This window comes from Parafrankia sp. FMc2 (assembly GCF_041008525.1).
GTDB lineage: Bacteria > Actinomycetota > Actinomycetes > Frankiales > Frankiaceae > Parafrankia.
On record NZ_JBFLUG010000014.1, the window covers coordinates 1 to 95,326 of the forward strand.

The 95,326-nt window shown below is 72.0% G+C and carries 87 protein-coding genes and 1 pseudogene; 41 read left to right on the forward strand and 47 right to left on the reverse strand.

Annotation, left to right across the window (positions count from 1 at the left end; translation table 11 throughout):
* Positions 1-117: 117 nt before the first annotated feature.
* The 4 genes from AB1460_RS07560 to AB1460_RS07575 form a co-directional block, all read right to left on the reverse strand.
* On the reverse strand, positions 118-1,953 hold the full coding sequence (locus tag AB1460_RS07560) for an alkyl/aryl-sulfatase (RefSeq protein ID WP_368959888.1): 1,836 nt from the start codon (positions 1,951-1,953) through the stop codon (positions 118-120).
* Between the two features lie 124 nt (positions 1,954-2,077).
* Positions 2,078-2,758: a TetR/AcrR family transcriptional regulator gene (locus AB1460_RS07565; RefSeq protein WP_368959889.1), complete on the reverse strand. Its 681-nt coding sequence runs from the start codon at positions 2,756-2,758 to the stop codon at positions 2,078-2,080.
* Positions 2,755-3,507 carry a carboxymuconolactone decarboxylase family protein gene (locus AB1460_RS07570; protein ID WP_368959890.1) on the reverse strand — a complete coding sequence of 251 codons (753 nt, stop codon included), beginning with the start codon at positions 3,505-3,507 and terminating at the stop codon, positions 2,755-2,757. Before AB1460_RS07570 ends, AB1460_RS07565 begins: the two co-directional genes overlap by 4 nt.
* The gene (locus tag AB1460_RS07575; RefSeq protein WP_368959891.1) at positions 3,504-4,394 is read right to left on the reverse strand and encodes an SDR family oxidoreductase; all 891 of its coding nucleotides are present in this window, start codon (positions 4,392-4,394) and stop codon (positions 3,504-3,506) included. The genes AB1460_RS07570 and AB1460_RS07575 overlap by 4 nt, the downstream gene beginning before the upstream one ends.
* 921 nt (positions 4,395-5,315) lie before the next feature.
* Between AB1460_RS07575 and AB1460_RS07580 the strand changes: the two genes are divergently transcribed.
* Both AB1460_RS07580 and AB1460_RS07585 read left to right on the forward strand, forming a co-directional pair.
* Positions 5,316-6,374 carry an ABC transporter substrate-binding protein gene (locus AB1460_RS07580; RefSeq protein WP_368959892.1) on the forward strand — a complete coding sequence of 353 codons (1,059 nt, stop codon included), beginning with the start codon at positions 5,316-5,318 and terminating at the stop codon, positions 6,372-6,374.
* A gap of 165 nt (positions 6,375-6,539) precedes the next feature.
* Positions 6,540-7,634: a phospholipase A2 gene (locus AB1460_RS07585; protein ID WP_368959893.1), complete on the forward strand. Its 1,095-nt coding sequence runs from the start codon at positions 6,540-6,542 to the stop codon at positions 7,632-7,634.
* Positions 7,635-7,677: 43 nt separating this feature from the next.
* Here AB1460_RS07585 and AB1460_RS07590 read toward each other — a convergent pair whose 3' ends face one another.
* Positions 7,678-8,133 carry a DUF4190 domain-containing protein gene (locus AB1460_RS07590; RefSeq protein WP_368959894.1) on the reverse strand — a complete coding sequence of 152 codons (456 nt, stop codon included), beginning with the start codon at positions 8,131-8,133 and terminating at the stop codon, positions 7,678-7,680.
* A 196-nt stretch (positions 8,134-8,329) separates the two neighbouring features.
* Positions 8,330-9,481 carry a hypothetical protein gene (locus AB1460_RS07595; RefSeq protein ID WP_368959895.1) on the reverse strand — a complete coding sequence of 384 codons (1,152 nt, stop codon included), beginning with the start codon at positions 9,479-9,481 and terminating at the stop codon, positions 8,330-8,332.
* Positions 9,482-9,830: 349 nt separating this feature from the next.
* On the opposite strand from AB1460_RS07595, the gene AB1460_RS07600 reads away from it, so the two are divergent.
* The 3 genes from AB1460_RS07600 to AB1460_RS07610 all read left to right on the forward strand — a co-directional run bounded on the left by AB1460_RS07600 (position 9,831) and on the right by AB1460_RS07610 (position 14,028).
* Positions 9,831-11,480 (forward strand): GMC oxidoreductase, encoded by a 1,650-nt coding sequence (locus tag AB1460_RS07600; protein WP_368959896.1) that lies wholly within the window; start codon positions 9,831-9,833, stop codon positions 11,478-11,480.
* A 164-nt stretch (positions 11,481-11,644) separates the two neighbouring features.
* Positions 11,645-13,204, forward strand: coding sequence for an MFS transporter (locus AB1460_RS07605; protein WP_368959897.1), 1,560 nt, complete (start codon positions 11,645-11,647; stop codon positions 13,202-13,204).
* A complete protein-coding gene (locus tag AB1460_RS07610; protein ID WP_368959898.1) occupies positions 13,201-14,028 on the forward strand; it encodes a helix-turn-helix domain-containing protein in 828 nt (275 codons plus the stop codon). The genes AB1460_RS07605 and AB1460_RS07610 overlap by 4 nt, the downstream gene beginning before the upstream one ends.
* Positions 14,029-14,070: 42 nt before the next feature.
* On the opposite strand, the pseudogene AB1460_RS07615 reads toward AB1460_RS07610, so the two are convergent.
* Positions 14,071-14,205 (reverse strand): annotated as a pseudogene (locus AB1460_RS07615) (MEKHLA domain-containing protein); the annotation flags it as partial.
* Between the two features lie 157 nt (positions 14,206-14,362).
* Here AB1460_RS07615 and AB1460_RS07620 point away from each other — a divergent pair.
* On the forward strand, positions 14,363-14,791 hold the full coding sequence (locus AB1460_RS07620) for a nuclear transport factor 2 family protein (protein ID WP_368959899.1): 429 nt from the start codon (positions 14,363-14,365) through the stop codon (positions 14,789-14,791).
* Between the two features lie 6 nt (positions 14,792-14,797).
* Here the strand turns inward: AB1460_RS07620 and AB1460_RS07625 are convergent, their stop codons facing one another.
* Both AB1460_RS07625 and AB1460_RS07630 read right to left on the reverse strand, forming a co-directional pair.
* The gene (locus tag AB1460_RS07625; protein ID WP_368959900.1) at positions 14,798-15,463 is read right to left on the reverse strand and encodes a hypothetical protein; all 666 of its coding nucleotides are present in this window, start codon (positions 15,461-15,463) and stop codon (positions 14,798-14,800) included.
* Between the two features lie 237 nt (positions 15,464-15,700).
* Positions 15,701-16,309, reverse strand: a complete 609-nt coding sequence (locus AB1460_RS07630) for a TetR/AcrR family transcriptional regulator (RefSeq protein ID WP_368959901.1) — start codon at positions 16,307-16,309, stop codon at positions 15,701-15,703.
* Positions 16,310-16,474: 165 nt separating this feature from the next.
* Between AB1460_RS07630 and AB1460_RS07635 the strand changes: the two genes are divergently transcribed.
* From AB1460_RS07635 to AB1460_RS07650, 4 genes are all read left to right on the forward strand, one after another.
* Positions 16,475-17,530: a zinc-binding dehydrogenase gene (locus AB1460_RS07635; RefSeq protein ID WP_368959902.1), complete on the forward strand. Its 1,056-nt coding sequence runs from the start codon at positions 16,475-16,477 to the stop codon at positions 17,528-17,530.
* 23 nt (positions 17,531-17,553) lie between these two features.
* Positions 17,554-18,054, forward strand: coding sequence for a nuclear transport factor 2 family protein (locus tag AB1460_RS07640; RefSeq protein WP_368959978.1), 501 nt, complete (start codon positions 17,554-17,556; stop codon positions 18,052-18,054).
* Positions 18,055-18,098: 44 nt separating this feature from the next.
* Positions 18,099-18,941, forward strand: a complete 843-nt coding sequence (locus tag AB1460_RS07645; protein ID WP_368959903.1) for an NAD(P)-dependent oxidoreductase — start codon at positions 18,099-18,101, stop codon at positions 18,939-18,941.
* Between the two features lie 118 nt (positions 18,942-19,059).
* A complete protein-coding gene (locus tag AB1460_RS07650) occupies positions 19,060-19,830 on the forward strand; it encodes an SDR family NAD(P)-dependent oxidoreductase (RefSeq protein WP_368959980.1) in 771 nt (256 codons plus the stop codon).
* A gap of 93 nt (positions 19,831-19,923) precedes the next feature.
* On the opposite strand, the gene AB1460_RS07655 is transcribed toward AB1460_RS07650, so the two are convergent.
* The 3 genes from AB1460_RS07655 to AB1460_RS07665 all read right to left on the reverse strand — a co-directional run bounded on the left by AB1460_RS07655 (position 19,924) and on the right by AB1460_RS07665 (position 23,183).
* Positions 19,924-20,805: a neutral zinc metallopeptidase gene (locus AB1460_RS07655; RefSeq protein WP_368959904.1), complete on the reverse strand. Its 882-nt coding sequence runs from the start codon at positions 20,803-20,805 to the stop codon at positions 19,924-19,926.
* Positions 20,806-21,240: 435 nt separating this feature from the next.
* Entirely contained in the window at positions 21,241-22,524 is a 1,284-nt protein-coding gene (locus tag AB1460_RS07660) for a zf-HC2 domain-containing protein (RefSeq protein ID WP_368959905.1), read from the reverse strand.
* On the reverse strand, positions 22,521-23,183 hold the full coding sequence (locus AB1460_RS07665; RefSeq protein ID WP_368959906.1) for an RNA polymerase sigma factor: 663 nt from the start codon (positions 23,181-23,183) through the stop codon (positions 22,521-22,523). Before AB1460_RS07665 ends, AB1460_RS07660 begins: the two co-directional genes overlap by 4 nt.
* A gap of 366 nt (positions 23,184-23,549) precedes the next feature.
* On the opposite strand from AB1460_RS07665, the gene AB1460_RS07670 reads away from it, so the two are divergent.
* Positions 23,550-24,506, forward strand: a complete 957-nt coding sequence (locus AB1460_RS07670) for an SDR family NAD(P)-dependent oxidoreductase (RefSeq protein ID WP_368959907.1) — start codon at positions 23,550-23,552, stop codon at positions 24,504-24,506.
* Between the two features lie 287 nt (positions 24,507-24,793).
* Positions 24,794-25,537: an SDR family oxidoreductase gene (locus AB1460_RS07675; protein ID WP_368959908.1), complete on the forward strand. Its 744-nt coding sequence runs from the start codon at positions 24,794-24,796 to the stop codon at positions 25,535-25,537.
* 62 nt (positions 25,538-25,599) lie between these two features.
* Here the strand turns inward: AB1460_RS07675 and AB1460_RS07680 are convergent, their stop codons facing one another.
* On the reverse strand, positions 25,600-27,555 hold the full coding sequence (locus AB1460_RS07680; RefSeq protein ID WP_368959909.1) for a M13 family metallopeptidase: 1,956 nt from the start codon (positions 27,553-27,555) through the stop codon (positions 25,600-25,602).
* Positions 27,556-27,609: 54 nt separating this feature from the next.
* On the opposite strand from AB1460_RS07680, the gene AB1460_RS07685 reads away from it, so the two are divergent.
* Positions 27,610-27,741, forward strand: coding sequence for a hypothetical protein (locus tag AB1460_RS07685; protein WP_368959910.1), 132 nt, complete (start codon positions 27,610-27,612; stop codon positions 27,739-27,741).
* 117 nt (positions 27,742-27,858) lie between these two features.
* Complete coding sequence (locus AB1460_RS07690) at positions 27,859-28,791, forward strand: TIGR03564 family F420-dependent LLM class oxidoreductase (RefSeq protein WP_368959911.1); 933 nt, start codon at positions 27,859-27,861, stop codon at positions 28,789-28,791.
* 133 nt (positions 28,792-28,924) lie between these two features.
* Here AB1460_RS07690 and AB1460_RS07695 read toward each other — a convergent pair whose 3' ends face one another.
* On the reverse strand, positions 28,925-29,128 hold the full coding sequence (locus tag AB1460_RS07695; protein ID WP_018636128.1) for a cold-shock protein: 204 nt from the start codon (positions 29,126-29,128) through the stop codon (positions 28,925-28,927).
* Between the two features lie 1,038 nt (positions 29,129-30,166).
* Between AB1460_RS07695 and AB1460_RS07700 the strand changes: the two genes are divergently transcribed.
* Both AB1460_RS07700 and AB1460_RS07705 read left to right on the forward strand, forming a co-directional pair.
* Positions 30,167-30,679, forward strand: a complete 513-nt coding sequence (locus AB1460_RS07700; protein WP_368959912.1) for a PH domain-containing protein — start codon at positions 30,167-30,169, stop codon at positions 30,677-30,679.
* Between the two features lie 228 nt (positions 30,680-30,907).
* Positions 30,908-31,822, forward strand: a complete 915-nt coding sequence (locus tag AB1460_RS07705) for an acyl-CoA thioesterase (protein WP_368959913.1) — start codon at positions 30,908-30,910, stop codon at positions 31,820-31,822.
* A 31-nt stretch (positions 31,823-31,853) separates the two neighbouring features.
* Here the strand turns inward: AB1460_RS07705 and AB1460_RS07710 are convergent, their stop codons facing one another.
* Positions 31,854-32,696 carry a class I SAM-dependent methyltransferase gene (locus tag AB1460_RS07710; RefSeq protein WP_368959981.1) on the reverse strand — a complete coding sequence of 281 codons (843 nt, stop codon included), beginning with the start codon at positions 32,694-32,696 and terminating at the stop codon, positions 31,854-31,856.
* 20 nt (positions 32,697-32,716) lie between these two features.
* On the reverse strand, positions 32,717-33,391 hold the full coding sequence (locus tag AB1460_RS07715) for a TetR/AcrR family transcriptional regulator (RefSeq protein WP_368959914.1): 675 nt from the start codon (positions 33,389-33,391) through the stop codon (positions 32,717-32,719).
* Positions 33,392-33,551: 160 nt separating this feature from the next.
* On the opposite strand from AB1460_RS07715, the gene AB1460_RS07720 reads away from it, so the two are divergent.
* The 3 genes from AB1460_RS07720 to AB1460_RS07730 all read left to right on the forward strand — a co-directional run bounded on the left by AB1460_RS07720 (position 33,552) and on the right by AB1460_RS07730 (position 35,890).
* Positions 33,552-34,415 carry an alpha/beta fold hydrolase gene (locus tag AB1460_RS07720; protein ID WP_368959915.1) on the forward strand — a complete coding sequence of 288 codons (864 nt, stop codon included), beginning with the start codon at positions 33,552-33,554 and terminating at the stop codon, positions 34,413-34,415.
* A gap of 74 nt (positions 34,416-34,489) precedes the next feature.
* The gene (locus AB1460_RS07725) at positions 34,490-35,230 is read left to right on the forward strand and encodes a hypothetical protein (protein WP_368959916.1); all 741 of its coding nucleotides are present in this window, start codon (positions 34,490-34,492) and stop codon (positions 35,228-35,230) included.
* 90 nt (positions 35,231-35,320) lie between these two features.
* Positions 35,321-35,890, forward strand: coding sequence for a nuclear transport factor 2 family protein (locus AB1460_RS07730; protein WP_368959917.1), 570 nt, complete (start codon positions 35,321-35,323; stop codon positions 35,888-35,890).
* Here the strand turns inward: AB1460_RS07730 and AB1460_RS07735 are convergent.
* The 3 genes from AB1460_RS07735 to AB1460_RS07745 form a co-directional block, all read right to left on the reverse strand.
* On the reverse strand, positions 35,871-36,539 hold the full coding sequence (locus tag AB1460_RS07735) for a TetR/AcrR family transcriptional regulator (protein WP_368959918.1): 669 nt from the start codon (positions 36,537-36,539) through the stop codon (positions 35,871-35,873). The two genes, AB1460_RS07730 and AB1460_RS07735, sit on opposite strands and share 20 nt — an antisense overlap.
* Positions 36,526-37,089: a dihydrofolate reductase family protein gene (locus AB1460_RS07740; protein WP_368959919.1), complete on the reverse strand. Its 564-nt coding sequence runs from the start codon at positions 37,087-37,089 to the stop codon at positions 36,526-36,528. The genes AB1460_RS07735 and AB1460_RS07740 overlap by 14 nt, the downstream gene beginning before the upstream one ends.
* A 188-nt stretch (positions 37,090-37,277) precedes the next feature.
* Positions 37,278-38,219, reverse strand: a complete 942-nt coding sequence (locus AB1460_RS07745) for an AraC family transcriptional regulator (RefSeq protein WP_368959920.1) — start codon at positions 38,217-38,219, stop codon at positions 37,278-37,280.
* Positions 38,220-38,351: 132 nt separating this feature from the next.
* On the opposite strand from AB1460_RS07745, the gene AB1460_RS07750 reads away from it, so the two are divergent.
* Complete coding sequence (locus AB1460_RS07750) at positions 38,352-38,852, forward strand: DUF1772 domain-containing protein (RefSeq protein WP_368959921.1); 501 nt, start codon at positions 38,352-38,354, stop codon at positions 38,850-38,852.
* Positions 38,853-38,893: 41 nt separating this feature from the next.
* Here AB1460_RS07750 and AB1460_RS07755 read toward each other — a convergent pair whose 3' ends face one another.
* Positions 38,894-39,451: a type 1 glutamine amidotransferase domain-containing protein gene (locus tag AB1460_RS07755; protein WP_368959922.1), complete on the reverse strand. Its 558-nt coding sequence runs from the start codon at positions 39,449-39,451 to the stop codon at positions 38,894-38,896.
* 113 nt (positions 39,452-39,564) lie between these two features.
* Here AB1460_RS07755 and galK point away from each other — a divergent pair, with 113 nt between their 5' ends.
* Positions 39,565-40,695: a galactokinase gene (gene galK / locus AB1460_RS07760; RefSeq protein ID WP_368959923.1), complete on the forward strand. Its 1,131-nt coding sequence runs from the start codon at positions 39,565-39,567 to the stop codon at positions 40,693-40,695.
* A 45-nt stretch (positions 40,696-40,740) separates the two neighbouring features.
* Here galK and AB1460_RS07765 read toward each other — a convergent pair whose 3' ends face one another.
* The gene (locus AB1460_RS07765) at positions 40,741-42,906 is read right to left on the reverse strand and encodes an MMPL family transporter (RefSeq protein ID WP_368959924.1); all 2,166 of its coding nucleotides are present in this window, start codon (positions 42,904-42,906) and stop codon (positions 40,741-40,743) included.
* 446 nt (positions 42,907-43,352) lie between these two features.
* Between AB1460_RS07765 and AB1460_RS07770 the strand changes: the two genes are divergently transcribed.
* Positions 43,353-44,513: a sensor histidine kinase gene (locus AB1460_RS07770; RefSeq protein ID WP_368959925.1), complete on the forward strand. Its 1,161-nt coding sequence runs from the start codon at positions 43,353-43,355 to the stop codon at positions 44,511-44,513.
* Positions 44,510-45,187 (forward strand): response regulator, encoded by a 678-nt coding sequence (locus AB1460_RS07775; protein WP_368959926.1) that lies wholly within the window; start codon positions 44,510-44,512, stop codon positions 45,185-45,187. The genes AB1460_RS07770 and AB1460_RS07775 overlap by 4 nt, the downstream gene beginning before the upstream one ends.
* Positions 45,188-45,249: 62 nt before the next feature.
* On the opposite strand, the gene AB1460_RS07780 is transcribed toward AB1460_RS07775, so the two are convergent.
* Complete coding sequence (locus tag AB1460_RS07780; RefSeq protein WP_368959927.1) at positions 45,250-46,881, reverse strand: serine/threonine-protein kinase; 1,632 nt, start codon at positions 46,879-46,881, stop codon at positions 45,250-45,252.
* Between the two features lie 173 nt (positions 46,882-47,054).
* Positions 47,055-48,215 (reverse strand): cytochrome P450, encoded by a 1,161-nt coding sequence (locus AB1460_RS07785; protein ID WP_071085605.1) that lies wholly within the window; start codon positions 48,213-48,215, stop codon positions 47,055-47,057.
* A gap of 614 nt (positions 48,216-48,829) precedes the next feature.
* Here AB1460_RS07785 and AB1460_RS07790 point away from each other — a divergent pair.
* Entirely contained in the window at positions 48,830-49,408 is a 579-nt protein-coding gene (locus AB1460_RS07790) for a hypothetical protein (RefSeq protein WP_368959928.1), read from the forward strand.
* 284 nt (positions 49,409-49,692) lie between these two features.
* Positions 49,693-50,166 (forward strand): BlaI/MecI/CopY family transcriptional regulator, encoded by a 474-nt coding sequence (locus AB1460_RS07795; protein ID WP_368959929.1) that lies wholly within the window; start codon positions 49,693-49,695, stop codon positions 50,164-50,166.
* A 231-nt stretch (positions 50,167-50,397) separates the two neighbouring features.
* Here the strand turns inward: AB1460_RS07795 and AB1460_RS07800 are convergent, their stop codons facing one another.
* Positions 50,398-50,652, reverse strand: coding sequence for a hypothetical protein (locus AB1460_RS07800; RefSeq protein ID WP_368959930.1), 255 nt, complete (start codon positions 50,650-50,652; stop codon positions 50,398-50,400).
* A gap of 595 nt (positions 50,653-51,247) precedes the next feature.
* Between AB1460_RS07800 and AB1460_RS07805 the strand changes: the two genes are divergently transcribed.
* Entirely contained in the window at positions 51,248-52,876 is a 1,629-nt protein-coding gene (locus AB1460_RS07805; RefSeq protein ID WP_368959931.1) for a helix-turn-helix domain-containing protein, read from the forward strand.
* Between the two features lie 33 nt (positions 52,877-52,909).
* On the opposite strand, the gene AB1460_RS07810 is transcribed toward AB1460_RS07805, so the two are convergent.
* The 6 genes from AB1460_RS07810 to AB1460_RS07835 form a co-directional block, all read right to left on the reverse strand.
* Positions 52,910-53,419: an SCO family protein gene (locus AB1460_RS07810; protein ID WP_368959932.1), complete on the reverse strand. Its 510-nt coding sequence runs from the start codon at positions 53,417-53,419 to the stop codon at positions 52,910-52,912.
* A gap of 163 nt (positions 53,420-53,582) precedes the next feature.
* Positions 53,583-54,797 (reverse strand): glycoside hydrolase family 6 protein, encoded by a 1,215-nt coding sequence (locus tag AB1460_RS07815; RefSeq protein WP_368959933.1) that lies wholly within the window; start codon positions 54,795-54,797, stop codon positions 53,583-53,585.
* A 97-nt stretch (positions 54,798-54,894) separates the two neighbouring features.
* Positions 54,895-56,034, reverse strand: a complete 1,140-nt coding sequence (locus AB1460_RS07820) for a glycoside hydrolase family 6 protein (protein WP_368959934.1) — start codon at positions 56,032-56,034, stop codon at positions 54,895-54,897.
* A 41-nt stretch (positions 56,035-56,075) separates the two neighbouring features.
* Positions 56,076-57,668 (reverse strand): galactose oxidase-like domain-containing protein, encoded by a 1,593-nt coding sequence (locus AB1460_RS07825; protein WP_368959935.1) that lies wholly within the window; start codon positions 57,666-57,668, stop codon positions 56,076-56,078.
* Positions 57,668-59,953: a glycosyltransferase family 2 protein gene (locus AB1460_RS07830; protein ID WP_368959936.1), complete on the reverse strand. Its 2,286-nt coding sequence runs from the start codon at positions 59,951-59,953 to the stop codon at positions 57,668-57,670. Before AB1460_RS07830 ends, AB1460_RS07825 begins: the two co-directional genes overlap by 1 nt.
* 1 nt (position 59,954) lies before the next feature.
* On the reverse strand, positions 59,955-60,296 hold the full coding sequence (locus AB1460_RS07835; protein ID WP_368959937.1) for a hypothetical protein: 342 nt from the start codon (positions 60,294-60,296) through the stop codon (positions 59,955-59,957).
* A 586-nt stretch (positions 60,297-60,882) separates the two neighbouring features.
* Between AB1460_RS07835 and AB1460_RS07840 the strand changes: the two genes are divergently transcribed.
* The 6 genes from AB1460_RS07840 (at position 60,883) to AB1460_RS07865 (ending at position 67,978) form a co-directional block, all read left to right on the forward strand.
* Entirely contained in the window at positions 60,883-62,034 is a 1,152-nt protein-coding gene (locus AB1460_RS07840; protein WP_368959938.1) for a glycoside hydrolase family 6 protein, read from the forward strand.
* A 513-nt stretch (positions 62,035-62,547) separates the two neighbouring features.
* Positions 62,548-63,702, forward strand: coding sequence for a DegT/DnrJ/EryC1/StrS family aminotransferase (locus tag AB1460_RS07845; RefSeq protein WP_368959939.1), 1,155 nt, complete (start codon positions 62,548-62,550; stop codon positions 63,700-63,702).
* Entirely contained in the window at positions 63,702-64,607 is a 906-nt protein-coding gene (locus AB1460_RS07850; RefSeq protein ID WP_368959940.1) for a glycosyltransferase, read from the forward strand. The genes AB1460_RS07845 and AB1460_RS07850 overlap by 1 nt, the downstream gene beginning before the upstream one ends.
* Positions 64,608-64,755: 148 nt before the next feature.
* Positions 64,756-66,375, forward strand: a complete 1,620-nt coding sequence (locus AB1460_RS07855) for a choice-of-anchor I family protein (protein ID WP_368959941.1) — start codon at positions 64,756-64,758, stop codon at positions 66,373-66,375.
* A 102-nt stretch (positions 66,376-66,477) separates the two neighbouring features.
* Complete coding sequence (locus AB1460_RS07860; RefSeq protein ID WP_368959942.1) at positions 66,478-67,035, forward strand: hypothetical protein; 558 nt, start codon at positions 66,478-66,480, stop codon at positions 67,033-67,035.
* 55 nt (positions 67,036-67,090) lie between these two features.
* Positions 67,091-67,978 (forward strand): class I SAM-dependent methyltransferase, encoded by an 888-nt coding sequence (locus AB1460_RS07865; protein WP_368959943.1) that lies wholly within the window; start codon positions 67,091-67,093, stop codon positions 67,976-67,978.
* Between the two features lie 8 nt (positions 67,979-67,986).
* Here the strand turns inward: AB1460_RS07865 and AB1460_RS07870 are convergent, their stop codons facing one another.
* The gene (locus AB1460_RS07870; protein WP_368959944.1) at positions 67,987-68,415 is read right to left on the reverse strand and encodes a nitroreductase family deazaflavin-dependent oxidoreductase; all 429 of its coding nucleotides are present in this window, start codon (positions 68,413-68,415) and stop codon (positions 67,987-67,989) included.
* A 254-nt stretch (positions 68,416-68,669) separates the two neighbouring features.
* Here AB1460_RS07870 and AB1460_RS07875 point away from each other — a divergent pair, with 254 nt between their 5' ends.
* Entirely contained in the window at positions 68,670-69,380 is a 711-nt protein-coding gene (locus AB1460_RS07875; RefSeq protein WP_368959945.1) for a TetR/AcrR family transcriptional regulator, read from the forward strand.
* A gap of 46 nt (positions 69,381-69,426) precedes the next feature.
* On the opposite strand, the gene AB1460_RS07880 is transcribed toward AB1460_RS07875, so the two are convergent.
* The 4 genes from AB1460_RS07880 to AB1460_RS07895 form a co-directional block, all read right to left on the reverse strand.
* The gene (locus tag AB1460_RS07880; protein WP_420497217.1) at positions 69,427-70,452 is read right to left on the reverse strand and encodes an LLM class flavin-dependent oxidoreductase; all 1,026 of its coding nucleotides are present in this window, start codon (positions 70,450-70,452) and stop codon (positions 69,427-69,429) included.
* A gap of 90 nt (positions 70,453-70,542) precedes the next feature.
* A complete protein-coding gene (locus AB1460_RS07885) occupies positions 70,543-71,331 on the reverse strand; it encodes an RsiV family protein (protein ID WP_368959947.1) in 789 nt (262 codons plus the stop codon).
* 82 nt (positions 71,332-71,413) lie between these two features.
* Positions 71,414-74,011: a WD40 repeat domain-containing serine/threonine protein kinase gene (locus tag AB1460_RS07890; protein WP_368959948.1), complete on the reverse strand. Its 2,598-nt coding sequence runs from the start codon at positions 74,009-74,011 to the stop codon at positions 71,414-71,416.
* A gap of 30 nt (positions 74,012-74,041) precedes the next feature.
* Complete coding sequence (locus tag AB1460_RS07895) at positions 74,042-74,482, reverse strand: hypothetical protein (RefSeq protein ID WP_368959949.1); 441 nt, start codon at positions 74,480-74,482, stop codon at positions 74,042-74,044.
* Between the two features lies 1 nt (position 74,483).
* On the opposite strand from AB1460_RS07895, the gene AB1460_RS07900 reads away from it, so the two are divergent.
* The 3 genes from AB1460_RS07900 to AB1460_RS07910 all read left to right on the forward strand — a co-directional run bounded on the left by AB1460_RS07900 (position 74,484) and on the right by AB1460_RS07910 (position 76,449).
* Entirely contained in the window at positions 74,484-74,771 is a 288-nt protein-coding gene (locus tag AB1460_RS07900; protein ID WP_368959950.1) for a hypothetical protein, read from the forward strand.
* Positions 74,772-74,807: 36 nt separating this feature from the next.
* The gene (locus AB1460_RS07905; protein WP_368959952.1) at positions 74,808-75,401 is read left to right on the forward strand and encodes a hypothetical protein; all 594 of its coding nucleotides are present in this window, start codon (positions 74,808-74,810) and stop codon (positions 75,399-75,401) included.
* Positions 75,402-75,825: 424 nt separating this feature from the next.
* Positions 75,826-76,449 (forward strand): hypothetical protein, encoded by a 624-nt coding sequence (locus AB1460_RS07910; RefSeq protein ID WP_368959953.1) that lies wholly within the window; start codon positions 75,826-75,828, stop codon positions 76,447-76,449.
* A 2-nt stretch (positions 76,450-76,451) separates the two neighbouring features.
* Here AB1460_RS07910 and AB1460_RS07915 read toward each other — a convergent pair whose 3' ends face one another.
* Positions 76,452-77,273, reverse strand: coding sequence for a mycofactocin-coupled SDR family oxidoreductase (locus tag AB1460_RS07915; RefSeq protein WP_368959954.1), 822 nt, complete (start codon positions 77,271-77,273; stop codon positions 76,452-76,454).
* Between the two features lie 145 nt (positions 77,274-77,418).
* Between AB1460_RS07915 and AB1460_RS07920 the strand changes: the two genes are divergently transcribed.
* Entirely contained in the window at positions 77,419-77,802 is a 384-nt protein-coding gene (locus AB1460_RS07920) for a DUF1330 domain-containing protein (protein ID WP_368959955.1), read from the forward strand.
* Positions 77,803-77,859: 57 nt separating this feature from the next.
* Here AB1460_RS07920 and AB1460_RS07925 read toward each other — a convergent pair whose 3' ends face one another.
* The 5 genes from AB1460_RS07925 to AB1460_RS07945 form a co-directional block, all read right to left on the reverse strand.
* Positions 77,860-78,243: a hypothetical protein gene (locus AB1460_RS07925; protein ID WP_368959957.1), complete on the reverse strand. Its 384-nt coding sequence runs from the start codon at positions 78,241-78,243 to the stop codon at positions 77,860-77,862.
* A gap of 110 nt (positions 78,244-78,353) precedes the next feature.
* Complete coding sequence (locus AB1460_RS07930; RefSeq protein WP_368959959.1) at positions 78,354-79,022, reverse strand: hypothetical protein; 669 nt, start codon at positions 79,020-79,022, stop codon at positions 78,354-78,356.
* Positions 79,023-79,133: 111 nt separating this feature from the next.
* Positions 79,134-80,486: an RNA polymerase sigma factor gene (locus AB1460_RS07935; RefSeq protein WP_368959960.1), complete on the reverse strand. Its 1,353-nt coding sequence runs from the start codon at positions 80,484-80,486 to the stop codon at positions 79,134-79,136.
* Positions 80,486-80,905 carry a YciI family protein gene (locus AB1460_RS07940; protein ID WP_368959961.1) on the reverse strand — a complete coding sequence of 140 codons (420 nt, stop codon included), beginning with the start codon at positions 80,903-80,905 and terminating at the stop codon, positions 80,486-80,488. Before AB1460_RS07940 ends, AB1460_RS07935 begins: the two co-directional genes overlap by 1 nt.
* Positions 80,906-81,114: 209 nt before the next feature.
* On the reverse strand, positions 81,115-81,438 hold the full coding sequence (locus AB1460_RS07945) for a DUF6458 family protein (protein WP_368959963.1): 324 nt from the start codon (positions 81,436-81,438) through the stop codon (positions 81,115-81,117).
* A 357-nt stretch (positions 81,439-81,795) separates the two neighbouring features.
* On the opposite strand from AB1460_RS07945, the gene AB1460_RS07950 reads away from it, so the two are divergent.
* Entirely contained in the window at positions 81,796-83,274 is a 1,479-nt protein-coding gene (locus AB1460_RS07950) for a cytochrome P450 (protein ID WP_368959964.1), read from the forward strand.
* On the opposite strand, the gene AB1460_RS07955 is transcribed toward AB1460_RS07950, so the two are convergent.
* Genes AB1460_RS07955 through AB1460_RS07965 form a run of 3 tightly spaced genes read right to left on the reverse strand, consistent with a single transcriptional unit; the run spans position 83,258 to position 86,608 of the window.
* A complete protein-coding gene (locus AB1460_RS07955; RefSeq protein WP_368959965.1) occupies positions 83,258-84,289 on the reverse strand; it encodes a TIGR03842 family LLM class F420-dependent oxidoreductase in 1,032 nt (343 codons plus the stop codon). The two genes, AB1460_RS07950 and AB1460_RS07955, sit on opposite strands and share 17 nt — an antisense overlap.
* Before the next feature lie 25 nt (positions 84,290-84,314).
* On the reverse strand, positions 84,315-85,763 hold the full coding sequence (gene hydA / locus AB1460_RS07960) for a dihydropyrimidinase (protein WP_368959966.1): 1,449 nt from the start codon (positions 85,761-85,763) through the stop codon (positions 84,315-84,317).
* On the reverse strand, positions 85,760-86,608 hold the full coding sequence (locus tag AB1460_RS07965) for a nitrilase-related carbon-nitrogen hydrolase (RefSeq protein ID WP_368959968.1): 849 nt from the start codon (positions 86,606-86,608) through the stop codon (positions 85,760-85,762). Before AB1460_RS07965 ends, hydA begins: the two co-directional genes overlap by 4 nt.
* Before the next feature lie 263 nt (positions 86,609-86,871).
* On the opposite strand from AB1460_RS07965, the gene AB1460_RS07970 reads away from it, so the two are divergent.
* Positions 86,872-88,563 carry an LCP family protein gene (locus AB1460_RS07970; protein ID WP_368959970.1) on the forward strand — a complete coding sequence of 564 codons (1,692 nt, stop codon included), beginning with the start codon at positions 86,872-86,874 and terminating at the stop codon, positions 88,561-88,563.
* Between the two features lie 534 nt (positions 88,564-89,097).
* Positions 89,098-90,459 (forward strand): HNH endonuclease signature motif containing protein, encoded by a 1,362-nt coding sequence (locus AB1460_RS07975; RefSeq protein ID WP_368959971.1) that lies wholly within the window; start codon positions 89,098-89,100, stop codon positions 90,457-90,459.
* Positions 90,460-90,623: 164 nt separating this feature from the next.
* Here the strand turns inward: AB1460_RS07975 and AB1460_RS07980 are convergent, their stop codons facing one another.
* From AB1460_RS07980 to AB1460_RS07990, 3 genes are read right to left on the reverse strand one after another with little or no spacing between them, the layout of a single operon-like run.
* A complete protein-coding gene (locus AB1460_RS07980) occupies positions 90,624-91,691 on the reverse strand; it encodes a phosphotransferase (protein WP_368959972.1) in 1,068 nt (355 codons plus the stop codon).
* 49 nt (positions 91,692-91,740) lie between these two features.
* Positions 91,741-92,148 carry a hypothetical protein gene (locus AB1460_RS07985; protein ID WP_368959974.1) on the reverse strand — a complete coding sequence of 136 codons (408 nt, stop codon included), beginning with the start codon at positions 92,146-92,148 and terminating at the stop codon, positions 91,741-91,743.
* Between the two features lie 29 nt (positions 92,149-92,177).
* The gene (locus AB1460_RS07990; protein ID WP_368959975.1) at positions 92,178-93,659 is read right to left on the reverse strand and encodes a class I adenylate-forming enzyme family protein; all 1,482 of its coding nucleotides are present in this window, start codon (positions 93,657-93,659) and stop codon (positions 92,178-92,180) included.
* 329 nt (positions 93,660-93,988) lie between these two features.
* Here AB1460_RS07990 and AB1460_RS07995 point away from each other — a divergent pair, with 329 nt between their 5' ends.
* Positions 93,989-95,203, forward strand: a complete 1,215-nt coding sequence (locus tag AB1460_RS07995; RefSeq protein WP_368959976.1) for a CaiB/BaiF CoA transferase family protein — start codon at positions 93,989-93,991, stop codon at positions 95,201-95,203.
* Positions 95,204-95,326 lie beyond the last annotated feature (123 nt).

Sequence of the window (95,326 nt, forward strand, 5' to 3'; positions counted from 1 at the left end):
CCCCGGCGCCGGCGCCGGCCCCCGCCCCCGCCCCGCCGGCGCCCGCCCCGTCGGCGCCCGGTGCGCCCGCCATCGTCTACCGCTCCGTCATCCAGGGCTCTGTCATCAACAGGTCGTCTACGGCTCGATGATGTTGAAGCTCGGATCGCCGGGGTCGAGGACACCGAGCAGCTGCCGCAGCGTGCCTTCGTCGCCGTCGAGGGAGAGCCCGGCCGCGCGGGCGGCGGCGACGTCGCCCGAGGCCAGGGGGGCCAGGGCTGGTCGCGGCACCGTCAGGGTCAGCGAGACGTCGCCCGACCCCGCCCGCACGTAGGTGAACACGCCGTTGACCAGGGTGGTGCGAAAATCCGACCCGTGGTCGGGGAACACCCAGCGGAGCGCCAGTTCGAGATCCCAGGCCTGCGGTCCGTTCACCTGGACGGCGAGCGCGTCGAAGAACATCTCCGGTGGCAGCTGTGCGAGCACGTCGGGGGAGTTGGACTCGGTCGGTGTGCCGAAGCCGCCCTCGCGCAGCTCCCGCGCACCGGACAGGTAGGAGTTTCGCCAGGTGCCGTTCTCGCAGCCGAAACCGAGCTTCTCCAGGACGTCGGCGAGCAGGGCGCGGGCTTCCTTGTACTCGGGCTCGGCGAACACGACGTGGTCGAGGACCTGTGCCGCCCACCGCAGGTCACCCTCGTCCGCCGACCGCTGCGCCTTCTCGACGACGGCGTCGGCGCCGCCCATGAAGTCCACGTAGCGGCGCGCGGCCTCTTCCGGCGGGTGCTGCCACAGCCGGGCGGGATTGCCGTCGTACCAGCCCATGTAGCGCTGGTAGATCGCCTTGACGTTGTGGCTGATCGATCCGTAGTAGCCGTGCGTGTGCCAGGCGCGCTGCAGCGCGGGCGGCAGTGTGAGCACCTCGCCGATCTCGGCGCCGGTGTGCCCCTTGTTGATCAGTCGGACGGTCTGGTCGTGCTGGTAGGCATACAGGTCGCGCTGGAGCCGCAGGAACTCGACGACGTTGTCCGCGCCCCAGGTGGGCCAGTGATGGGAGGCGAAGACGACGTCGGCGCCGGCCGCGAACGTCTCGATCGCCTCGGTCAGATAGCGCGCCCAGGCGTGCGGGTCCCGCACCAGCGCCCCGCGCAGCGTCAGCACGTTGTGCAGCGTGTGGGTGGCGTTCTCGGCGACGCACAGCGCCCGATGCTCCGGAAACAGGAAGTGCATCTCGGCCGGCGCCTCGGAGTTCGGTGCCAGCTGGAACACCATCCGGACCCCGTCGACGGTCATCTCCTGGCCCGACCGCGTGATGTCGACCGTGGGCGCGATCAGGCTGATCGTCCCGGTCGAGGTCGTCTGCCCCAACCCGGCCCCGACCCCGCCGCGGGGACCGCGCGCGAGCGCGGCGCCGTAGATGTACCCGGCCCGGCGGGCCATCGCCGTTCCCGCGTAGACGTTCTCCGAGATCGCATGCTCCAGAAACCCCGCCGGCGCGATCACCGGCACCCGGCCGGCGTCGACCTCCTCCTGGGCTACGACGCCCTTCACCCCGCCGAAGTGGTCCGCGTGACTGTGCGTGTAGATCACGGCCGTGACCGGTCGTTTCCCGCGCTGGGACCGGTACAGCTCCAGTGCGGCCCGCGCCGTCTCCACCGACAGCAGCGGGTCGATCACGATGACGCCGTCGGCACCCTCGACGAAGGTGATGTTCGACAGGTCCAGACCGCGCACCTGGTAGATGCCGGGAACCACTTCGAAAAGGCCCTGCTTCGCGACCAGTGACAACTGCCGCCAAAGGCTGCGACTCACCGAATCCGGGCCATCGCCGGTCAGAAAGGAGGCATACGAATCGTTGTCCCACACGACCGTGCCGTCGTCGTCCCTGACGGTCGCCGGTTCCAGGGTCGCCAGCAGCCCCCGCTCCGCGTCGGCGAAGTCCCGTCGGTCCTCGAAAGGAAAGAACGCATCGCCCATGCCGCGCCTCCAGGAATCGCGCCTCACCGCTGGGCGGATCCTGCGCCGCCGAACCGACGCCGGCAACCGGACACCAGACACCGGACACCGGGCACCGGGCACCGCCGCGGCTGCTCCCGGGCGGTCAGAAATGGACGAGTGCGGATGGGGGAGGCTGCGGTGGAGCGAGAAAGCGGCGGGCCCCGTCCGACACCGGTGCGCGGACATAGCCGGCGAACCCGTCGAGCAGAGTCGTGACGAAGAGGCCGAAGGGCATGACCTCGTCACCGGCTGCCCTGGCGCGCTCCCGCTCGGCCGCGGCGTTCAGGGTGAATGCCTGGATCTGACCGATGCGCACGGTCCGGACGGGTTCCTCCACCTCGGGCAGCAACCGGCGCATGTCGGCGAGGAACTCCTCCTGCGCCTGCGTGACCTCCCGCTGGCGGGGGAGGACGTCCCGCCATCTGCCCCCGCGGTTCAGCTGGTCCAGAAAGGAGACGTAGTGGTTGTCGGGCGACTCGGCGAGCTCGATGACCGGCAGCAGGTGCGCCTCGAGTCGCTGGCGCAGGTCGTCGGGGTCCAGCCGCGCACGGAGCAGGGCCCGGCGCTGCGCGAGGTCCGCCACCCGGTGGGCGACGATCGCCTCGACCAGCCCCTCCTTCGCACCGAAGTGGTAGTGGACGGCGGAACTGTTCGCCGACCCGGCCTCGCTGGCGATCTGGCGCAGCGACACTCCGGCGAGCCCGTGTTCGGCGAACAACCGCTCGGCAGTGATCATCAACTGCCGGGCGGTCGCTGTCGCGGTGGACGGCTGGGGTCGTGTCACGTCTGCATCGTCTGCCATCGCAGCGCGGCGTCGTGCAGCGCCTCGCCCTTGGCGAAGCCGTAGTAGGCGCTGAACTGCAGGATGACCTCCTGCATCTCGTCCCAGGTCACATCACCAGTCTCCAGCGCCGAGCCGACATGTGCGGCGATCGGTCCCACGGCGTCGGACAACCCGACGCACGGCACGGTCACGAGGCGGCGGTCTCGGCGGCTGAGTGCCGGCCGCTGCCAGACATGACCGAAGACGAACCCGAGGATGCCGGCGAAGAAGTACGGCGAGTCGGGCGGCGGTGCCGGTACGGCGTTGACGGCGGCGAACTCCGCCTGGCCACGGCGGATCCGCTCCGCGTGGTCGGTCGTCCCGAGATCCTCGTAGGGCAGCGCCGGAAAGGCGGGTGCCTCCTCGCCGCGCTCGGTGTGCAGGCGCGCCCACTGCCGGCGGACGATGCCCTCCAGCTGCGACGCCTTCGGCCAGCCGCAGTAGACCGCGAAGTGCAGGGTGATCTCGTTCAGCTGCTCGATCGTGAGATCGCCGCTGCCCAGTGCGGCGTAGATGTGGTCCTCGATCGGTTTCACGGCATCCGCGGCGGCCACGCAGGCGAGGGAGACGATCCGCCGGTCGCGGATGCCGAGCCCCGGCCGGCTCCACACCTGGTCGAACAGGAAGTCCCGGCTGGCCCGCTCGAAGGGCGTTTCGGCGGCGGGCGGCACCACGGCCATCACGGTGCGGTAGATGTCGTCGGCGGTCATGCTGCGTCCTCCGGGTGGTGGGCGCCGCGGTGGAACGCGGGCGGCGCCTGCTCTGCGGCGTGGGCGTCCTGCTCGGCGATGCGGGCGTTCAGATAGGCGTCCAGGTCCGCCGCCCGCTCCACGAGCTCGGCCTGGATGGCGGGAACCGTCAGAACGAGGAACCTGCGCTGTGCCACCGCCTCGGCGGTGAGCTCCCCGACCTTCTCGGCCGAGACAATCGCGTGCGCCGGCGCACGGGGGGAGGACGAGGCCTGCCCGTACACGGTGATCTGCTCGGAGATGTTGGTCATGACCCCGGACGGGCACACACACGTCACGCCGATTCCCCGCGGGCCGAGATAGAGCGCGAGCGCCTCCGACATTCCGACGACGGCATGTTTGCTCGCCACGTAGGGAAGCCGGTCGAATCCGTACGCCAGCAGACCGGACGCGGACGCCGTGTTCACGACGTGCCCGCTGCCCTGCTTCAGCAGCAGCGGCAGGAAGACCCGGTTGCTGCGCGCGATGCTGAGCAGGTTGACGTCGAGCACCTTCTCCCAGGCCTCGTCCGGAAGCGATTCCGGCGCCCCCAGGGCGAGGACGCCCGCGTTGTTCATCACGACATCCACCCGCCCGAACTCGCGCAGCGCGGTGTCGCGCAGCGCCACGAAATCCTCGGCGCGGGTCACGTCAACGGTGATGCCGGCCGCCTGCCCACCCGCTGACCGGATCTCGGCCGCGACGGTCTTGGCCCGCCTGCCGACGAGGTCGCTCACCACGACCCGGGCGCCGCGGCCGGCGAAGGAGAGCGCGGCGGCGCGGCCGATCCCGCTGCCGCCGCCGGTGATGACCGCGACAGTGCCGGCGAAGTCGAAGGAATCCACCGGAACGGTGCGATCAGTACTCATGGCCGACTCCTCAGTATCAATGCGATAGTCTTAGCATCTAATGTATTTGATTGCAAGTTACGGCACGTGAATTACCAGAGGCCTGCGGGGCCTCCGAGTCGGCCCTGCGGAACATCGCCTGCCGCGGCCGAAGGGTGAGTGGTCGGCGGGCAGGCGATGGGCGGGCGAGCGGCCGGCGGCCGCTGCCGGGGAGCCGGATGATCAGCTCGACGCGGCGGCCGAAGCGCTGGCCCTCGGGGTCGGGCGTGCCGCCGCCGGTGGCGTCGCCCGGACTCCGCTGGGCGTCCGGGGGCAGGGGCGACTCGGACGGGTCCCGGTGCGGCATCCCGCGCGCGGACGTCCCTGATCGACGGCCGACAAACGGCGGATCACGCTGGGGTGCAACGCATTCCTGTCGAGGGGCCTCCGATGGTTCTTCGCGTCGCCGGTCAGACATGCCAGCTCCCCGCCTGCGGCCTGATGTGCCTGGTCACCCGGCGCGGAAGAGGGGGAGTCGTTAGTTATACTCGGTTGAAAATTGAAACGGGGACATTGCACCGGTGCGCCGCCGGCCCTGCAGGGGTCGGCAGGGCTGTATCCCGGTTGGGTGCGATGCCGAACCGGTCGTGGCCGCTGCGGCTGCCGCGGTGCCGCCGGCTGCCCTGACCTGCATCGGAGACCTGCGGGCCAACGGGTTCGGCGGCCGTGGAAATGCCTCTGGCGGGGTGGTCCGTCTCGTGCGCCGTAATCCCTGATCCCGTCGGTCTTTGTTTGGCTTCCATGGAGGAACACGTGCGTTCAGGTAGATCGGCGGGGCTGTTAGGGCTGGTGGTCGCAGTTCTTGTGGCTGTCGTCGCCAGCTGCACCGCGACATCGGCAGACAAAGGCGCGACGGCGGTATGCGACGCACCCGGAGTGACACCCGACAAGGTGAATCTCGGCATGGTGCTCTCTGATACCGGCGTGGGCAGCGCGACGTTCTCCTCGGCCCGCTCCGGCGCCGCCGCCAGGATCGGGCTGGCCAACGCGGAGGGGGGTGTGCACGGCCGGACGATCTCCTATGAGTGGCATGACGACGCGAGCTCGCCCTCGCAGAACGCGCGTGTCACCGAGGATCTCGTCAGGGGCGGAGACGTCCTCGGCCTCATGCTGGTGAGCACCGGTGTCGGTGATTCGCTGCAGGCACTGGCCGCGGAGAAGGTGCCCGTGGTCGGTCTCGGGCTGCCGTCCTGGAGCCGGTTCCCCAACATGTTCTCCAACATGTACGAGGCGTCTCCGGTGACCGTGGGCCAGTACGTCCGGGCCAGCGGTGGCAGGAAGGTCGGCATCGTCGCCACCGGGACGTCGGCCGCCGTGACGGAGAACCTCGGGCGCTACCGGGCGGCCTTCGAGTCGGTCGGCCTCGCGCTGACCGACACCATTCCCTTCGCGAGCACCGACAACCCGAGCGGGGTCGTCCAGCAGCTGGCGGTCGCCGGTGCCGACTCGCTGGTCAGCTTCACGACACCCGACGATCTTGCGCGGATCGTGCAGGCGGCTCAGGCCGCGAACCTGGGACTCGCACCCACCGTCTCGTTCGCCGGGTACGACCAGAGCCTGCTGCCCGTTCTGGGTACGGCGCTCGCCGGGGTCTCGTTCCCCGTGTACACCCGCCCGTTCGAAGCCGGCGGCACCGCTCTCGACCGCTACCGCACCGCCATGGCCCGCTTTGCCCCGGAGGTCGTCCATCCGGACCAGCAGTTCGCCCTGCAGGCCTACATCTACACCGACATGTTCCTGCGTGGGCTCGAACTGGCCGGTGCGTGCCCGACCAGAGACGGTTTCATCCAGGCACTGCGCAAGGTGTCCGACTACGACGCGGGTGGGCTGATCGAACCTGTCAACCTGAGCACCAACCCCACCCAGCCACTCAGCTGCTACGCCTTCGTCCGGATCAACGCCGGCGGCACCGATTTCGAGGTCAACCGCCAGCATGTCTGCGCCGACGGGACAAGCAGCTGACGCCGCGCCCGCGCCCGTCTGAGCGGCGGGCCCGCGCCCGTCTGAGAGCCGGACCATCAGACCGCAGGCTGTGCGACAGCCGACAGGTCGGGTATCGCACAGCAGGGCAGGCTTCGGGCGGGTCTCGTCCTGGCCTAGGTTCGACTGGTCGAGAGGAACCAGATCATGTCGGACCGTCGGGGCCCCACCGCCTGGGTTCTGCTGGTGCATCGTCCTGCCGCTGTCACCGCGCTGGCGCTCGCGGCGGCGCTCGCGCTGCTGACCGCCGGCTGCCAGCCCGGCGCCGGCGCCGGCTCGGTCGCGGGCGCGGAGCCGAACCCTGCGCTGACACTCGCCGGGTCGGACGCGACCGCCCAGGTCGGCGGCCCGACCGACCCGGGCGGATCCTCGGGGCAGGCCGGGTCGTCGAGTGGTGGCGGGCCGCCGGCCGCCGGCGGTGGACCGCCGGCCGGTCCGTCGCCGCGGCCCTCGGGCGCCGCGTCGCCCGAGGCGGCCCCCGTGGGGACCGCGGCGCGGGCTGACTGCCACCGGGTCGGCGGCTTCGACGTGTGCGGGCCGATCTACGAGCGGTACGCCCAGGCCGGCGGCCCGACCGGAGCGCTGGGCCGTCCCGTCGACGAGGCGACGGCGGCCAACGGCGGTACCTCCCAGCGCTTCGAGCACGGCGCGGTGGCCGCCAGCCCGTCGACCGGCACCCGCCTCGTGGCGGCGTCCGCCGCCGATGCCTGGGAGGACACCGGTGGGGGAGATGGTCCCCTCGGCTACCCGCTGCTCGACCCGCGCCCCGCCGTCGGTGCGGACAGCGTCAGCTACTTCCAGGGTGGTGCCGTGTTCGTCACCGGCGGCGACGCCGACGTGCACGAGGCACCCGGCGGGGAGGAGCCCGAGGTCGACGTTCCCAGCGTGTACGGGCTCCCGCTGGCGGACTTCACCGTCGTCTGGCGGGACCGGGCCGCCGACTCGCCGGCCGGTGACCTGGTGTGGACGACCGACGGGTGCAGCGGACCGACACCGCCCGCGGTGGACACCCTGTTCGCCGACGCCTGCCTGCGCCACGACTTCGGCTACCGCAACTACCTGAACGGCCCGCGGGTCGACCCCACCCAGCAGCGCCGGCTCGCCGTCGACAACCAGTTCCTCGCCGACCTGCGCGCGACCTGCGGGACGGCGGGCGAGCCACAGGTGGACTGGTTCGGGGTGATGATGCCGTGCCAGCGTGCCGCCCAGGTGATGTACGACGCGGTGCGGGCCTTCGGCTAGCCAGCCGCTGCCACGGCGACCGGGGTGGTGGGGCAGCCGTACCTCACATGTAGAACGCTATCCCGATCGCAAAACCGATCACCGTGCCGGCGATCGCCACGAACGTCGCCATCTTCCCGCGGCTGCTGTGCTTGCTCCAGGCCACCGCACCGCACACGATGCCGGCGATTCCGGCGAGCGGGAAAAGTAGACCGAGCGCGCCCAGGACGAATCCCAGAATCCACAGCGTGCGCACACCGGACGTCTCACCGACCGGGGCCGGGCTGTACGGATACGGCGCGCGGCCGTACTGGGCCTGGTCCTGCCCGCCTTCCGGGTACGGCATATAACCGGCCTGGTCAGCCGGGGCCTGCGGGTACGTCTCATACGGGGCCGGGCCACCGGTGCCGGGCCCGGCGCGACCCGCGGGGTTCTGGCCGGCCTCGTTCGGCGGCAGATAGGGATTGTCGCCCGTGACCTGAGGATCTTCGGTGCGGTGCACCGGCGTCGGCTTCGTCATTGCGACTCCGTTTCTCGACTCGTCCGTTCTCTGCCGGTTCCTGCCGGCTCGGGCTGACGTGATCGATCGTCGCAACGCTTCTACCCGCTTTACCGCCGTACTCACCCACGAACATGCATCCGTGGAAGATGTCCGCCGCGCCGTGCCGCGCCGCGCCGTGCCGCGCCGCGCCGTGCCGCTGTGCGTCTGTGCTGCCTCAGGGCCCGGCCGTCCAGAGGGCGGCGTGGGTGCCTCCCGACGGGAGACCGGCGCTGCCGCCGATCGTGCCCGACGCACTGACGGCGGCCGGAGTGGCGTCCGGGCCGCCGAGGGCGGCCAGCGGGGTGAGCTTCCCGGCGCGCCACAGGAAGCCGCGGGTCAGGTACGGGTTGCCCGGGCCGGTCGAACCTGTGGCCGTGGCGATGACCTGCCCCCGGTTGTTCACGTCGACCGCCTCGGCAGCGAGGCCGGTGAGGCCGAGCGGGGTGGTCGGCCGACCGGCCGACCAGACGAAGGCGTCCTGCCGGCCTCCCGTGTCGGTCGACGTCCCGGTAACCAGGCCCAGGTCGTTCAGGGCCGTCGCCCGGGAGTAGTCCCCGCCCAGTGTTCCCAGATCGGTCATCGTGCCGGCGCTCCAGAAGAAGGCGTGGGTCCGCCCGTCGGCGCGGACGCTCTGCCCGGCGACCTGGCCGCGCGCGTTGAGGGCGGTGACCTGCGTCGAGTCGCCGCCGAGCGACCCGAGGCCGGTGATCCGGCCGTCGGCCCACAGGAACCCGCTGGGGAGGCCGTAGACGGGGCCTCCCTCGCCGGCCCTGGTGCCGGCGACCTGCCCAAACTCGTTCACGTGCAGGCTCGCGTTGGCGAGGCTGGGGACCACGCCGAGATCGCGGGCCGCACGCCCGTCGGCGCCGGACAGGTAGGCCCGGACGACCGGCTCCGGCCCGTCCAGCTCGGCGGAGATGGCCACCACCTGCCCACGGTCGTTGATGTCGGCCGGGATGACCGTGTCCCCGGGAACGGGCAGCACGGCCGCTGTTCCGCGTTCCCAGCGGACGGCGACCGGTGCTCCGGAGGCGGACTGCCCATGCCCGATGACCTGGCCGCGGTTGTTCAGGCCGATCGGCTCGATCGGTCGTCCGTCATAGGTCAGCGGTGTGAGACGGCCGCGGGCCCACAGATACGAGGGGGAATCCGGGCCAGTCGCGACGAGTGCCTGGCCGACGTCGTTGACAGCGACCACACGGCTGTCGCCGGCCCACTGCGGGGTGAGATCCCGCGCAGTCAGCGGGACGGCCGGTGGGTCGCCGGCGGCCTCGGCCGGTGCGGCGAGCGGAACCACCGTGGCGGCGGCGAGAAAGGAAACGGCCACGCGGATCCGCTGGCGGATCGACACGGGCGACGGTGCTGCAGGCATCGGCCTGGTGACCCCTCGTCGGCGTGGATATGGCGGGTGCCCCCGGCCCGGCCGGTCATTACCGCCCGGCTGTGGTGCCGTCGATATTTTTTGTTGAATTCTCCTGTTCCGGTCACTGCTTTGCCACGCCCTACGCGGGTGAGGATATTGCCGTGGGTCAACGGCGTCAACGGCCGGCCCGTAAAACAAAGCTACTGGTTGAGTTGTCGGTGTGCGTGCTAAAAAGCACGCGGGATGACATTGGGCGACCGCCAGACATGTCCTGGTGTCGCCGGAGCAGGATCACCGAAAATGGGAGAGTGGCATGTCCGAGGTGTCGTCAGACTTATCCGGGACCGCCGGCCAGAAATCCTCCTCCGGGTTGAGTCGGCGGACGTTCATCGGCGCCGCGGGCGCCGGCGCGGCCGCGTTCGGCGGCCTCGTGGCCGGTGCCTCACCGGCGCGTGCGGTGACGAACACCGAGGTGAACGCCCGGGCCGTGGTCGTCGGCACCGGCTTCGGCGGTGGCGTGACCGCACTGCGCCTCGCCAGGGCCGGGGTGCCGACCCTCGTTCTCGAACGAGGGCTGCGCTGGCCCACCGGGCCGAACGCGAACACCTTCGCCACCGTCGCGAACCTCGACAACCGGTCGGCCTGGCTCTCCCCGAAACCACCGTTGCCGAGCCTGGCAAGCCTCGTTCCGGGCGCCGACCAGACCTGGCCCCTCCACACCGGGGTCATCGAGGTCATCAAGGGCAACAACATGACCGTCAACTGTGGTGCCTGCGTCGGCGGCGGTTCGGTCATGTACCACGGCATGACCCTGCAGCCCACCAGGTCCGACTTCAACCGGTCGATGCCGCTGGCCGCCGGCATGTACGACGAGCTCAACGCCACGTGGTACCCCACCGTGGCGTCGATGCTCGGAATCTCCACCGTCCCCGACGACATCCTCAACGTGGCCCCGTACACGTCGTCCAGAATCTTCCTGGACGTCGCGCCCCGGACCGGCCTGCGGACGTTCAAGGTGCCGCTTCCCGTCGACTGGAGCTTCGTCCGCGGAGAGCTCAACGGCACCTACAAGAAGGCCTACACGAACAGCGACATCGCCTTCGGCGTGAACAACGGAGGAAAGCACTCGATCGACGTCACCTATCTCGCCGCCGCGGAGGCCACCGGCAGGGTGACCGTGCAGACGCTGCACATCGTGCGGGACGTCTCCCTCGGCGCCAACGGCACATGGGTCCTTTCCGTCGACCGTATCGACACTGCCGGCAACGTCCAGGAACACAAGACCATCACCACCGACGCGGTCTTCCTCAACGCCGGCTCGCCCGGAACGACCCGGCTGCTCGTCAAGGCGAAGGCCAAGAACCTCATCCCGAACCTGCCGGACTCCATCGGTACCCAGTGGGGCAACAACGGCGACCGCATCTACGAGTGGATCGGGATGCTGCGCAACCCGGGCGCCACCCAGGGCGGCCCCGCCTGCGTCGGTGCCACCGACCCGATCAGCCCGATTCCGCTCCGGATCATTCACGCCGGTGCGCCACCCCTGATCGCCGGCATCCAGCGACTGATGACCGTCGTCGGCTTCGGCATCGTTCCCCCGGTCGGCACGTGGACCTACGACGCGGCGAAGGACGACGCCGTCCTGAACTGGCCGATCGGCGCCGACGCCGCCCTCCAGGTGCTGATCGCGGCGCGGATGGCCGGGCTGGCGCTGGCCGGCGGCGGAATCATGATCGACACGAACCTGACCGAGAACTCGACCTGGCACGCCCTCGGTGGCGTCCCCATGGGATCGGCCACCGACCTCTACGGCCGTGTCCGGGGCCACCGCGGTCTGTACGTTCTCGACGGCGCCCGCATCCCCGGCTCGACCGGTGCCTGCAACCCGTCCATGACGATCGCCGCGCTGGCCGAGCACAGCATGGCCAGGATCGTTCCCCAGGACGTGGGCACGGTCTTCTGACAGGCCCCTGACCGACCGCTCGGGCGGACGCCGGCCTTGGCCGGCCAGCCGAATCGCCGGCTGGCCGGTTGGCCGGCTCGGCCGGGCACCCACGGGCCCCGCTTTGTCTTCAAGTGATGTCATCGTATGCTGACATTGCTTGACGACAAAGATCGGGAGGCGCGGTGCGTGGGAGACGGGGCATCAACCAGGCGGCGCCGGCCAGGTCAGGCCTACCGGGCCAGGCGAGCCCGGGCCTCCTGCTCGGCGTCCTCGTCTACTGCGGACTCGTGATCGCGGTCATCGGGACGCTCGGCACGCCCCTGATCCCGACGATCGCGACCGACCTGCACGTCTCGCTCGCGGACGCCCAGTGGCTGCTCACCCTGACGCTGCTGATCGGGGCCGCCACCACCCCGCTGATCGGGCGGCTCGGCGACGGGCCACACCGGCGCACCGTCCTGCTGGCCGGCCTGGGAGCTGTGGGAGCGGGCTCCGTCCTCGCGGCCACCGCGGCCAGCTTCGTGCAGCTGCTCGTCGGGCGGGGCCTCATGGGCATCGGCATGGGCCTGATGCCGCTGGCGCTGGCGATCGCCCGCGACCTGCTGCCGCCGAGCCGGGTCGGCCCGGGGATCGCGGCCCTGTCCATCACGGTCGCGACCGGGGCCGGGCTCGGCTACCCCCTCAGCGGTCTGATCGCGGACACGTTCGACTACCACGCGGGGTTCTGGATGGCGGCCGGACTGGCGGGCGCGGCGATGGCGGCGGTGGTCGCCGTCGTGCCGGGGCGGGCGAGCGCCCGGCCCGCATCCGGGCGGCTCGACCTGCGCGGCGCGTTGCTGTTCGCCGCCGCGCTCAGCCCGCTGCTCCTCGCGCTGAGCGAGGGACGGGCCTGGGGCTGGACGTCGCCGGGAGTGGTGGCGCTCCTCGTGGTCGGCGTCGCCTGCGGGGTCGGCTGGGCCCTGGTCGAGCTGCGGACGGCGAACCCGCTGGTCGAGCTGAGGTACCTCAGGGCCCGGCCGGTGCTCGTGGCCGACGTGTGCGCGGCGCTCGCCGGCTTCGGCATGTTCAACGCGATGACCCTGATCAACCGGCTCGCGCAGGCCCCGACATCGACCGGCTACGGCTTCGGGGCGTCGCCCGCGGTGCTCGGCCTGGTGATCCTGCCCCTGTCCGCGGGAACAGTGCTGGCCAGCCGCTGGTCGCGCTGGCTGGGGCCACGCACCGGCGGTGGCCGGGGACTGCTGGTGACCGGTCTGCTCGCGGTGGCCCTCGCCCAGTTCGGCCTCGCCGTCCGCCACGACCACCTCGTCGAGCTGGGCGCGGCCACGTTCCTGTTCGGGGTCGGCATCGGGCTCGCCTTCGCGGCGATGCCCGCACTCATCATCGGATCCGTCCCACTGCAGGAGACGGGCAGCGCCACGAGCTTCAACCAGGTCCTGCGGACGGCTGGCGGCTCGGTGGGCAGCGCGCTCGGAGCGGCCATGCTCGCCGCGCACACCCCGGCCGGCTCGTCCCAGCCCGGCGAGAGCGGCTACACGCTGGCGTTCGGCCTGGCCGGCGGGGTCTGCGCGCTGGCCGTGCTCGCGGCACTGGCCCTGCCGGCCTCGCCACGTGACGGTGAGCAGGCCGCGGGCCCCGCGACCATCCCCGCTGCCCGGCTGGCGGAGCTGGCGACACCGCGGGAGGAGCCGGTGGGCACCGCCGCCTCGCGACCCACGATGGCGGATGATGTCGAGCCATGAACACCACCCGCCGGCGCGACGCGGCGCGGAGCCGCCAGGCGCTGCTCGCCGCAGCGGCCGACCTGTTCGCCGAGCGTGGCTACGCCGGCACCGCCATCCGGTCGGTCGGCGACCGTGCCGGCGTCGACCCGGCCCTCATCGCCCGGTACTTCGGCGGTAAGGAAGGGCTGTACCAGGCGGTTCTCGCCGCCGATCCGCTCATCGGACAGACCGGTCCGGTTTCCGGCGGCCCGAACAGCGGCGATGGGAACGACGGCGACACGAACCACGATGCTGGCCCGAACCACGATGACCCGAACCACGATGACCCGAACCGCGGCGCGAACCGCGGCGCGAACCGCGGCGGCCCGGCCACTGACGCCGCGGGCAGCGGCGGCTCCGCCGGCGAGGGGCAGGCGGAACCCCCGGCGCGGTCCGCGGCCGGCGCCGCGTCGGCTGGCCGCGGGTCGGCCGCGGCGAGCGAGACACCGGCCGACCCGGCGGCAGCGGTGCGCGCCCTGGTGGGCCGGGCGCTGGACAGGTGGACAGCGAGCGGTGTGAGCGCCGCGGCCCAGAACGTCTTCCGCCGCGAGGTGGACGCTGCCGCACGGGCAGCGACCCGCGAACGGCTCGACACCGTTCGCCTACCGCTGGGCGAGATGGCGGCAACGCCCGACCCGGAGCTGGCAGCCGAGCTCGCCGTCGCCCTGCTCTTCGGGGTGGGAGTCGCCCGGGACGCCGGAACCCTCACCCGACTCGCCAGGGCTTCCGCCGACGACCTTCGCGAGCCACTGACCGCCGCGCTTCTCGCCGCGCTGGGGATAGCCGAACCGTCCCAGCCCTGACGCAGGCCCTCCGTCAGACATCGCACCAGGCGCGGATCAGGGCGGCCTGCCGACGAACTCGCCCCAGCCGTACTCGAAGATCCGCTGTGCCGTGGCGTTCGCGTACACGAAGAGCGGGTCGGCCGCGCCGTCGTGCGCCAGCAGGCCGAACGGCGCCTCGTCGTGGAGCCAGCGAGCGCATGCCGCTCCAGCGGCATCACCGACCTGCGAGTCTCGGGGCGGTCGGGGGGTCGGATGTCGGGTGGACGGGTCGTCGGCGCAGAAGTAACGTTCCCGACGTTCCGGGCCCTGACCTTCGGGGCCTGGGCCGCGACCATGCGGGAGGGGAACTGCCGTGGCGGACCTTCGGGAGGACAAGGCACAGATCGCCGAGGTGCTGATCCGGTACGCGACAGGTATCGACCAGCGGGACTGGGCCCTGTTCCGCACGTGCTGGACCGCGGACGTCGAGGCAGACTACGGCACTGTGCAGCACGCCGGCGTCGAGGCGATCACCGAGTACATGACCAGGGCACACGAGAACATGGGCCCGACCCACCACCGCCTGTCGAACGTCGTCGTCGACGTCGAGGGGGACCGGGCGTCGGCACGTTCCTACGTCCACGCGGTCCTGATGCTCTCGCCGGACGACCCCGGCCGCTGGATCGACGTGATCGGCAACTACACCGACGAGCTCGTCCGGACTCCGGCGGGCTGGCGGATCAGCCGCCGCACCACGCGGATCGCGCGCCTGCTGACATCCGGCGAGACACCTGTCAGCTGATCGTCGTCACACGCACGCCACCCGGTCGCTGCGTCGACCCGCGATCTCTTCCCCCGCCACCTCGGTGGTGCACTGCACAAAGATGAGCAGCACCATTTCCGGCGTTCTGGATCCTCCTACCACGAGCTGGACGCTCTGGCTGTTGCCCGTGTAGGTGATTTTCGTCCTGCCGTCGGAGCCGGCTTCCTGGAAGAACTTGTAACCGGCGCTGGGCAAGGTCTGGCGATAATAGTCGACGGCCGCGACCGGACTGATGCCGTCAAGGGTGAGCGTCGCGTCCGTGGGCTTGTTCTTGGAGACGGTGAACGTCACTCCGGGCGGAAACGGAAAATGTTCCGGGACGATGGAATTCGCCAGTGGGCCCGCGCCGGCGACCGGAGTCGGTGCGGGTGCGGGTGCGGGTGCGAGGGCGGGTGCCGGGACGGCGAGGTCGGCTGTTGCCGCCGGGGTCGGGAGCAGAGTCGCCGAGCCGCCCGCCAGAGCTGTGGTCAGGTCGGTTACCCAGCCGGCCAACGGAGTGGGGGGCTGGCCGGCTGACCCGGCCGCAGCCTGCGCGCTCGGCGCCTGGGAGGTGACGGTCGAACCGCTACCGCCACACGCGGTGGCCAGCAGCATCAGGCCCACCCCGAAGCCCACGGTGAGTGACCGTGACCTTGTTTTCTCGACTCTCACGGATTACCCCCCGAAACCCGGCTGTCTGATCGATGTGCGGGCTGTCTCCTGCCGGCAGAGAAGTCAGTCCTTCGTTTCGAGGTAACTGCACGGGAAAATGCTCCGGACGACGTCCGGAATTCTAAAGGATGATCCCATGATCGCGAATTTCCGTCATCGCGGCGCCGGGGTGGCGAGCCCGTTCGGCCGGCCACCGCGGTCCTTGAGGAGGTGATGCCCGCCCGATGCCCGCCGGGGTCAGGCGAACAAGGAGTCGGGCCCAGTGGTCGCTGGCTGTAGAAGTCGCATGATCATCTCGACGGTGCGGTCCAGCGGGCGGCGCCGGGCGGTGACCGTGGACAGCAGCGTGCGGGTCAGGATGGCGCCGAGGAGCATGTCGAAGACGTCGTCCGGGTCCACGGCGGGGTCGATGCTCCCGGGCGGCGCGGCGTGCAGGATGTCCTGGAACTGCGGTCGCGCCGACACACGCAGGTAGAACTCCGGTGGGCGCTGCCGGCTCGCGGTCTGGTGGTGCGCGAGCAGCCCCGCCGCGGCCGCGCGCGCCGCGGGCGCGTCGAAGGCGGCGACGTAGGCGCGGACGAAGCGGCGGAGGTCGCCGCGGAGGTCCCCCGTCGGCTGGACGCTGAGCGGACTGAGGCCGGGGAACGTGGCCTCCTCGATCAGCTCGATCCGCGACCCCCAGCGGCGGTAGATGGCGGAGGCGTGGACACCGGAGTGCCCGGCGACGGCGTGGATCGTCGTCGCTTCGAAGCCACGCTCCACGAGCAGCTCGCGCGTCGCGGCAAGGGCCCGTTCGTCGATGCTCGTGTCGCGGGGGCGCCCCGGGCGGCGGGGAGGCTCGGCCATGCCGGCGATCGTACGTACGGGCGGCGACTCCGGCCCAGACCGACCCCGTCGGATTTCAGGACAAGATCTTCTATAATATTTCAGGACAGAGTCTTCTGTAACTCGCCCGCCGTCGCTACAGTCCGGTGCCGGGAGATGCGCTGGTGGCGACGGAGAGAGAAGCTGATGCGAGCTGCTGTGCTGCGGGGTGGGACGGTCGGGACACGCGTCATCGATGAGCCGGTGCCGGGGCCGGGGCAGCTTCTCGTCCGGTCACTGGCGTGCGGGATCTGCGCGTCGGACATCCACTTCATGGATCACCTGGAAGCCGGTGTGGAGGACGACAGCGGGATGTCGACCTACGACCGGGACGCCGACATCGTCATGGGCCACGAGTACTGCGCCGAGGTCGTCGACTACGGCCCGGGTACCGAGCGTCGCATCCCCGTCGGTACCCGGGTGAGCTCCCTGCCGGTGCTGTCCACCGCCGCCGGGCGCAGGATCATCGGGCAGAACCCGGAGTCACCCGGCGGGTTCGGCGAGTACTTCCTGCTGGACGAGTCCCTCACCCGCGTCGCGGTCTCGGAGCTCCCGAGCGAGATCGTGTGCATCGCCGACGCGATCTCGGTCGGCTGGTCGGCTGCCTCGCGTGCCCAGGTGACGGCGCAGGAGGTGCCGCTGGTCATCGGCTGCGGTGCGATCGCGCTGTCGGCCATCGCGCAGCTGCGGCGCCTCGGGGTCGGCCCGATCGTGGCGGTCGACTTCGTCGCCTCGCGGCGGGAGACCGCGCTGGCGATGGGAGCCGACGTGGTCATCGACCCCGCCGAGCTCTCGCCCTACCAGGCCTGGCGCGACGTGGCCTACGGCCCTCCCGAGTCGATGAGGGAGATGCTGGCGGCTGCCGGCCTGCCAGGCTGCGTCGTCTTCGAATGCGTCGGTGTCCCAGGCGTCCTCGACTCGATCATCAGGGGATGTGAGCGTGGTACCCGGATCTTCTCCATGGGCGGCCCGCCGGAGGGTGAGCACCTGCACACCCTGACCGCCAAACGGAAGGGCCTGAACATCCAGTTCGGCGGCGGCCCGTTGATGCACCACTGGGACGAGGCCTTCGAAGCGGTCTGTTCTGGCAGCCTCGACGTCGCGCCGATGCTCGGCCGGACCGTCGGGCTCGACGGCGTGGCCGACGCTCTCAGGGCGTCGCGTGACGCCAACGGTCCGGTCCGCATCGTCGTCATCCCCTGAGACGAGGTCCGTGGATGAGCGAGATGAGCGAGATGGACGAGCTTCGCGCCGTGGTCGAAGGACTGGCGGCAAGGATCCACGCCCTCGAGGACCAGATCGAGATCATGCAGCTCGTCGCCCAGTACGGGCCCGCTGTCGACAGCGGGTCGGCGCAGGCAACGGCGGCGCTCTGGACCGAGGACGGCACCTTCGACGCCGTCCCCACCCTGCGGATGCGGGGGCGGAGCGACATCGCCGACATGGTCAACGGCGGCCACCAGAGCCTGATCCGCAACGGCTGCGGCCATGTCCTGACGGTGCCGCACATCGTTGTCGACGGTGACGAGGCGACCGGCCGCAGCTATGCGCTCAACATCCGCTGGGACGCCGACGCCGACCGGTTCTGGGTGGCCCGGGTCTCCGCGAACACGTGGCGCTGGGTGCGTACCGCGCGGGGCTGGCGCATCCGCGAGCGGATCAACGCCAACCTCGACGGCACCCCCGAACACCGCGAGATGCTCGCCCCACCCCCACCCCCGGCCTGAGCTGTGACCGGTCCGGTGGACGTGGTGCGCCCTCAGGAGGACCAGTGAAGATCGGATTTGTCGGGGCGGGTCGGATGGGCCGTCCGATGGTCGACCGCCTGCGGGCGGCGGGCCATGACGTGACCGTCCTCGCGCGTCGTCCCCAGTCGCGGACGGCAGCGGAAGGCGATGGGCTGACCTGGGCCGGGACGGTGTCGGCGACGGTCCGTGACGCCGACGCGGTCTTCGTCGCCGTGCTGCGTGACGATCAGGTCCGCTCGGTGTGCCTGGGCCCGGACGGCGCTGTCGCGGCCATGAGGCCGGGAGCGACGCTCGTCCAGCACACGACGTCCGACCCGCGGACCGGACAGCTGCTCGCCGAGGCGGGAGCCGGCCGCGGCGTCGGTGTGCTCGACGCCGCGCTCTCCGGCGGCCCGCACGATGTCGCCGCGGGCCGGCTGACGCTGTGGGTGGGCGGGGACGAGGCCCTGCTGGACCGGATGCGCCCGGTGCTCGGCACGTACGCGTCGCCTGTGATGCTCGTCGGGGGGCCGGGAGACGGCCAACGGGTGAAGCTCGTGAACAACGCGCTGTTCGTGGCGCAGGTGGGGCTCGCGATCGACGCGGTACGTCTCGCGGGCTCGCTCGGGATCGAGGAGACGGCGATCCTGGCGGCACTGCAGCACGGCAGCGGCGCCAGCCGGGGCCTCGGCGTCGTCGCGGGCGGTGGCTCGGTCGATGCCGTCGCCGGCCGGATCGGCGACCTGATGCACAAGGACATCACCGTGGTGCGTGAGGTGGCCCGCAGCGCCGGCGCGGACCTCGGGATCATCGGCACCGTCCTGTCGTCGGACGCCGTGGAGAACAGGGTGCTCCGCCGGGCGAGCGCGCCGGACCTGACGCACTGACCACCCCCAGAACGACCCCCACTGGTTCGCTGCCCCGCCGGCACGCGATGCGACGCGGTGATCAGGCGGACGCCGGCGGGACGCCGAGGGCTACCACGAGGAGAACAGAGTGACAGCCATGACAGGCACGTACGGTCCCTGGGGGATTGTGGCCGGCGGGTCCGACGGAGTCGGGGCCGCGTTCGCCCACGAGATGGCCGCCAGGGGGCTGAACGTCGTGCTCGTGGCACGGCGGGTTCCCGTGCTGGAGGCGTTCGCCGAGGAGATCCGTGCGAAACACGGCGTCGAGGTCCGCGCGGTCGCACTCGATCTCAGCGCTCCGGGCGCGCTGGCGGACCTGGCGAGCGTGACCTCCGACCTCGAGGTCGGGCTTTTTGTCTACAACGCCGGCGGTGACGACCTCAGCACGCCGTTCCTCGACAAGGACCTCGCCACGCATCTGAATCTGGTGCATCGCAACTGCGACAGCGTGCTCGAGGCGGCCTACCGGTTCGGCGGGCCGATGGTGGCCCGCGGGCGGGGCGGCGTGGTGCTCGTGACCTCGGGCGCGGCCTGGGCCGGCGGCGCCACCCTCGCCACCTACGGAGCGACCAAGGCGTTTGATCTCATCCTGGCCGAGGCGCTGTGGGCGGAGTGGCACACGAGCGGGGTCGACGTCCTGAGCCTCGTGCTGGGCAAGACCGACACGCCGTCGATGCGGCGGGTGTTCGATGCCAGGAACGAGCCGTACGGCGAGGTCGCCGACCCGGCCGATGTCGCCCGCGAGGCACTGGACCATCTCGCCGACGGCCCGACCTGGATCTTCGGCAGCCCCGACCCGACCGGCGCCTCGCCGCTCGGTGCGCTGTCCCGCCGCGACGCCGTGCTTGTGATGAGCCGAGCTCGCTGAGCCGCTCCGGGCCTGCCGCCGGGGCCGCCGGCCGCCGGCGAGCGGCCGGCTGCCCCGCCCGGCTGCCCCGCCCGGCTGCCGGCTGCTGCTGCGTCAGGCTGGGACGGTGCCGCAGGCCTCCATCGTGGCGCCCCGGAAGCCGGTGAGGAACGACGCGCGTCGTTGCTCCGCGGAGCCGTGGGTCCACGACTCCGGGTCGACCCCGGCTCCGGCGCTGGCCTGGATGCGGTCGTCGCCCACCGCCTCGGCCGCACCGAGCGCCTCGTCGAGATCGGCCGCCATGATCGTCACGTTCCCGCCGCGGTTCGCCAGCGTGCTCCACACCCCGGCATAGCAGTCCGCCTGCAGCTCCAGCTGCACCGAGAGCTCGTTCTCCCGCGACGGATCCGCCTGCTGAGCCTGGCGCAGCCGCTCCTCGGTGCCGGTGATCGTCTGCAGATGGTGCCCGACCTCGTGCGCGACGATGTACGCCTGCGCGTAGCGGCCCTGCGCGCCGTACCGCTCCTGGAGCTCGCTCAGGAAACCGAGGTCGATGAAGACGCGCTGATCCGGGGGGCAGTAGAACGGCCCGACCTCGGCGGACGCGGTTCCGCAGCCGGTGGAGACGGCATCGTCGAAGTAGACGAGGGTGGGTGGGGCATACGTCTGCCCGGTTCGCTGGAACTCGGCCGTCCAGACCTCGTTGACCTCGTTGAAGACCTTGAGGACGAGGCAGTCGTTGTACTGGTCGACCGCGCCGGGCGCGGCGCAGCGGCTGGCGATCTCACCGGCCGGCAGGGCTCCCCGCCCCGTGCCGTCGCCGGTTCCGTTGTCGCCTCCGCCTCCGCCGCCACCGATGAGCGTGACGAGCAGGTAGACGACCACGCCGATGATCCCCGCCCCGCCGCCGCCGATCGCGAGCCCCCGGCCGGCGCCCGATCCGCCGCGCCGGTCCTCCAGCTGGGACGTGTCGACCGGCGAGTCGTCGAACCGCATCGTCTGGGCCTGCCTCTCCGAGGAGCACGCTGCACCGGACAGAACGCTGCGCCGGACAGAACGCTGTACTGGACAGAACGACCGCTGCCCGCCCCCCGCGCTTCATACGCGGAGGGCGGGCAGCACTATCTGGGCCGGTGCCTGGTCTGTCAGTAGCGGGTGCTCGCCGTCGAGCGGTTCCGCGGACGGCGACGGAGCCGGCGCAGACCCCGCGCCGCCGACCGATCGGCCGCGTTCACGTCACGTCGGGCCTCGTTACGGAGCCTCCGTAGCAACTTCATTGTTTCCTCCTCGAGCTTCGCCGTGCCTGCGTGGGTGTCCGGGTCTCGTCGTCCGGTCACCGGCCTGAACACGACATGCCCGACCTGCCGCCAGTAACACCCCTTGTCCATCCCTTGTCGCCTGTGCTGCTGGCATCGCCCCGCAGGCCGACCGTCAGGGGCGGGCCAGGCTGGGTGCGAGGGCGAGGAGCTCGGCGGCCAGCTGTTCGTCGCCCGCCACCTGAGCGGCCACGGTCGGCACCGTCGTGCGACCACCGACCAGCAGACAGAACGGAACGATGCCGAGGGTCACGGCGCCTGCCACGGTCGGAACTGCCGTCGGGCCCGGCGCCGTGGCCGGGTCGGCGGCGGGCAGCACTCCCGCGGCCCAGGAGGGTTCCACCGGGGCGTCGCCAGGCGGCCGCTCCGCCACGCCTGACGGGTCGAGTGACCAGGTGCCTCCGCCCGGCCCGGTCAACGTCACCGTCAGTGCCGCCGGCCCGGTCGGCGCGACGGCGGCCGCCCACGGCTCGGCCAGCAGGCGCAGCGCGAGATCCGCCATGGTGTGCAGCTCGTCCCGGCCCGGATCCGGCACGGTGAACCCCGTGGCCGCGGCGATGTCGCGGGTGTGGATCCACGTCTCGAAACCGCGGGCGGTCAGATGATCGGCCGGGATGCTCGGCCAGTCACCTGCTGTCACGGCCAGTGGCTCAGGGTCGCCGGCAGCATCAGCATCAGCGCCGACGCCGACGCCGACGCCGACGCCGACGCCGACGCCGACGCCGACGCCGGAGGCTGGCGACGTATCGGCCACAGCCGTGCACAGGAGCGTGGCGCGTTCGTACCAGCGGCGCCGGGTCTGCTCCGCCGGCCACTCCCGGGCGGCGGCCAGAACGACCTCGGTACGCGTGACGGGGTCCTCGTCCGGCCGTTCCAGATCATGCCCCGCGTCGCCGGCGCCGGCGACCCCGCCGAGCGCGGCCAGTAGCAGACCGTCGACGGCGTACAGGTGCAGGACAAGGTCGCGCACCGACCAGCCGGCGACGGCCGGGCGGGTCCAGTCCGCCGGGGTCAGCTCGACCAGCAACCGGTCCAGCGCGGCGACACGGCGCCCGTAGGCCGGGGTCTGCCACCCGTGCGCCCGGACGGGGCCGGCCTCCGACCGAACAGGCGTGCCTGGTGCGGCGGGCCGGGCGGCGAGCGCCGCGGCGAGGACAGCGTCCAACGACGCGGCCTCGACGGGCGGTGGTGCGTCGCGCGCCTCCCCGGTGGCGGACCGGGCGAGGGGTGGAACGGCCAGCGCGAGCTCTGCGGCGTCAGCGGAACATGCCACGCACCGGCCGAGGTGTGTCTCGACGGCATCCGCCTCGGCGGCTGTGCAGGCACCCAGGACGTACGCGCCGAGCAGCCCGGACATGCAGGCGCCCGGGCTGGGCACGATCGTCGGGTCGACCGTCACGGGGCGGCTCCCAGGCGGGTGAGGGTGAGCGCAAGAGCTGACAGAGCGGCTCGCATGCGCGATTTCGCCGTCCCCTCAGGGATGGCGAGCCGAGTGGCCACCTCACGGTAGGTCAACTCCGTGAAGTACGCCAATTCCACCACCTCCCGCAGCTTCGCGGGCAGCGCGGCGACGGCGGCGCGCACGGCGTCGGCGTCCTCGCGGGCGAGGAAGTCACGATCGGCCGCAGGCTCGTCCAGGTGCTCGGTGAGCTGCCGGGCGACCAGGTCGTTCGGGCGCCGGGCTGTCTCCCGGCGGACCCAGTCGACGGCGCGGCGGTGGGCGAGCACCGCGAGCCAGGTACGCAGCTCCCCGCGCTCCGGATCGAACCTGAGCGGATGCTGCCAGAAGGCGACCAGCACCTCCTGAAGGACGTCGCGGGCCGCGTCGGCGTCGCGGGTCACCCGGGTGGCGACGGCAAGCAGGTAGCGGGAGTACCGCTCGTGCACGACGGCAAGCGCGGTGGGATCACCGGCGACCAGGCGGCCGTGCAGCTCCGCGACCTCGTGCCGTGAGGGCGGCTGGCGGGCGGCGCCCGCGCCCGGCGCGGCGTCGGCGGCACCGGCACCGGCTGGTGGCAGCCGGCGTGCCACGGGTGCCGCACCGTCCTGTCCGTGCACGCTCGGTATTGTGCCATGGACGTTCCGCCCCGCCGGTCGGCGATCCTGCTCCGTTCCGCCCCCGCATGTTCCCCAGCCGCGGGGGCTCGGGCGGCGAGAAACGCCTGACCTGGCGCTGAGGCGGGAATCGGACTGTCAGCGGCGGCGCGGTAGCACGTCATACAGCCGACATCCGTCCTGATGCCGTAATACTCCGATCCGCGGTGCATCTGCGGTCAGCGGCCGGCCGGCCGGCCGGACCACGGTCCAGTGCCCTGGTGCGCCGAACGGTCAGGTGGAGATCGACCGTCGCCCGATGTGGGGGAGCGGTTGCGCATGAGCTACTCCATGTCGTTCGCTCCCGCCCCCGTCGGAAAGGACCACCTCATGACTGGCGACGCGCACGGTTCCCGCGCAGTCGGACGCCGCTCTCTGCTCACCAGCACCGCCGCGGGAATCGCTGCCGCGGCTGCCGCGACGTCGCTGGTGCCTCCGGCGGCGGCAGCCAGCGCGGCCCCCGGAACCTCCGCGGTCCCAGCGGCCGCTGCGCGGCCGGCGCCGGGCCGCCGTTTCGCGGGGAAGGTCGTCGTCGTCACCGGAGCGACGACCGGCATCGGCCGGGCGGCAGCGATGGCCTTCGCCAGAGAAGGTGCGAAGGTCGGTTTCTGCGGACGTCGGGAGAATCTCGGGCGGCAGGTCGAGCGCGAGATCCGGAACGCCGGCGGGGAGGCGACCTACGTCAGGGCGGACGTCCGGGTTCCGGCCGAGGTCGAGGCCTTCGTCGCCGGTGTGGTCAGAAAGTACGGAGCGCTGCATGTCGCGCTCAACAACGCGGGGATCCAGATCGTGAAGCCACTGCACGAGATGACGGTCGAGGAATGGGACGACACCGCCCACACCAATGCCCGCGGCGTGTTCCTCGCCATCAAGTACGAGGTGCCGCCGATGCGCGCGGCGGGTGGCGGCGTCATTCTGGTGACCGGGTCCGCGAACGAGTTCGCCAGCCGTCCCGGCCTCGGCGCGTATTCGGCCAGCAAGGGCAGCGTCACCGGTCTGGTCCGTACCGCCGCGCTCGACTACGGCGCCGACAACATCCGGGTCGCCGCGATCTCTCCGGGAACGACGGACACGCCGTTGCTCGACAGCCGACGTCCCCCGAACATCACCGACGAACAGTGGGTCGCGGGGAAGGCCCAGTACGGAGCGGACAACGTCGACGCCCTGCGGCGTATGGCGCGGCCCGAGGAGATCGCCGCCGCGGCGCTCGCCGTGGCCTCCCCGGAAATGAGCTTCGTGACCGGAACGTCGGTCGTGGTCGACGGCGGTATGCTCGCGGGCCTCTGACCATGAGGAGAAAGCGCCCTGACGGCCACGCCTGACGTGCGGGCGCTGCGAGCGGCGCTGCGCCCGACCTCGTCGCCGCGGTCGGGCGCAGGTCTGGCCCCCCGGCCAGCGGCTCGTGGGATCGTGCCGGCCGGCAGGACGACGGCGCCCGGGGCAGGCAGAATCAGCGCGCGACCGGCGCCTGGGATCCAGGCCGGCGTCTGTTCCCGCGTCCGCCGTGGCGCCGGTGAACGGGCGTCACAGTCCGGGAGGAGCGTCACCGTCCGGGAAGAGGAGAGGCCACGAACATGGAGATCGCTGTCATCGGCGGCACCGGGCTCATCGGCTCCCAGGTGGTCAGGATCCTGAAGGCGAGTGGGCACGAAGCCGTGCCGCTCTCGCCGTCAACCGGCGTCGACCTGCTTACCGGGCACGGCCTTCCCCAAGCCCTGAAAGGAGTCGACGTCGTCGTGAACCTGACGAACTCGCCGACGTTCGACGAGGCTTCGTCCGCGTTCTTCCGGACGACCATGGACACGATGCTGACGGCCGCCGAGGCCGGTGGTGCCGGCCACGCGGTCATCCTCTCGATCGTGGGAGTGGAAAAGGTGCCCGGCCTGGACTACTACCGCGCGAAGGCGCTGCAGGAGGACATTCTCCGGGCCGGCCCGATCCCGTACTCGATCGTCCGCGCGACACAGTTCTTCGAGTTTGTCGACGCGGTGCTCTCCTGGACCGCCGACGAGAACAGCGTTCGCCTGCCCGCCACGCCCGTCCAGCCCATCGCCGCCGCCGACGTCGCCCGGGCGGTGGCCGACGTCAGCGCGGGTGACCCGCTGCGGGGCACCCGTGACGTCGCCGGCCCCGAGGTCTTCACGCTCGACGAGCTCGGCCGGATCACCCTGGCGGCGCGCGGCGACCACCGCACGGTCGTCACCGACGACAGTGCCGGCATGTTCGCCGCCGTCCCCGGCGACGCCCTCATCGCCGGGGACGGCGCCGTCCTCGCCAGGACGTCGTACCGCGAGTGGCTCGCGGCCCCACGCAGCTGAACAGGGAGCGCGGCTGGACGGGCCATGCGGCTGGACGGGCCATGCGGCTGGACGGGCAGCGCCTACCAGATGCGGACGCGGTCGGACGGGTCCAGCCACAGACCGTCGCCAGGGGCGGTGCCGAAGACGTCGTGGAACTCGTCGAGGTTGCGCACGATGTTGGCGCGCAGCTCCGGCGGGCTGTGCGGGTCGGTGGTGAGGAACTGGCGCTCGAGTTCGAGCCGGCGCTTGGTACGCCACACGTAGGCCCAGTTCATGAACAGCCGCCGCCGGTCATCCCGGGACGCCTCGCCGCCCTGGGAGATGACGTACGCCGTGTGCGCGATCGTCAGGCCGCCGAGATCACCGATGTTCTCGCCGACGGTGAGTGCACCGTTGACCTTCTCGCCCGGGAGGTTGCGCGGTTCGAGCGCGTTGTACTGCTCGACAAGGGTCTTCGACTTGACCTCGAACGCGGCCTTGTCGGCGGGGGTCCACCAGTCGTTGAGATTGCCCGCGCCGTCGTACTGCGCGCCCTGGTCGTCGAAGCCGTGGCCGACCTCGTGGCCGATCACCGCGCCGATACCGCCGTAGTTCTCGGCCGGATGGGCGTCGGGGCTGAAGAACGGCTTCTGCAGGATGCCGGCTGGGAAGCAGATCTCGTTGGTGCCGGGGTTGTAGTAGGCGTTCACGGTCTGCGGCAGCATGAACCACTCGTCGCGGTCGACCGGAGCGCCGATCTTGGCGAGCTGCCGGTCGGTCTCGAACGCGGCAGCCGCCTGGGTGTTGCCGATCAGGTCGCCGGCGCGGACCTTCAGGCCCGAGTAGTCCCGGAACCGGTCGGGGTAGCCGATCTTCGGTCGGAACGTCTCGAGCTTCTCGTAGGCCCGCTGCTTGGTCTCCTCCGTCATCCAGTCGAGACGGGAGATCGACGCGCGATAGGCCGCGAGCAGGTTCGCGACGAGGTCGTCCATCTGTGCCTTGGCGCGGGGCGGGAAGTGGCGGGCGACGTACTCCCGGCCGACGGCCTCACCGATCGCGCCCTCGACGAAGCCGACCGCGCGCTTCCACCGGGCCCGCAGCTCCGGGGTGCCGCTGAGCGTACGACCGTAGAAGTCGAAGTTCGTCTCGACGAACTCCTCGGGAAGGTAGGGCGCGGCGGCGCGCAGCACGTGGCTCAGCAGCCAGTCGCGCCACACCTCGATCGGCGTCTCGGTCAGCACGGCTGACAGGTGCTCGAAGTACGACGGCTGGCGTACGCACACCTCGGCCAGGGTCGCCTGCGTGCCGGTGAGCTGACCACCGAGACCGGTGATGTAGGCGTCCCAGGCGAAGGCCGGGCAGAGTGCCGCCAGCTCCTGGGCTGTCAGCAGGTTGTAGGTCTTCTGCACGTCACGGGTGTCGGCCCGCTCCCAGTGGCCCTTCGCGAGCAGGGTGTCCAGCGCGAGGATCCGCTGCGCGGCGCCCTCCGGAGCGGGGTGCCCGGCCAGCCCGAGGATGCGGGTCAGGTAGGCGACGTACTTCTCGCGGATCTCGGCGAACCGGTCGTCGCGGTAGTACGACTCGTCCGGCAGACCGAGTCCGCCCTGGAGCAGGTGGAACAGGTAGCGGTCGGAGTTGCGGTCATCGGTGTCGACGTAGGAACCGAAGAGCCCACGGCCACCGACCCGCTCGAACTCGCCCAGGAACACGGCGAGATCACGGATGTCGCCCACGCCCTCCACGGCGTCCAGCAGCGGCTGCACCGGGCCCAGCCCGAGCGCCTGGATCGTCTCGACGTCCAGGAAGGAGTTGTACAGGTCGGCGATCTTGCGCGCCTCGTCGTCCTGGGCGGCCGGGTCCTGCGCGGCGAGGTCGGTGATGATGTCGCGGACCTGCTGTTCGGCGGTGTCGGCGAGCTGCACGAACGGGCCCCAGCTCGAGCGGTCGGACGGAATCTCCGCCTCGGCGAGCCACCGGCCGTTCACGTGGCCGAAGAGGTCGTCCTGCGGTCGTACGTCGAGGTCCATGCCGTCGCGTGCGTCGTCGAGAATGCTCACAGAACGGAAGTCTCCAATCGATCCGGCGTCGAGGGAAGGATCCGTCAGGAACCTGTGGACCGACAGTACGTCCCGACCGGCATCCCGGTGCGGGGTCCGCGGCACACCGCGCGCGGCGGCTCGACCGGAGCCTGGCCAGAGCTCCACCACACCGCCGTCGGCGACGAGGCCGAACCCGGTGTGTAGCTGCCCCCTGTCCGGACGAGCCGCCCGCCGCTGGGCCGATCCGCCGCGGGGCGATCGCGGTACGGTCGGTGATCCGCGACGGTCGGCGACGGACAGTCGGCAACGGATGGAGCGATCATGCGCATCGGCATCACCCTGTCGGACGGCGGCGGACCGGACGCGCTCACGCGCCTGCGCGACGACATCGCCCGGGCTGCCGACGACGGGCTCCACTCGGCATGGCTGTCGAACATCTTCGGCCTGGACGCGCTCACCGCCCTCGCCGTCGCCGGCAGCCCGCTTCCCGGCGGGCGGGACACCGGCATCGAGGTGGGGTCGGCGGTCGTGCCGACCTACCCCCGCCATCCGGTCGCGCTCGCCCAGCAGGCGCTGACGACGGCCCTCGCCGTCGGCGGGCGGTTCACACTGGGCATCGGCCTGTCCCACCGGGTGGTCATCGAGGACATGCTCGGCTACAGCTTCGACCGGCCGCTACGGCATCTCTCCGACTATCTGGACGTCCTGCTGCCGTTGCTCGACGGTGATCCGGTCGACGTCCGGCGGGAGACGGTGCGGGCCGCGGCCGCCCTGGGCACCCCGCGGTTGGGAAGGCTCCCGGTGCTGGTCGCGGCCCTTGGCCCGAAGATGCTCGAGCTGGCCGGCGCGCGGGTCGACGGCACCGTGCTGTGGATGACCGGTCCGCGCACGATCGGTGAGTACATCGTCCCCACGATCCAGGCCGCGGCGTCGGCCGCCGCCCGCCCGCCCGCGCGGGTGGTCGCGATGTTGCCCGTGGCGGTCACCGACGAACCGGACGCCGCCCGCGAACGGGCCGCCCGCGAGTTCAGGATGTACGGCGGGCTCCCGTCCTATCGGGCGATGCTGGACCGGGAAGGGGCGGCGGGGCCGGCGGACGTCGCGCTGATCGGCAGCGAGGAGTCGGTGCGGGACCGGATCGCCGAGCTCGCCGGTGCCGGTGTCACCGACTTCGTCGCCGCCGAGTTCTCCGCGCCGGACGCGGCCCGCACCCGAGCCCTGCTACGGGAGCTGGCCCCGGCCCGGCTGGTCTGACCGGGCGGGCGCCGCCGGCGGACGGGCGCTGCCGGCACAGGCGCTGCCGGCAAAGCACGAGTGCTGCTGGCAAAAGAGAACAGCGCGCGGCCGCCTCGGTCGCGCGCTGTTCGGGGTAGGGCGGGGTGCCGTGTCAGACCGGCTGGACGTTGTCCGCCTGCGGGCCCTTCTGGCCCTGCACGATCTCGAACTGGACGCTCTGCCCCTCGTCAAGCGACTTGTAGCCGTCCGCGATGATCGCCGAGAAGTGCACGAACACATCCGGACCGCCGCCGTCTACGGAGATGAACCCGAAGCCCTTCTCCGCGTTGAACCACTTGACCGTACCCTGAGCCACCAGTGTTCTCCCTGCTGCTTTCCCGGTAGACGTCTCTCGTCTCCCGGCCTCGCACCGGTCGCGGATGGCCCCGCGCCCAGCCGTTCCGGTTCGACGATGCATGACGCTCACACAACGGAGAACAGGTAACGCCTCGACTCTACCGGCTGAGGGCCCGCTCCGGGGGGTCAGTCCAGGATGGCCGGGCGGTTGACAAGTGACGTCACCGTCCTCGGTGCCCGACGGCCCCGGAGCGCCCCGGTACCCGCGGCAGCCGAGAGGAGTCACCGTACGGCTGCGATACGCACCGACGTGGATCGGCTCACGTTACCGCTGAGGATGCCGGTGGCCGGCCGGGGACACGGGCAGCTCGCCGACACGGACATACCGCGTGAGCGGACCTGACCATCGAATCCCGGCCTTGTCGCCATATGTTCTCAGTCCCTTCCCTGACCGCTGGTCGGCCCCTTTCCGGACAGCCGCGGCGGCGCACCGGGCGGGATGGCTTCCGGGAGGATGGTGGTTCGCGCCGGGGTCAGGGCAAAGAACCACGGGAGACCGGTGCGACTGATTCTGGTACCGGTGCGACTGATTCTGGTAACGGACGTCGCCGCGGCAGTTCGAATGCGATGCGGTGCGGCCGCCACACAACGACCGGGCCGGGGTGATTCAACCTGCCGGGCCATCTGCCGAACGTGCGTCCGGTGCGCTCCGCCGGGGCCCGGCCGCCGGCTCGCCTCGTCTGGCCGAAGGGAATCGCGCCGGACCAGGCTCGGGCCGGCCAGAGTGCGGCGGCCGCGCGGCCCCCCGGGCACCGCTCGAGCGCTGAGGCGCAGGGACGATGTGCCGCCGATCCCTGCGGCCGGGTGGCCGGCCGGGCGGGCGGGCCCGTGGTTGGCCGTTGTGGCCCGAGCTGTGCCTCCCTACGCCAGGCGGCGGCTCGTTCCCGCGAATTGTCGGCGTCCTGCTTTGGGCTGAAAAATACTGTGCTTCCAGGGTGGTCGGCGTACCACCAAACATGCGACTATATAGTGACCTAAGCCGGGGGGCAGGTCCACTATGTACAATTCCGGATATCTGGCCGCGAACGAGCAGACCGTCGTCCAGATTCGACTGCACTGGGTGGTACTTGCCCGGGTGGTTCTCGAGACCGCGGCGGCCCTCGTCGGCGTCGTGGCGATCGCCGTCTATTCCGCGGGTCGTGACGTGAACGTGCGAGTCGTGGTCACACTTCTCTGGTGGGTGGCGCTGGCCGCTGTCGTGCGGCTGCTGTGGCGTCTGCTCGACTGGCACCGCACCTGCCTGCTGATCACCACGTCGCGGCTGATCAAGGTGTCCGGCATCATCTCCACGAGAGTCCAGAGCATCCCGCTGAGCAAGATCACGGATCTCTCGTACAACCTGGACCCCAACGGTCGGGTCCTCGGTTACGGCGCATTCGAGCTGGAGACCGAAGGAGACCACACGAGTGACCTTGAGAAGCTCCAGCACGTGCCGCACCCGGACCGGTTCTACCTGCTGCTCTGCGACAGCATCTTCGGTGGTTCCCCTGAACCGGCCGTGGACGATTAGCCGCGGCGACACTCAAGGGCCTGGGCCTGGGCCTGGATCGCGTCTGCGTCTGGTGTCGGGGGCGGTGCGTACGGCGTAGCCTCGCACCGTGATCCCCATGTGCCCGTTTTGGCTGTTGGCAGCCCTGCCCACGGATCCGGCCGTCCAACCGGGCGCTGCGGCGAAGCCTGCGGGTCCCGCGCCGCGGGGGAGCGCCACGCCCGCCTGCCTGCCCGGTGGCGGGCGGTCATGACCGGGCACAAGCCCGACTTCGCGGACCTGCTGACGCTGGATTCCGTGGACCGGGACATCTTCCGCGGCCTGTGCCATGCCGGTGCGCCGATGCGTGCCTTCGGCGGGCAGGTCGCGGCACAGGCCCAGGTGGCCGCGGGCCGCACCGTGGATCCGGACCGGCGGGTGCACTCGCTGCACGGCTACTTTCTCCGCCCCGGCCGCACCGACAGCCCGATCGTGTACCTCGTCGAACGTATCCGTGACGGCCGGTCGTTCACCACGCGCCGCGTCAGCGCCGTGCAGAACGGAGAGACCATCTTCTCGATGTCGGCCTCGTTCCAGCTGCCGCGCGACGCCGAGGAGACACACCAGCTCCGCGCCCCGGACGTGACCGGACCGGAGAATCTGCCCCGCTGGTGGGAACCGATCGACGAAGCCCCCGAGTTCCGGCCGTTCCTGCTGATCGACATCCGTTCACCGAGAAGCCTCGGCGGGCGGACCGGGCGCGCCGAGGGCTCGCGGGCCACCGATGGGACCGGGCGGGCAACGGGCTCGCCGGAAGTGGAGCCCGCGGCACCGGAGCCGACGTCGGGTGACGGGATGCCGCGGCAGAGCGTCTGGGTACGGGTCGACCAGACGCTGCCGGACGATCCGCTGCTGCACGTGTGCGCGCTGACCTACCTGTCGGATCTGACCCTGTCGAGCACCGCGTATCTGCCCTACGCGGGGCTGCCGGGGCGGCTCGACATCGTCTCCCTCGACCACGCGATGTGGTTCCACCGGCCGTTCCGCGCGGACGACTGGTTGCTGTTCGCCCAGGACAGCCCGAGTGCGGGCGGCGGGCGGGGGCTGTCCCGCGGCGTGTTCTTCAACCAGGACGGTCAGGCCGTCGCCTCCGCCATCCAGGAAGCCGGCCTGTTCCGCCGCTGAGCCCGCCCGGGGTGGCGGCTGGTGGTGATCCTTACCGGCCGGGGTTGGCCGCCGTGGCCAGCCAGGTCGCGCCGGGGAACCGGACCGCGCCGTTCACCAGATGGCGACGCAGCTCCGCCCGGACGTCGTCGAGCAGCGCCGACCAGCCTTCGGGCCCCAGCCGTGGTTCGAGCTGCTGCTGCGCCGAGCGACCGGTGGAGGTGCTGAGCACAGTGGCGAGGCGCTCCTCCACGCCGTCGCCGCCAGCGGTGCCGTAGTCACAGCTGAAATCGAAGGGCCTGATGGTGATGTCGGCCCAGCCGGCGTCGCCGAGCAGGGCGGCGAGCCGGCCGGAGTCGGCGAAGGCGGTGGGGCCGGGTGTGCCCGGTGCCGGATCCGCGGGCTTCGGATCCAGGCGGTCGGCGAGGACGTCCGAACCGAGCGTGAACATCGGGTTCTCGCTCCGGCCGCGCCAGCAGGCGAACACCAGCCGGCCCCCCGGTGTCGCGGCCCGGCGGATGTTGGCGAACGCGGCGGTCGGGTCGTCGAAGAACATCACGCCGAAGCGGGAGACCACCCGGTCGAACGACGGGCCGGGGGCTGCCGCGGCGAGGTCGACGACCTGGGCGTCGCCCACCACCACCGTGGCCTCGGGCACCCGGCGGCGCGCCGCGTCGGCCATCCCCGGCGAGATGTCGACGCCGACCGCGCTGGCACCCGCGGCGGCACCGGCGGCCAGCAGGGCACCGGAGCCGCAGCCCACGTCGAGGAGCCGCTGCCCGGGCCCGACCGCTGCGGCCGTGAGGATCGCCGCGGTCACCGGGGCGAACACCGCGTCGAAGACGGCCTCGTTGGCCACCCAGCCGGCTGCCTTGTCGGCCCAGTCCTGCCGCATTCCCTCGTTCCCGGCGGGCCTCACGGCGCGCTCAGTGGCTGGGTCGCCGGTCGTCCGGGCGTCTGCCCGGCGGGTGGGTACTCGCGGTCGAGCTGGCTGGCGGGTGACGCCGGCAGCGCCTCGCTGACCAGAGAGTGCGCGATCGGCCGCGCGTAGTCGTAGGACGCGAGCTCGCCGATCGAGGTGCTCAGCGCGGCTGCGCCCTCGAACAGGACGAACAGCTGGTGGCCCAGGGTCTCGGGGTCGACAGCGCCGGCCTGCGCCGCGGTGTCGACGAGCTGGCGCAGAAATCCCTCCTTGTGCGCGTGTATCACCGCACTCCCCGGATGCCGCGGATCCGTGATCTCGACGGCGGCGTTGTGGATCGGGCAGCCCCGCACGGCCACTGCCGAGGAGGGGCGGCCGAAGAGAGCCAGCAGGCGTTCGCCGGGGGCCAGATCGGTGCGGCGCAGGTACTGCTCGTTGGTCGGGGCGTGCTCGCTCATCCAGGTCAGGTAGGCCGCGACGAGATCGTCCTTGCTGCCGAACAGCTGGTACAGCGTGCGCTTGGAAACCCCGGCAACCTCGGCGAGCTGCTCCACACCGGTCGTGTGGATGCCCTGCCGGTAGAACAGGGTGCACGCCGTGGCCAGGATGCGCTCCCGGGGACCGCGGCTGTCGGCGGGCGCTCCGGCTGCCGCTCTATGGATCGTCACCCCGTCAGGGTAACGATCGGTATCTGTGCTGGCAAAGTGGACGCATACCTTCCCCTTCGGGTGTGGCGGGCGTCACGTCGCCGTTGGGTACCGATCGGTTTTCTAGTCCACTAGTGTCTGTGCGGTACCGATCGGTACCCGATCTGACCAAGGAGAAGTCGTGGCCGACGTTCTGACCCATGTGACCGCTCCCACCCGCTATCTCGAGGTAAATGGAATCCGTTACGCCTACCGCCGGTTCGGTGCGGGTGGGGGTACGCCCCTGCTTTTCCTGCAGCACTTCCGCGGCGGGCTGGACCACTGGGACCCGGCGGTGACCGACGGGCTGGCCGCGAACCGCGAGGTGATCCTCTTCAACAACGCGGGCGTCGCCAGTTCGTCCGGAGAGACCCCCGAGACGTTCGCCGCGATGGCGGACCGCGCCGCCGGGTTCGTCGGCGCGCTGGGTCTGGAACAGGTCGACGTGCTGGGGCTCTCGATGGGTGGGGCGGTCGCGCAGGAGCTCGCGCTGCGGAACCCGCAGCTCGTCCGGCGGCTGATCATCGCCGGGTTCCGGCCCCGGGCGGGCGAGGTCGAGGGAACCGCCCCCGACATGATCGACGTCGCGACCCGCCACGAGGTGCCGACCCTCGAGGACTTCCTCTACCTCTTCTTCGAGCCGTCCGAAACAAGCCAGGCCGCTGGCCGGGCGTTCTGGGAGAGGCGCCACGCGCGCACCGTCGACGTCGACCCGCCGACATCCCGGCAGACCATGCTGGCGCAGCTCGCCGCGGCGGGTGAGTGGGCGGAGCCGCACGGTGAAAGGTACTCGGAGCTCGCCCGGATCACGGCGCCGACCCTGGTCGTCAACGGCCGGCGCGACATCATGATTCCGACCGTGAACTCCTACGTTCTGGCTCAGCACATTCCCGGCGCGCAGCTGGTCATCTACCCGGACTCCGGCCACGGATCAATCTTCCAGTACCCCGAGCTCTTCGTCAGCCAGGCAGCGCGCTTCCTCGACGCGGAGCGCCCCTTCGGCTGAGGGCTCTCCCGCCGGTGAGAACCACGGTCATGCCACCCGGAACGATGACACGACGACGGAGAAAGGCAACTGAAATGGATCCCCTGCTGGAGATGGCGCTCGAGGCGCATGGTGGTCGGGAGCGCTGGTCGAAGGTTTCCGAGCTCACCGCCCACCTGTCGGTCGGCGGCCCGTTCTGGGCGATGCGCGGTTTCCCCGAAGCGTTCCTCGAGGAGACACTGCACATCGACGTCGCCGACCGGAGGGCTGTTCTCTCCCCCTGGGTCGCCGCGGACCACAGCCTGGTCGCGGATCTCGCCCGTGACGGGGTTGCCCTGCACGCTGCCGACGGCTCTGTCATCGAGAGCCGCGACCGGCCCCGTCCCTCCTACGCCGGATACGACCTCTACTCGGCGTGGGACCGGCTTCAGGTCGGCTACTTCCTCGGCTACGCCATGTGGAACTACCTCACGACGCCGTACCTGCTGGCCGATCCCGAAGTGACCGCCCACGAGATCGATCCCTGGGACGAGGACGGACAGACCTGGCGCAGACTTCAGATCCGCATTCCGGCGACAATTCCCACCCACACGGCCGAACAGGTCTTCTACGTCGACGCCGACGGGCTGCTGCGCCGCCTCGACTACACGGTCGACGTGAACGCGAACGCGACCGTCGCCCGCTACACCGACGGTCACCGGACCTTTGACGGGTTGGTCTTCCCGACCCGCCGTCGCGTCTACCCCCGCCGGCCGAACGGAACCGCCGACCGCTCCCTCCCCGGGCCGGACGGCTCGGCCATCGCCATCGACATCCACGACGTCACCGTCGCCTGAACGTGTTGACACTGTCAACATGGTGATGCCAGGGTGCATGTTGACAGTGTCAACATGCTTCCCCTCGGGGCATCGTGAGGAGTCGGGTTCGTGGCGAGATGGCGCATGTGGCTGACAGCCGGGCTGGCTGGACCGGCACTTCTGTTCACCGGTTGCTCCGACGGCGGTGCCACGGCTCCGGCGGCGCTCGCCGACGCCACCGCCGCATCGGCGGGGAGCGCTGATGACAGCGGCACCGGCGCCCGCGAGCGGCGGACGGCGGCGGCGACCCGCGGGTTTCTCGACGCGTTCGAGCGGCGCGACCTGGACACCATCACGAACCTGCTGACCGACCAGGTCACCCTGGTACAGCCGATGAGCTTCACGGGAGCCCCGGAACCGGCGATCCGGTTCTCTGGCCGGGACGAGGTGATCGGCTACTTCCGCCAGGTGTTCGCGGCGATGGGGCGCATCAGTTTCGTCGACGAGAGAATCACCGTCGGAGCGGGTGGCGACACCGTCTTCGTCCAGGCGAACGGCGACTTCACCGGTGCGGACGGCGGCCCGTATCGGAACGTGTACCTGTTCCGCTTCGACTGGCGGGACGGGCGGCTCGTCTCCGGCGAGGAGTACGCCAACCCGATCATCTTCGCCCGCCGCTTCAACTTCCCGATCGGCTGACGCGGCTGGCGCCGCTGACCATCTCCAGCAGCAGGCGGGTGAGCTCTCCCGCCTCGATGCCCCACTTGTCAGGCTGGAGGTGACCGGCGGAGGTGAGGTCGGCGGCGCCGTGGGCCGCCGCGAGGAGCACCGCGGCGAACGGGCGCGGATCGCCGGGCGGGAGGATCCCGGCTTCCGTCGCCCGCGCCGTCGCATCGACGAAGAGGCCGTAGGCCGCGGCTGCCGCCGGGCCCATCTCCGGCCAGTCGACCTCGGCGACCTCACGGCTGTAGATCAGCGCGTACTGCTGGGGGTTCGTGCCCGCGAAGTCGAGATAGGCCCGGCCCATCTCGACGAGCTGGCCGTGGGGATCCGACATCGGCACGCGGGCGAGGGCCGCGGCGAGGCTCTCGGTCATGCTGGCCAGCGCCTGGGTGGCGACGGCCGCGAGCAGGGCGTCCTTGCTGTCGAAGTAACGGTAGGCCGCCGAGCGGGAAACGCCCGCGCCCGCGCCCACAGCCCGCAGCGTCACCGCCGCGCGGCCCTCCTTCTCCAGCAGGGCCGCCGCGGTGCGCACGAGCCTGCCGCGGGTGCCCTCGCCGGTGCCCTCACCGGCGGCCTCACCCGCGACGCCCGGCCTGCCTGGTACGTCGCCGTCAGCGAACGACATCGAACACCTGCTTCTGGACGCCGTTGGGGTAGGCGTCGCACTCTGTCAGCTTCAGCAGCGTCTTGTCCTTGTCCGCCTCGCTGAACAGCCGCTTCCCGGCGCCGAGCAGGACGGGGAAGACCAGCAGGTGGTAGCGATCCACCAGGCCGGCGTCGGCGAGGCTCTTCCCCAGGATCGCGCTGCCGTGCACCGCGATCGGGCCGCCCTCGGTCTCCTTCAGCGCCGCGACGTCGTCGACGGAGCGCAGGATCGTCGCCGGCCACCGCGGGTCGGCCTCGGCCAGCGTGCTGGACACGACGTACCGCGGCATCGCGTTGTAGCCCGCGAAGTCGTCCATCGTCGGCCAGACCGGCGCGAACGCCTGGTAGCTGGCCCGCCCCAGCAGCAGCGCCGTCGTCTCCTCCTGCTCGCGCCCCTTGATCTCATAGGCGGCGGGGTCGAAGTCGATGTCCTTGAACGTCCAGCCGGTGTTCCGGTATCCCGACTCCCCGCCCGGCGCCTCCATGACACCGTCGACGGACACGAACGCGGTGACGATGAGTGTGCGCATGCTGCTTTCTCCTCTGCTGGGTCGCGGATGTCCCGCCTCGCCATCCTCGCGGTCGCGAGCAGCCCACCGGGCCTGCGGGTCCGTGGGTGGCCGGCGCGTCACCGGTGTGGACTGCCCGGCGGCGGAGAACTCATCGGTCGCCGGCGCCGCCAGGCCCGGATGTCGTTCCTCCGGCCGCCCAGTGGGAGTCAGCCTGCCCGCAGCGCCGTCCGGTGCTCACGGGGGGTGACGCCGCGGACCCGTTTGAAGGCGGTGCTCAGCGCGAACGCGCTGCCGTAGCCGACCTGCCTGGCGACCGCGCCGACGGTCGCGTCGGGTGCGCGGAGCAGGTCGGCGGCGAGATCGAGGCGCCAGCCGGTCAGGAAGGCCATCGGCGGCTCGCCGACCAGGTCGGTGAACCGGCGGGCCAACGCGGCCCGGGAGACACCGGCCTCGGCCGCCAGGGCGGCGACCGTCCACGGCTGCGCCGGATGGCTCTGCATCAGCCGCAGCGCCCGGCCGACCACCGGGTCGGCGTACGCGCGGTACCAGCCCGGAGCAGCCGCCACCTGCCGGGCGAACCAGGTGCGCAGCGCGGCGATGAGCAGCAGGTCGAGCAGCCGGTCGAGCACCGCCTCCTGGCCTGGCTCGTCCCGCACGATCTCGTCGGCGAGGAGGGGGATCAGCGGGGAGTTCCAGCTGCGGTGCGTCACCGTCAGCAGCGGTGGCAGCGCCCGCAGCAGCCGCTGGCTGACCTCCCCGTCCAGCAGGTAGGCGCCGGTGAGGATCACCGTGGGGCCGTCCGGGCTGTCACCCCAGGTGCGCACGCCGAGGTCCATCGCGGCGGCCAGGCTGTTCCCGGCCAGATCGGTGCAGCGCTGACCCGGGTGGATCACGATCCGGGGCGCGGTGGAGGGGGCGTCCGCCACGGTGTACGGGGCCGGCCCACGGATGATCGCGACGTCGCCGGGACCGAGCCGCACCGGCGCACGGCCGTCGGGCAGCACCCAGGCGTCGCCGCGCACCATCGCCGCGACCGCGAGTGGAGCCTCGTCCTGGATGCGCAGTGACCAGGGCGGCGTGAGGATCGAGCGTTGCAGGAAGGCACCGTGCGCCCGCGGCCCGTCCAGCAGGCCGACGACAGCGTCCATGATCGGAGTCTAGTCGCCCGGTCTGGACGTACGAACATGCTTCCAAGCTCCTGGACGATGGTTCCGTCGCACCCACCGTCCTTCACTGGAGGGAGAAGCCGCCAGCGCCGCACGACAGGACGAGGAATGCGCATGGACCTGCTCCGGAACAGCTCGCTGATCGCCGCCACCGTGACCGCGGGCCTGATGGCCGGCCTGTACTACGCCTATGCGTGCTCGGTCATGCCGGGCCTGCGGGCCGCCGACGACCGCACCTTCGTCGCCTCGATGCAGTCGATCAACCGGGCGATCCTCAACGGCTGGTTCTTTCTGATCTTCATCGGCACGCTGCTGCTGACCGGACTGGCCCTCGCCGCGCAGTTCGGCGCGGGCGCGCGCCCGGCCCTGCCCTGGATCATCGCCGCGTTCCTCCTGTACGGCCTCACGATCGTCGTCACCGGCGCGGTCAACGTGCCCCTCAACGACGAGCTCGTGGCCGCCGGCGACCCGGACCGGACTGTCGATCTGGCGGCGGCGCGGGCCCGTTTCGAGGCGACCTGGGTCCGGTGGAACCTGGTCCGGACAGCGGCCTCCCTGGCCGCGTTCGGCTGCCTGACCTGGGCACTGGTCCTCGAGGGCCGCGGTGGGAGCTGACCGCCCGGGTCGGACCCGGGCCAGCCAGCCCCACCAGCGCGTCAGCCCGTCACCCGGGACAGTGCGAAGCGCTCCACGATCGTCCGGCAGAACGCCGGCAGGTCAGCCGGCGACCGGCTGGTGATGAGGTTGTCGTCCACGACGACCTCCTCGTCGACGACCTCCGCCCCGGCGTTGCGCAGGTCGGTGCGGATGCTCGGGTACGAGGTGAGCCGACGCCCGCGTACGACGTCGGCCTCGACGAGCAGCCAGGGCCCGTGGCAGATCGCGGCGACGGGCTTGCCTGCCTCGGCGAACGACCGGACGAAGCTGACCGCGTACCGGTTCATCCGCAGATGATCGGGATTGGTCGTCCCACCCGGCAGGAGCAGGGCGTCGTAGTCGTCCGGCGAGGCATCGGACACCAGCCGGTCGACGGGGACGGTCCCGGCGGGGTCGGTGTCGAACTGCCGGGTCTGGATCTCACCCGGGTGGATCGAGATGACCTCCGCGGTCGCGCCGGCGCCCAGCAGCGCCCCGCGGGGCTGGTCAAGCTCGACCCGCTCGACACCATCGGCGGCGAGGATCGCGATCTTCCGGTTCTCGAGGCTGTGCGTCATGGTGGTCACCTCCGCTGGCGGCAGACAAAAGGTCCTGCCCTGGACGTGACCTCGCACCCGCGCCCCAAACATCCGCCGGGATGGACTTCTCGGGTACCGTTCGAGAAGTGATCATGGGGGCGGCGGACCTGTTCCTGACAACCGTCGGGCGACGACCCGACGGGCTCTGGGCGGCTCCGGGCCGCGTCACCGTCATCGGGGAGCACACCGATCACAGCGATGGCTTCGTGCTGCCGATCGCGCTCGCGCAGCGGGTCGTCGCCGCCGTCGGCCGCCGGGGCGACGGGCAGCTCGTCGCCCGCTCGGCGCAGCAGCCGCACAAGCCGTATGCCCAGGCGCTGAACCAGGTGACACCCGGCCCGGCCGCAGGTTGGAGCGGCTACGTCGCGGGGGTCGCCTGGGCACTGCGGGAGGCGGGCCACGACATCGGCGGCGTCGACATCGTGGTCGACGGCGATGTGCCGGTCGGGGCCGGGCTCTCCTCCTCAGCCGCCCTGGAGTGCGTGACGGCGCTGGCCCTGAACGACCTGTTCGGCCTGGGCCTCGGTCGGGTGGAACTGGCCCGCCTCGGCCGGCAGGCCGAGAACGAGTTCGTCGGGGTGCCCTGCGGGATCCTCGACCAGTCGGCATCTCTGCTGGCCACGGAGCGACACGCGCTTCTTCTCGACACCCGCTCGCTGGCGTATGAGCAGATCCCGTTCGACCCGTCCGCCGCCGGGCTGGCCCTGCTCCTGATCGACACCCGTTCCCGCCACGCGCTGGTCGACGGGCGCTACGCCGCCCGCCAGGACGCCTGCCGACGGGCCGCGCAGGTGCTCGGCGTGCCGGCGCTGCGGGACGCGACGCTGGACGGGGTGCTGCGGCTGGGCGATCCGCTCCTGCGCAGGAGGGCCCGCCACGTCGTCACCGAGAACGCTCGTGTCACCGAGGCCGCCGGTCTGCTCCGAGGCGGCGCCGTCCACCGCCTCGGCCCCCTGCTGACCGCCTCGCACGCCTCACTGCGGGACGACTTCGAGGTGACGGTTCCCGAGCTCGACATCGCGGTGGAGGTGGCGCTGGCCTCCGGCGCGCACGGGGCCCGGATGGTCGGAGGTGGCTTCGGCGGCTGCGTCCTCGTTCTCGTCGACGCGGCGGCTGTTCCGTCTGTCGCCGCGGCTGTGGCGGCCGCGTTCGCGCAGCATGGTTTCGGCCTTCCTCTGCATTTCCTTGCTGTCCCCTCGGAAGGCGCCGGTCGGATCGGATGATCGTGGGCGCGACCCGCCACGGTGGTTCGCACCGGCGGACTGCCTTCAGGTACCCAGGGTGCTGGCCGGCGGTGCGGCGGACTGGGACGGCGCAGCCGCAGCGTGACGGTCGGCTACCAGGTGGGGGAGCAGGCGGTCGAGCCAGCCCGGCAACCACCAGTTCGCGCGGCCCAGGAGAGCCATGGTCGCTGGAACCAGCAGCATGCGGACGATTGTCGCGTCGAGCACGATCGCGGCCGCCAGCCCGAGGCCCATCATCCTGACCAGCGGTGACGGGTTGGCGACGAAGCTGAGGAAGACAACTGTCATGATCAGTGCGGCGGCGGTGATCACACGGCTGCTGCCCGCCAGGCCGCGGGCGACCGATTCGATGTTGTCGCCGGTGGCGTCGAACTCCTCGCGAATACGGGAGAGGAGGAACACCTCGTAGTCGATCGACAGCCCGAACAGTACCGCGAAGAAGATCGTGGGTAGCGGGGAGGCGATCAGATACGTCTCGTCCAGGCCGAACAGCCCGCCGAACCACCCCCACTGGAACACGGCGACGACAACGCCGTACGCGCCGCCGATGGACAGCAGGTTCAGCATGACGGCCTTCAAAGGCACCGCGAGAGAGCGGAACACGACCATCAGCAGCAGGAACGAGGCGGCCAGAATCGCAGCGATGAAGAGCGGCAGGGTGTCGGCGAGCTGTCTGGTGAGATCGTCGGTCATGGCGGTCAGCCCCGACACCGCCACGTTGTCGGGGACGCGGTCGCGGATACGGGCGAGGGTCTCGGAGGTCGCCTCGTCCGCGGGAGCGGTCGTGGGGAACACCCGTAGGACGGCGACGTCACCGGCGGGGGACAGCCGGGGCTCGTCGACCGTCGCGATGCCGGAGTCGGCGGCGAGACGTCGGGACAGCGCCGGAAGATCGCCGCTTTCGACACCCTGGCCGCGCAGATCGGCTACGACCAGCAACGGCCCGTTGATCCCGGGGCCGAATCCTTCGGCAAGCAGGTCGTAGGCGCGGCGGTGGGTGGCGTCGCGGGAGTCGTCGCCGGCGTCCGGAAATCCTGTCTGCATACGCAGGGCGGGCGCGGCCAGCGCGAGCAGCACCGTTCCGGCGACGAGCAGGTATGGCCAGGGGCGGTCGGCCACGCGGTGCGCGAAGCGCCACGAGATCGACCCCCGAGGGCTGCTGCCAGGGCGCCGCAGACCCCTGATCCGACCTGTGTCGATGCGGTCGCCGAGCAGCGTGAGCAGGGCTGGGAGCAGGGTGAGGGCGCTTGCCACCGCGAACAGCACGACCAGCGAGGTGCTGAGGCCGATCGAGGTGAGGAAGCCCAGGCCGGTCAGAGACAGGGCAGCCATCGCGACGACGACGGTGCCTCCGGCGAGCAGCACCGCGGTTCCCGACGATCCCATCGCCTCCGCGAGCGCGACGCTGTTGTGTTTGCCGGCGGCGCGGGCTTCGCGGTAACGGGCGACGATGAACAGGGCGTAGTCGACGCCGACACCCAGCCCGATCATCGCGCCGATCGTTGGTGCGGCCGAGGAGACGTCCAGGGCGTTGGCGAGCAGCACCACGCTCCCCACACCCGTCGCGACAGTCACCAGCGCCAGCGCGATCGGGATCAGTGCGGCCACGACCGTGCCGAACGCGACGACCAGGACGACCAGCGCGGCCAACAGGCCGGCCGCCTCGGCACCGGACGTCTTCGCCTCGGCGTTGATGAAGGCGGCGTCGCCGCCGAGCTCTGCGATCACCCCGGCGTCGCGTACCGGGCGGGTCGCGTCCGTGATCGCGGCGAGTGTATCCGTACCGATCTCCGTCGCGGGAAGGTCCAGGGCGATCTCGGCGAAGCCGATCCGCCCGTCGGGGGAGACCGCGCCCGCGGTGAACGGGTCGGCGACGTCGACGACGTGATCCACACCGGCGATCCGCCTGACCGCGTCCGTGACCGCGGCACGGTGACCGTCGAGCCGTTCGCCCGCCGGGACGGCGAACACCACCAGGGCGCCGCCGCCCGCAGCCTCGGGAAACTGCCTGTCGAGCAGCTTCATCGCCTTCTCACTCTGGCTGCCCGGAGCGACGAAGTCGTCGGTGAACGAACCGCCGGCCGTGCCGGCGAGGGCCAGCACGAGTAGGACGACGAACACCCAGGCGATGACCGTGGCCCCGGGCCTGCGTGCACTCGCGTTTCCGATGCGGCGGGTGAGCCGTTTCATGGCGGGGTTCTCCTGCGGGCGGGGTGTTCCGGACGGTGGGATCCGGTGGCGCGACCAGCGGCGGTCGCCACACGAGGGCGGTGTGGGTGGTGCGGTGCGGACCTGGCTGGGCGGTGCCGTGGTGAACGCAGGACCGCCATGCGTCAGCAGAGGTTCAACTGTGCGTGCTGCGCCGGCTGTAGTCGCCCGCCTGAAGGCGGATGTAGATGCCCCGCCGCGAGGGGGCTGCAGGGCGAGGATTCCGCGTGTTTCTCCGTCTGGAGGGGGAGGGCGGACTACGTCCGGAGGCTGAGGACTGCCATACAGGTCTCGCATACCGTGAGCCTGTGTTCACTGACGAACCAACCGTCTCCCGTCACCCGCCCCGCTGAGAAACGATGGACAACGGTATGGCGTCTTTCCGGCCGCAGCCCGGACACATCACGGGCAGGTTCCGCGGCCCCTTCGTGCGGTGGCCTCGTGCCACGGACGCCGGGCTCGCGCTCACGTCGTTCCTCATGACTGTGTTCGTGGTGGACGGGCCGGGCGACACAATGTCCGTCCGGCCGGTTGACGATGTCCCGGTCCTCACACTGTTGGTCTGCGCTGTGACCAGCCCGGCGGTCTACTGGCGCCGACGAGCGCCCCTGGCTGTGCTCGGCCTGGCACTGACCGGCTGGGTCGTGCTTCTCGGCAGTGGCCTTCTCGGCAGTGGCAACACGCCACCTGCCTGGGCCACGATCATCGGTCTCTACGCCGCGGGCCGCTACGCCACCGGGGACTGGAAGGGAGCCGCGGGCGTCGCCGCGGCCGTCGTTCTGGTCAGCGCGGACGGCCTGGACGATCCGGGCCCGTGGTGGCAGGTGCTCGTCTTCGGCGGCCTGGTCATGTCCGGGGCGTGGTATATCGGCAGCCGTGTACAGCTGCGGCAGGATCGCGCGGCCCAGCAACGCCGGGAACGCGCGGCCGAGACCCGCCGGATCGTCGCGGAGGAACGGACCCGGATCGCGCGGGAGCTGCATGATGTCGTCGCCCATCGGGTCAGCCTCATGACGGTGCAGGCGAGCGGAGCCCGGGCTGTCGCGACCGAGGACCCGCAGGCCGCTCTGCAGGCGATGGGAGCGGTGGAAGAGGCGGGGCGGCAGGCCCTCGACGAGCTGCGCCACCTGCTCGGCGTCCTGCGGCCGGAGGCCGATCCCGATGAGCTGGGTCCCCAGCCCGGCCTCGCCGACCTGCCCCGGCTCGCCGAGCAGATCCGCCGAGCGGGGGTGGGCGTGCGGCTGGTGACGGCCGCGCTGCCGGCGGGGCTTCCGGCACGCACAGATCTGTTCGCCTACCGGATCATCCAGGAGGCTCTCACCAACGTGCTCAAGCATGCCGGCCCCGGAACCCCGGCCGAGGTGCGGCTGTGCGTCGGCCGGAAGGAGATCGCCATCGAGATCCACGACCAGGGCGGCGGCACCTCGGCCTCCGGGGCGGGAGACACCGTCAGGAGGTCAGGAGGTCACGGGATCATCGGGATGCGGGAGCGAGCGCTGCTGCTTGGCGGGAGCCTCGACGCGGAACCCTGCGAGGGCGGAGGGTTCCGCGTCATCGCCCACCTGCCGATCGGAGGAAAGCCCGCATGAGTATCCGGGTGGTCATCGTCGATGACCAGGCCCTGGTCCGTGGGGGGCTGGCGATGGTCCTGCGGGTACACGGCGACATCGACGTCGTGGCCGAGGCCGGGACCGGCGTGGAAGCGATCGAGGCGGCGCGCCAGCACCGTCCCGACGTGATCCTGATGGATATTCGGATGCCGGAGATGGACGGCCTCGAAGCGACGTCGAGAATCCTCGGTGAGGCGGACTGGGATGTGCGGGTGCTCATCCTCACCACCTTCGACCCGGACGAGTACGTCTACGCGGCGCTGCGGGCCGGAGCGAGCGCCTTCGTGCTCAAGGACATTCCCGCCGAGCAGCTCGCCGACGCCGTTCGCACCGTCGCTGACGGCGGTGCGCTGCTGGCACCGTCGATCACGCGGCGCCTGATCGGGCGGTTCGCCGAGCGGCGGCCGGTGAGCCCGGCCGTCACACGCCGGGTGGAGCGCCTCACCAGCCGGGAACAGGACGTCGTCATCGCGGTCGCGCGAGGGTCCAGCAATCCGGAGATCGCCAGGGAGCTCTTCATCGGGCCTGCCACGGTCAAGTCACATGTGTCGAGCATCCTCACCAAGCTCGGGCTGCGTGACCGTACCCAGATCGTGGTCTTCGCCTACGAGAGCGGACTGGTCGAGGCCGGCGATCGCGACATCGGCCGGTGAGCCCGCGTGGGTGGACGCCGGACCGGGCCGAGCTCGACCCGGTCCAGGCTCCCCGCCCCGGCTCAGCCCGCGAGCACCCGAATGCCACAGGACGGCTCCGCGAGGTAGACCTGGTCGGGCTGGCCGGCGTTCAGCGTGACCTGGTTCTCGTTGGTCGAGGCGGTCGCGAAGTCGAGCATGCGGCCGTCGCTCAGCGCGTGCAGCGCGAGCTCGCACTCGTCTCCGCCGTTGAAGTCGACGACCTCGACCTGAACGGTGCCCTCGGTGTGGAACGCCTCGGTGTCGCCCACGGACGACTCCTGCGCGAACGGCAGCCCGGTGTCGCCTGTCGTCCGCAGGCCCTGGACCTCGCACTGCTCGTTGTTGACGTCGAAACGGAACTCGCCGGTCTGGGCGACCTGGTAGGTCGTCGTGCCCCACAGCTCGGACAGCGTCCGGCTCTCCCCGGTGGTGACGTCCGTGACGACGATCGTGCAGCCGCCGGACCCGTCGCTGTCGCCGTCGATCCGGTTGTCGATGCGCAGCCGCCACGGGGCGTCCGCGCTGAAGGTACCGGCCTCGAGGTCGGACGACGACGAGGAGGAGGCAGACGAGCCTCCGTCATCGTCGCCGCCACCCTGCAGCGACAGCACCACGGCCGCGGCGACGGCGGCCCCGGCGACGATGCTGGCCACGCCCACGAGCGCCGCGATCCGTGCCCTGCTTCTCCGGCCGCGCCCCCCGCTGCCGGGGGAGCTACCCGCCCCCGCGGCGCTCCCGGTGCCCCGACCGGCACCGGCGGGTGCGACCGTCGCGGACCAGGGCGGGGTCGGCGGCAGCGCGGACGAGGTCTGCAGCTGGCGCGTGGCCAGGCCGGGCTCACCCTCGGGGAGGGCGCCGACCAGGGCGGTGAGCAGATCGACAGCCGTCGGCCGACCGGCGGGATCGCGCGCCAGTGAGCTCGTCACCGGCCCGTGCAGAGGCGCGGCGAGCGCGCCGAGGTCGATGGTGGGCTCGGCGAGGAGAACCCGGTGCAGGACGGCCGGCGCGGGGCCGGAGCCGAACGGCGGCTCACCGGTGGCGGCGAAGCACAGGATGGCGCCCCAGGCGAACACGTCCGTCGCCGGTGTCGCGTCCTGACCGGAGACCTGTTCCGGCGAGTGCCAGCCGGGGGTGCCGACGAACTGGCCGCTGACGGTCAGCGCCGCGGCGTCGGCGGCCGCCGCGATGCCGAAGTCGATGACCTTGGGCCCGTGCGGCGTCCACAGCACGTTCGACGGCTTGAGATCCCGGTGGATCAGCCCGCTCGCGTGAATGGAGAGCAGCGCCTCCGCGAGGCCGGTGGCGAGGGTGATCTGGTCGTCCTCACCGAGCCTGCCGACGGTGCGGATGTGCGTGGCCAGGTTCGGCGCGTCGACGAACTCGGTGGCCAGCCAGGGCCGGTCGGCGTCCAGTTCGAAGTCGACCAGGCGGACGGTGCGGGTTCCACCGACCCGGAAACACGCCTGGACCTCACGCTGGAACCGGCGCCGGAAATCGGGATCGTCGGCGAGTTCCTCGCGGACGAGCTTGACGGCCACCTTGCCGAACGGCCCGTCCGCGAGGTAGACGACCCCCATGCCGCCGCTGCCGAGGCGGCCGATGACCCGGTGCCGCCCGAGCGTGGTCGGCTCACCGGGCCGTGGCGGCTGGATTCGTGCGTCGGTCGTGTCCACGCTCGTTCGAACTCCCCCTGGTTACAGACCGTGTCGCGGCATTGTCCGGAGCCCGGGTCCAGGAATGCGCCCTGGACTCGGGCACCAGGCATGTTCAGGCAACACTGCCGACGATCGGCGGGTCCCGCAACCCCCCGGCGGCGCCAGGAAAGAAGCTGGTCGATGCGCCAGGCTCAGGCGGACTGGCCGAGCTGGAGTGGCAGGGCGACGAGCGAGCGGATCGTGGTCGTGAAGGTGGGCTCGAAACCCTCCGGCACACGGTAGTCGGGGATGCGCGCGAGCCATTCACGCAGTGCGATGCGCAGCTCCAGGCGCGCCAGGTGCGAGCCCAGGCAACGGTGCGGGCCCCGCCCGAACGCGATGTGCCGGTTCGGCTCGCGGTCGAACCGGACGACATCCGGGTCGGGGATCTCCTCCTCGTCGGTGTTCGCGGAACCGAGCAGACCGGTGACGACCTGGCCCTTGCTCACCGGGCAGCCGGCGATCTCGGTGTCCTGGGTGGCGAAACGCGCCACCATCATCACGGGCGACTCCCAGCGGAGCAGCTCCTCGACGGCACCGGGGATCAGTGCGGGGTTGTCCACCAGCGACTGCCGCCGCTCGGGGTGCAGCGCGAGGTGCAGCATCATGCAGTCCAGCGAGGCGGAGACGGTGTCGAGGCCGGCGACCAGGAACAGGAAACAGATATCGAGGATGTCCTCGTGGGACAGTCGGGCGCCGTCGACCTCGGTCTCCAGGAAGCGGCTGACAATGTCGTCGCCCGGGCTGGCACGCCGGTCCGCGATCACGGCGTCGAAGTACTCGTAGATGGCCGTGGCGGTCTTCTTGAGCAGGGCGACCGAGTCCTCGTGCCCGCGGGGCTGGCCGGTGATCGCCTCGGGGCGGATGAAACCGTCCTTGAACTCCAGGAAGGTGGGGAGCTGGTCGAGGGGCAGCCCGAGCAGCGAGAGGAAGACCTGGGACGGGAAGCGCACGGAGAAACGATCGACGAAGTCGACCTCCCGCTCGGCGGCTATCGTGTCGACGAGCCCGCGGGCCAGCTCGGTGATCGGCCCTTCCATCTGCTTCATCCGCTGCGGCGAGAACAACGGGTCGAGGATCTTGCGGTAGTCGCGATGCCTCGGCGGGTCGATCTGCAGCGGGATCAGGGGCCGCTCGGTGCCGGTCTGCGTCGTGGCGACTCCGGAGGAGAAGACCGCGGGGTTGGTGAGCAGGGCCGCGATGTCGGCGCTGCGGGTGAGCAGCACGCCACGGGTGCCCAGCGGGAGCGCCCCCTTGGCGCGTAACGCGGGAAAGATCGCCTGCGGGGCGGTCAGGAACGCCGGGTTCTCCATCGGATTCGATCCCTGCGATGCCGCGTCGGACGACGCGCTGCCCATGGACATGGTTGGCCTCCTGTCACTGCCTACAAGGCCCCAAAAATTATACTAAGTTCAAAATTGAGACAACCCCTGACCACGACCCCTGACCGCGACGTCCAAACAGGTTCCCCGCGTCGGGGTGTTCGTGCGGGCGAGAGCGATCCGCCAAATCGTGTGGATGATGACGCGGCCGGGGCCCCGTGATGAAACCGCTGGTCAACGGACCGGCATGCGCGGGGGGCGAAACGGAACCGCAGGTCGCCGCGTCGTGCTGCCAGCCACCCGGACCCAGAGCTGCGGGGAGCAGAGCGATCGCGGCACTACACTTGGACAGTGTGATCGATGGGCCGTCGGCGGAGATCGTCTCTTCGCGCGGCCCGTCGACACCGCCCCCGGCCGCCGCGGCGCGCATGCATGCGGCAGCAGCCGCCACGGTGCCAGGAAACTCCGGCGTGCTACCGGCCGCTGCGGGCACCGGGAAACCCCCGGTATGGGCCGGCGGGCGGTCCGGCCGTGCCACCCGTGCCGCTGTGTTCGCCTGCCTGACGGTCGGTCTCTCGGTTGCCGCGCACCGGGCGTCCGGTGGCATGACGCCTTCGCTGCCCGTCAGCGTCATGGGCCTGCTGCTGACCTGCCGGGTCGGCTGGGGTGTCGCCGCCACCCGGGTCTCGTTGGCACGGCTGGTCGCCCTCGTGTTCGGAGTGCAGGCGGGCCTGCACCTCGCTTTCGCGATGAGCGCACCCGGCGGTCAGCACGGCGGCCCGTTGGCTGCCGGGCACCCGCCTCCCGGCCCGGTCACCGGCGAAGGAGTGCACCTGCTGGCGGGCGGCGTGTCCGCCCTGGCCGGGCACAGCCTCGCGACTCTCTGCCTGGCGGTATGGCTGGCCGCGGGCGAACGGCTGGTGTGGCGGGTCGCGAGCCGGGCCGCCACGGCCGTGCGGCGGGCGGCCGGTCGGCTGCGGCGTCGCCGCGCGCGCCTGGTGCCACCGGCCGTCCGGCTGCTGCTCAGACTGCCACCCTGCTCGGGGGCGGCGCGGCTGCTGCCGCTTCGCCATGTGATGCCGCGCCGCGGGCCGCCCCGGCACCGCGCCGAGCTGGTACCGGTCGTGCGGTTCGCCCCCGGTGTTCTCAGGGTGAACCCGCCGGTCGCGGTACCGGGGCACTGACCCCCGAGGCTGTCGGCCGTCAGGGGCCTCTGGCCTTCTCTGGCCCATCTCGCCTCTGGCCCATCTCGCCCAGCCGGTCCGCCGGGCCGTCGCGCCGCTGCGTGTCGGCTGCGCGGCCGGCGTGACCGCATCGAGCGTGAGCGGAGGCGGCGTAGCCCGCCCCCGCATCCACCCTGTCGGCAACTGCGGCCAGTCGTGCGGTGCCCGGGCACCGTCCCCTGCCGGCGGCTGGCCGCCGCCCGACCCGGTCCACCTCTGGTGGACCATGGCGTTTGGGAGCCACCATGAGCCAGGAAACGCACCCCACTGGTCATTCCGTCGGTTCGCGTCCCGCGCCGACACATCCCGTACACCCGGCACACCCCGTACACCCGGCACAGCCGCCGGCAGCGGCGGGGGGCGCGCCGAACCGGCGTGCCTCCGGCGAGCTGGAGCGGGAGGTCCTCAACCTGCTCTGGTCCGCGGACGAGCCACTCATGCCGTTCCAGGTGCAGCAGCGCCTCGGCGGCGGCCTCGCGCAGAGCACGGTTGCCACCACCCTGCTGCGGCTGATGGACAAGGGGCTCGCCGACCGCGCCCCCCGAGGAAAGGGCTTCGGCTACCGGGCGCTGCGGCGCGCCGAGGACCACGCGGCGGTACAGATGGTCGCGCTGGTCCGCCGGGGCGAGAATCCGGATGACGTCCTGCGCTGCTTCGCCAGCCAGCTGCCCGCTGGCTATCAGCGGGTGCTCCGCGAGGCGCTGACCGTCTCCGGCTGACCGTCTCCGGCTGACCGTCTCCGGCTCACCGCGGGGCAGTCCGGGCCGATCGAGCGCCGACGGCTGCCCGTTACCTGGCGTGGGTGGGACGTCAGGCCCCCCGACCTGACGTCCCACCCACGGGCCTGATTCCGGGCGCGGCGGCGGCTGTTCACCTCGCCGTGCGTCGCCCGGGAATGGCTGACAGCGATGCCGTGGCCGGTGTGTGGCGGCGGGACGGCTCACCTGCTGTCAGTCGAACGTGGCGAGCTCGTCCAGCAGATCCGCGGCGCCGCGCAGGCTCTGGGCGACCTGGCGCAACCGCAGGGCGCGGAGGTCCGTGGCCTTCGCCGTGACCTCCGGTCCGGTCAGGGCCTCCAGAGCGAAGCTCGCCAGCAGCGCCGGATGAACGGCCAGGGGCACCTCGGCGTGCCCGGCCCGGGCGTCGGCGGCCAGGGTTCTGATCTCCTCGGCCAGCTGATGGGCGAGGAGATGCACCGATGTCATCCGGTCCGCGTCGTCGCGAGATCCGCAGGTGTGGGCCGCACTGGCGTGGGCCACGCCAGCCTGGGTCGGCCACCGCCGGGCGGGATTCGCCTCCTGAGGCAGATCGACGACCGCTGCCGCTGCGGGATCCGGCGGCACGGTACCCACGGCCGCGAGGCTCAGTGCCGCGGTGGCCACGTCTCTCGGGCTCCGGCGTGTCTTTGGCATCTTTTCCCCGTTGTCGTGGACGCGTCTGATCCGCAGGCGCATAGGGCGAGATGCGCCGGGCCGTCTACCCCAGGAGCCCGGCAGGATCCTGTGTCGGGTCGACGCCCCGGACAACACCAGTAAAACTTCTGCCGGTTCCTGCCAGAGGATATCGGGGCAGCTGCCGGGAATTGCGGGTGCCGGCGGTCCGGCGGCATCTTTCGCCAGCCTGGCAGCCCGCCGTGTGGCCGGCAACCGCTCCGGCGCAGTGTGGGACGGTGGGACAAATGATTGGCCCTGACCTGCTGTAACATAGCCCGCTGGGACGCGGAGCGGGTCGGCGCGAGCTGGCGGTGACAAGCGGTTCGTGGTCCGACACGGGGTGCATACCGGGTGGAGGTCTGCGCGGATGGCATCGCCCTCCGAGGAGCTGGGCGAACTCCTCGCAGCGCTGAAGAAACGCAGCGGTCACAACTACGAATGGCTTGGCCGAAAAGTCAACGCCAGCAAATCCACCGTGCACCGCTACTGCACGGGCCGTTCGGTGCCGTCGGAATTCGGCCCGCTGGAGCGCATCGCCAGGACGTGTGGCGCCGACAGCGTCGAGATAGCGCAGCTTTTTCGGGCATGGGAGCGCGCCACCGCAGCGTCGCCGGGCGCGGACGGTGCCGCACCGGTGCGGGCTCCCTCCCGAAAGCAGTCTGGTGGTTCCAGGAACGCCGAGAGTTCCAGGCATCCTGAGAGCGACGCGGCCGCCGGGGCACCCGCGGACCAGGAGAGCGGTGAGGATCTCGGGAGCGCCCAGATCCACCGGCCCGCCGAGACCGCGGAAGGCGGCGGCGAGCTGGCCGCGCCAGTGCCAGTGCCAGGCACGGACACGGACACGGACACGGATCCAGATACCGAGAGCGAGCCTCCGCCTCCGCCTCCCGCGGAACTTCTGTCAGCGCCTCGGAGCCCCGCGGTCGCGGCTGTGTTCCGCCTACCGCGCCGCCGCGGCAGGCGGGTGGTCGTGCTGGGCGCAGTCGTGGCGCTGCTCCTCGGCGCCGTCGGCATCGCCCTGGCAGTCGCACCGGGCGACGAGGTCCGCGCCGGGCCACTCGGGCCGCCCCTGGCCAGCGGGGCGGACTGGGCGCTCTCGGCGGTGTTCTCCCCGGACGAGCAGCTCATGGCCACCAGTAACCGGACCGGCGAGGTGCGGCTGTGGGACGTCTCGGACCGCGGGGCGCCCAGGCGGCTGCCGCTGGTGCTCACCGGTCCGCTCGGCGGAGTGACGTCGATCGTCTTCTCGCCCGACGGTCGGATGCTGGCTGGCGGCGACTGGCGGGGCACCGTGTGGCTGTGGGACGTCACGGACCGCCGCAGACCGGCAGTGGCCGGGCGGTCACTGGCCGGGCACACCGGCCCGGTGTGGTCCGTCGTGTTCTCCGCCGACGGGTTGACGCTCGCCAGCGGCAGCGACGACCGGACAGTGCGGTTGTGGGATATCGCCAGCGCCACACCGACGCAGCTCGCTCAGTTCACCGGCGACACCGCCTACGTCACCTCGGTGGCGTTCTCGGCCGACGGCCGGATCCTCGCCGCCGGTGGTAACAGCCGGGTCCTGCTGCTCTGGGACGTCACCGATCGCTCGGCGCCGCGCCGGCTGCGTTCGGAGGTGAGCCTGGCCGCCCCCGGGTACGCCGTGGCGTTCTCCCCGCAGGATCGCACGCTGGCTGTCGGCGACGGCGGCGGCGCCGTGCAGCTGCTGGACCTCACCGACCCGAAGACGCCCCGTCCGCTCGGCCGGCCGCTGACCGGGCACACCAACCGTGTCTGGACGGTGGCGTTCGCGCCGGACGGCCGCACTCTGGCCAGCGGCAGCTTCGACCGCACGGTCCGGCTGTGGGACGTCGCCGATCCCGCCCGGCCGGCGCCGCGCGGCAGGCCGTTGGAAGGCCACGGCGGGTGGGTGCTGTCGGTGCGGTTCGCCCCGGACGGTGACCTGCTGGCCAGCGCCGGCGCCGACCGGACCGTCCGGCTGTGGTCGACGCCCTGAGCGGCCGTGCCGCCCGTGCCGCCCGCGCCGGGCTCAGTGCTCGCCGCGGATGAGCAGCGGAATGTCGTGCGCGTAGTCGGCGACGGTGGTGCCGGCCTGGTAGGCGACCCGGGCCACGCCGTCCGGGCCGAACGCCGTGACCTGGGAGCCGTGCGGCACGACCCGGGCGCCGTCGGGGTCCTGTCGCGGTGGCGCGAGCGGCACGTCCAGCTGGTCGGCCAGCCCGGCGACGTCGTCCCACGTGCCGGTGACGCCGAGGAAGGACGCGTCGAACTGACCGAGCCACCGCCGCACGGCTGCCGGGGTGTCCCGCTCGGGGTCGGTCGCCACGAAGACGACCCGCAGGTCCTCCCGCTGCGCCGGGGTGAGCAGGGAACGCGCGGCGGCCAGGTCGGCCATCGTGGTCGGGCAGATGTCCGGACAGCTGGTGAAGCCGAAGAACACCAGGGTCACCTTGCCGGCGGTGGCGGCCCGCAGGTCGAAGGGGTTGCCCACAATGTCGGTCAGCGCGGTCGTCGGCTTCGGCACCGGCGTGGTCAGCACGATGCCGCGGACACCGGCGGCGCCGTCGACCTGGCTCAGGTCGACGGGCGCGGCGGTCGGGGTGCCTGGCCCCGAACCGCACCTGGCAGCCAGGGCGCCGAGCGCCAGGACCAGGAGCAGGACCAGGAGCAGGACCAGGACTGCCGCCGCACGCCGGTGCGGGTCAGGCCGCCCGGCGGGCGAGCTCGAGCGCGTACTCGGGCCACCACTGCCCGGCAGGCGGCCCGCCGTTGCAGGTCCCGTCGGATTCCCCCGGCACTTTGATCCACAGGAACGCATCGACACTCGCATCTCCGGTCTGGGTGGTCGGGAGCACCCCGAGGCCCCTCCCGGGCGGGTTGCACCAGGCGCCGTCCGGTGCCCGGTCCCGGCCGTTGCGGGAGGTGTCGACGACGAAGTGAACGCCGCCGCCGAGGGCCGCCGAGATCTGCCGGCCGTAGGCGACCTCGCTCGCCGTGTCGTCGAAGTTCGACACGTTCAGCGCGAACCCCCGGGCCTGGTCGACACCGGCCGCGCGCAGCCGGGCGGCCATGTCGGTGGCGCTGTGCCAGCCGGCGTTGCCGGCGTCGAGGTAGACGGTCGCACCGGCGTCGGTGAGCGTGCCGGCCGCGTGGCGGAGCAGGTCGAAACGGGCCTGCCGCTCGGGGGAGGTCAGGCAGTCGACCAGGGAGATGCCGTCGGGTTCCAGGATGACGATGGCCGGGCCGCCCCGGACGCCGGCCGCGAAGGCGGCGATCCATGCCCGGTACCCCTCCGGTCCGGACGCGCCGCCGGCGGAGTAGCTGCCGCAGTCGCGGTCCGGGATTCCGTAGGCGACGAGAACAGGCAGGGCACCGGCCGCGCGGATCAGTGATACGTGCGCCCTCACCCGGGCCGTCAGGACCGCCGGCTCCGCGTCACCGAACCAGCGTGCGGCCGATCCGCCGGCCATCCGGGCCATCAGGGCCGCGTCCGCGGGCGCGGTGGCGCGCAGGTTGCGGGCGGCGGTGGCCGCGTCGCTGGTCGGATCGACGTGGAACCGTGCGCCGGCGACGGGGTTGCCCCCGGCGCCCGGCCGCCCGCCGGCGGGGATGGTGCCGGGGGCCGTCTCCCGGGGCGTGCCGGGGGAGGAAGCGGCATCGGTTGCCTCCGCGGTCGCCGCGGCGGAGGCGGCGGCGGCCGGTGCCACGGTCGCCGCCGGGCTGTCGGACGGTAGGGCGGCGCGCCCGGGGCTGCGCTCGGGCTGGTCAGGCGAGGAGTCCGCGTGGGGAGTGCCCCGGCGCTCGGCCGGCCCGTCAGCCGTGAGGTGGGCATCCGCTCCGCCGTGACGGGGCAGGGGCCCGGCACCGGTCCACAGGGAGAAGCCGGCGATGACCGCCACCACCGCGGCGAGCGCCACCCACCACCGCGGCCGTGGACGTCGCCGGCCGGCGCCGTGCCGGCGTGGGCGCCGCTGGCCCGGCGGGGCAGGGGAACTCGTCGGGTAGACAGACATGTCAGGCCGCGTTGCGGACGAGTTCTTCCGCCTGCGCCGGCCACCAGGTGCCGGCGGGCGGGTTGCCCCGGCCGCACTCGCCGTCACTGGCGCCCGGCGTCTTGATCCACAGGTAGGCGTCCGCCAGCGGGTTTCCGGTGGCGGTCGTCGGGGCCTGGCCCAGGCCCCGGCCCGGCGGGTTGCACCAGGCGTTCTCCAGGCCGTCCGCCGGCCCCCGGCCGTTGCGGGAGGTGTCGACGACGAAGTGGGAGTTGCCGGTCAGACCGGAGATGACGGTTCCGCGGGCCACCTCGTCCTCGGTGCGGTAGTAGTTGGACACGTTGACCGCGAATCCGCGGGCGCGGGCGACCCCGGCCCGCAGGAGCCGCTCGGCGATGGTGGCGGGCGCGGTCCACCCGCAGTTCGCCCCGTCCAGGTAGACGCTGGTGCCCCCCAGACCGGCGTAGACGTCCACCGCGTCGTTCAGGAGCTGGTATCGCTCCTCCTGCAGGGCCGGGTCGAGGTTGTCCAGCTGGCCGAGCGAGTCCGGCTCCAGGATGACGACGGCGTGGCCCGCGCCGATGCCGGCGGCCACCTGGCGGGTGAACGCCCGGTAGGCGGCGGCGTCGGCGGCACCGCCCGCGGAGAAGCCCGCCCCGGCGTCACGGTGCGGGATCGCGTAGACCATGAAGACCGCGGTGGCACCCGCGGCCCTCGCGGCTTCGCCGCGCTGGCGCACCGCCGCGGTGACGTCGGTCAGCCAGTCCCCGACCGGGAAGGCCGTGGGAGTCCGCACGAGCGGCTGGATCAGGCCGGCGTGTGCCGGGTTCGCCGCGGCCTCGCCCGCGGCCTGGCTCGCCGGGTCGGTGAGGAACGGCTCCCGCGGGGCCGGGGCGGTGGAACCGCCGGCCACCGCCGCCGGTGGCGCGGCCGGACCGGCCGGACCGGCCGCACCGGCGCCGCCGGTGCACGCGGCTGAGGGAGCGCCGGCGGCGTTGAGGATCGTCGCGGTCGGCCGCGTCGGGGAACCCGAACCGTGGGGCTCACCCGGCTCACCCGGTCCGTCCGACCCACAGGCGGCGGCGAGGACGACGGAAAGCAGGAGCAGCGCCGTCAGGCACCGGACCCGCACTGCTCGGCGCACCGGCCCTGGCGCCTGCACCGCCGCCCTCCGACGTTCGTCCGGTGATGTGTCCCGCGGCCTCATCCGACCTGCACCCAGGTCGCCACCGAGGGGATGCCGGCGCCGTTGTCGACGAAGAGCATGTACCAGTCCGGTGGCAGCAGGTTCGGGTTGTCCGGAACGCCGACGGTAACGGTGCCGTTCGCCTGGCCGGTCACGGGCAGCGCCACCGATCGCTGCTCGGTGTCGGTGACATGGGTGTAGGCACCGGGCCGGATCAGCCGGACCTTGGCGACGTCCTGGGAGACCGACAGGCTGATCGTCGAACCGCGGGTGACGGTGGACGGCGCCGACCGGATGACAGGCCGCTCGCCCCGGTACAGGTAGGGCGGCGTGTAGATCTCGATCCTGGTCTCGAAGAAGTTGTCGTCGCTGAGCGGGTTGGACCCGAACACCGCGACGCGTCCGTCCGCCAGCAGCAGGTAGCTGGTGTGGTAGTCGCGGCCGACCAGGGGATCGGCCGCCGGGGTGAAGGTGTTGGTGTCCGGGTGGTAGAGCTGCGCCGTCCGCGAGTCCTTGCCGCGGTAGGCCGTCGAGCCACCGGAGACGAGCACCGTGTCGTCCGGCAGGATCACCACTCCCGGGTAGCGTTTGGCGACCTCCAGGTCCGGCCCCCGTTCCCAGGCCGGGTTCGGGGCGTCGAGGTCGGCGATGGCGGTGCGGTCGGTCGCGACCTGCGTGTCTCCCACACCGCCGCCGCCGAGGAACATGACCCGCTGGTCCTGGGCGGGAGGCAGGAGCACGGTCCCGGCGGTCTCGTTGATCTCCGGGGAGGGCAGCCCGTCCACCGGCTGGAAGCTGTTGTCGGCCAGGTTCCACAGCCCGGGCTGACGTGCCTCCAGGGACGTCGGCCCATAGCCCCCGTTGGCTCCGGAGAAGAACAGCCGCCCGTCCGCGGCGAGCAGCAGCGACGGGTAGGTCGGGAACTCCTTGTACAGGTTCGGATGGTTGATCCAGCTCTGGGTCGCCTGGTCGAACGACTCGGTGTTCCCCGGGTCGATCGCGCCGTTCTCGTCCAGCCCGGAGACCGCCACGACCGCGCCGTTGGCGAGGGTGACCAGCGTCGGGTACCAGCGAGCGTGGTTCAGGTCACCGGTCTTCTCGTAGCGCTCGGTCTCCGGGTTGAAGACGTAGGAGTCCCGGAGACCCTGGTACTCCTTCTTCTCGCCGTCCGGCGAGTCCTGCGCGAGCACCTCGTAGGCCCTGGTGCCGCCGGCGATCAGCAGGTTGCCGTTCGGCAGGAACGCCTGGCCCGCGCAGAAGACGTCCCACGGGGTGGGGACCTTCTCGAAGGTGTTCGCGACCGGGTCCCACAGCAGGGTCTCGAAGCGCTTGGCGTCGAACGCGGCCTGATCGTTGCCGGAGCCGGCGATCAGCAGCACCTTGCCGGTGCGCAGCAGCGCCGCGTGCACCGACCGGGAGCCCGAGTCCGCGATGATGTCCCACCGGCCGAACTCGCTCATGTAGGACTGCTGATGCCAGCGCCACTGCTGGTAACGCGCCGACGCCCAGCTCCCCACGAACGGCCCGTTGCCGGCGATGAGCACGGCCGCGAGGCAGCAGATCTGGATGATGCGGCGACGGCGGGTACCAGTGATCCTTTCTGTCACCATCAGCCGAGTTCCTCCAGGAGACCGTCGGGTGAGACGCGGCGGCGCCGCGGGTGCAGACGCAGGGTGACGTCCTCGGTGTAGACCGGGGCGGCGGCCTGGGCGGCCTTGGTGGACCTGTCGGGGACGGGGCGGCGCAGGGTCACCGTCGTGGACGGTTCCGGGCCGTCTCCGGCGGCGCCGGCGTTGGCATCGGTCCGGCCGCCCGCGCTCTTCCGGCCGCCGGGGCGGTCCGGCCCGTGGCGGCGAACGGCTGCCAGCAGTGGTGGCGCGATCAGCACGGTGTCGCTGTCCGCGTCGTCGGCATCCGCCCTGGACGCCGTGCCGACCCCGGCGAGCTCCAGCCGGTCCGTGGCCTCGTCATCCGGGTCGTAGCGGCCGGGCCTGTCCGCTCGGCCGGCCGTGGTGCCCAGCGCCACCAGGCCGGACAGGGTCTCGTCGTCTCCGGCGTGGTCGGCGTACGGGGGCACGCCGCCTCCCGGCCGTGCCGCCGCGGGTGCGGGGGGCGGGCGGCCGGCCGTGCTGCCCGCGGTCGGAGCGGTGGCGGTCGGGGCGGTGGCGTCCAGCCCGACGCGCTGCGGCGGGATGTGCGTTGCCGGCAGCGGGTTCGGCGCGGCCGCGCGGCGCGGCGCGAGGACTGGTTCGATCATCCACAGCCCGATCGGGATGAGGCAGGTGACCAGGGAGAGCGACGCCCAGATCATGTTCGCCGGGTAGACGCGGCCGAGGCTCGCCGCCACGGCGATCGCCGCCACCGAGATCGCCGCCCAGAACAGGTGCTTGCGGAAGGTGATCAGCCGGTCAGGGCTCGCCGCGTCGCCCTTCGGAGTGACCACGAAGCCGAGCTTGCGGCGGAGCACCGCGCCGACCAGGGCGGTCGAGTAGAAGGGCATGCACAGCACCGAGACGAAGATCCCGTTCATCCCGGCGCTGCCGGGCTCCTCGTGCGGGCTGACGTTGAAGCGGCGCAGCCAGAAGTAGAGCAGCAGCCGGGCGACGAAGACGTCGATGTACAGCGCCAGCCAGTAGTTGACGTTCACGGTGACACCGGTGGAGCCGAGCGCCATGTAGCAGATGGTCAGGATCGTGCCGAGGATCCAGGTCATCGCGACGGTCGGGTAGTGCAGCATCAGCGTCGAGTAGTGCAGGCGCGGTCCCCAGTCGAGCGCCTTCAGTCGCCGTGGCGCCTCGGTGACCATCACCTCGTTCGCGCCGCGGGCCCAGCGCAGCTGCTGGCTGAAGAAGTCCGTCCAGGAGGTCGGTCCTTCGCCGACCGCGACGACGTCCGGGGTGTAGACGGACGTCCAGCGGTGGCCGGTCGCCGGGTTGCGGGCGCCGTGGACGGCGAACGAGGTGGCGAGGTCCTCGGTGATCGAGTCCTGGAAGCCGCCGATCTGGCGCCAGGTGCTCACCCGGTAGGCGTGGTTGGTGCCGACGAACATGCCGCAGGCGAACCGGTTCGCGGCACGCTGGATCACCGAGTGGAACATGTAGTTCTGCGCCTCGGCGCCGCGGGTCAGGTAGTGCCGGAAGTTCCCGTAGACCTGCGGGCCGACCACGAAGGCGACGTTCGGGTCCCGGAAGTACCCGAGCATGCGCTCGGCGTAGTTCGGCAGCGGGATGTGGTCGGGGTCGACGGACAGGACGACGTCGTAGCGGTCGCCGTGGAGATCGATCCAGGAGTTGTGGTTGCCGTGCTTGGTCTTCGCGCGGAACCGCCCCTTGCGGGTGTTCCAGTGGTCGACGCCGTTGCGGGTGAAGTGCCGGACCCCGATCTCCCGGCACATCGCGCGTACCGCCGGGTCGTTGCCCTCGTCGAGCAGCCAGACATCGATCGGGCTGCCGTAGCGGATGTTCCGGGCCGCGATCAGCGTGTCCCGGACGACGTCCAGTGGCTCCTTCGACGGGACGATCGTGGTGGTGAACGCGACCCGCAGCCCGGGGGGAGGCGTGACCGGGATCGGGTCCCGCATGAGCGTCGCCGACCAGCACAGGATGACCGAGTTCAGCAGGCGGATGCCCTCGGTCACGACGATCAGCCAGAACATGATGTGGTTCCCGACGGCCACCGCGGTCGGGAGGTAGCGGGTCCTGGGGAAGTGCTGTGGCTGGATCAGCCAGACGAAGAAGAACGACGACAGCACCAGCGTGACCACGAGCAGCGGGAGCACCTGGCGCAGCGCGGGGCCGGCCATGACCCGCCGGTAGGCGACGTGATGGGTCCTGCCCGGCGCCGGCTCCTGCAGCGGGCCGGCGAGCGTCGAGAAGGTCGCGTAGTCGTACGCCACGTCACTGGGCCTCGGCGCCGGTCTGCCCGGTCTGCCCGGTCTGCCCGGTCCGCAAGGTCCGTCCGGTCCGTCCGTCGGCCGGCCGGTCGAACGCCAGCCAGACGATCCCGGCGACCAGCAGGAGGACGCCCGCGCCGAGGCAGATCCACAGCCCTGTCGCGGTGCCGGTGGTGACCGTGGGACTGTCCGTCTGGAACGTGCCGATGCGCAGCCGTTCCAGCGTCCGGCCGATGGGGTCGGCGGCGTGGGCCCGAGCGGCGGTCACACCGATGATCACTGCCCCGGCGGCCGTCGGGGCGAGGCTCACCCAGCGACGGCTGCCGCCGGGATCTGCCGTCAGCATACTGATCAAGCTCGTCAGCGCGAGGGCGAAAACCACCTGTCCGCTGGGTGGGAGATCCCACCCGGAGCGGGTGACGACCAGTAGGTGCGCACCCCGGTCGGAAAGAGTCGCCTGAACCCAGTGATCGAATGATCCGAAGACCGCGGCGACGCCGCCGAAACCGCATGCCCATACCGCCGCTGTGACGACGCGCTGCCCTGGCTCCGGCGCGGTACGCCACCGCGCCCGATTCGGTGCCCGGGTATCTGGCCGAAGGTCTGGTGAGCTCTCCGCTCGGTCGGCGAACACGCCATCCTTTCCGCAGGTCGGGTGTTGCCGTGACACGATGCCACAGGGGCGGCGGCCGGCTCGAGGCAGGCCCCACGATGGTTTTGCTATCTGAAAGAACGACGGTGGGCCGGCAGACGGGAAGAATCTCTCTGTTCAGGCCATGGTCTAGTGTCGAGCGCGGTCGTCGCCGTCCCGGCCGTACCTGTGGCCTGCTTGGAACAGGTCATCTCGGCATTCACGTGAGGGTTCTGGTGTTGCTTTCTGGCGTCCTCCGGGCGTTGTGGATTCGGTGCGGCCCGACGGGAGAATGTGTCTGATGAAGCAGCTGCCCCATGCCGTCGCGGGCGCGGCGGCGACGCCCAGGCCGACGCCCAGGCCGACGCTGACAGTGACGCGGCGCGGGCGTCGGCGGCGGCGCCTGGCGGTGGTGTGTACCGGCTCACTGCTCGCACTGCTGCCGGGATGCTCCGGTGGGTCCGCCAGCCCGAGCGTCCCCGCTCCGTCGACGGCGACGGTGTCGGCTGTCCCGACGGCCGCCCCGCCGGCCGCGGCGCCGGTGCCCGGAAGTGCCGTCACCACCGGGGGAAGCCCGCTGGCCGGCCGTGCCCTCCACGCGGTGCCGGGCGTGCAGGCCCAGGTCTCGGCGGATGGCATCCGTGCCGAACGGCCGGTCGACGCCGCGCTGCTGGACCGGATCTCCCGGACGCCGACCGCGATCTGGCTGGGGACCTGGAACGCCACCGCCGAGGTGAGCGCCAACGTCCGCGGCATCGTCGCCGGTGGCCGGTTCGCCGGCGCGACTCCGGTCCTGGCCGTCTACCGGCTCCCGGCCCACGACTGCACGACGTACCCGGCCACCGGCGAGGGCTCGCCGGACGCCTACCGGGCGTGGATAGCGCAGGTCGCCGCCGGTCTGGCGCCCGGGCCCGCGGCTGTCGTCCTCGAGCCCGGTGTGCTCGCCAACCTGAACTGCCTGCGCCAGCCGGACGTGGAGACGTCCTACCAGCTGATCAGGGAGGCGGCCGGGGTACTGACCCGGGCCGGGGCGGCCGTGTACCTCGACATCGGCAGCGGGGCCACGCTGTCCATGGTGGAGGCGGCCCGGCGGCTGCGCCTCGCCGGTGTGGCCGATGTCCGCGGCTTCGCGCTGAACACCTCCCGCTTCGCCCCCACCGAGACGATGCTCGACTACGGCGAGGCGGTGGTCCGCCAGCTCGGGACCAACACCGGCTTCGTCGTCGACACCAGCCGCAACGGTCTCGGCGCGCCTGCCGGGGGCGACGTGTGCAACCCGGCCGGGCGCGCGCTCGGGCCCCTGCCCACCACCAGCACGGGCCGGGCGGCCGCGGACGCACTGTTGTGGATCAAGATGCCCGGAGAGTCCGACGGCACGTGTAACGGCGGGCCGCCGGCTGGAACCTTCTGGGTCGACTATGCGGTCGGCCTGGCCCGCCGGGCAGGCTGGTGACGTTTCAGTTCGCCGATCCCGCCGATCCCGCCGATCCCGCCGATCCCGCTTGTTCGTCGCGAAGGATGCTGCCGGCATACAGCTGCGCGGGGTGACCGCTGGCGTTTCGGTCGGGAGACGCGGAAACGCGGCCCGTACGTGAGGGTTGGCGTCGACCCTTACTGAAGGGAAGGTTTTCCACGCCAGTCAAAGGGTGGATAGCCCATCTCTCACGGAAGGGTAGGTTGGCGGCTCTTGCGTAAGGGTGGGTTTCCCGCCCTTACGAAACGGCCGGGTTGTAGCCCTCACTCGGATGTGGTCGCCGTACTTCGATGGTGGGGTGGAGGTTGTGTCCGCGGGCGCGCGGTGGGCGATGTCGCCGGATCTGCAGAGCCGCCGGTCGTGTGCGCATCGCAATGTATCCCTTTCGTAAGGGTTCAACTCTGGCGGCCCTTTCGCATTCATTCGCCGCGGCCGGTGGTAGCTTCCCGCGCCATAAGGCTTTCGTGGACACGACAGGGCAGGGTGGCCGTTGTGCTGAGTTCGATAGCACCGCACGAGCGCGTGCCGGTGTACCGCCCCTACCTCGGGGCGGAGGTCCAGCAGGCCGCCCGCCGGGCGCTCGCGGCCGGATGGCTGGGCATGGGCCCGCTCACCCAACAGTTCGAGGAGGGCATCGAGCGTTTTCTCGGGCTGTCGGGGCGTCGGGCGGTGTCGACGAACTCCTGCACCGAGGCACTGCACCTCGCCGGGCGGCTGATCGGGCTCGGCCCCGGTGACGAGGTGATCTGCCCGGCCTTCACCTACGTCGCCGGTCACCAGGCCATCAGCCGCACCGGCGCCGACGTCGTGCTCTGTGACGTCGACGAGGCGGGGCTCGGCATCGATCCGGCCCGGGCCGCCGAGCTTGTCACGGAACGCACCCGTGCCATCCTCGCGGTGGACTACCTGGGCCTGCCCTGCCGGCTCGACGAGCTCGTCGAGCTTGCCCGCCGCCACGACCTGCGCGTCATCGAGGACGCGGCGCACGCCTTCGGGTCCCGCAGCGACGGCCGGCCGGTCGGCTCCTTCGGCGACATCACCTGCTTCAGCTTCGGCCCCGTCAAAATGATCACCACCCTGGAGGGCGGTGCGATCATCACCTCTGACCCGGCGGACGTCCAGACCCTGCACGAGCTGCGCCACCTCGGCATCAACGCGGACACCGACGCGCGGTACCGCAGCCAGCGCAACTGGGAGTTCGACGTCGTGCGCCAGGGATACCGCTGCCACCTGGGTTCCGTCCCGGCCGCGATCGGCATCGCCCAGCTGGACCTCGTCGACGAGTTCATCCGCAACCGGCAGGACTACTGCCGCCGCTACGACGACGGGCTGCGCGACCTCGGCGAGCACCTGACGTTCTTCGACACCGACTGGAAGGACGTCGCGCCGTACATCTACGTGCTGCGGCTGCGGGACGGATCGCAGCGCCCCGCTCTCATCCGGCACCTCGCCGACCAGGGCATCGCCACGGGCATCCACTTCCTCGGCGCGCACGAGTTCAGCTTCTACACCGGCTCGCGCCGCGGCCCGCTGCCGGTGACCGAGGCCGTCACGCAGCAGGTGCTCACGCTCCCGCTGCACCCCTACATGGATGACGGCGTGGTGGACCGGGTGATCCGGGCCGTGCACGCGTTCTGGGAGGCTTGATGACCGTGACCGCTGCCGACACCGTGACCGACGATGCCGCGGCGCTGCCACGTCTGAGCGTCATCATCAGTTGTCGCAACAGTGCCGCCACGCTGGCCCAGACCCTCGAGTCGATCGCGGCGCAGGCCTATCCGGGCTGGTGGGAGATGGTCGTCGTCGACAACGGCTCGACCGACAACACCGCGGACGTCGCCCGCGGGTTCACCGGGCGCCTGCCCCACCTGCAGGTGGTGCGGCCGCCGGAGCCGGGCCACCAGGCCCATGGTGTCAACCACGGCATCGCGCACAGCTCCGGCGAGGTGATCGTCTTTCTGGACAGCGACGACATCGTCGGGCCCGACTACATGATCCACATGGCGCGTGCCATGACGAAGCACGGCTTCGTCGGCGCCCGGGTGGACGTCGACCGGCTCAATCCGCCCGCGGTCCGCGCCCGGCGCCGCGTGCTGCAGGGCGCCGGCATCGACACCTACTGCGGGTTCCGGCCGGCCGCGATCGGCGCCGCGATGGGCGGCCGCCGCGACGCGATCGACGCTGTCGGCGGGATGGATCCGGAACTGCCCACCCAGCACGACCTGGACGTCTCCTGGCGGATGGCGGCGAAGGGCTGTCCGACCGTGTTCGTGCCTGACGCCGTGCTGCACTACCGCTACCGTGTCACCGCGCGTGACGTCTTCAGGCAGGAGCGCGGCTACGGCTTCGGCGAGGTCGCGCTCTACCGCAAGTTCCGGGCGGACGGGATGCCCGGGCGCTCCCTCCCGCAGCTCGTGGCCTTCCTGGCCCGGCTGGCCCTGGCCCTGCCCGGCATCCGGACGGCGCCAGGCCGGGCCCGGGTCGCCACGATGGCGGGCATGCTCCTGGGCCGGATCGAGGGCAGCATCAGCTACCGGCGGCTCTACCTCTGAGGGGACGTACCGGTCTGAGCGCGCCCGCCTGCATCCAGGTGCCCAGATGTTGTGCCGGTGTTCAGGCTGAGGCCGCGAAGCTGGGCGCGGTCCCGTAACTTCCCTGCTCCAGCGTTCGTCCTCCAGACAGAACCGGAGGTGCAAACACGTGCGAGTACGACTGCGCACAGCTGCGGCCGCAGTGGCGGGCGTCACCCTCACCGCCGTGGCGATCCCGGCCGCGAGCGCCGGGTCCGGCAGCCAGGACGGCCGTGGCGGCCCGAGCCGTCACACCGACTACCGCCGGGCGGCCGACCCGACCTTCGAGCTGATCGGGAGCTACCGCACCGGGCTCGCGGACCCCGCCGAGGGAGCGACCTCGGGCGAGGTCGCGCACTTCGCCGACGGACGCCTCTATGTCACGAACGCCACCGACGCCTCGGTCGACATCGTCGACGCACGTGACCCGGCCGCGCCCCGGCTGCTGCGCCGGATCGACCTCTCGGCCTACGGCGAGACCGTGACCAGCGTGGCAGCGGGTCGCAACCAGATCGCGGCGGCGGTCGAGTCGGACACGGAGCCCGGCAAGGTCGTCCTGTTCACACCGGACGGCAGGGACCTGCGCGCCGTCACCGTCGGCGCCGGCCCGGACATGGTCACCTTCGCTCCCGACGGACGCCGGATCCTGGTCGCGAACGAGGGCGAGCCCGCGGGCTACGAACCCGGTGACGTCGACCCGGCCGGTTCCGTGAGCGTCATCGACCTGGCGTCGCGCCAGCCGAAGGTGACCACGATCGGCTTCCAGGACTTCGACCCCGGGGCCCGCCGGGCGAAGGAGCTGCCGGCCGGCGTGCGGGTGTTCGGTTCGCCGCTGCCGTCGCTCGACCTGGAGCCGGAGTACGTCACCGTCTCCGCCGACGGCCACACGGCCTGGGTGTCGCTGCAGGAGAACAACGCGATCGCCGTGCTCGACCTGAAGCGGCTCACGGTCAGCCGCCTCCACGCGCTCGGCTTCAAGGATCTCTCCGTTCCGGGGAACGGCATCGACGCGAGCGACCGGGACGGCGGGATCACCATTCGCACCTGGCCGAACATCCTCGGCATGTACCAGCCGGACGCGCTGGCGGCCTTCAGCGTGCGGGGCCGCAGCTACGTCCTGTCCGCCAACGAGGGCGACGCGCGTGAGTACGACGGGCTGGTCGAGGCCGCGCGGCTGCGCTCGACGACCACTGACGCCTCGTTCGGCCCGGACCGGGCCGACACCGCCGCCGGCCGGCTCAACGTGACGACCGCGACCCCCGGCCAGCCGTCCGGGCAGTCGAAGGCCTACGCCTTCGGCACCCGCTCGTTCACGGTGTGGGACGGCTCGACGGGCACTCTGGTCGCCGACAGCGGTGACCAGCTGGAGCAGACGATCGCCGCGGCACTGCCGGCGAACTTCAACTCCAACAACGACGAGAACACGTTCGACAACCGCAGCGACGACAAGGGCCCCGAGCCCGAGGCGGTGGCGGTCGGCGAGATCAACGGCCGCACGTTCGGCTTCGTCGGCATGGAGCGGGTCGGCGGGTTCGCCGTCGTCGACCTGAGCAACCCGAGGGACCCGGAGATCGTGCAGTACCTCAACAACCGGGACTTCACCCTGACCGACACGGTGGGCCCGGACAGCGGACCGGAGGTCATCGACTTCGTCGACGCCCGGAACAGCCCGACCCGCCGGCCACTGGTGATCGTCTCCAACGAGATCACGGGCACCGTCAGCCTCTACGGTCTCGCCGGCCGCCGCTGACAGCCCCGCAGCTCCGCAGCCTCGTAGCCTCGTAGCCCGGCTGCCCGCTCAGGCCTGCCTCGGCGCGAGCTTGAGCGGGCGCTGCGCGGGCAGCTCGTCTGCATGGCCGAAGTCACCAACGAGTCGGACCCGCGCCTGCTTGGCGCGTACCTGACCAACCATCTGACGGGTGCGGCCGCGGGCGTCGACCTCGCCCGCCGCATCGCCAGGGAGCACCGGGACATGCCCGCCGGCCCGGCCCTGGCCGACATGGCCGCGGACATCGCGCAGGACCGGGCCGTCCTGATCCAGATCATGAGCGATCTCGGTGTTCCGCGCCGGCGCCACGCGTTCCTGCTCGGCAGGCTCGCCGAGAAGGTGGGCAGGCTCAAACCGAACCGGAGGCTCTGGCGACGGTCACCGATGAGCTCGGTGGTCGAGCTGGAGAGCCTGTGGCTCGGTGTGAACGGCAAGTCCCGGCTGTGGCGGACGTTGCGCAGTGCCGCGGTCGAGGACGACCGCCTGGAGGCGGGTTTCCTCGACCATCTGTGTGACCGCGCGAAGGCGCAGGCGGACGAGATCGAGGCGCTGCGCCTGCGGGCGGTGGAGGAGGCCTTCGCCGTCCCGGCCCGCACCCGCGGCCGGACCGGTGGCCGCACCGGCGGCCGGGCGAACGGATGAGCGCCCGGCAGAGACTGGACGCGCGAGGAGCGGACGCGCGGGGGGTGGAGACGCAATGAAGGCGGCCGGTGGCAGCCGGACGGCCGTGCTCGTCTGCCAGGGGCGGGCGGCCGCGGACGGGCTGGCCTCACCCGGCCGCTTCGCCGACCCCGTCGCGGTGGAGCTGCTGCGGGACGACGAACGCCGTCCCGTCGAGCAGGTGCGTGCGAGAACACCGCCGTCCGCCTGGCTGGAACGCATCGAGTACGAGTCGGTCCGGGCCTGCGCGGCGATCGCCGTGCCGCGCACGGTCGCGATCGACGACGCCGTCCGCCACCACCCGGGTGCGCAGGTCGTCATCGTCGGTGCTGGTCTCGACACGCGAGCGTGGCGCCTGCCGGAGCTGGCGGACCGGGCCGTCTTCGAGGTCGACCACCCGGCCTCGCAGCGGGACAAGCGCGAGCGGGTCGCCCGGCTGCCCGAGTTGACACGACGGGCCCGACCGGTCCGGTTCGTCCCCGTCGACCTCGCCCGGGACCGGCTCGCCGCCGCCCTCGCCGCCGCCGGGCACCGCCGCGACCTGCCCACCACCTGGATCTGGGAGGGTGTCGTCCCCTACCTGACCCGGGCCGAGGTCGAGCGGACCACGGCCGCACTCGCCGCGCTGTCCGCCCCCGGCAGCCGGCTGATCGTCAACTACCAGGCGCGCCGGCCCGCGATCGCGGTCGGGCAGCTGATCTCCCGGGCTGCGTACCTCGTGGCGGGGCGGCGCAGCATGTGGGCGAACGAGCCCTGGCGCTCGCTGTGGACGGCGACCGCGATGGCGAACCTGCTGCGCCGCCACGGGTTCACGGTCGGCAGTGACGACGACCTGCTCGCGGTCGCGACCCGGCTACCGGCATCCACCGCCCGACGGGCCTCACTGCGCAGCGGCCGCGTCGCCGTCGCCGACCGGCCGGGCTGACCGGTCGGTCAGGCGCGACTCAGGGCGAGGACCGGGATGGTCCGGACGCCCGCCGTCTTCTCCTCGTACTCGGCGAACCCGGGGTAGCGCCGCGCCTGCTCGGCGTACAGCCGGTCCCGCTCGTCGCCGGTGACCTCGCGGACGGCCACCCGGTAGCTGTCGGTTCCACGCTCGACGCTGGTCTCACCGGCCGCGGTCAGGTTGCGGTACCACTGCGGATGGGCGGTCTGCCCGGCGTTGGAGGCGAAGACGTAGATCGTGTCGGCGTCACCGTCGTCCGGCAGGTACATCACGGGGCTGATGTGCTCACGGCCGCTCCGGCGGCCCCGGTGGTGCAGCAGCACCAGCGGCGCGCCCGCGAAGTTGCCCCCCACGCGCCCCTCGTTCGCGCGGAACTCGGCGATCACCTGTGCGTTCCAGTCGTTCGCTGCTGTCACTGTGTTTCCTCCTGTGTCCCACGGGTGATGCCCTGGCTGGCCAGGTCCATCCTGCGGGGATGGCGGAGCCCGCGTCGCGCGGGGACCGGCCGGGCCTGTGGCACGGTCGGTGCGGACGCCGGCGCGGCCGGTGTGGACATCGGTGGGTGGCGGGGGGAGACGTCCGGCATAGTCGATCGGGTGGCGGGGCCGTCGCCCGATCGCGGTCGGCGCCCGCCGGTGGTGACGACGGGTGCGGAAGGGGCTGGTGGTTCATGCCGGCGGGCGGGTCCGAGGGGGGACGGCCGCGGTCCCCGGCCGGCGAGGCGACGGCGGGGGCGCACCGCCGCTCGTACGAGAGCCCGCTGCGCCGTCAGCAGGCCGCGCTGACCCGCGAGCGCATCCTGGCCGCCGCGGTCGAGATGGTGCACGGCTTTCCGACCTGGGACTGGGGCGCGCTCACGATCCGCGCGGTGGCGCGCCGCGCCGAGGTCAACGAAAGCACCATCTACCGGTACTTCTCGAACGAGCGACGGCTGCGCGACGCGGTCATGCAGCGGCTGCAGCAGGAGGCCGGTGTCGACCTGGAGGGCCTGCGCCTGGAGAGCTTCGGCGATGTCATCGCGCGCATGTTCGAGTATCTGGCGTCCTTCCCCGCCCAGCCACCGCCGGACGAGCCCACCTTCGCCGACATCGACAGGCGCCGCCGCGCCGCTCTCGTCGCCGCGGTCACCGAGGCGGCGCCCGGCTGGTCCGAGCAGGAGGCGGCGGTCGCCGCCGCCATGCTGGACGTCTTCTGGAACGTCCCGTCCTACGAGCGCCTGACCGTGACCTGGGAGTTCGACGTCGCGCGCGCGACCCGGGCCGTGCACTGGGTGGTCCGCACCCTGAGCGCCGCGATCCGCGCCGGCGACGGCCCCGACGGCCCCGACGGTCCGGGCGGCCCCGACGGTCCGGACGCCCCGGACCGTCCGGCGACGAGCTGACGTCCCGTCCACCGCCGGATCAGCGACTCCCCGACGCACGGCTGGTTCAGGCTGCGTGGCGCCAGGCGTCGGCGAGCGCGGTGAAGCTCGCCTGGCGGCGCGCCCGGTCCAGGCTCGGGGTGACGACGACGATCTCGTCGGCCTGGGCCTCGCGCCTCATGTCGAGCAGCCGCTCGGCGACGGTTTTCGGCTCCCCGGTCACCATCCGGCCGTCGTCCTGGCGGTCGGCACGGAACCGCGCCGACCGGGCGAGCCCGCGGACGTCCTCCGGACGCAGCGGCTCCCGCACCCCGCGGCTGATGTTCTGGATGGTCAGCGTCCACGCCGCCTCGAAGTCGAGGACGGCCTCCTCGTCCTCGCTCGCGAAGGCCAGCACCGACATCGCCGAGTAGGGCTGCGCACCGTCGTGCCGCGGGGTGAAGTCGCGCCGGTAGGCGCGGAGCGCGTCGAACGCCAGCTCCGGGCTCATGTGGTGGGCGAACACCGCGCTCAGCCCGTTCACGGCGGCGAACCGCGGCCCGTAGCCGCTCGACCCCAGCACGAACAGCTCGGGCTGCTCGTCGACCACCGGCGCCGCCACCAGCCGCGCGTACGGATGATCGGCCGGGAAGCCGTCGTCGAGGAACGCGAGCAGCTCGCCGACCTGCCCCGGGAACTCCGCTCCCGCGTCGCCGGCGACGCCGCGGCGCAGCACGTGCGCGGTCAGCGGGTCGGTTCCCGGCGCCCGGCCGAGCGCCAGATCGACCCGCCCCGGGTACATCGCCACCAGGGTCCGGAACATCTCCGCGACCTTGAACGGGGCGTGGTTCGGCAGCATGATCCCGGCGGCGCCGACCCGGATCCGGGACGTCAGCGCGCCGACATGGGCTGTCAGCAGCTCCGGGGCACTGCACGCCAGACTCTGCATGTTGTGGTGCTCGGAGACCCAGTACCGCCGGTAGCCGGCCGCCTCGACGGTCTGCGCGACGGCCACCGCGCCGGCGATCGCCGCGCCCGGGCTCTCCCCGTGCTCGATGCCGACGAAGTCGAGCACGGCCAGTGGAAGTGAACCCGCAACGACAGTCACGTCCACGTCAATTCCGCACCGCCCGGCCGCATTCCCTGCCGGCCCGTCGGTCGGCCCGGCTGCTGACCGGGCGGTCGGCTCGGCTGTTGACCGGGTTCAGGAACGCAGGACGTCGGCGAGCTCCGGCCGGACGAGTCCGTCCAACTGGTCCCAGGGCGCGAGAACGCTCTGCGGCCCGAGCACGTACGGCAGCTCGGCCACGATCACCACCAGGCCCTGCGGGTTGACGACGAACTGCCGGTAGTTGGCCGGGTCCGGGTCGGTGACGCCACCGGTCGGGCCGTCGGGGAAACGCCGGTCCAGCTCGGCGCGGACGATCGACTCCAGCCTGCGCAGCCCCGCGGGCGTCGAGGTGAAGACGTCCTCGATGGTGACGCGGGCGCCGGTGCGCAGGTCGAAGACCAGGCCGCTGGCCAGCTCGGCGGGGTGCGCCGCGCCGGGCGGGTAGCGGTCCCCGCCGAAGGACAGCGCGAGGACGTGCGCGCCCACATGGGGGTTCCCGGCCGTCAGGGTGAGGGACTCGTACGCGGTCTGCGCCTTCTCCTCGCGGACGTAGTCGGCGATCGCCGCGTTCACCCGACCCACCACCGTGGCATCAGGCCCCGACAACACCGGGATGTCGGCCCGGAACGAGGCCTCCGGGGCAATCCGCCCCTCCTCCTGCCGGATCGTGATCTGGTACTCCGTTGCCTGCGGCCCGCCGGACGGATCCGGGGCGGCCGAGCTCGGCTCGACGGGAGCCGCGCTCGGCTCGGCAGTGGCCGCGGTCAGGCCGACCCCGGCCTCCGGGCCGCAGCCGGTGAGGACGGCGGCGCAGGTCAGGACCAGGCCGGTGAGGGCGACCGCCGCCGACCGGGCGGCGGTGAAACGCTGTCTGCTGAGCACCGGCTGATCGTGGCCCGAGGCGGCCCCGTGCGCTGGAGCGGAGACGACACCGCGTCGGTCGGCTTCCTGACGGCTCCCGCGGTCAGCGGCACGGTGGGGCGAACGGCACGGTCCGGAAGGCGTCCCGCCACTCCCGTTCGGTGATCAGGTTTGCCGGGTCGGCGCAGGCTGCCCCGGTGAGCGCGGCCGGGTCGACCGTCCAGAGCCGGACCGATCCGTCCCCGCCCGCGGAGACGATCGTCCGCCCGCCCGGGACGAACAGGGCGGCGTTCACCGCCTTCGTGTGGCCGTGCAGGTCGGTGAGCGGCACCGGACTGGTGGCGGCGGAGATGTCGGTGAGCCGGACGACGGCGTCCTCGCTGGCGGAGACCAGAAGGCCACCAGCACTGTCGGCGCCGAACCCGACGCTGGTCACCCCGCCGACGCCGCCAGGTGTCGACCCCAGCTCGGAGGTACCCGACGGGGTGAGCGCCCACAGGCGCACCGAGCCGTCGAGGCCGCCGGCGGCGATGGTCGAACCGTCGGGGGAGAACACGACGGACTGGACTGTCCGCCCGCTGCCACGCAGCGCCGGGCGCGGATTCGGCCGCGCCGGATCGACGACGTCCCACAGCCGGACGGTGCCGTCGTCGCCGCCGAACGCCAGCAGTCCGCCACGGGGCGAGAAGACCACCGAACGGATCCCGCCGGTGGCGCCGTCCGCCGCCCACCGCCGCTGCGGACGGCCCGGATCGGCGACGTCCCACAGGGCGACCTGCCCGTCGCCGCCGCCGGAGGTGAGCGTCGCCCCGTCCGGGGAGAAGGCCACGGACCGGACCCGGTCACGGTGGAACCTGAGCGTGGCCAGCGCGCGCGGCCGACCGGGCTCGGCGACATCCCACAACCGGACGTCCCCGTTGCCCGCACCGGCCGCCAGCGTCGTCCCGTTCGGGCTGAACGCCACCGCGTACACCCAGTCACCGATGCCCGTGACGGTGCCGACGTGCGCGGGGTTGGCGACGTCCGCCAGGTCCCACAGCTCGACCGCCCCGGTGTCCGTGCCGGCGGCGAGCAGACGCCCGTCCGGCCGCACGGCGGCGCTCAGCAGACGGCTGCCGAGTGTCACGGCCAGCGGATCGACGTCCGCCGCGAACAGGCCGACCATCGCCCGGCGGGTGGCGGGTTCATCCGGCGCCAGCTGGTAGGCGGCGAGGGCGAGCCGGCGGGCCAGCGGCCGGTCCTGATCCTGCAGCCGCAGTGCCCGGCCCGCGACCTGTTCCGGGCTGTTCGTCCCCGCGGGCTCACCGCCCCGGCCCAGAACGACGAGCACGACCGCCGCGACGGCCACGGCCAGCACCGCCGCGAGCACGCCGAGCAGGCGCGGCCCAGCCAGCCCGCGCGGCCCGGGCGGGCGGGGCGGGCGGGGCTTCTCGGTCGGGCGGGTCGCGCGGGCTGCCGCGGCCGGACCGGCGGACCCGCCAGCACCGGCCGGCCCCGTCGAGCCAGTCGACCCCGCGGCACTGCCGGTACCGGATGCCGCCGCGCGGGATGCCGCCGCGCGGGATGCTGCCGCGCGGGATGCTGCCGCGCGGGAGGAGGCAGCGCGGGAGGACGCGCGCCGATCAGGCTTCGCCCGGCCGGCCGGGGAGCCGCTGCGCTCGCGGCCGGGGGCTTCCGGGCGCTGCGCGGCGGCATCCGGGGAGAGCATCGTCGGCAGCGTCAGATAGGGCGGCGGCGTTCCCGCGGCGACGGTGACCGTCTCGTCCGCGGCCGCGGAGTCCGCCCGGGGCAGGACGGTCACCGGTGTCGACAGGGATGTCGGCGACGGCGTCGACACCGGCTCGACCAGCGCCGCCACCTCCGCCAGCGGCGGCCCGACCGGCGACGCGGTCTCGGTCATGCGAAGGTCGAGCAGGCGGGCGTAGAGCTCCTCGGCGGACGGCCGTTCCTGTGGATCCTTGCGCATCGCCTCCTCGACCAGCGGGCGTAGCGAGTCCTCGAAACCGTCCAGCACAGGCTGGTCGTTGGCCGCCCGGTACAGCAGCGCGGCGGGCGGGCCGCTGCCGAACGGGTAGCGGCCGGTGCCGGCGTAGACGAGCACACCGCCCCACGCGAAGACGTCCGCCGCCGAGGTGATCACGCCGCCGCGGGCCTGCTCGGGCGCCATCAGGGCGGGCGTGCCCACCGGATGCTCGCCGGTGAGGGCGGAGGTCGTGTCGAGCGCACGGGCGATACCGAAATCGATCACCTTCGGGCCGAGCCGGGAGAGGACGATGTTGCCCGGCTTGAGATCGCGGTGCACGATCCCGGCCCGGTGGATCGCCATCAGCGCGGTGGCCATGCTGGCCGCGAGCTGGTGCAGCTCGCCGTGGCTCAGCGGCCCGCGGGCCCGCACCGACTCCGCCAGCGTCGGCCCGTCGACGAACTCGGTGACGAGGAACGGGACGTCGCCGGTCACATCGACGTCCAGGACGGCGGCGGTGCAGAACCGGGCGACCCGGCGCGCGCTGTCCGCCTCCCGCTTCAGGCGGTCCCGGAACTCGGGGCGGCGGGCCAGGTCCGGGCGGATGAGCTTGACCGCGACCTGCCGGCCGGCATGGTCGACACCGAGGTGGACGGTGCCCATGCCGCCAGCGCCCAGGCGCCGCAGCAGCCGGTACGGCCCGACCTCGTCCGGGTCGGGCCCGTGGTCACCTGCCATCGCCTGCCATCGCCATCGCCACCGCCACCGCTACCGCGACCGCGGCGTCAGCCGCCCCGGCCGGACAGCGAGGCCGCCGCCGGCCAGGAAGAACAGCAGCAGCAGGGACGGAGTGGACGCACTGGTGTGCGCGGAGACCAGCATCATCTCAACCCCGGAGCCGAGCCGGATCCCACACTCGGCGTCGACCTGCCGGTAGCCGGGTCGGAAGCTCGCGAAGCGCACGACGGTCTCGAAACGGCCGTCCTGGTCGGCGACCGTGCGCCCGACGAGCTCTCCGCCCGCGGTCAGCGTGGTCTCCGCGCCAGGCGTGCAGCCGGCGCCCTGCGCGTAGAGGAGGTCACCGGCGGACAACACGTACCGGTCGAAGCGCAGCTCCCCGGGGACCGGTGCGCGGGCCACCGGCACACCCGGCCGCGGTGCCGGTGAGCCCGGCGCGGCGATCGGTGTGCACACCCCGAGGACACGCACCGTGCCGTCCGGGCAGGCCGCCGTCACCGCCGTCACCGGCTCGGCGCAGCTGGCCCCGACCGGCACCGTCACCCCGCCCGGGCAGAAGGTCCGCCCCGGCGGGCAGCCGGCCGTGGACGTGGCCGAGGAACCATCCCAGCAGGCCACCAGCGACGGCCGGGCGGGAACCGGCCGGGGACACGACTCACCCGGCCCCACGCTCACCGGGCTGTTCGGGCACTGGACCCGTTCGACCGGGCAGTCGGCCGCGGAGGGGGCACGTGACCCGTCGGCGCAGCGCACCCCCTGATCGCCGCCGCCGCCGCCGCTGCCGCCGGTGCCGCCGGTGCCGCCGCCGTTTCCGCCACCCCCGCTGTCACCGGTACCGGGGCTGCCGCCCGCGGGCGGGCTGGAAGAGGAGCCGGTGGGCTGCTCGCTGGGCGGTGGGCAGCCCGGGATCGGCACGTCGTCCATGGGCCCGCCCGGATCAGGGCAGCTGATCGGCCCGCTGCTGGCGCAGCTCCCGTCCGGCGCCGCCGTGGAGCGCGGCCGCCAGCGCGGGCGGCACGACGGCTCCGGGGAACCGCCCCCGCCCTCACCCGGGCTTGTGGACGGTGAGGGCGCCGGGGGATCCGGCGTGGTCGTCGGAGGGTCGGCCGTGGCCACGGGAGGATCCGCGGTCGGCCCGTCATCGGTCGGCCCGTCATCGGTCGGCGCGGGCGGGGCGGGAAGGGCGGGCGGTGCGGGCGGAGCGGAGGCGTCCTGCGCCGGCCCCGGATCCGGGGTGCCGGGTGAGCTCCGATCCGCTGGCGGCCCGGCCGACCTGTCGGCCGGTGGACCAGCCGGTACATCGGCCGGCGCGCTGTCCGGAGGCTCGTCGGGCGGAGTGGACGCTGGTTCCGCGGCGGCGCCGGTCGCCGCCGACGGGGACGGGACCTGAGCAGCCGTCGCCGGGGTGGCACCGGCCAGCGCGGCCACGAGGAGCGTGGCCAGCACAAGCAGGGAGAACACGCGTGGCAGCAGCCGCGCTGCCGCGCGCATTCCCACCACCTGTTTGTCGCCCGACATCGGCAGCCCCCGGATCCCGCCGTTAATGCGCCTGCCGTTGATTCATCTTCAGTGGAAGCCTGCCTACCTGATTGCCAGCGTAACATCGCAGCCGGCGACCACCTGGTCCATGGGGGGGAGATGTGATTTCCGGATCGCGCATGCCGAGACGGGCACAAAAATGCCGCGTGCTCGCATTTGTTGTGGTGTTCGCAACATGGATCGGCGTCTTCCCGGCGTCCGCCGCCTGGGCGGCGAATCAGAATACGGCAAGGCTGTCTGTCAGCATCGACGGCCGACCACTCGATGGTGACGTCGTGCTGGACGCGGCGGCAGCCACCCGGCTGGTCGTGGGCGTGGAGAATCTCGGCGGGTCGGCGCTGGACGTCGATTCTGTCCGGCTGCGAGGAATGGTGCTCGGGCTCACCTTCTTCGACTACGACACCCGGGTGCGGACAACCGTGCCCGCCCGCGGCACCGCGAACTGGACTGTCGACCTGGATCTGCGCGACATCGCCGGGCGGGCCACCGGCCTGGTACCGATCCGGGTCGAGATCCGAGACACAGACCTCGACACTGTCGTCGCGCGGGACGGGAAAGCGCAGGTCCACGGCTCGCTGCTGTCGACCTACGGCCTGCTCGGCCTGGGCCTGCTCGTCCTGGCCGGCCTGCTTCTCGCCGCCGCCGTGCTGTCACCGGGGGCGTCGAAGCTGCGGGGCCTGCGTTTCGTCCCGGCCGGCTGCGTCCTGGGGCTGCTCGTGGTCTTCGCGCTCTCGGCGATGCGGCTGCTGGCACCCTCGCCGCCGACCGACCTTGCGATCACGCTCGGCATGACCCTCCTCGCCGTCGTCGCCGGGAGCCGCCTGCACGCGCCGCACGCCAGCGCCGACGCGGGAGCCGACGCCGACGCGGGAGCCGGCGCCGACGCGGGCGCGGCGTGACGCTAGCGTTTGTTCACGTAGCCGGCGTCGACCGGCAGCGTGACACCGGTGACGTACCGGGCGTGGTCGGAGACCAGCCACACCAGGGCATCCGAGACGTCGGCGGTCTCGAGCATGCCGACGGGCAGGGCATGCGGATCGGACATCTTCGGATCACTCTGCAGGAACCGCAGCATCATGTCGTTGACGACCATCGGTGTGTTCACCCCGGTGGGGTGCAGGGAGTTGACGCGGATGCGGTGCGGTGCCAGGGCGTTCGCCCAGGTCCGCATCAGGCCCACCTGGCCGTGCTTGGAGGCGGTGTAGCCGAGTACCCCCGGCGTGCCCGCGGTCATGCCGGTGAGCCCCGCGGTGGAACTGACGATCACGATCGCCCCGCCGACGCCGCGGTCGATCATGCCGGGAACGGCGGCCTGCACGGTGTTGTAGGTACCGGTGAGATTGACGTCCACGACGTCCTTCCACTCCCCGCCGATACCTTCGGGCGAGAACGGCGCTATTCCGGCGTTCGCGATCACGATGTCAACCGGGCCGAGTGCCGCGACACCCGCGCCCAGCGCTGCCTGTAAGGCATCCGGATCGCGGACGTCGGCCACCGCCGCGTGCATGCCGCGCCCGAGTGCCTCCACCTGGCGCACGGTTTCCTTCAGATCCTCGGCGGTGGCGAGGGGATAACCCGCGGAATGGATGTCGGCGCAGATGTCGACACCGATGATGTCGGCGCCCTCCCGGGCGAGTCGGACCGCGTGTGACCGCCCCTGCCCGCGGGCCACGCCCGTGATGAAAGCGACCTTGCCGCCAAGATTCATCCCACCGGGATTCATGCCGGACCTCCTGTTGGAGTCGATTCCGAAGCCCGGATCCTAGCCCTGATCTGCTGGCCGATGAACCCCTCGCCTGGCCTGCCTCTGCCGTAGCCTTGCAGCTCCCGTAGGTGGCTACACCACGGACGGTCGACTGGAGGGCGTTATGGCGGTCAACCCGAGCAGTGCCGATATGCAGAGCCTTCTTGACAGCTTGCCGGACGAACCCTTCGTGATGCTGAACCTGCTGCGGTTCCGGCCGGACGGCGGCCGAGAATCCTACGCCGAGTACTCCCGGCGGGCCGGAAAGGCGCTGGCCCGCCACGGCGGCGAGCTCGTCTACTTCGGCGAGGGCTCAACCGTGCTCGTTGCCGAGCCGGGGCAGGCCTGGGACGCGGTGCTGCTGATCCGCTACCCGTCGCGCGCGGCCTTTCTCCACATGGTCGCCGACCCCGAGTATCAGGAGACGGTCAGCCTCCGCGCCGAGGCTCTGACGGAGGCCGTCCTGCAGGTCACCGTGCCCGTGACCGGGTCCGGTCACGGGCGTTGACCGCGCTGCCGGGGTCGCTGCCGGAACCGGCGCACTGGCCGGCAGCGCTCCGGCGGGTCAGGCCGACCAGCGAAGCGCACCGTCGTCGTGCCCGGCGGCGGCAGGTCCCTCGGGATGGTGCCGGCCGACCCGCTCGCGCCGGCGCGTCATCATGACGTCGGCGAGCGCGTCCGCGCGTTCCATGTCGTCGAGGGTCGCTCTGGTGCGGCCGTCGACGGTGAGGATGGCGGCGAGAAGCTCGGCGGACAGCCTCGTCCGCGCCGCCACCCGGGCCACGCTCGGCGGCAGGGGTGCCGGGGTGGTGCGGCCCCGTTGCGCGGGAACCGAGCCGCTCGGCACGTCCTGCTCGTCGCGGGGGCTGGGGCTGTGCAGGCTGTGCGGCCGGCGTGACGGGCCAGGCGAATGGTGCGGGCGGGCGCGAAGTCCGAGGAGATCGAACATACATTCGATCCTGGCCGCGGCAGATCTTTCTGTCAAGCGCAGCGGGCGAGCCGCCACGCGGCGGTGCCGGTTGCCGCGCCGGGTGGCGGACAGGTCAGAGGGCGGGCGGGTCAGATGCCGGGGAGGGTGTCGGCCAGGTTGAGCGCGACGTACACCCGGGCGGCGATCTCCGTCGCGGCGTGGCGTTCGCCGAGCGTCGCGCCGACCACCCCGACAGCGGGGACGTTCGCCACGGCACGGTGCCACAGCCGCCCCTCGGCGCGACCGTCGATCAGACGCCGCACCCCCCACATCTCCCGCGCGAGCCGGACGACCCCGGTCGGGACCCGGCGCATCAGGCGGACCCACTGCGCCCGCTCCTCATCGGTCCCGTCGATGCCTACCTCGGTGCCGCCCTGCGGAACGACGAGGCCGGCGGCAGCGTCAGCCTCCGCGCCGGCCGGCGGTCGCCAGCCGGCGGGGAGCTCCTCGTCGAGCACGGCGTGCGCGAGCAGCCGGACCTGGCTGTGGACGTCCGTGACCTCGCACAGCCTGGCCAGCGACAGCACCAGCAGGCCCTGCACCGTGGCGGCGAGGACATCCCGGATCGGTGCGCCGAAGCGCCCGGCGAAGCCGGGGAGAGCCGAGAGCGGAGCCAGCTCGGTGCGCCAGTGACGCACGATCCGGTCGGCGTGTTCCCGCCGGTCCGGAACCGGCCCGGTGAGGCTGACGACGGCCGCGGCCGTCGGCTGGGCGAGCTGGACGAAGGCCGCCAGCCGGTCGGCATCACCCGTGCGCATCCGCTGTCTCCGTTCCGCAGCCGCCCGGCGCGCTTCGACGCCGATGTCCAGGATCGCCGATGGGCAGGCCGGGTGGGCAAGGTGGGCGGAGTGGGGCATGGTGCCGGATGTTCAGGCTGGTGGCAGGGCGGCTGCCTTACGCAGCAGGACTGCCCGTTCACGGAGGTTGCGGCACTGCCGGGCGGCCAGCTCCAGCTCGGCCCGGGCCTGCTCCGTCCGGCCGAGCCGGGCGAGCAGCTCTCCGCGCACGCTCGGGAGCAGGTGCGAGCCGGCCAGGCGGTCGGTGGCGACCAGCTCGTCCACGATGGCCAGTGCCGCCTGCGGGCCGCTCGCCATCGCGACGGCGACGGCGCGGTTGAGCTCGACGACGGGGGACGGCGCCACCCGGCCGAGCGCCTCGTAGAGCAGCACGATCCGCTCCCAGTCGGTCTCCGCGGTGGACGGCGCCCTGGCATGGCAGCCGGCGATCGCGGCCTGCAGGCCGTAGGGCCCGAGGCCACGCCCCGCGGCCGTGGCCCGGTCGAGCGCCGCCAGGCCGCGGCGGATCGCCGACCTGTCCCACCGGCGCCGGTCCTGGTCGGCCAGCAGCACCGCCTCGCCGTCGGGCCCGGTCCGCGCGGGGAAGCGCGCCGCGGTGAGCTCGCACAGGGCGAGCAGCCCGTGCACCTCCGGTTCGTCCGGGAGCAGCGCGGCCAGCATCCGGGCCAGCCGCACCGCCTCGTGGGCGAGATCGGGGCGCAGCAGGCTGTCGCCGGACGTCGCTGTGGAGCCTTCCGTGAAGATCACATAGAGGACGCTCAGGACGCCGCCGAGCCGCGCCCGCCGCTCCTCGGCCGGGGGCAGCTCGAACGGCACCTTCGCCGCGGCGATGGTCTTCTTCGCCCGCGTGATCCGAGCCTGGACGGTAGGCACCGGTACCAGGAAGGCACGCGCGATCTCCTCGCTCGACAGGCCGCCGACCGCGCGCAGGGTCAGCGCCACCCTGGCCTCTGGCGCGAGCACCTGGTGGCAGGCCATGAACATCAGCGCGAGGACATCGTCCTCGACCCGGTCCGGATCCCACGGCAGGTCGTCCTCGGGCCGGTTCCGCGGCACCAGCGCGCCGGAGCTCGCCTCGCCCTCGGCCAGCGGGCCGGCGAGCAGCGCATACCGCTCGTCCAGCGCCGACCGGCGGCGGAAGCTGTCGATCGCGCGGCGCCGGGCGGCTGTGAGCAGCCACCCGGCCGGGCTCGCCGGGATCCCGGCCTGGGGCCAGCTGGCGAGCGCCTCCGCGATCGCCTCCTGGGCGACGTCCTCAGCAAGGGCGAAATCACCCGTGTAGCGGGCGAGCGTGCTGACGATCCGCGCGGACTCGATCCGCCAGACGGCCTCGACGGCCCGCCGCACCGGCTCGGCGGAGCCGCCGGCGGCACCGGCTCCGGAATCGGCGCCGGGCGGGCCGTCGGCTGCCGCTGGCACTGGCATCAGAGCTGACCGGTGCGCTCGCGCCAGGCCCGCTCCCGCGCGATCCACTCGTTGTCCTGCGGGAACTCGTCCACGCTCGGCACCCGGCGGATCTCGCACTTCCCACCGCCGAGCGACGGCATCCGCCTGGCCCACTCGACGGCCTCCTCCTTCGAGGCCACCTCGATGAGGTAGAAGCCCCCGAACAGCTCCTTCGTCTCGCCGTACGGGCCGTCGGTGACCACCGGTGTCTCGCCGCTGAAGTCGACGACCACGCCCTGTGTCGGGTCGTCGAGGCCCTCGGCCGCCACCAGCACGCCTGCCTGGATCAGCTCCTCGTTGAAGCGCCCGACGGTCGCCAACATCTCGTCGAACGAGATGTCCGCCATCTTCGCGAGGTCCTCGTCCGTGCTCCTCATGATCAGCATGTACTTCGCCATCGCCGGCGTCCTTCCTGTCTGCGGGCTGCCTGTCGACCCTCTCACCTGGAGGTCGAACGGCATCGCCGCGGATCGACACGGATCGACACGGCGACCTCGGAAATTCTCGGGGCCGTTGGCAGGACGCCGGACACCGGACGCGACGCCGCCTCCTCCGCCCACCTGGTGGACGTCCACCAGGGAGCGGAGGAGGCGGGGGCGGTTGTCCGTCAGTCGCGGTAGACGTTGGTGACCCGGCGGCGACGCCAGGACCGGCCGACCGGCTGGTCCTCGTAGACCTCGGTGGACCGCTGGTAGTCGGGGGCCTCCGGATAGACCTCGGTGGTGCTCGTCTCCGTCGGCGCCTTGTCGTAGACGACGCCGCCGCGGCGGCGGGGGCCGAAGAACGCGAGGTCGAGGATGAGCCCGGCGGCGCCGGCCAACATCAGGACCACGCCGACAACTGCGATGTCGAGCCCGGAAACGCTGAAGTCGACGGCGAAGGTGAGGATCGCGCCGAGAGCCATCAACAGGATGGCGGCACCGATGCCCATTGGCCTGCGCTCCTTTCCAGGACCTCCCCCCAGGGAGGCTTCGTTGCGGTCGGGCCTCGCGGGGAGGCGGATGCATCCGAGTTACCCGTCATCTCCGCCGGTACTCCGATTTCGCCCCTGATTCCCGTTCGCCCGATCGGTACGGACGATTCCGGTCACCGCACCGGCTGCGGCGCCAGCGCGGGTGCGGGCGGGTGCGGACCGGTGCGGACGGGCATACCGTGCTTGTGGGGAAGGCGTCCGGCCGTGTGGCCGGGCGCCCAGCCCGCGCGTCGCCCGGCCGGCCGATGTGAGCGTGTTCGTGCGCCTGACCACGACCATCGTTCTCGATCGCGAAAGGTCCGCGTGGTGTCCGCTGTGTCCTCGCTTGTGACCCCGCCGCGGCTGTCAAAGCCGCCGCCCCACTCCGCCGACGAGGTCCCCGGGCCGCCCGGCGGCCCGTTCGCAGCCGTGCTCCGCATGCGCAAGGATCCGTTGGCCCGATTCACCGAGCTGCACCAGCGGTACGGGCCGTTGGTGCGGCTGGTCCGGCGTCCGGTGTCGTTGTTCCTCGTCAGCGACCCGGACGCGATCGCCGACATCCTCGTGGGGGGAAGCCGGGCCTACGGCAAGGGCGCCGTCATGCACGGCCCCGGTTCGTGGACGCATCTCGTCCAGCCGCTGCGCATGCTGCTCGGCGACGGTCTGCTGACCAGCACGGGGGAGTCGCACCTGCGCCAGCGTCGGTTGATGCAGCCGCTGTTCCACAAGCAGCGGATCGCCGGCTACGGCGAGCAGTTCGTCGCGCTCGCCGCCGCGGCGACCGCGGGCTGGCAGGACGGGCAGCTGATGGACGTGCACACCGAAATGACCGAGCTGACCCTGGCGATCGTCGCCCGGACCCTGTTCGACGTCGACATCAGTGACCATGTCGTGGACGTCGTGCGTGCCGCCCTGGACGAGACGATGGCCGGGTCGGCGCCGCAGGAGGCGAGCGGGCTTGGCCTCGGGCACGTCGACCGCTTCCCGCTGCCCGCGGCCCGGCGCCGCCGCGCCACCACCGCCGCGCTCGACGAGACCGTGTACGAGCTGATCGCCGAGCGCCGCGCCGCCGGGGCGTCCGGAAACGACCTGCTGTCGCTGCTGCTCGCCGTCCAGGACGCCGACACCGGCGAGCGGATGGACGACACCCACATCCGGGACGAGGCGGTCACCCTGCTGCTCGCCGGCCATGAGACCACGGCAAACGCCCTGACGTGGACGTTCCATCTTCTCGGGGCGGCACCGGATGTCGCCTCCCGGCTGCGGGCGGAACTCGACACCGTCCTCGGAGAACGGACGCCGACCGTGGCCGACCTGCCGCGGCTGGTCTACACGAACGCGGTGCTGCGCGAATCGATGCGGCTGTACCCGCCCGTCTGGGCGATGGTCCGCCATCTGCTGGAGGACCGGGTGGTCGCCGGCTACCTCCTCCCGGCGGAGTCGACCCTGGTCCTGGGGCAGTGGGTGATGCACCGGGACGAACGCTGGTGGCCGGAGCCGGAGCGGTTCGACCCCGGCCGCTGGCTCGACCCGGCGACCGCTGCCGGGCGGCCACGGTTCGCCTACTTCCCGTTCGGCGGCGGGACGCGCCAGTGCATCGGCACCAGTTTCGCGATCACCGAGGGCGTCCTGACGCTGGCGACGATCGTCCGGGAGTGGTCGCTGACCCCCGCGCCCGAGGTGCGGGTGCGCCCGGAACCGTCGTTCACCCTCCGCCCTCGGGGCGGCCTGCCGATGATCGCCCACCGCCGTCGGCGCGACCGGCCTGGCAGCTCGCCCGGGCGGGAGGGAATCGGGATCACAGGCGGGCGGTGAGCTGCGTGGTCACCTGCGGGATGATCTTCTCGCCGTAGGCGGCGAGCGTGGCGTCCTTGTGGTCATGCTGCAGGTAGAGCGCGAACTGGTCGACACCGAGAGCCGCCAGCTCACCGAGGCGCCGCACGTGCGTCGCGGGCGGGCCGATCAGGCAGAACCGGTCGATGACCTCGTCCGACACGAAGTCGGTGTGGGCGTTGCCGGCCTTGCCGTGGGCGTTGTAGTCGTAGCCTTCGCGGCCGGCGATGGAACCCGCGAGCGTGGCCGGCACCGTGCCGGGGCCCGCGCCGTGGCGGGCGACGATGTCGGCCACGTGGTTGCCGACCATGCCTCCGAACCAGCGGCACTGGTCGCGTCCGTGGGCGAGGCCGGCCGCGGAGTCGTCGGTGACGTAGGCCGGGGCGGCCACACAGATCGTGACGGCGCCCGGGTCGCGCCCGGCGTCGGAGGCGGCCTGGCGCACGGCGGCCACCGACCAGGCGATGATGTCCGGGTCGGCCAGCTGGAGGATGAAACCGTCGCCGAGCCGGCCGGCGAGGGCGAGTGCCCGCGGGCCGTAGGCCGCCACCCAGATCGGCAGCCGGGACTCCCCGCCCCAGGGGAACCGCAGCTTGCCACCCCGGTACTCGGCGACACCGCCGTTGCCCAGCGGACGGATGACCTCGATCGCCTCGGCGAGCTGCGCCAGGGTCACCGGACGCCCGTTGATGACCCGCACCGCGGAGTCGCCGCGGCCGATCCCGCACACGGTGCGATTGCCGAACATGCTGTTCAGGGTGGCGAACAGCGAGGCGGTGACCGTCCAGTCGCGGGTCGCCGGGTTGGTCACCATCGGCCCGACCGTGACTCGGTGGGTCGCGGCGAGAATCTGGCTGTGGATCACGAACGGCTCCTGCCACAGCAGGTGCGAGTCGAACGTCCACACATGGCTGAAGCCGTACTGCTCCGCCTGGCGGGCCAGATCGACCACCCGCCAGGCCGGCGGGTCGGTCTGCAGGACGACGCCGAAGTCCATGATGACGCTGCCTCCGCGGGGTCGGTCAGATCAGGTTCTGGGAAAGGCCGCGCCGGACGAACCGGCCGTGGGACGGGCGCCCCACGTAGCCGGTCTCGTCCTTGATCACCGTGCCGCGGGAGAGGACGACGTCCACGTGCCCGTCGATCTCCCAGCCCTGCCAGGCCGAGTGGTCCATGTTCATGTGGTGGCTGCGCCCCGGGCCGAGGCCGAGGGAGGTGTGCCCGTCCGGGTCGTAGACGACGATGTCGGCGTCGGCGCCCGGCGCGATCACGCCCTTGCGGCCGTACAGGCCGAACATGCGCGCCGGGGCGGCGGAGCACACCTCCACCCACCGGCCCAGGGTCAGCCGGTCCTCCCGCACGCCCTGGAACATCAGGTCCAGGCGGTGCTCGACGCCGCCGATCCCGTTGGGGATCCGGGAGAAGTCACCACGGCCGAGCTCCTTCTGGTCCGTCATGCAGAACGGGCAGTGGTCGGTCGAGACGGCGGTGATGTCGCCGGTGCGCAGGTGACGCCACAGTGCCTCCTGGTGTCCTTCGGACCGGGCGCGCAGCGGAGTCGAGCAGACCCACTTGGCGCCCTCGAAGTCCCCCCACTGCGCGCTGCGGGCGCCGAGCTGCTCCTCCAGCGAGAGGTACAGGTAGTGCGGGCAGGTCTCGGCGAACACGTTCTGCCCGGCGTCGCGGGCCTCGGCGACGCGGGCGAGTGCCTGCCGGGCCGACACGTGCACCACGTAGAGCGGGGCGCCGGTCAGGTCCGCCAGCATGATCGCCCGGTGGGTGGCCTCCTGCTCGGTCTGCCAGGGGCGGGTCGTGCCGTGGTGGTAGGGCCCCGTGCGGCCCTCGGCCAGCGCCTGCCGGACCAGGACGTCGATCACCGGCCCGTTCTCGGCGTGCATCATGATCAGCCCGCCGTTGCCGGCGGCGGCCCGCATCGCCCGCACGATCTGCCCGTCGTCGGAGAGGAACACGCCGGGGTAGGCCATGAACAGCTTGAAACTGGTGACGCCCTCGTCGATCAGCTCGCTCATCGCCTTCAGCGACTCGTCGTCGACCTCGCCGATGATCTGGTGGAACGCGTAGTCGACGGCGCAGTTGCCGGCCGCCTTCGCGTGCCAGAGCGCGAGCTGGTCCTGCACCCGCTGCCCGCGGGTCTGGACGGCGAAGTCGACGATGGTCGTCGTGCCGCCCCAGGCGGCGGCCCTGGTCCCGGTCTCGAACGTGTCGGATGCCCGCGTGCCGCCGAACGGCATCTCCATGTGCGTGTGGACGTCGACCCCGCCCGGGATCACGTACCGCCCGGTCGCATCGATCACCCGGTCGGTGCGCACCGCACCGGTGCGCACCGCCTCGGCGAGGGCCGATCCGGGCTGGAGCAGCGCCGCGATCGTCTCGCCCTCGACCAGGACGTCCTGGCGGGTGGGGCCGGCGGGGTCGACCACCGTCCCGCCGCTGATGAGCAGAGTGGTCATCCGAGCGCCGTCCGCTGGTAGGTCTCGGGGCGGCGGTCGCGGTAGAACTGCCAGTCGTCCCGGGCCCGGGTGATCTCGTCGAGGTCCAGGTCGCGAATGACGAGCTCCTCCTTGTCGTCCGAGGCGACCTCTCCGACGACGTTCCCGCGCGGGTCGACGAAGTAGGACGAGCCGTAGAACCGCGGGGCGTCGCCCCCGAACTCGCCGGTCTCCTGGCCGATACGGTTGTTGGCCGCCACGAAGTACTGGTTGGCGGCCGCGGCGGCGGGCTGCTCGATCTCCCACAGCCGGTTCGACAGACCCGGCTTCGCCGCCGACGGGTTGAACACCAGCTGGGCGCCGCCCAGCCCCAGCTCGCGCCAGCCCTCGGGGAAGTGCCGGTCGTAGCAGATGTAGACGCCGACCCGGCCCACCGCGGTGTCGAAGACCGGGTAGCCGAGATTTCCGGGACGGAAGTAGAACTTCTCCCAGAACGACGGCAGCTGCGGGATGTGATGCTTGCGGTACCGGCCGAGCAGGCTGCCGTCGGCGTCCACCACCGCGGCGGCGTTGTAGTACTCGCCCTGGGCCGCGACCTCGTGGATCGGCAGGATCATGACCAGGCCGAGCTGCTCGGCCAGCCGTTGGAACCGCTCGACGGTCGGCCCGGGGATCGGTTCCGCACCCCGGTAGTAGCGCTGGTCCTGCACCGCACCGACGTAGGGGCTGGTGAACAGCTCCTGGAACCCGATCACCCGCACACCGTCGGCGGCGGCCTCGCGGGCCAGCTCCTCGTGCCGGGCGACCATCGACTCCCGCTCGCCCGTCCAGGCCACCTGTGTGATCGCGGCACGTACCGTTGCCATCCCCGGCCCGCTCCTCACGACTGACGACGTCGGATGTCGCCGCCATCGTCACTGCAGCGCCGCGGCTCTGCCAGCTCGCCGGGCCGGCAACCCCGTTCCGGATGGATTTCCGCAGGTCGAAGGACCGTGCTAGGTGTATCTGCTCCTTTCGTGCTTAATGTCCGACTCATGGCGCTCTTCCCGGATGAGAACGCTGTTTCACGGTCGGCTAGCATCCAACCGGAAAGGCCCCCTGTGTCCGGGTTGGCGAAAAGGAGCGCGGGTTGGGAGACCTCGGGACGGAACCGAACGGCTCGGTCGCGGCCAGCCGGACGCTCCCCGCCGATGGCGGCGGCGTGCTCCCCTTCGACCTCACCGGTGCCCGGCAGCGGCCGACAGCGGCGAAGCGCCTGCGTTACGGGCTCGCCATGCTGTTGTCCGTCCTGGTTCTGTTCGGCTCGGTGGGAGGTTGGGCCATCTACGCCTACCTCGACTCCAGAATCGAGCGGGTCGCGATCGGCGACCTGGGCAAGCGCCCACCCGCCCGCGCGGACGAGAAGACGTTCCTGCTGGTCGGCACGGACAGCAGGGAGGGCGCCGGCGATGCCTACGGCGACGTCGGCGGGCAGCGGTCCGACACGACGATCCTCGCCCACGTCGGGGCGGACGACCGGGTCACCATGGTTTCCTTCCCCCGCGACATGTTCGTGCTCATCCCCGAGTACACCGACGGCGACGGCGACGTGCACCCGCCGCAGGAGAACAAGTTCAACCAGGCGATCGCGCTCGGCGGCGCCACGCTGCTGATAAAACTCGTCGAACGGCTGACCGGGCTGCGTGTCGACCACTACGTCGCCGTCGACCTGGTTGGTTTCAGAGCCGTCTCGGAGGCTGTCGGCGGTGTGGAGGTCTGCATTCGTCCGTTGGAAGGCTCCCAGAGCCGGAGGGACGAGATGACCGGGCGGACGGTTGTCAGCACGAACACCAACGATCCCTACAGTGGTTTCCGGGGCGGGCCGGGCACGATCGAAATCAAGGGCGAGCAGGCGCTCGCCTTCGTCCGTCAGCGTTACGGGCTCCCGAACTGGGACATCGACCGCATCAAACGCCAGCAGTACTTTCTGAGCAGGATCCTGGCGAAGGTCACCGAAGGCGGAGTGCTCAGCGACCCCGGCCGGGTCGCGAGTCTGCTCGGCGCCGTCGGCCCGTCGCTCGACCTCGGTGCCGGCACCGAACTGCTCGACCTGCGCCGGTTGGCCACCCGGCTGCAGGGCATCACCACCGGCTCGCTGGGCATGCAGACGGTGCCTGTCCACACAGCCACCAGGGCCGAGGGTGCCGTCGACGACTATGGGCTGATCAGCAATGCGGTCGGCGCCGTGCAGAGCTACGACCAGGCGGACCTGGATGTGCTCTTCGCCTCCCTGACAGGTGGTCCCGATGCCGGTGGTGACGCTGTCGCCGGTGCTGGCGCGGCCCGGATCTCGGTGGTCAACGGCACCAGGACCGCAGGCCTCGCCGGGCGGGTGACTCGCGCACTCACCTCCCGGGGCGTCAGCGTCAGTGTCGACACCGACACCGACACCGCCACCGGCGCCCTTCGTACTGACTACCGCGCCAGCTGGATCCGGTATGGCGACGGCGCCGAAGCCACAGCTCGGATGCTGCTGGCTCACATCCCCGGGGCGAAACTTCTGGTGGACAACGACGTTGACGGCGTCCAGCTGATCGTCGGCTCGACCTTCCGCGCTCTCGCTGATCCGGCCCCCGAATCCGGAGACGCCGCCGCCGGCGGGGCTGGCACGGGCGGGGCACCTGTGGCCGGGGCAGCCGGCGTCGCAACCGGAGAGGACGGTTCGGGCCGTACCGTCGTCGCTGCTCCGTCCGCCGCGCGCGCGGTTGCTCCGACGGCCGCCGTAGGCGAACCATCTCCCGCTGCTCCCATCCCCCAGGCCCCCGATACCTGCGTGTACTGACCGAGCCGACCGCGACGTAGCCAGAATCGACACCGAATGGCGCGGCCAGGGCCGGTAGGGCCCTGACCGGGCGCTAGCCCTGCCGCCACCAGAACGGTTCACCGCGACATCACCGACCTCCTGATATGGGTACCTCGGCTGTCCGGCGCTGCGCTGCGCGTCGGGCTTGTCCCGCCTCGGGCGTGTGCACTGTCGTAGCTGTCTCCGCCTGTGGCGGGATACCGGCCTGCCTGCCGACCTCGGTGGAGTTCGCCGGCCCGGTCGACGCGCCGTTCCCCGATCACGCTGCGCAGTCGAGGGGCGCAGACCGCCTGCCCTCGCTACCGGTTCGTCTCCGGGTGCTGCGGGACGCGGTCATCCTGCGCTCGACTGGCGTCGGGGTCAAAGGCCGACAGGGGTGGCTGTTGCTCCCTGTGGTCTCGCCAGCTCGCCCCTCTCTCGCGGGCGTCCAACGTCCTAGGATCGAACCCGGAATCGAACGCACGTTCGAATCCGAGTTGCCTGTTGCCCATGTCCAGGGATTGAGGTGGCCACATGCCCCCCACCGACCCGTCCAGCACCACCCACAACCCGGCGGACGGAGCCGCGGGTTCCGAGTCGACCTGCGGACCTTCCGGCCGTGATCCGGCGGGTGCGGCCGGCGGAGCTCCCAGCGGCGATCTGGGTGGGACGAAGAACTTTGCCGTGGATGCCGAAGAGGCGTTCGTGCTGCGTCTGCGGGGTGCGCTCGAGACCATTGCTGCCGCAGCGCGCATGGTCGCTGCTGGGCAGGCGCGGTTGCTGCGTGCGTTGGCGGCGGTGGCGGAGGTGGCGGCGCCGGGGGTGTTGGATCCGGCGGGGTTGTTTGCTTTCTACGCTCCGGAGGAGATCGCGGGGGTGTTGGCGGTGACGGGGCCGCAGGCCCGTTCCCAGCTGGAACTGGCTCAGGCCGTCGTGCGGCGGTTGCCGCGGGCGGTGGCCGCGTTGGAAGCCGGGGTGCTCGATCTGCCGCGGCTGGTGTCGTTGGAGAACGCCACCCGTCCCCTGCGCGACGACCTCGCGGCGCAGGTGGAGGCACGGATGCTCGAGGATGGGCCGGGGCGTAACCGCCGGTCGTTCGCCGCGGGATGCACGCAGGCGGTGATCCGCGTCGATCCTGACGGTGCCGATGCACGCGCGGAGAAGCGACGCGCGGACCGTACTGTGCGGATCATCCCGCGCCGGGATGCGACGAGTCGGCTGAGCGCGCTCCTGGCCGCTGAGGACGCGGCGGCGTGCTACCAGCGGGTGGAACGGCTCGCGGAGGGCATCGCTCATGACCGGGCGCAGGGTGATGAGCGCACGCGGGAGCAGATCCGCGCCGATGTCTTCGTGGATCTGCTGATGGGCCGGGCGGAGCATGCCGCGCCGATCGGCTGCGAGATCCAGGTCGTTGTACCCCTGCCCACCTTGCTGGGAGTGGGCCGAGAGCCGGGTCACCTGGATGGCTACGGGCCGCTACCTGCCGCGGTCGCCCGGGAGATCGCAATGCGCCCGGAGTCGACCTGGCGGCGTCTGCTGACCGACGAACGGGGGACGCTGGTCGAGGTCGCCGAACGCCGGCTTCCCAGCCCGGCACAGGTTCGCCATGTCCGGGCGCGGAACCGGCAGTGCACCCACCCTGCCTGCACTCGCCCGGCCACCCGCACCGACACCGATCACACCACCCCCTACGCCCAGGGCGGGCCGACCCTCACGATCAACCTGGGCCCCTGTTGCCGGAGGCATCACCGAATGCGCCACCAACCCGGCCGGTTGTGGAAGGTCCGCCAGCCGAGCCCGGGCACTTTCGAGTGGATCGGACCGTCCGGCACCACCACCACGACTTACCCGCACGACTACCTCACCGGCCGGGAACAACGCCCGCCGGGCAGGTAGAGCCCGGTGCGGGAGTCAGGCCTCACCGAAGCCGAAGCCGAAGCCGCAACCGGCGCTGGCACTGGCGCTGGCGCCGCGGGCGCGGCGGCCGGGCCAGGCGGTTCCGAGGAACCGCTCGAGCCGGCCGCTCCGGATGGACCGTTCTGTGTCGACTGGTCGGTGGATTACTGGCCGACGGCTGCGTATGAGTCGTGGTCGGCGACGGCGGTGCCGAGGCGTTCGATCAGCACCGCGGTGATCGCCGGGTTCACCATCGAGGTGATGCTCCACAGGTAGAAGCCCTGAAGGACACTGCGGCGCACCCCGAGCCAGGCCTCGTCCCACGACGGCGGCTCGATCCCGCCGGCGGCCAGCGCGTCCAGGTAGTGCCGCAGCAGGTCGGTCTCGTGGGTGCGGCGGTCGGCGACGGTGAGAGCGGAGGCGATGTGGTAGCCGACGTCGATGTACCACGGGGCCCGCTGCACAAGCTGCCAGTCGAGCAGCGACGGCCGGCCCTCGCCGTCCAGGAAGATGTTGCCGACGTGCGGGTCGCCGTGCACGATCGTCCACGGCGAGGTGGTGGTGACCAGGTCGGCCAGCGCGCTGTAGGCGGCGATGAGCCGCCCGACGTCGCGGACCTCCTCGGGGGCGCCGGCGCCGGTGGCGGTGGTGAAGTTGGCTTCGATCTTCTCCCGCCACGTGGGGCCGGTGCGGGGCCCCATCCGCGAGGTCAGCCAGCTGGCGTCCGCCAGACTCGGGTCGGCCCAGGTCGTGGCGTGGAGTTGGGCGAGCTGTTCGAGGCTGGCGGCGGTCTGGTCGGGGGAGTAGGGGTGCTGGCCGTCGAGGAAGGTGCCGCCGGCGGCGATCACGTCCTCGGTGATGAGGACGTTCGCGCCGTTCGCGGTGTCCACCTCGGCGTAGGGGCTGCGCAGGGTGCGCACCCCGGTCCGCTCGGCCAGGTCGCGGTAGAACAGGGTCTCCGGGATGCCGGCGTGGCGGGCCGGCAGGGTCCGCTCGGAGAAGTAGCCCTTGACGCACAGGTTCGGGGAGAGGCCGGCGGGCGCACCGCCGGCGCAGGTGATGTGGAACCGGACGTTGGTCGAGATCCGGCTGACGACCGGGCCGGGGGTGACCTCGGTGACCTCGATACCCGGGAAGCGGGCGCCGAGCGCCGCGCTCAGCCATCCGGGGGACAGCACCTCGTCGAGCTGCTCGGGCACGCGGGCAGGGGTGGCGGTGGGCAGGTCGGACACGTCGCTTCCTCCTGGGGTGTCGGTGGGCGGGCTGGCCGGATGCCCGGCGTCAGCCGCCGTCGGCCGCCAGGCGGCCGGTGCCCGCGAGCGACTCGAAGTGCGCCATGACCTGCTGCAGTGCCGCTGCCGGGTTGATCTCGAGGACCTCGCTGGGCTCCTCGTAGATCAGTGAGTGGCCGGCGGGGAAGAAGTAGACGTCTCCGGCGGTGGCCACCTCGTCCGGCCAGTTCGTGCCGGGGTAGATGGCCCGAACCCGGCCGGTGAAGACGTAGCCGTAGTGCGGGCAGGGGCAGACCCCGCCGGGCAGGCCCTGGTAGCCGGGTGTGCAGTCCAGCGGGCCGGTCGCCGTGTAGCCGACCTCCATGTCACCCCACTGCGCCGACCTGAATCCGCTGCCGCTGGCTGGCCAGCGGCCGTCGCCACCCCTGGGTAACTCGCTCGGCTTGCTTACTGGCATCCGATCCTCCCGGTTGGTTCTGTTCGTTCTCAAGCTGTCACGGTGTCAGGCTGTGCGGCGTCGCGGGCGGCCACGAGGGCGCCGCGGTTGACCTTCGTCGCGGCGCTGCGCGGGATGGCGTCGACGAACTCGACGGTCTTCGGGACCTTGTAGGGGGCGAGGCGGCTCTTGGCGTAGCTGATGACCTCACCGCTCGACGGCGGGTGGGCGTGGTCGGCGGGCTCGATGACGGCGTGGACCCGCCGGCCCCACTGGGCGTCGCGCAGGCCGATGACGACGACGTCCGCGATCTCGGGGTGCTCGATGAGGGCGGCCTCGACCTCGGCCGGGAAGACGTTCGCACCACCGGTGACGATCATGTCCACCCGCCGGTCGAGGACGTACAGCCAGCCTTCGGCGTCGAGGTAGCCGACGTCCCCGGCGGTGCTGAAACCCTCGGTGGTCTGCTGCAGCCGTGGCGCGTCCCCGAGGTAGCGGTAGCCGCCCGTCATCCGCGATCGCAGGTAGATCAGGCCGGCCTCGCCGGTGGGGACCTCGCGGCCGTCGTCGTCGAGCACGCATACCTCGGTGTCGCGGAACGGGCGCCCGACGCTGCCCTCGTGGGCCATCCATTCGTCCCCGCGCAGGGCGGTGAGCCCGAGGCCCTCGGTCATCCCGTAGGCCATGACGATGCGCTCGGGGCCGATCAGTTTCGCCCAGCGGTGCACCAGCGACGGCGGCATCGGCGCGGCGCCCTGCAGGATCCAGTCGAGGCTGGAAAGGTCCCGCTGCTCGATGCCCGGCAGGTCGGCGATGCGCTGCAGCATTGTCGGCGTCGCGGTGAACGTGGTGACACCGTGCTGCTCGACGACGTCGACGACCCGGGCGGCGTCGAACTTCTCCAGGACGACCAGCCGGTCGCCGGCCAGCAGGCTGTACAGCGTGGTGAGCCCGTTCGCGTGGTACATCGGCGCGAGAACGAGGATCGTCTGCGGCCGCGGCACCGGGTTCCACGCGGAGATGAACGGGACGGTGGTCCGCTCGTCGTAGAGCGACGGGCGGTCGGAGAGGATCACCTTCGGGGTCCCGGTCGAGCCGCTGCTGCAGATGCCGTTGATCTGCGGTGACACCGCGTCCGGCAGGAAGGGCACGGGAAGGCCGGCGGTGGCGTCGATCCAGGGGAGATCGGTGTCGCCGAGGAAGACCCGCGGGCTGATGACCTCGCGCAGGCGGTTCAGCTCCCATTCCGGGATGTCCCAGCGGACCGGCACCGGGACGGCGCCGATCTTCCACGCCGCCAGCACGCTGAGGACGAACTGCGGCGAGTTGCGCAGGCCGATCCCGAGGCGGTCGCCGACGGCGAGCCCGCGTTCCGCGAGCGCTCCGGCGAGCTGGCTCGACCGCCGGTCGAGCTCGACCCAGGTGGCCGCGGTTGTCGTCCCGTCGAGTGCGACGTGCCGCAGGGCCACCTCGTCCGGGCGGGTCGCGGCGAGTTCACGGATGCGGCGGGCATTGCTGATCTGGACGTCCACAGGCGTTCCTCTCGGCCGTGTCAGGCGGCGCCGGGCGCACCGCCGCACTCTCCGCGTTAGGAAAAGAGCGTTCACTTACTTCGGAGGACGGAGATGTGCGGGACGGGGATGGGCCGCGTCGTCCGCGGCTGCTCGCGACGGTTCGGATCCGGGTGGCCTGACCTGGCGGGCGCGTGGCCTGACCTGACGGACGCGGCGCCGGCCGGTTCCGGCCGGACTGGATGTTTCCACGCAAAGTGAGGAAAGTCAACGTCTTCACAAACACGAGAGTGACGTTCTACATTTGCGCCCTACGTGCTTGTTTGCCGAGGTCGAGGGGAGGTGTCAGCGTGGATCAGGCCGCGTTCGAGGGTGTTCGCGTGGTCGAGCTGGCCCAGTGGGTGTTCGTGCCGGTGGCCGGCGCGCTGCTGGCCGACTGGGGCGCCGACGTCGTCCGGGTGGAGCGTCCGGAGGGTGATCCCTACCGGGGGCTGGCCACGCAGGGCATCGGTACGGACGGTGGCGGGGTGAACCTCTCCGTGGCCCTGGCCAACCGGGGTAAGCGCTCACTCGCCATTGATCTGCGCTCCGAGGAGGGCCGGCAGGTACTCGGCCAGCTGCTGGAGACCGCCGACGTCTTCCTCACGAACTTCCGGCCCGGCGCGTTACGCCGCCTCGGGCTGGACTCCGACACACTCACCGCGCGGTTCCCGCGCCTCGTCTACGCCCGCGGCCACGGCTACGGCGTGCGCGGCCCCGGCGCCGACCGGCCCGGCTACGACTCCTCGGCCTTCTGGGCGCAGGGCGGCCTCGCGCACGTGCTGACCCCGCCCGAGCGGGACGCGCCGATCGGCCAGCGCGGCGCGATGGGTGACCGCAACGGGGCGATGGCGCTCGCGTTCGGGATCGCCTCGGCGCTGCTGCGACGCGAGCGCACCGGCCGCGGGACCGTCGTCGACGTCTCCCTGCTCGCGACCGCGATGTGGACGCTGTCCTCCGACATCCTCTCGGCCCTCACCGGGCAGACCCCGCGCGCGGCCTCCGGTGTCGACGCCTACCGCAACCCGCTGGTGGGCTCGTACCGCACGAAGGACGGCCGGCACATCCAGCTGGTGTTCCTCGAACCGGACCGCTACTGGGCCGACTTCTGCCGCCTGGTCGGCCGCGAGGACCTCGTCGCCGACCCGCGCTTCACCGACCTGGCGGCGCGTGCCGCGAACCGGGCGGCCTGCGTCGGCGAGATCGCGGCGATCTTCGCCGACCGGACCTTCGCCGAGTGGAAGGACCTGCTCGCCGGCATCGACGCCCCGTGGGCGCCGGTGCAGGCCGTCGAGGAGCTGCTCACCGACCCCCAGGTGCTCGCCAACGACTACCTCGGCGAGGTCGCCGCCGAGGAGGGCGGCCCGTCCTACCGGCTGCCCACCGGCCCGGTGCAGTTCGACGAGCAGCCGCCCGCGCTGCGCCGCGCCCCCGAGCACGGCGAGCACACCGAGTCGGTGCTCCTCGAGCTCGGCTACACCTGGGAGCAGATCGGCACGTTCGCCGAGACCGGGGTCATCCCGTGAGACACCCTCTGTCAACCACGGTTTCAGGCGGCGCGTCCGAGGGCTCGGTTGCGGTTGGCGACGTGCGTGGCCTCGTCGTAGAGCACGCCTTTGGTGAGGCAGTGCCAGAGGATCTCGAGCCAG

Excerpts from the sequence above, each read along its gene's own strand:
- AB1460_RS07985 (WP_368959974.1), bottom strand. The coding sequence starts at position 92,148 with ATGCCAGTAAGCAAGCCGAGCGAGTTACCCAGGGGTGGCGACGGCCGC.
- AB1460_RS07570 (WP_368959890.1), bottom strand. The coding sequence starts at position 3,507 with ATGACCGCCGACGACATCTACCGCACCGTGATGGCCGTGGTGCCGCCC.
- AB1460_RS07925 (WP_368959957.1), bottom strand. The coding sequence starts at position 78,243 with ATGTTCGATCTCCTCGGACTTCGCGCCCGCCCGCACCATTCGCCTGGC.
- AB1460_RS07630 (WP_368959901.1), bottom strand. The coding sequence starts at position 16,309 with ATGGCCGAGCCTCCCCGCCGCCCGGGGCGCCCCCGCGACACGAGCATC.
- AB1460_RS07610 (WP_368959898.1), top strand. The coding sequence starts at position 13,201 with ATGAACACCACCCGCCGGCGCGACGCGGCGCGGAGCCGCCAGGCGCTG.
- AB1460_RS07945 (WP_368959963.1), bottom strand. The coding sequence starts at position 81,438 with ATGGGCATCGGTGCCGCCATCCTGTTGATGGCTCTCGGCGCGATCCTC.
- AB1460_RS07705 (WP_368959913.1), top strand. The coding sequence starts at position 30,908 with ATGACCGGGCACAAGCCCGACTTCGCGGACCTGCTGACGCTGGATTCC.
- AB1460_RS07930 (WP_368959959.1), bottom strand. The coding sequence starts at position 79,022 with ATGCGCACGGGTGATGCCGACCGGCTGGCGGCCTTCGTCCAGCTCGCC.
- AB1460_RS07975 (WP_368959971.1), top strand. The coding sequence starts at position 89,098 with ATGCCCCCCACCGACCCGTCCAGCACCACCCACAACCCGGCGGACGGA.
- AB1460_RS07655 (WP_368959904.1), bottom strand. The coding sequence starts at position 20,805 with ATGCGGTTCGACGACTCGCCGGTCGACACGTCCCAGCTGGAGGACCGG.
- AB1460_RS07640 (WP_368959978.1), top strand. The coding sequence starts at position 17,554 with ATGAGCGAGATGGACGAGCTTCGCGCCGTGGTCGAAGGACTGGCGGCA.
- AB1460_RS07850 (WP_368959940.1), top strand. The coding sequence starts at position 63,702 with ATGACCGTGACCGCTGCCGACACCGTGACCGACGATGCCGCGGCGCTG.
- AB1460_RS07600 (WP_368959896.1), top strand. The coding sequence starts at position 9,831 with ATGTCCGAGGTGTCGTCAGACTTATCCGGGACCGCCGGCCAGAAATCC.
- AB1460_RS07590 (WP_368959894.1), bottom strand. The coding sequence starts at position 8,133 with ATGACGAAGCCGACGCCGGTGCACCGCACCGAAGATCCTCAGGTCACG.
- AB1460_RS07890 (WP_368959948.1), bottom strand. The coding sequence starts at position 74,011 with ATGGCAGGTGACCACGGGCCCGACCCGGACGAGGTCGGGCCGTACCGG.
- AB1460_RS07790 (WP_368959928.1), top strand. The coding sequence starts at position 48,830 with ATGACGCCTTCGCTGCCCGTCAGCGTCATGGGCCTGCTGCTGACCTGC.
- AB1460_RS07745 (WP_368959920.1), bottom strand. The coding sequence starts at position 38,219 with ATGGACGCTGTCGTCGGCCTGCTGGACGGGCCGCGGGCGCACGGTGCC.
- galK (WP_368959923.1), top strand. The coding sequence starts at position 39,565 with ATGGGGGCGGCGGACCTGTTCCTGACAACCGTCGGGCGACGACCCGAC.
- AB1460_RS07580 (WP_368959892.1), top strand. The coding sequence starts at position 5,316 with ATGGTGCTCTCTGATACCGGCGTGGGCAGCGCGACGTTCTCCTCGGCC.
- AB1460_RS07690 (WP_368959911.1), top strand. The coding sequence starts at position 27,859 with ATGCGCATCGGCATCACCCTGTCGGACGGCGGCGGACCGGACGCGCTC.
- AB1460_RS07965 (WP_368959968.1), bottom strand. The coding sequence starts at position 86,608 with ATGGCAACGGTACGTGCCGCGATCACACAGGTGGCCTGGACGGGCGAG.
- AB1460_RS07575 (WP_368959891.1), bottom strand. The coding sequence starts at position 4,394 with ATGAGTACTGATCGCACCGTTCCGGTGGATTCCTTCGACTTCGCCGGC.
- AB1460_RS07860 (WP_368959942.1), top strand. The coding sequence starts at position 66,478 with ATGGCCGAAGTCACCAACGAGTCGGACCCGCGCCTGCTTGGCGCGTAC.
- AB1460_RS07735 (WP_368959918.1), bottom strand. The coding sequence starts at position 36,539 with ATGTCGTTCGCTGACGGCGACGTACCAGGCAGGCCGGGCGTCGCGGGT.
- AB1460_RS07795 (WP_368959929.1), top strand. The coding sequence starts at position 49,693 with ATGAGCCAGGAAACGCACCCCACTGGTCATTCCGTCGGTTCGCGTCCC.
- AB1460_RS07635 (WP_368959902.1), top strand. The coding sequence starts at position 16,475 with ATGCGAGCTGCTGTGCTGCGGGGTGGGACGGTCGGGACACGCGTCATC.
- AB1460_RS07585 (WP_368959893.1), top strand. The coding sequence starts at position 6,540 with ATGTCGGACCGTCGGGGCCCCACCGCCTGGGTTCTGCTGGTGCATCGT.
- AB1460_RS07750 (WP_368959921.1), top strand. The coding sequence starts at position 38,352 with ATGGACCTGCTCCGGAACAGCTCGCTGATCGCCGCCACCGTGACCGCG.
- AB1460_RS07670 (WP_368959907.1), top strand. The coding sequence starts at position 23,550 with ATGACTGGCGACGCGCACGGTTCCCGCGCAGTCGGACGCCGCTCTCTG.
- AB1460_RS07800 (WP_368959930.1), bottom strand. The coding sequence starts at position 50,652 with ATGACATCGGTGCATCTCCTCGCCCATCAGCTGGCCGAGGAGATCAGA.
- AB1460_RS07785 (WP_071085605.1), bottom strand. The coding sequence starts at position 48,215 with ATGGAGAACCCGGCGTTCCTGACCGCCCCGCAGGCGATCTTTCCCGCG.
- AB1460_RS07875 (WP_368959945.1), top strand. The coding sequence starts at position 68,670 with ATGCCGGCGGGCGGGTCCGAGGGGGGACGGCCGCGGTCCCCGGCCGGC.
- AB1460_RS07920 (WP_368959955.1), top strand. The coding sequence starts at position 77,419 with ATGGCGGTCAACCCGAGCAGTGCCGATATGCAGAGCCTTCTTGACAGC.
- AB1460_RS07775 (WP_368959926.1), top strand. The coding sequence starts at position 44,510 with ATGAGTATCCGGGTGGTCATCGTCGATGACCAGGCCCTGGTCCGTGGG.
- AB1460_RS07935 (WP_368959960.1), bottom strand. The coding sequence starts at position 80,486 with ATGCCAGTGCCAGCGGCAGCCGACGGCCCGCCCGGCGCCGATTCCGGA.
- AB1460_RS07725 (WP_368959916.1), top strand. The coding sequence starts at position 34,490 with ATGGATCCCCTGCTGGAGATGGCGCTCGAGGCGCATGGTGGTCGGGAG.
- AB1460_RS07955 (WP_368959965.1), bottom strand. The coding sequence starts at position 84,289 with ATGGACTTCGGCGTCGTCCTGCAGACCGACCCGCCGGCCTGGCGGGTG.
- AB1460_RS07675 (WP_368959908.1), top strand. The coding sequence starts at position 24,794 with ATGGAGATCGCTGTCATCGGCGGCACCGGGCTCATCGGCTCCCAGGTG.
- AB1460_RS07940 (WP_368959961.1), bottom strand. The coding sequence starts at position 80,905 with ATGGCGAAGTACATGCTGATCATGAGGAGCACGGACGAGGACCTCGCG.
- AB1460_RS07915 (WP_368959954.1), bottom strand. The coding sequence starts at position 77,273 with ATGAATCCCGGTGGGATGAATCTTGGCGGCAAGGTCGCTTTCATCACG.
- AB1460_RS07865 (WP_368959943.1), top strand. The coding sequence starts at position 67,091 with ATGAAGGCGGCCGGTGGCAGCCGGACGGCCGTGCTCGTCTGCCAGGGG.
- AB1460_RS07765 (WP_368959924.1), bottom strand. The coding sequence starts at position 42,906 with ATGAAACGGCTCACCCGCCGCATCGGAAACGCGAGTGCACGCAGGCCC.
- AB1460_RS07650 (WP_368959980.1), top strand. The coding sequence starts at position 19,060 with ATGACAGGCACGTACGGTCCCTGGGGGATTGTGGCCGGCGGGTCCGAC.
- AB1460_RS07755 (WP_368959922.1), bottom strand. The coding sequence starts at position 39,451 with ATGACGCACAGCCTCGAGAACCGGAAGATCGCGATCCTCGCCGCCGAT.
- AB1460_RS07825 (WP_368959935.1), bottom strand. The coding sequence starts at position 57,668 with ATGGTGACAGAAAGGATCACTGGTACCCGCCGTCGCCGCATCATCCAG.
- AB1460_RS07710 (WP_368959981.1), bottom strand. The coding sequence starts at position 32,696 with ATGCGGCAGGACTGGGCCGACAAGGCAGCCGGCTGGGTGGCCAACGAG.
- AB1460_RS07805 (WP_368959931.1), top strand. The coding sequence starts at position 51,248 with ATGGCATCGCCCTCCGAGGAGCTGGGCGAACTCCTCGCAGCGCTGAAG.
- AB1460_RS07560 (WP_368959888.1), bottom strand. The coding sequence starts at position 1,953 with ATGGGCGATGCGTTCTTTCCTTTCGAGGACCGACGGGACTTCGCCGAC.
- AB1460_RS07700 (WP_368959912.1), top strand. The coding sequence starts at position 30,167 with ATGTACAATTCCGGATATCTGGCCGCGAACGAGCAGACCGTCGTCCAG.
- AB1460_RS07835 (WP_368959937.1), bottom strand. The coding sequence starts at position 60,296 with ATGCTGACGGCAGATCCCGGCGGCAGCCGTCGCTGGGTGAGCCTCGCC.
- AB1460_RS07840 (WP_368959938.1), top strand. The coding sequence starts at position 60,883 with ATGAAGCAGCTGCCCCATGCCGTCGCGGGCGCGGCGGCGACGCCCAGG.
- AB1460_RS07740 (WP_368959919.1), bottom strand. The coding sequence starts at position 37,089 with ATGCGCACACTCATCGTCACCGCGTTCGTGTCCGTCGACGGTGTCATG.
- hydA (WP_368959966.1), bottom strand. The coding sequence starts at position 85,763 with ATGACCACTCTGCTCATCAGCGGCGGGACGGTGGTCGACCCCGCCGGC.